This window comes from Alcaligenes sp. Marseille-Q7550 (assembly GCF_965112015.1).
This window is the reverse complement of record NZ_CBCOPU010000002.1, coordinates 843,625-953,925: the sequence shown is the minus strand read 5'-3', so window position 1 is coordinate 953,925 and position 110,301 is coordinate 843,625. Positions and strand designations below refer to the sequence as shown.

At 65.3% G+C, this 110,301-nt stretch carries 101 protein-coding genes and 7 pseudogenes (2 of these 108 cut by a window edge); 52 read left to right on the top strand and 56 right to left on the bottom strand.

The features are described 5' to 3' along the window. Positions 1–827, top strand: partial view of an efflux transporter outer membrane subunit gene (locus tag ACWPWO_RS13920; protein ID WP_454007079.1) — the 3' portion only. The gene continues 646 nt to the left of window position 1, outside the view; only the last 827 of its 1,473 coding nucleotides appear in the window; its start codon lies off the left edge, out of view; it ends in the stop codon at positions 825–827. Here ACWPWO_RS13920 and ACWPWO_RS13915 read toward each other — a convergent pair. The 3 genes and pseudogenes from ACWPWO_RS13915 to ACWPWO_RS13905 form a co-directional block, all read right to left on the bottom strand. Continuing rightward, positions 824–1,549 (bottom strand): spermine/spermidine synthase domain-containing protein, encoded by a 726-nt coding sequence (locus ACWPWO_RS13915; protein WP_454007078.1) that lies wholly within the window; start codon positions 1,547–1,549, stop codon positions 824–826. The two genes, ACWPWO_RS13920 and ACWPWO_RS13915, sit on opposite strands and share 4 nt — an antisense overlap. After that, positions 1,546–2,547 carry a Nudix family hydrolase gene (locus tag ACWPWO_RS13910; RefSeq protein WP_454007077.1) on the bottom strand — a complete coding sequence of 334 codons (1,002 nt, stop codon included), beginning with the start codon at positions 2,545–2,547 and terminating at the stop codon, positions 1,546–1,548. Before ACWPWO_RS13910 ends, ACWPWO_RS13915 begins: the two co-directional genes overlap by 4 nt. Then, a pseudogene (locus ACWPWO_RS13905) lies at positions 2,540–3,405 on the bottom strand (ATP-binding protein). The gene ACWPWO_RS13910 and the pseudogene ACWPWO_RS13905 overlap by 8 nt, the downstream one beginning before the upstream one ends. Positions 3,406–3,583: 178 nt before the next feature. On the opposite strand from ACWPWO_RS13905, the gene ispB reads away from it, so the two are divergent. The 3 genes and pseudogenes from ispB to ACWPWO_RS13890 all read left to right on the top strand — a co-directional run bounded on the left by ispB (position 3,584) and on the right by ACWPWO_RS13890 (position 6,082). Next, positions 3,584–4,549: an octaprenyl diphosphate synthase gene (gene ispB, locus ACWPWO_RS13900; RefSeq protein ID WP_454007076.1), complete on the top strand. Its 966-nt coding sequence runs from the start codon at positions 3,584–3,586 to the stop codon at positions 4,547–4,549. Between the two features lie 314 nt (positions 4,550–4,863). Next, positions 4,864–5,160 (top strand): annotated as a pseudogene (locus ACWPWO_RS13895) (sodium/glutamate symporter); the annotation flags it as partial. Between the two features lie 103 nt (positions 5,161–5,263). After that, a complete protein-coding gene (locus ACWPWO_RS13890; protein ID WP_454007075.1) occupies positions 5,264–6,082 on the top strand; it encodes a sodium/glutamate symporter in 819 nt (272 codons plus the stop codon). 71 nt (positions 6,083–6,153) lie between these two features. Here the strand turns inward: ACWPWO_RS13890 and ACWPWO_RS13885 are convergent, their stop codons facing one another. Next, positions 6,154–6,789: an NAD(P)-dependent oxidoreductase gene (locus ACWPWO_RS13885; RefSeq protein WP_454007074.1), complete on the bottom strand. Its 636-nt coding sequence runs from the start codon at positions 6,787–6,789 to the stop codon at positions 6,154–6,156. Positions 6,790–6,965: 176 nt separating this feature from the next. Here ACWPWO_RS13885 and ACWPWO_RS13880 point away from each other — a divergent pair, with 176 nt between their 5' ends. Continuing rightward, the gene (locus tag ACWPWO_RS13880) at positions 6,966–7,769 is read left to right on the top strand and encodes a formylglycine-generating enzyme family protein (protein WP_454007073.1); all 804 of its coding nucleotides are present in this window, start codon (positions 6,966–6,968) and stop codon (positions 7,767–7,769) included. Between the two features lie 57 nt (positions 7,770–7,826). Here the strand turns inward: ACWPWO_RS13880 and ACWPWO_RS13875 are convergent, their stop codons facing one another. Further along, the gene (locus tag ACWPWO_RS13875; RefSeq protein ID WP_454007072.1) at positions 7,827–8,525 is read right to left on the bottom strand and encodes a Crp/Fnr family transcriptional regulator; all 699 of its coding nucleotides are present in this window, start codon (positions 8,523–8,525) and stop codon (positions 7,827–7,829) included. Then, positions 8,518–10,059, bottom strand: a complete 1,542-nt coding sequence (norR, locus tag ACWPWO_RS13870; RefSeq protein WP_454007071.1) for a nitric oxide reductase transcriptional regulator NorR — start codon at positions 10,057–10,059, stop codon at positions 8,518–8,520. The genes ACWPWO_RS13875 and norR overlap by 8 nt, the downstream gene beginning before the upstream one ends. 2 nt (positions 10,060–10,061) lie before the next feature. On the opposite strand from norR, the gene ACWPWO_RS13865 reads away from it, so the two are divergent. The 5 genes from ACWPWO_RS13865 (at position 10,062) to ACWPWO_RS13845 (ending at position 14,958) form a co-directional block, all read left to right on the top strand. Beyond that, positions 10,062–10,214 (top strand): hypothetical protein, encoded by a 153-nt coding sequence (locus ACWPWO_RS13865; protein WP_454007070.1) that lies wholly within the window; start codon positions 10,062–10,064, stop codon positions 10,212–10,214. Continuing rightward, positions 10,211–10,903, top strand: a complete 693-nt coding sequence (gene ytfE, locus ACWPWO_RS13860; RefSeq protein ID WP_454007069.1) for an iron-sulfur cluster repair protein YtfE — start codon at positions 10,211–10,213, stop codon at positions 10,901–10,903. The genes ACWPWO_RS13865 and ytfE overlap by 4 nt, the downstream gene beginning before the upstream one ends. After that, a complete protein-coding gene (locus tag ACWPWO_RS13855; RefSeq protein ID WP_454007068.1) occupies positions 10,896–13,181 on the top strand; it encodes a nitric-oxide reductase large subunit in 2,286 nt (761 codons plus the stop codon). The genes ytfE and ACWPWO_RS13855 overlap by 8 nt, the downstream gene beginning before the upstream one ends. Positions 13,182–13,418: 237 nt before the next feature. After that, positions 13,419–14,564 (top strand): copper-containing nitrite reductase, encoded by a 1,146-nt coding sequence (nirK, locus tag ACWPWO_RS13850; protein ID WP_454007067.1) that lies wholly within the window; start codon positions 13,419–13,421, stop codon positions 14,562–14,564. 61 nt (positions 14,565–14,625) lie between these two features. Beyond that, complete coding sequence (locus tag ACWPWO_RS13845; RefSeq protein ID WP_454007066.1) at positions 14,626–14,958, top strand: c-type cytochrome; 333 nt, start codon at positions 14,626–14,628, stop codon at positions 14,956–14,958. Between the two features lie 15 nt (positions 14,959–14,973). Here ACWPWO_RS13845 and ACWPWO_RS13840 read toward each other — a convergent pair whose 3' ends face one another. The 3 genes from ACWPWO_RS13840 to ACWPWO_RS13830 form a co-directional block, all read right to left on the bottom strand. Then, on the bottom strand, positions 14,974–15,768 hold the full coding sequence (locus tag ACWPWO_RS13840) for an exodeoxyribonuclease III (RefSeq protein ID WP_454007065.1): 795 nt from the start codon (positions 15,766–15,768) through the stop codon (positions 14,974–14,976). A 78-nt stretch (positions 15,769–15,846) separates the two neighbouring features. Then, positions 15,847–16,653 (bottom strand): DODA-type extradiol aromatic ring-opening family dioxygenase, encoded by an 807-nt coding sequence (locus ACWPWO_RS13835; protein ID WP_454007064.1) that lies wholly within the window; start codon positions 16,651–16,653, stop codon positions 15,847–15,849. A 55-nt stretch (positions 16,654–16,708) separates the two neighbouring features. Continuing rightward, positions 16,709–17,110 (bottom strand): DoxX family protein, encoded by a 402-nt coding sequence (locus ACWPWO_RS13830; RefSeq protein ID WP_454007063.1) that lies wholly within the window; start codon positions 17,108–17,110, stop codon positions 16,709–16,711. A gap of 213 nt (positions 17,111–17,323) precedes the next feature. Between ACWPWO_RS13830 and ACWPWO_RS13825 the strand changes: the two genes are divergently transcribed. Together ACWPWO_RS13825 and pyrE are read left to right on the top strand one after the other, a co-directional pair. Continuing rightward, on the top strand, positions 17,324–18,238 hold the full coding sequence (locus tag ACWPWO_RS13825) for a LysR family transcriptional regulator (protein WP_454007062.1): 915 nt from the start codon (positions 17,324–17,326) through the stop codon (positions 18,236–18,238). 29 nt (positions 18,239–18,267) lie between these two features. Then, positions 18,268–18,942 (top strand): orotate phosphoribosyltransferase, encoded by a 675-nt coding sequence (gene pyrE, locus ACWPWO_RS13820; protein ID WP_454007061.1) that lies wholly within the window; start codon positions 18,268–18,270, stop codon positions 18,940–18,942. Between the two features lie 28 nt (positions 18,943–18,970). On the opposite strand, the gene ACWPWO_RS13815 is transcribed toward pyrE, so the two are convergent. The 7 genes from ACWPWO_RS13815 to gatC form a co-directional block, all read right to left on the bottom strand. Beyond that, positions 18,971–19,897 (bottom strand): Rpn family recombination-promoting nuclease/putative transposase, encoded by a 927-nt coding sequence (locus tag ACWPWO_RS13815; protein ID WP_454007060.1) that lies wholly within the window; start codon positions 19,895–19,897, stop codon positions 18,971–18,973. 167 nt (positions 19,898–20,064) lie between these two features. Then, the gene (locus ACWPWO_RS13810; RefSeq protein WP_454007059.1) at positions 20,065–20,757 is read right to left on the bottom strand and encodes an amino acid ABC transporter permease; all 693 of its coding nucleotides are present in this window, start codon (positions 20,755–20,757) and stop codon (positions 20,065–20,067) included. Continuing rightward, the gene (locus tag ACWPWO_RS13805) at positions 20,754–21,491 is read right to left on the bottom strand and encodes an amino acid ABC transporter permease (protein WP_454007058.1); all 738 of its coding nucleotides are present in this window, start codon (positions 21,489–21,491) and stop codon (positions 20,754–20,756) included. The genes ACWPWO_RS13810 and ACWPWO_RS13805 overlap by 4 nt, the downstream gene beginning before the upstream one ends. Before the next feature lie 102 nt (positions 21,492–21,593). Continuing rightward, positions 21,594–22,403, bottom strand: coding sequence for an ABC transporter substrate-binding protein (locus ACWPWO_RS13800; protein WP_454007057.1), 810 nt, complete (start codon positions 22,401–22,403; stop codon positions 21,594–21,596). A gap of 283 nt (positions 22,404–22,686) precedes the next feature. Next, positions 22,687–24,144: an Asp-tRNA(Asn)/Glu-tRNA(Gln) amidotransferase subunit GatB gene (gene gatB, locus ACWPWO_RS13795; protein ID WP_454007498.1), complete on the bottom strand. Its 1,458-nt coding sequence runs from the start codon at positions 24,142–24,144 to the stop codon at positions 22,687–22,689. Next, positions 24,144–25,664: an Asp-tRNA(Asn)/Glu-tRNA(Gln) amidotransferase subunit GatA gene (gatA, locus tag ACWPWO_RS13790; protein WP_454007056.1), complete on the bottom strand. Its 1,521-nt coding sequence runs from the start codon at positions 25,662–25,664 to the stop codon at positions 24,144–24,146. The genes gatB and gatA overlap by 1 nt, the downstream gene beginning before the upstream one ends. A 9-nt stretch (positions 25,665–25,673) precedes the next feature. Then, the gene (gene gatC, locus ACWPWO_RS13785) at positions 25,674–25,982 is read right to left on the bottom strand and encodes an Asp-tRNA(Asn)/Glu-tRNA(Gln) amidotransferase subunit GatC (RefSeq protein ID WP_454007055.1); all 309 of its coding nucleotides are present in this window, start codon (positions 25,980–25,982) and stop codon (positions 25,674–25,676) included. Between the two features lie 269 nt (positions 25,983–26,251). Between gatC and ACWPWO_RS13780 the strand changes: the two genes are divergently transcribed. From ACWPWO_RS13780 to rodA, 5 genes are read left to right on the top strand one after another with little or no spacing between them, the layout of a single operon-like run. Next, on the top strand, positions 26,252–27,295 hold the full coding sequence (locus tag ACWPWO_RS13780) for a rod shape-determining protein (protein WP_341667771.1): 1,044 nt from the start codon (positions 26,252–26,254) through the stop codon (positions 27,293–27,295). A gap of 60 nt (positions 27,296–27,355) precedes the next feature. Next, entirely contained in the window at positions 27,356–28,237 is an 882-nt protein-coding gene (mreC, locus tag ACWPWO_RS13775; RefSeq protein ID WP_454007054.1) for a rod shape-determining protein MreC, read from the top strand. Further along, positions 28,224–28,802 carry a rod shape-determining protein MreD gene (mreD, locus tag ACWPWO_RS13770; RefSeq protein ID WP_394061924.1) on the top strand — a complete coding sequence of 193 codons (579 nt, stop codon included), beginning with the start codon at positions 28,224–28,226 and terminating at the stop codon, positions 28,800–28,802. The genes mreC and mreD overlap by 14 nt, the downstream gene beginning before the upstream one ends. 14 nt (positions 28,803–28,816) lie before the next feature. Further along, a complete protein-coding gene (mrdA, locus tag ACWPWO_RS13765) occupies positions 28,817–30,676 on the top strand; it encodes a penicillin-binding protein 2 (protein ID WP_454007053.1) in 1,860 nt (619 codons plus the stop codon). After that, on the top strand, positions 30,673–31,812 hold the full coding sequence (gene rodA / locus ACWPWO_RS13760) for a rod shape-determining protein RodA (protein WP_454007052.1): 1,140 nt from the start codon (positions 30,673–30,675) through the stop codon (positions 31,810–31,812). Before mrdA ends, rodA begins: the two co-directional genes overlap by 4 nt. Before the next feature lie 28 nt (positions 31,813–31,840). Here rodA and mutY read toward each other — a convergent pair whose 3' ends face one another. From mutY to ACWPWO_RS13745, 3 genes are read right to left on the bottom strand one after another with little or no spacing between them, the layout of a single operon-like run. Next, on the bottom strand, positions 31,841–32,929 hold the full coding sequence (mutY, locus tag ACWPWO_RS13755; RefSeq protein ID WP_454007051.1) for an A/G-specific adenine glycosylase: 1,089 nt from the start codon (positions 32,927–32,929) through the stop codon (positions 31,841–31,843). Continuing rightward, positions 32,929–33,837 carry a cell division protein FtsX gene (locus tag ACWPWO_RS13750; protein ID WP_454007050.1) on the bottom strand — a complete coding sequence of 303 codons (909 nt, stop codon included), beginning with the start codon at positions 33,835–33,837 and terminating at the stop codon, positions 32,929–32,931. Before ACWPWO_RS13750 ends, mutY begins: the two co-directional genes overlap by 1 nt. Next, positions 33,834–34,505 carry a cell division ATP-binding protein FtsE gene (locus ACWPWO_RS13745; RefSeq protein ID WP_454007049.1) on the bottom strand — a complete coding sequence of 224 codons (672 nt, stop codon included), beginning with the start codon at positions 34,503–34,505 and terminating at the stop codon, positions 33,834–33,836. Before ACWPWO_RS13745 ends, ACWPWO_RS13750 begins: the two co-directional genes overlap by 4 nt. 221 nt (positions 34,506–34,726) lie before the next feature. On the opposite strand from ACWPWO_RS13745, the pseudogene ACWPWO_RS13740 reads away from it, so the two are divergent. The 6 genes and pseudogenes from ACWPWO_RS13740 (at position 34,727) to ACWPWO_RS13715 (ending at position 40,867) form a co-directional block, all read left to right on the top strand. Further along, positions 34,727–35,742 (top strand): annotated as a pseudogene (locus ACWPWO_RS13740) (amino acid ABC transporter substrate-binding protein). A gap of 100 nt (positions 35,743–35,842) precedes the next feature. Further along, a complete protein-coding gene (locus ACWPWO_RS13735) occupies positions 35,843–37,027 on the top strand; it encodes an amino acid ABC transporter permease (protein ID WP_454007048.1) in 1,185 nt (394 codons plus the stop codon). Continuing rightward, a complete protein-coding gene (locus ACWPWO_RS13730; RefSeq protein ID WP_454007047.1) occupies positions 37,027–38,118 on the top strand; it encodes an amino acid ABC transporter permease in 1,092 nt (363 codons plus the stop codon). The genes ACWPWO_RS13735 and ACWPWO_RS13730 overlap by 1 nt, the downstream gene beginning before the upstream one ends. Positions 38,119–38,173: 55 nt before the next feature. After that, positions 38,174–38,911 carry an amino acid ABC transporter ATP-binding protein gene (locus ACWPWO_RS13725; RefSeq protein WP_454007046.1) on the top strand — a complete coding sequence of 246 codons (738 nt, stop codon included), beginning with the start codon at positions 38,174–38,176 and terminating at the stop codon, positions 38,909–38,911. A gap of 121 nt (positions 38,912–39,032) precedes the next feature. Next, a complete protein-coding gene (locus ACWPWO_RS13720) occupies positions 39,033–40,022 on the top strand; it encodes a Bug family tripartite tricarboxylate transporter substrate binding protein (RefSeq protein ID WP_454007045.1) in 990 nt (329 codons plus the stop codon). Positions 40,023–40,288: 266 nt separating this feature from the next. Next, on the top strand, positions 40,289–40,867 hold the full coding sequence (locus ACWPWO_RS13715; protein WP_454007497.1) for an OmpA family protein: 579 nt from the start codon (positions 40,289–40,291) through the stop codon (positions 40,865–40,867). Positions 40,868–41,286: 419 nt separating this feature from the next. Here ACWPWO_RS13715 and thiC read toward each other — a convergent pair. The 3 genes and pseudogenes from thiC to ACWPWO_RS13700 all read right to left on the bottom strand — a co-directional run bounded on the left by thiC (position 41,287) and on the right by ACWPWO_RS13700 (position 44,241). Further along, positions 41,287–43,201, bottom strand: a pseudogene (gene thiC, locus ACWPWO_RS13710) (phosphomethylpyrimidine synthase ThiC). Positions 43,202–43,390: 189 nt separating this feature from the next. Beyond that, positions 43,391–43,768 (bottom strand): helix-turn-helix domain-containing protein, encoded by a 378-nt coding sequence (locus ACWPWO_RS13705; RefSeq protein ID WP_394061901.1) that lies wholly within the window; start codon positions 43,766–43,768, stop codon positions 43,391–43,393. A gap of 95 nt (positions 43,769–43,863) precedes the next feature. Beyond that, a complete protein-coding gene (locus tag ACWPWO_RS13700; protein ID WP_454007044.1) occupies positions 43,864–44,241 on the bottom strand; it encodes a helix-turn-helix domain-containing protein in 378 nt (125 codons plus the stop codon). A gap of 112 nt (positions 44,242–44,353) precedes the next feature. On the opposite strand from ACWPWO_RS13700, the gene ACWPWO_RS13695 reads away from it, so the two are divergent. Beyond that, complete coding sequence (locus ACWPWO_RS13695) at positions 44,354–45,115, top strand: DNA-binding response regulator (RefSeq protein WP_454007043.1); 762 nt, start codon at positions 44,354–44,356, stop codon at positions 45,113–45,115. A 146-nt stretch (positions 45,116–45,261) separates the two neighbouring features. Here the strand turns inward: ACWPWO_RS13695 and ACWPWO_RS13690 are convergent. The 5 genes and pseudogenes from ACWPWO_RS13690 to rplU form a co-directional block, all read right to left on the bottom strand. Then, a pseudogene (locus ACWPWO_RS13690) lies at positions 45,262–46,516 on the bottom strand (D-amino acid dehydrogenase). A 149-nt stretch (positions 46,517–46,665) separates the two neighbouring features. Continuing rightward, on the bottom strand, positions 46,666–47,823 hold the full coding sequence (proB, locus tag ACWPWO_RS13685) for a glutamate 5-kinase (protein ID WP_454007042.1): 1,158 nt from the start codon (positions 47,821–47,823) through the stop codon (positions 46,666–46,668). 136 nt (positions 47,824–47,959) lie between these two features. Then, complete coding sequence (gene obgE / locus ACWPWO_RS13680) at positions 47,960–49,051, bottom strand: GTPase ObgE (protein WP_454007041.1); 1,092 nt, start codon at positions 49,049–49,051, stop codon at positions 47,960–47,962. Positions 49,052–49,277: 226 nt separating this feature from the next. After that, complete coding sequence (gene rpmA, locus ACWPWO_RS13675) at positions 49,278–49,538, bottom strand: 50S ribosomal protein L27 (protein ID WP_454007040.1); 261 nt, start codon at positions 49,536–49,538, stop codon at positions 49,278–49,280. A 49-nt stretch (positions 49,539–49,587) separates the two neighbouring features. Further along, complete coding sequence (gene rplU, locus ACWPWO_RS13670) at positions 49,588–49,899, bottom strand: 50S ribosomal protein L21 (protein WP_394061888.1); 312 nt, start codon at positions 49,897–49,899, stop codon at positions 49,588–49,590. A 421-nt stretch (positions 49,900–50,320) separates the two neighbouring features. On the opposite strand from rplU, the gene ACWPWO_RS13665 reads away from it, so the two are divergent. Together ACWPWO_RS13665 and ACWPWO_RS13660 are read left to right on the top strand one after the other, a co-directional pair. Further along, complete coding sequence (locus ACWPWO_RS13665; protein ID WP_454007039.1) at positions 50,321–50,527, top strand: CsbD family protein; 207 nt, start codon at positions 50,321–50,323, stop codon at positions 50,525–50,527. 95 nt (positions 50,528–50,622) lie between these two features. Then, positions 50,623–50,781 (top strand): DUF1328 domain-containing protein, encoded by a 159-nt coding sequence (locus tag ACWPWO_RS13660; protein WP_394061884.1) that lies wholly within the window; start codon positions 50,623–50,625, stop codon positions 50,779–50,781. An 82-nt stretch (positions 50,782–50,863) separates the two neighbouring features. Here the strand turns inward: ACWPWO_RS13660 and argJ are convergent, their stop codons facing one another. Both argJ and ACWPWO_RS13650 read right to left on the bottom strand, forming a co-directional pair. Continuing rightward, positions 50,864–52,090 carry a bifunctional glutamate N-acetyltransferase/amino-acid acetyltransferase ArgJ gene (gene argJ / locus ACWPWO_RS13655; RefSeq protein WP_454007038.1) on the bottom strand — a complete coding sequence of 409 codons (1,227 nt, stop codon included), beginning with the start codon at positions 52,088–52,090 and terminating at the stop codon, positions 50,864–50,866. 94 nt (positions 52,091–52,184) lie between these two features. Then, positions 52,185–52,715 (bottom strand): MarR family winged helix-turn-helix transcriptional regulator, encoded by a 531-nt coding sequence (locus tag ACWPWO_RS13650; protein ID WP_454007037.1) that lies wholly within the window; start codon positions 52,713–52,715, stop codon positions 52,185–52,187. Positions 52,716–53,441: 726 nt separating this feature from the next. Between ACWPWO_RS13650 and ACWPWO_RS13645 the strand changes: the two genes are divergently transcribed. Further along, positions 53,442–55,091 carry an AMP-binding protein gene (locus ACWPWO_RS13645; protein WP_454007036.1) on the top strand — a complete coding sequence of 550 codons (1,650 nt, stop codon included), beginning with the start codon at positions 53,442–53,444 and terminating at the stop codon, positions 55,089–55,091. Positions 55,092–55,158: 67 nt separating this feature from the next. On the opposite strand, the gene hemL is transcribed toward ACWPWO_RS13645, so the two are convergent. From hemL to ACWPWO_RS13630, 3 genes and pseudogenes are all read right to left on the bottom strand, one after another. Beyond that, positions 55,159–56,442, bottom strand: coding sequence for a glutamate-1-semialdehyde 2,1-aminomutase (gene hemL, locus ACWPWO_RS13640; protein WP_454007035.1), 1,284 nt, complete (start codon positions 56,440–56,442; stop codon positions 55,159–55,161). Positions 56,443–56,758: 316 nt separating this feature from the next. Then, positions 56,759–57,157, bottom strand: a pseudogene (locus ACWPWO_RS13635) (thiamine phosphate synthase); the annotation flags it as partial. Next, positions 57,150–57,959 carry a bifunctional hydroxymethylpyrimidine kinase/phosphomethylpyrimidine kinase gene (locus ACWPWO_RS13630; protein WP_454007034.1) on the bottom strand — a complete coding sequence of 270 codons (810 nt, stop codon included), beginning with the start codon at positions 57,957–57,959 and terminating at the stop codon, positions 57,150–57,152. The pseudogene ACWPWO_RS13635 and the gene ACWPWO_RS13630, both read right to left, overlap by 8 nt. 134 nt (positions 57,960–58,093) lie before the next feature. Between ACWPWO_RS13630 and ACWPWO_RS13625 the strand changes: the two genes are divergently transcribed. From ACWPWO_RS13625 to ACWPWO_RS13610, 4 genes are read left to right on the top strand one after another with little or no spacing between them, the layout of a single operon-like run. Further along, entirely contained in the window at positions 58,094–58,258 is a 165-nt protein-coding gene (locus tag ACWPWO_RS13625) for a rubredoxin (protein ID WP_102068856.1), read from the top strand. A 43-nt stretch (positions 58,259–58,301) separates the two neighbouring features. Further along, on the top strand, positions 58,302–58,892 hold the full coding sequence (locus ACWPWO_RS13620) for a YqgE/AlgH family protein (RefSeq protein ID WP_454007033.1): 591 nt from the start codon (positions 58,302–58,304) through the stop codon (positions 58,890–58,892). Then, positions 58,885–59,316, top strand: coding sequence for a Holliday junction resolvase RuvX (gene ruvX, locus ACWPWO_RS13615; RefSeq protein WP_454007032.1), 432 nt, complete (start codon positions 58,885–58,887; stop codon positions 59,314–59,316). Before ACWPWO_RS13620 ends, ruvX begins: the two co-directional genes overlap by 8 nt. 23 nt (positions 59,317–59,339) lie before the next feature. Next, entirely contained in the window at positions 59,340–60,143 is an 804-nt protein-coding gene (locus ACWPWO_RS13610) for a lysophospholipid acyltransferase family protein (RefSeq protein ID WP_454007031.1), read from the top strand. A gap of 28 nt (positions 60,144–60,171) precedes the next feature. Here ACWPWO_RS13610 and ACWPWO_RS13605 read toward each other — a convergent pair whose 3' ends face one another. The 8 genes and pseudogenes from ACWPWO_RS13605 to mpl all read right to left on the bottom strand — a co-directional run bounded on the left by ACWPWO_RS13605 (position 60,172) and on the right by mpl (position 68,765). Further along, positions 60,172–61,011, bottom strand: coding sequence for a symmetrical bis(5'-nucleosyl)-tetraphosphatase (locus ACWPWO_RS13605; protein ID WP_454007030.1), 840 nt, complete (start codon positions 61,009–61,011; stop codon positions 60,172–60,174). Between the two features lie 3 nt (positions 61,012–61,014). After that, the gene (lptG, locus tag ACWPWO_RS13600) at positions 61,015–62,175 is read right to left on the bottom strand and encodes an LPS export ABC transporter permease LptG (RefSeq protein ID WP_394061859.1); all 1,161 of its coding nucleotides are present in this window, start codon (positions 62,173–62,175) and stop codon (positions 61,015–61,017) included. Positions 62,176–62,230: 55 nt separating this feature from the next. After that, on the bottom strand, positions 62,231–62,911 hold the full coding sequence (gene mtgA / locus ACWPWO_RS13595) for a monofunctional biosynthetic peptidoglycan transglycosylase (RefSeq protein ID WP_454007496.1): 681 nt from the start codon (positions 62,909–62,911) through the stop codon (positions 62,231–62,233). A gap of 37 nt (positions 62,912–62,948) precedes the next feature. Then, positions 62,949–63,800 carry a shikimate dehydrogenase gene (gene aroE, locus ACWPWO_RS13590; protein WP_454007029.1) on the bottom strand — a complete coding sequence of 284 codons (852 nt, stop codon included), beginning with the start codon at positions 63,798–63,800 and terminating at the stop codon, positions 62,949–62,951. A 179-nt stretch (positions 63,801–63,979) separates the two neighbouring features. Continuing rightward, positions 63,980–64,849 carry an energy transducer TonB gene (locus ACWPWO_RS13585; RefSeq protein ID WP_454007028.1) on the bottom strand — a complete coding sequence of 290 codons (870 nt, stop codon included), beginning with the start codon at positions 64,847–64,849 and terminating at the stop codon, positions 63,980–63,982. 5 nt (positions 64,850–64,854) lie between these two features. Next, positions 64,855–66,743, bottom strand: a pseudogene (locus tag ACWPWO_RS13580) (ribonuclease catalytic domain-containing protein). Between the two features lie 42 nt (positions 66,744–66,785). Further along, positions 66,786–67,373, bottom strand: coding sequence for a YqiA/YcfP family alpha/beta fold hydrolase (locus ACWPWO_RS13575; protein WP_454007027.1), 588 nt, complete (start codon positions 67,371–67,373; stop codon positions 66,786–66,788). 27 nt (positions 67,374–67,400) lie between these two features. Then, complete coding sequence (gene mpl, locus ACWPWO_RS13570; RefSeq protein ID WP_454007026.1) at positions 67,401–68,765, bottom strand: UDP-N-acetylmuramate:L-alanyl-gamma-D-glutamyl-meso-diaminopimelate ligase; 1,365 nt, start codon at positions 68,763–68,765, stop codon at positions 67,401–67,403. A gap of 137 nt (positions 68,766–68,902) precedes the next feature. On the opposite strand from mpl, the gene ACWPWO_RS13565 reads away from it, so the two are divergent. The 8 genes from ACWPWO_RS13565 (at position 68,903) to ACWPWO_RS13530 (ending at position 75,591) form a co-directional block, all read left to right on the top strand. Next, positions 68,903–69,400: a TlpA family protein disulfide reductase gene (locus ACWPWO_RS13565; protein ID WP_454007025.1), complete on the top strand. Its 498-nt coding sequence runs from the start codon at positions 68,903–68,905 to the stop codon at positions 69,398–69,400. A 160-nt stretch (positions 69,401–69,560) separates the two neighbouring features. Then, entirely contained in the window at positions 69,561–69,995 is a 435-nt protein-coding gene (gene aroQ, locus ACWPWO_RS13560) for a type II 3-dehydroquinate dehydratase (RefSeq protein WP_454007024.1), read from the top strand. Positions 69,996–70,083: 88 nt separating this feature from the next. Beyond that, positions 70,084–70,542 (top strand): acetyl-CoA carboxylase biotin carboxyl carrier protein, encoded by a 459-nt coding sequence (accB, locus tag ACWPWO_RS13555; protein ID WP_394061843.1) that lies wholly within the window; start codon positions 70,084–70,086, stop codon positions 70,540–70,542. Between the two features lie 4 nt (positions 70,543–70,546). Next, entirely contained in the window at positions 70,547–71,893 is a 1,347-nt protein-coding gene (gene accC, locus ACWPWO_RS13550) for an acetyl-CoA carboxylase biotin carboxylase subunit (RefSeq protein WP_454007023.1), read from the top strand. A gap of 97 nt (positions 71,894–71,990) precedes the next feature. Beyond that, positions 71,991–72,911 carry a 50S ribosomal protein L11 methyltransferase gene (gene prmA / locus ACWPWO_RS13545; protein WP_454007022.1) on the top strand — a complete coding sequence of 307 codons (921 nt, stop codon included), beginning with the start codon at positions 71,991–71,993 and terminating at the stop codon, positions 72,909–72,911. Positions 72,912–72,935: 24 nt separating this feature from the next. Further along, positions 72,936–74,090: a zinc-ribbon and DUF3426 domain-containing protein gene (locus ACWPWO_RS13540; RefSeq protein WP_454007021.1), complete on the top strand. Its 1,155-nt coding sequence runs from the start codon at positions 72,936–72,938 to the stop codon at positions 74,088–74,090. A gap of 8 nt (positions 74,091–74,098) precedes the next feature. Continuing rightward, on the top strand, positions 74,099–75,040 hold the full coding sequence (locus ACWPWO_RS13535) for a carbohydrate kinase family protein (RefSeq protein ID WP_454007020.1): 942 nt from the start codon (positions 74,099–74,101) through the stop codon (positions 75,038–75,040). Positions 75,041–75,090: 50 nt separating this feature from the next. Further along, the gene (locus ACWPWO_RS13530; protein ID WP_454007019.1) at positions 75,091–75,591 is read left to right on the top strand and encodes a hypothetical protein; all 501 of its coding nucleotides are present in this window, start codon (positions 75,091–75,093) and stop codon (positions 75,589–75,591) included. 81 nt (positions 75,592–75,672) lie between these two features. On the opposite strand, the gene ada is transcribed toward ACWPWO_RS13530, so the two are convergent. The 3 genes from ada to ACWPWO_RS13515 form a co-directional block, all read right to left on the bottom strand. After that, positions 75,673–77,370, bottom strand: a complete 1,698-nt coding sequence (gene ada, locus ACWPWO_RS13525; RefSeq protein WP_454007018.1) for a bifunctional DNA-binding transcriptional regulator/O6-methylguanine-DNA methyltransferase Ada — start codon at positions 77,368–77,370, stop codon at positions 75,673–75,675. Positions 77,371–77,910: 540 nt separating this feature from the next. Next, positions 77,911–78,474 (bottom strand): YggT family protein, encoded by a 564-nt coding sequence (locus ACWPWO_RS13520; RefSeq protein ID WP_454007017.1) that lies wholly within the window; start codon positions 78,472–78,474, stop codon positions 77,911–77,913. Positions 78,475–78,581: 107 nt separating this feature from the next. Further along, positions 78,582–78,755, bottom strand: a complete 174-nt coding sequence (locus tag ACWPWO_RS13515; protein WP_454007016.1) for a hypothetical protein — start codon at positions 78,753–78,755, stop codon at positions 78,582–78,584. Between the two features lie 4 nt (positions 78,756–78,759). On the opposite strand from ACWPWO_RS13515, the gene ACWPWO_RS13510 reads away from it, so the two are divergent. Then, the gene (locus ACWPWO_RS13510) at positions 78,760–79,617 is read left to right on the top strand and encodes a hypothetical protein (protein ID WP_454007015.1); all 858 of its coding nucleotides are present in this window, start codon (positions 78,760–78,762) and stop codon (positions 79,615–79,617) included. A gap of 32 nt (positions 79,618–79,649) precedes the next feature. Here ACWPWO_RS13510 and ACWPWO_RS13505 read toward each other — a convergent pair whose 3' ends face one another. The 3 genes from ACWPWO_RS13505 to ACWPWO_RS13495 all read right to left on the bottom strand — a co-directional run bounded on the left by ACWPWO_RS13505 (position 79,650) and on the right by ACWPWO_RS13495 (position 87,468). Beyond that, on the bottom strand, positions 79,650–80,777 hold the full coding sequence (locus tag ACWPWO_RS13505) for a ribonucleotide-diphosphate reductase subunit beta (RefSeq protein WP_454007014.1): 1,128 nt from the start codon (positions 80,775–80,777) through the stop codon (positions 79,650–79,652). 24 nt (positions 80,778–80,801) lie between these two features. After that, entirely contained in the window at positions 80,802–83,714 is a 2,913-nt protein-coding gene (locus ACWPWO_RS13500) for a ribonucleoside-diphosphate reductase subunit alpha (protein ID WP_454007013.1), read from the bottom strand. Positions 83,715–84,000: 286 nt separating this feature from the next. Continuing rightward, complete coding sequence (locus tag ACWPWO_RS13495) at positions 84,001–87,468, bottom strand: indolepyruvate ferredoxin oxidoreductase family protein (RefSeq protein ID WP_454007012.1); 3,468 nt, start codon at positions 87,466–87,468, stop codon at positions 84,001–84,003. Positions 87,469–87,579: 111 nt separating this feature from the next. Here ACWPWO_RS13495 and ACWPWO_RS13490 point away from each other — a divergent pair, with 111 nt between their 5' ends. The 3 genes from ACWPWO_RS13490 to ACWPWO_RS13480 all read left to right on the top strand — a co-directional run bounded on the left by ACWPWO_RS13490 (position 87,580) and on the right by ACWPWO_RS13480 (position 89,271). Further along, positions 87,580–88,038 (top strand): Lrp/AsnC family transcriptional regulator, encoded by a 459-nt coding sequence (locus ACWPWO_RS13490; protein ID WP_454007011.1) that lies wholly within the window; start codon positions 87,580–87,582, stop codon positions 88,036–88,038. Between the two features lie 100 nt (positions 88,039–88,138). After that, positions 88,139–88,648: a hypothetical protein gene (locus ACWPWO_RS13485; RefSeq protein WP_454007010.1), complete on the top strand. Its 510-nt coding sequence runs from the start codon at positions 88,139–88,141 to the stop codon at positions 88,646–88,648. Between the two features lie 74 nt (positions 88,649–88,722). Next, entirely contained in the window at positions 88,723–89,271 is a 549-nt protein-coding gene (locus tag ACWPWO_RS13480) for a YaeQ family protein (protein ID WP_454007009.1), read from the top strand. A gap of 66 nt (positions 89,272–89,337) precedes the next feature. Here the strand turns inward: ACWPWO_RS13480 and gltX are convergent, their stop codons facing one another. The 6 genes from gltX to ACWPWO_RS13450 form a co-directional block, all read right to left on the bottom strand. Beyond that, a complete protein-coding gene (gene gltX, locus ACWPWO_RS13475) occupies positions 89,338–90,747 on the bottom strand; it encodes a glutamate--tRNA ligase (RefSeq protein ID WP_394061814.1) in 1,410 nt (469 codons plus the stop codon). A 52-nt stretch (positions 90,748–90,799) separates the two neighbouring features. Continuing rightward, positions 90,800–91,474, bottom strand: coding sequence for a response regulator transcription factor (locus tag ACWPWO_RS13470; RefSeq protein WP_454007008.1), 675 nt, complete (start codon positions 91,472–91,474; stop codon positions 90,800–90,802). A gap of 8 nt (positions 91,475–91,482) precedes the next feature. Next, positions 91,483–92,544 (bottom strand): sensor histidine kinase, encoded by a 1,062-nt coding sequence (locus tag ACWPWO_RS13465; protein WP_454007007.1) that lies wholly within the window; start codon positions 92,542–92,544, stop codon positions 91,483–91,485. A 93-nt stretch (positions 92,545–92,637) separates the two neighbouring features. Next, complete coding sequence (locus tag ACWPWO_RS13460) at positions 92,638–93,330, bottom strand: hypothetical protein (protein ID WP_454007006.1); 693 nt, start codon at positions 93,328–93,330, stop codon at positions 92,638–92,640. A gap of 10 nt (positions 93,331–93,340) precedes the next feature. Further along, a complete protein-coding gene (mgtA, locus tag ACWPWO_RS13455; RefSeq protein ID WP_454007005.1) occupies positions 93,341–96,052 on the bottom strand; it encodes a magnesium-translocating P-type ATPase in 2,712 nt (903 codons plus the stop codon). A 152-nt stretch (positions 96,053–96,204) separates the two neighbouring features. Continuing rightward, positions 96,205–96,348: a hypothetical protein gene (locus ACWPWO_RS13450; RefSeq protein WP_454007004.1), complete on the bottom strand. Its 144-nt coding sequence runs from the start codon at positions 96,346–96,348 to the stop codon at positions 96,205–96,207. 388 nt (positions 96,349–96,736) lie between these two features. Here ACWPWO_RS13450 and ACWPWO_RS13445 point away from each other — a divergent pair, with 388 nt between their 5' ends. Further along, on the top strand, positions 96,737–99,208 hold the full coding sequence (locus ACWPWO_RS13445) for a GNAT family N-acetyltransferase (RefSeq protein ID WP_454007003.1): 2,472 nt from the start codon (positions 96,737–96,739) through the stop codon (positions 99,206–99,208). 63 nt (positions 99,209–99,271) lie between these two features. Here ACWPWO_RS13445 and ACWPWO_RS13440 read toward each other — a convergent pair whose 3' ends face one another. Together ACWPWO_RS13440 and yjgA are read right to left on the bottom strand one after the other, a co-directional pair. After that, positions 99,272–99,940, bottom strand: a complete 669-nt coding sequence (locus tag ACWPWO_RS13440; RefSeq protein ID WP_454007002.1) for an alpha/beta hydrolase — start codon at positions 99,938–99,940, stop codon at positions 99,272–99,274. After that, complete coding sequence (yjgA, locus tag ACWPWO_RS13435; protein ID WP_394061798.1) at positions 99,937–100,485, bottom strand: ribosome biogenesis factor YjgA; 549 nt, start codon at positions 100,483–100,485, stop codon at positions 99,937–99,939. The genes ACWPWO_RS13440 and yjgA overlap by 4 nt, the downstream gene beginning before the upstream one ends. 62 nt (positions 100,486–100,547) lie before the next feature. Between yjgA and pmbA the strand changes: the two genes are divergently transcribed. The 7 genes from pmbA to erpA all read left to right on the top strand — a co-directional run bounded on the left by pmbA (position 100,548) and on the right by erpA (position 106,897). Further along, positions 100,548–101,915 carry a metalloprotease PmbA gene (pmbA, locus tag ACWPWO_RS13430; protein ID WP_454007001.1) on the top strand — a complete coding sequence of 456 codons (1,368 nt, stop codon included), beginning with the start codon at positions 100,548–100,550 and terminating at the stop codon, positions 101,913–101,915. A gap of 233 nt (positions 101,916–102,148) precedes the next feature. Beyond that, positions 102,149–103,252: a TRAP transporter substrate-binding protein gene (locus tag ACWPWO_RS13425; RefSeq protein ID WP_454007000.1), complete on the top strand. Its 1,104-nt coding sequence runs from the start codon at positions 102,149–102,151 to the stop codon at positions 103,250–103,252. Positions 103,253–103,524: 272 nt separating this feature from the next. Next, a complete protein-coding gene (rplM, locus tag ACWPWO_RS13420) occupies positions 103,525–103,953 on the top strand; it encodes a 50S ribosomal protein L13 (RefSeq protein ID WP_394061792.1) in 429 nt (142 codons plus the stop codon). 9 nt (positions 103,954–103,962) lie between these two features. Beyond that, the gene (rpsI, locus tag ACWPWO_RS13415) at positions 103,963–104,355 is read left to right on the top strand and encodes a 30S ribosomal protein S9 (RefSeq protein WP_394061790.1); all 393 of its coding nucleotides are present in this window, start codon (positions 103,963–103,965) and stop codon (positions 104,353–104,355) included. 155 nt (positions 104,356–104,510) lie between these two features. Then, positions 104,511–105,575 carry an N-acetyl-gamma-glutamyl-phosphate reductase gene (gene argC / locus ACWPWO_RS13410; protein ID WP_454006999.1) on the top strand — a complete coding sequence of 355 codons (1,065 nt, stop codon included), beginning with the start codon at positions 104,511–104,513 and terminating at the stop codon, positions 105,573–105,575. Between the two features lie 142 nt (positions 105,576–105,717). After that, positions 105,718–106,446, top strand: coding sequence for a DUF6776 family protein (locus ACWPWO_RS13405; protein WP_454006998.1), 729 nt, complete (start codon positions 105,718–105,720; stop codon positions 106,444–106,446). A gap of 82 nt (positions 106,447–106,528) precedes the next feature. After that, positions 106,529–106,897 (top strand): iron-sulfur cluster insertion protein ErpA, encoded by a 369-nt coding sequence (gene erpA / locus ACWPWO_RS13400; RefSeq protein WP_394061784.1) that lies wholly within the window; start codon positions 106,529–106,531, stop codon positions 106,895–106,897. Between the two features lie 196 nt (positions 106,898–107,093). Here the strand turns inward: erpA and ACWPWO_RS13395 are convergent, their stop codons facing one another. Both ACWPWO_RS13395 and ACWPWO_RS13390 read right to left on the bottom strand, forming a co-directional pair. Beyond that, a complete protein-coding gene (locus ACWPWO_RS13395) occupies positions 107,094–108,191 on the bottom strand; it encodes an anhydro-N-acetylmuramic acid kinase (RefSeq protein ID WP_454006997.1) in 1,098 nt (365 codons plus the stop codon). 8 nt (positions 108,192–108,199) lie between these two features. Continuing rightward, positions 108,200–109,567, bottom strand: a complete 1,368-nt coding sequence (locus tag ACWPWO_RS13390) for a peptidoglycan DD-metalloendopeptidase family protein (protein WP_454006996.1) — start codon at positions 109,565–109,567, stop codon at positions 108,200–108,202. Between the two features lie 243 nt (positions 109,568–109,810). Here ACWPWO_RS13390 and tyrS point away from each other — a divergent pair, with 243 nt between their 5' ends. Further along, positions 109,811–110,301: the 5' end (the start) of a tyrosine--tRNA ligase gene (gene tyrS / locus ACWPWO_RS13385; protein WP_454006995.1), read on the top strand. The gene runs 736 nt beyond the window's last position; only the first 491 of its 1,227 coding nucleotides appear in the window; it begins with the start codon at positions 109,811–109,813; its stop codon lies beyond the right edge, outside the window.

The window sequence follows — 110,301 nt, the reverse complement described above, 5'->3', positions numbered from 1 at the left end:
GCCTGGACGCCGGCTTTTCCGCGCAGAGCGACGTGGCCGCGGCGCTCAGCCAGTTGGAAGGGGCGCGTACTCAGCGTCTGGCGTTGAATCGTGAAAAAGCAGGCTACCAGCACGCCTTGGCGGTGCTGGTGGGGCGTCCGCCCTCGCAGTTCGAACTGGTGCCCCATGCGCCTTGGCCGGTTGTGCCGGACATCCCGGTGGGCCTGCCGTCCAGCCTGCTGGAGCGGCGCCCCGACGTGGCGCGCGCCGAGCGCCGCATGGCGCAGGCCAACGCCGAGATCGGCGTGGCCAAGGCAGCCTGGTTTCCGAGCCTGAAACTCAACGCCAGCGGCGGCTTCAGCAGCTCGGATCTGAGCGAGTGGCTGACGGCGCCGGCCCGCGTGTGGTCCCTGGGGCCGTCCCTGGCCCTGACCTTGCTGGATTTCGGCGCGCGCCGGGCCAAGGTGGAACAGGCCGAGGCCGGCTATGACGAGCAGGTTGCCGCATATCGCCAGACCGTGCTGACCGCGCTCAAGGAAGTGGAGGATGCGCTCTCGGACTTGAACGGGCTGGGGCTCGAGCAGGCCAGCCAGGCCCGGGCCCTGGCGGCGGCGCGGGAGTCCCTGCAGTTGACGCGCAATCAGTTCGACGCGGGCCTGGTGGACTACCTGAGCCTGGCGCAAACCGAAACCACGGCGTTTTCCGCGGAGAGGCAGGCGCTGGACCTGGAGTCGCAGCGCCTGCGCGCCGCGGTCAAGCTGCTGGTCGCCCTGGGCGGAGGCTGGGCGGCCCCGTCGGGCGCGGAGCAGGCGGAATCGGGAACGGCCGCGTCCGCCGGCTCGCCCTAATCCTGCTCCATCCAGGCGTACAGGCCGTCGACCCAATTGCGGGCGTCGTCCAGGCCGAGTCGGCTCCGGATGCGCTCGGCGCGCTCATAGAGCTCGTCAAAATCGATTTGCGGCGCCTGCTTGAAGGCGATGGCCACGATATTGCCGTCGTGGCTTTCCGGCAGCCAGGCCACGGCGGCGAAGATCTGCTGCAGTGCGTGCAGATTGCGTGCATGAACCAGCGGGGCGCCCAGCAGATTGACGGTCAGCAGCCCGTGCGGGGCCAGGGCCTGGCGGCAGGCCTGGTAGAAATCCAGGTCTTCCAGCGCGGGGTGATCGGCCTGGTCGGAATACAGATCCGCTTGCAGGACATCCAGCGTTGCGTCCTGCTGCCGCAGGTAGGCCAGTGCATCGGTGATGTGCACGCGCAGGCGTCCGTTGTCGGGCGGCAGTTCGAAGACCAGCCGGCAGGCCCTGTACACCTCGGGGTTCAGCTCCACGGCCTCGACCAGCGCATCGGGAAAGTGGCGATGGCAGAAACGCGTCAGCGCGCCCGCGCCCAGGCCCAGCTGGACGATGCGCCGGGGCTGATCCAGGAACAGCGTCCACATCATCATCTGCCGTATGTATTCCAGTTCCAGGCGTTCCGGCGCGTCCAGGCGCATGGCGCCCTGCACCCAGGGCGAGCCCAGGTGCAGGTAGCGCACGCCTTCGTGCTCCGAGATGGTGACCGGCGGCATCATGCCTGCGGGCCGTCCATCAGCTTGCGTATGCCGGCAATGCCATGGGCGCCGTGCCGGCGGGCCGGGTCCAGCGTCTGCGACGATTGCCCGCCGATGGCATAGACCGGGCGGCCCGCCTGGGAGGCCAGTTCTGCAAAACGCGCCCAACCCATGCCGGGGTCGCCGGGATGGGAGCGGGTTTCCAGTACATGGCCCAGCACCAGGAAGTCCGCCTGGATCTTGCGGGCCAGCTCGATGTCGCTCTCGTTGTGGGTCGAGATGCCGATCAGTCCCTGGTTCAGGGCAGGGAAGGCGGTCAGGGTGTCGTGGCGACGCTCGGCCAGGGCCAGCGCGTCGCTGGCGCGCAGATGCACGCCGTCGGCATGGTCCCACCAGCTCTGCGGATGCACGCTGTTCACCAGGCAGCGGGCCTGGTAGCGGTGACACAGGCTGACCACCTGCAAGAAAGCCTGGTGCAGGTGGAATTCCGCGTCCTCGCGCGCCGCCCAGCCCGGTTCGCGGAACTGGACCAGCGCCAGGCCCTGTTGCAGGGCCTGTTCCAGTTGTTGCAGGTATTGGGGCAGGCGCGCCGGCTCCTCGATCTGGGTGATCAGGTAGCGTTCGGGCAGCTGCAGCCATTTCAGGGGCGGTTCGGTGGCCGGCAGCACGGGACCCACGTCCAGCGGGCCGGCCGGGCGCACCCAGGCCAGTTCCTGGCCTTCCATGCCGCGCGGCTCGCCTTGCCAGCCGCGCACCAGGCAGAAGTACAGCTTGACGAAATTCTTGGGATATTCATGGGTGTACGTGACCCAGGGCTGGGCCTCGGTGACCTCGATGTCCAGTTCCTCGCGCAGCTCGCGCGCCAGGGCCTGCATGACGTCCTCGCCCGGTTCGATCTTGCCGCCGGGCAGCTCCCACCAGCCCGGCCAGGGCTTGTCGGCCGGGCGGCTGCCCAGCAGGACGCGGCCGTCGGGCTGCAGCAGCACGCCCACGGCCACTTCGATGCAGGGTTTACACATGGCGGGCCGTCCAGTCGCGGGCGAACTGGCGCGCCACGCGGCCCGAGCGCGAACCGCGCTCCAGCGCCCACTGCAGCGCCTCGGTGCGCGAGGCCTGGATCTGCTCGGCCGGGCAGCCCAGCGCGCCCAGCCAGTAGTAGACGATGTCCAGGTAGTCGTCCTGCTTGAAGGGATAGAAGGACAGCCACAGCCCGAAGCGTTCGGACAGGGACACTTTTTCCTCGACCGCTTCGCCGGGATGGATCTCGCCGTCGGCCGAGGTGGAGACGCCCAGATTCTCCTTCATGTATTCCGGCATCAGGTGGCGCCGATTGGATGTGGCGTAGATCAGCACGTTGTCGCCCGGAGAGGCCACCGAACCGTCCAGCACCGACTTCAGGGCCTTGTAGCCGGCTTCGCCTTCTTCAAAGGACAGGTCGTCGCTGAAGATGATGAAATGCTCGGGGCGGACGCTGATCAGCTCGATGATCTCGCCCAGGTCGCCCAGGTCCGACTTGTCCACTTCGATCAGGCGCAGGCCCCGGTCGGCGTATTGCGACAGCATGGCCTTGACCAGCGAGCTCTTGCCCGTGCCGCGCGCGCCCGTCATCAACACGTTGTTGGCGGGCTTGCCTTCCAGGAAGTGGCGCGTGTTGCGTTCGATGATGCTTTTCTGGCGCTCGATGTGGTGCAGGTCCTCGCTGCGTATGGCGGCAACGTGGCTGACGCCTTCCAGCCAGCCGCGCGACCCGTTCTTGCGCCAGCGAAAGGCGACGGCGTCCCAGTTGATGGGCGGGGGGCGGGGGGCAGCCAGGCTTCCAGCTGGGCCAGGACGCGTTCGGCGCGGCTGATCAGTGTGCTGAGGTCTTGCGGATTCAAGACAGTCTCCGTAATCGGTCTTCGAAACCGCTATTATCGCTAATTTGAAACGCTTTCCAGTGCCCAAATCCGTGCAAGGCTGGTAACAATAGGCCTAAAGCGACTCAAAATCGTATAATCACCAAGTTATGAATGGCCGTGACGGCGGCCGCACCACTTACTCGTCCGGAATCCTGTTTTGAACCTCTCAGCCCTGATTGAACCTATCGCCGACGACATGAAGGCTCTCGATGTCGTCATTCGTGAGCGCTTGAATTCGGACGTGGTGCTCATACGCACGATCGGCGAATACATCGTCAGCGCCGGCGGCAAGCGCATGAGGCCCGCCCTGCTGCTGCTGGTGGCCCGGGCGCTGGGCTATCAGGGCGCCACGCATCACCTGCTGGCCGGCGTGGTGGAGTTCATCCACACCGCGACCCTGCTGCACGACGACGTGGTCGACGAATCGGACATGCGCCGCGGCCGCCACACCGCCAATGCCGTCTTCGGCAACGCCGCCAGCGTGCTGGTGGGCGATTATCTCTATTCCCGCTCCTTCGAGATGATGGTGGAATCCGACTCCATGCGCGCCATGGCCGTGCTGTCGGGCGCCACCACGGTCATCGCCGAAGGCGAGGTGCTGCAGTTGCTGAACGTGCATGATCCGGACGTCTCCCTGGAACGCTACCTGCAGGTCGTGCGCTACAAGACCGCCAAGCTGTTCGAGGCCGCCGCCCAGGTGGGCGCCATCGTGGCCGGCGCGCAGCCGCACCTGGAAGAAGCCATGGCGTCCTACGGCCGCCATATCGGCACGGCCTTCCAGCTCATCGACGACGTGCTGGACTACACCGGCGACACGGAAGCGCTGGGCAAGAACGTGGGCGACGACCTGCGCGAAGGCAAGCCCACCATGCCGCTGATCCGCGTCATGGAAGTGGGCACGCCCGAACAGGCGCAGCTCATCAAGACAGCCATCGAGACCGGCGATGCCGATTTCAGCGCCGTGGCCCAGGCCATCGAGCAGACCGACGCCCTGGCCTATACCCGCCAGGCCGCCGAAGCCGAGGCCGAGCTCGCCGTGCAGGCATTGGAGTCGGTGCCCGACAGCGAATTCAAGCAGGTCCTGCTGCGCCTGTGCGCCTTCGCCGTCAAGCGCGACCGTTGAACCCGCATTCGTGAAACCCGCCGAACGGCGGGTTTTTTTTGACTGCCTGAACTGCAAGGCTAAAAGACGTCTCCTAGGGAAGCTGGACTTTTTTGTAAGCAGATCGCGGAAATTCAACGGTTTTTACACGTGAAATCCGTCGATTATGTTATTTTCTGAACCCCGCTGCAATTTGCTCAGCACAGGTGCGTCGCGTTATCGTGTGGCCTGCCTGCAAAAAATTTGCACGCGCACCCGGCATGTTGCGGCAGTGAATCCTGCCTTGGTAAAGAGGGTCGCGTCGACATATCCAAAAGATGTAAGGGAAAGGATTCATGGACATCCAGCTTGATATCGCACAGACGGTCGGCATGGCCGCCGTTTTTCTGGTTTTGGGGGAGTACATCAAGAATCGCGTGGCCATCCTGGCGCGCTATTTCATCCCCAGCCCCATCATCGGGGGACTGATCTTTTCCCTGATCGCCCTGGTCGGGCACCAGACCGGCGCCTTCACCTTCCAGTTCAACGACGATATCCGCAATTTCCTGCTGATGGCGTTCTTCACCACCATCGGCTTCTCGGCCAGTTTCGAGCTGCTCAAGAAGGGCGGGGTGGCCGTGGCCATGTTCCTGGGCTGCGCCGTGGGCCTGATCGTCCTGCAGAACGTCATGGGCGTCTCCCTGGCCATGCTGGGGTGCCAATCCGCTGATCGGCCTGGCGGCCGGCTCGGTATCCATGACGGGCGGCCATGGCACGTCCGCCGCCTTCGGCCCCTTGATGGAGACCGCGGGCGCCACCGGGGCCCTTCCCGCCGCCATTGCCGCCTCCACCTGGGGCCTGGTCATGGGCTGCGTGATCGGCGGCCCGGTGGGCCTGCGCCTGATGAAGCGCCACGGCATCACAGGTCCGGAGCCGCATCGCCGCCATCGCCGCCAGCACGAGGGCAAGGATGCCGCGCCCGCCACCCATACGGAAACCATCCAGGTCGACGACAGCGGTTTCGACATGCCCGTGTACGCCGTGGTGCTGCTGGCCGTGGCCATAGGCATAGGCAGCCTGATCATCAACTGGCTGGCCGAGCGCGGCATCGTCCTGCCGGCCTACCTGGGCTCCATGCTGGTGGCCGCCGTCATCCGCAACATCATCGATTGGCGCCGCTACCGCCTGCCCGAGAAAGAATTCGAGATCATGGGCAATGTGTCGCTGGCCTTCTTCCTGGTCATGGCCTTGATGGTCATGAAGCTCTGGGAACTGGCCGAGGTGGCCGGGCCGCTGCTGCTGATCCTGGTCGCCCAGACCGTGCTGATGTTCGCCTACGCGTCCTTCGTCACCTTCCGCGTGATGGGCAAGGACTACGACGCCGTCGTGATGTCCGCGGGCCACTGCGGCTTCGGCATGGGCGCCACGCCCAACGCCATGGCCAATATGCAGGCCTTCACCGAAGACAACGGCCCCTCGCGCAAGGCCTTCTTCGTGATCCCCCTGGTGGGCTCGCTGTTCATCGACTTCTTCAACGCCGTCATCATCACGGGGTTCATGAATTTCTTCAGTTGAACCTGCGCCAAGCCGCAGATCAAGCAAGACGGGCGCCTGTCAGGCGCCCGTCTTGTTGTGTGCCGGCCTGATCAGTAACCCACGGTAAAGCGCATGCGGGTATGGCGGGGGCGTTCGACTTCGTCCAGCATGGCCATGGCGTAGTCCTGGGTGCTGATGCGGCTGTCGCCTTTGTCGTCCACCAGCAGATCGTCCTTGCCCAGGCGGAACTGCCCGGTTCGCCGGCCAGGTTCCAGCATGGCGGAGGGCGCCAGCATGGTCCAGTCCAGGTCGCAGGCCCTCAGCAGGGCCAGGGCGTCGCGCGCGCCTTCGGCCGTCGCTTTCCACTCCTTGGGGAAGTCGGGCGTGTCCAGCAGGGCCTGCCCCGGTCCCACGTTCAGCGCGCCGGCGCCGCCCACCACCAGCAGGCGCGGGACGCCGGCCAGGCGCACGGCGTTCAGGATGTGCCGCATGCCCTGCACGTAGTAGGCGCGCACGTCCGGCTGGGCGTGACCGCTGAAGGCGCTGATGACGGCGTGATGCTTGCGCAGCTTGTCGGCCAGCGCCTGCTCATTCATGACGTCCACCTTGAGCGCGGTCAGCTTGGGGTGGGCCGGCAGCTTCTCGGGGTGGCCGGCCAGAGCGCTGACCTGATGGCCGCGGGCCAGGGCTTCATCGCGCAGGGCCGAGCCGACATAGCCGCTGGCGCCGATCAATGCAATTTTCATGGCTGCTCCGGAGGGTAGGGTGAGCATCTATCTTCTCAGCCTGTCCCGAAAATAAAAAGTGCGCAGATGCAAGGCGGTTTTGCGTTGATGGCATAGTGTTACTGCTGTGCTTGCCCTGGCGCAAGGACAGCGGCCGCCGCCTGGGTTCCAATCCAGACATGTAGCGGAGATTGTCGATGAGAAAGCGAATTCTGGGAACCATGGCGCTGGCGGCCTTGCTGGCGGCGTGCTCGGCGGGCGAACAGGCCGCCGCGCCGGAAATGCCGGAGCTGGTCAGTGTTGCGGGACCGGCGCGCCTGCTGGTCCAGCCGGGCGAATTCCTGCAGGACGGCAAGCTGGTGGCGTCCGATACGGTCATGTACGCGCCCGCCGCCTCCCTGCAGGTCATGAAGCATCTGGTCAGCCAGCGGGACTACAGCCAATGCGTTGCCGCAGGGCGTTGCAAGCAGGCCGATCCCGTCGGCCAGGGACAGGCGCGGGACATGCCGGTGGCTGGCGTCAGCTGGCAGGACGGCCAGGACTACGCCGCCTGGCTGTCGGAGCGTACCGGCAGGCGTTTTCGACTGCCGACTTTTCTGGAGTGGAGCTACTTCGCGGGCCTGCAGGCTCCCGATGCCGCCCAGGGGCCATTGGACGAGAACGCCCAGGCGGCCCTGTGGCTGGAGGAATACCAGGTCAACTATCGCCGCAAGCAGGAACAGGAAGTCCCCCTGGCGCCCATGGGCCAAGGGCAGGCAAACGCGCACGGGGTGTTCGATGCGGGCGGCCAGGTGTCGGAATGGACCGACACCTGCCATGTCCGCGTGCACAGGCTGGGCACGCCGGCCGCTGAATCGCGGCTGGAGAATTGCGGCGTGCGCACCCTGGGAGGAGAGCACGTTGCCGTCATGCCCGATTTCATCCGCGATCCCAAGTCCGGCGCCTGCTCGGTCGGCGTACCGCCGCGCTACCTGGGCCTGCGCCTGGTGACCGAGGGCTGAATATGGCGCAAGCTTCGCCGTTCACGGCAAAGCCGGATCTTCATTGGCCCGGCGGCTTCAGGCGCCGTCGAGCACGGTACGCGCGAATCCGTCCAGGTCGGCGATCGTGATCTGCTTGCGGCCGGCCTGTATCAGTCCCTGATGGTCCCAGCTGCTGACGATGCGGCTGGCGGTGTACAGCGTGGTGCCGGCCAGGTCGGCCAGATCCTGGCGGGTCACGGGGATGCTCAGGGACGTGCCCTGCGCATCGTCCTGGCCCACTTGCCGGATCAGGCGCAGCAGGCTGTGCGCCAGGCGCTGCTCCACTTCCAGGCTGTGGATTTCCAGCAGCCTGTCGTCGGCCTCGCTCAGGCGCCGGGAAACCGTATCCTGGGCGGCGTGCAGCAGGCAGGGGTAGCGCGAGGTCAGGCCTTCCCAGGCCTGCTCGGGCCAGGCCAGCGCGGCGCTCTGGGTCACGCTGACGGCGGTGGCCGGATAGCTGCGCCGGCGCAGGGCGGGAGCGATCCCGATGACATCACCCGGCAAGGCGAAGCGCACCAGCAGTTGCGAGCCGTTGGGCATGGTGCGCACGACTTTGATCAAGCCTTGCAGCAGCACGAAAAAGTGGTCGCTGGCCTGCTCCTGGCGGAAGACCTGGCTGTCCTTGTCGTATCGGATCAGGCGGCCCTGCCGCCACAGATCGTCCAGGCTGGCGGCATCCAGCCGGGAGAACACGGGCAGGGCCGACAGCATGGAGGCGCTGGAAATGTCATTCATGAATGAAAGTCTCTGAACGGGCCTTGAGCCCAAGTTTGCCGGCCAGTTTGTGCAGGTTGCTGGGATCCAGTCCGAGGCGGCGGGCGGCCTGGCTCCAGTTGCCGCCCGAGTGCTCCAGGGCCTGGCGTATGAGATGGCGTTGCAACTGGTCCACCGATTGGCGCAGCGGTTGCCAGACTGGACCTCGGGAAGGCGCGGCGGCAGGGGGCTGAGCATGCACGGGCGGAGTCAGGCCCAGATTGTCGGCGTCCAGCGTGAAGATCTGATTGCGGTCGGGCGCATCGACCAGCAGCCGGATGGCGGCCCGGCTGATCAGGTGTTCCAGTTCGCGTACATTGCCGGGCCAGTGGTAGGCCAGCAGGGCGGCCTCGGCGCCGGGTGAGAGTCGTACCCCGCGCAGGCCCAGGCGCGAGCGGTTGGCCTCCAGGAAATGCCCGGCCAGCAGCAGGATGTCGTTGTGCCGGTCGCGCAAGGGCGGGATGTTCAGGGGAAAGACGGACAGGCGGTGGAACAGGTCCGAGCGGAAAGCGCCCTGGGCGACCTGCTGGCCCAGGTCGCGGTTGGTGGCGGCCACCAGCCGCACGTCCAGCTTGACCGGATGGTCGGCTCCCAGGCGCTGGACTTCGCCGTTCTGCAGCGTGCGCAGCAATTTGGCCTGCACCGAGAGCGACAGCTCGCCGATCTCGTCCAGGAACAGCGTGCCGCCTTCGGCGGCCTCGAAGCGCCCGGCGCGGTCGGCCTGCGCGCCCGAGAACGCGCCTTTCACATGGCCGAACAGCTCGCTTTCCGCCAGCGATTCAGGCAGGGCGGCGCAGTTCACGTAGACCAGCGGCTTGTGGCTGCGGCGCGAGCGCTGGTGCAGGCGGCGCGCGAACAGCTCCTTGCCCACGCCGGTTTCGCCCAGCAGCAGCACCGGCAGCTCCGAATCGGCCACCGTGTCCAGCAAGTGGATCACGTCCAGCATGGGGACGCTGGCGCCGATGATCTCCGAGGAGCTGGTCTGCGCCAGGCGTCCGGCCGGCTGCGTGGACAGCAGGCGCAGGCTGCGGTTTTCTTCTTCCAGCTCGCTCACGCGGATGGCGCTTTCCAGCACCAGGCTGCAGCGCTGCAGCTCGATCAGGGCCTGCTCGCAGAAGGTGCCCGGTTGCAGGGCGTCCAGGGTCAGGATGCCCCAGGGCGCGCCTTTCAGGTGCAGGGCAATGCCTACGCAGTCATGCACGGGCAGGGGCTGTCCCTGCTTGTCGTCCAGCAGGCCGTCGTAGGGGTCGGGCAGCTCGCAGTCGGGCTCGAAGCGGATCGGGCTGCGGCTGGCCAGGATGCGGGCGAAACGGGGATGGTCGGCAATGACGAAGTGCCGGCCCATGGTGTCGTTGCTCAATCCGCTGGCGGCCATGATGCGCAGCACGGTGTCGTCCAGCTTGAGCAGGCCTACGGCATCGCAGGCGAAATGGCGGGCGACCAATTGCACCATGCGCTGCAGACGCAGGGCGCCTGGGATGTCGGTGGCCAGGTCGGCGATGAGGAGTTCAAGCATGGGTGAAAATTACCCTGATGGTGGAAAGTACCCGTTTTTCGGTGGGTCATTTATACCGTGGCTGGCCGGAAAGCCCTTTAATCCAGATCAATCCAGGTTGGCATGCTCCTTGCTTTGAACGCAATGCAATCATTTTTTCAAGGAGTGCGGCATGACACTTGAACTTCTGGGGCGCAGCCTGAGCGATCTGGCCAGCGAAATACCAGGGGCGACCCGTGTATTCCACCAGCACAGGCTGGATTTCTGCTGCGGCGGGCACGTCAGCCTGCGCGAGGCGGCCGAGCGCCGGTCCGTCGACACGGCCGGGCTGGTCCAGGCACTCAAGCAATTGCAGGAGCAGGCCAGGGAGGACGGCGAGGACTGGCGCCAGGTTCCGGTCCCGCAACTGATCGCTCACCTGGTCCAGCGCTATCACGACGTCCATCGTGAACAACTGCCCGAGCTGATCCGCCTGGCGCGCCGGGTCGAAGTCCGCCACCAGGACCATCCCCATTGCCCGGCGGGGCTGGCCGACGTGCTGGAGTCCCTGCAGCAGGAACTGGAAAGCCACATGCACAAGGAAGAGCGCGTGCTGTTTCCCATGCTGACGCACGGCTCGGACAGCATGGCGCAAAGCCCCATCGCCGTCATGCGGCTGGAGCACGAGCAGCACGGCGAAAGCCTGGAGGACGTGCTGGAACTCACCCAGGACCTGCAACTGCCGCAGGACGCCTGCACGACCTGGCGCGCCCTGTACGGCGGGCTGGAGCAATTCCGGCAGGACCTGATGGAACACATCCATCTGGAAAACAATATTTTGTTCAAGAACTCGACCGAACGGGTTCACGGAGGCGGTCATGCGTAGTTACAAGGGTTTATGGCTGGCGTTGCTGGCAGTTCTGATAGTGACGTTCTCGATATTGGGCTGGACGGGCGTGGAGGTCTACCGCCAGGCGCCGCCCATGCCCGTCAAGGTGCTGACCCAGGACGGCAAGTTGTTCACCTCGCAGGAACAGATCGAGCGCGGACAGTCCGCCTGGCAAAGCACCGGCGGCATGCAGTTGGGCTCGATCTGGGGCCACGGCGCCTACCAGGCGCCCGACTGGAGCGCCGACTGGCTGCACCGCGAGGCGCTGGCCTGGCTGGACCTGGCCGCTCGCCAGGCCTATGCGCTGCCTTATGAGCAGTTGACGTCCTCCCAGCAGGCCAATCTGCGCCAGGAGCTGCAGGACGAGTATCGCGGCAACCGGGTGGACGCCGCCACGGGCGAGCTGCGCATCAGCGACCGGCGCGCCCAGGCGATCGAGCAGACCGCGCAGTACTACATCGACCTGTTCGGCGACGCGCCCGAGCTGAAGAACACCCGGGCCAGCTTCGCCATGAAGGACAACACCCTGCCGGACCTGCAGCGCCGCGAGGACATGACGCGCTTCTTCTTCTGGCTGTCCTGGGCGGCCGCCACGGAGCGTCCCGGCACGAACGTGACCTACACCAACAATTGGCCGCACGAACCCCTGATCGACAATCATCCGTCCACCGCCAATGTGGTCTGGTCGGTCGTCAGTGTCGTGCTGCTGCTGGCGGGCATCGCCTTCCTGGTCTGGGGCTGGTCCTTCCTGCACAAGGAGGATCCCCTGCCGCAGGCGCCTGCCCAGGACCCCGTGCTGAGCGTGCGCCTGACGCCCTCGCAGCGCGCCCTGAAGAAATACGCCTTCCTGACCGTCGCGCTGTTCGTGTTGCAGGTGTTTCTGGGCGGCTTCACGGCGCACTACACGGTGGAAGGCCAGACCTTCTACGGCATCGACGTCTCGCAGTGGTTCCCCTATGCCCTGACGCGCACCTGGCATATCCAGGCGGCGCTGTTCTGGATCGCCAGCGGCTTCCTGGCGGCGGGCCTGTTCCTGGTGCCCATCATCAACGGCGGCGAGGACCCCAAGTTCCAGCGCCTGGGCGTGGACATCCTGTTCGGCGCGCTGGTGGTCCTGTTCCTGGGCTCCTTTGCCGGCAACTACCTGGCCATCAAGCACATCCTGCCCGCCGAACTGAACTTCTGGTTCGGCCACCAGGGTTATGAATACGTGGACCTGGGCCGCTTCTGGCAGATCATCAAGTTCGTCGGCCTGGCCTTCTGGCTGGTGCTGATGCTGCGCGGCATGATGCCCGCCCTGCGTCGCAACAAGGGCGACAACCACCTGCTGATGCTGCTGGCCGCATCCACCGTGGCGATCGGCCTGTTCTACGGTTCGGGCCTGTTCTATGGCGAGCACACCAGCATCACCATCATGGAATACTGGCGCTGGTGGGTCGTGCACCTGTGGGTCGAAGGCTTCTTCGAAGTGTTCGCCACCACGGCGCTGGCCTTCATCTTCACCGCCCTGGGCCTGGTGACGCGCCGCAGCGCCACCGTCGCCAGCCTGGCCGCGGCTTCCATGTTCCTGCTGGGCGGCGTGCCCGGCACCCTGCACCATCTGTACTTCTCGGGCACGACCACGCCCATCATGGCCATCGGTGCGACCTTCAGCGCCCTGGAAGTGGTGCCCCTGATCATCCTGGGCCACGAGGCCTGGAGCAATTGGAAGCTGCAGGAGCGCGCCGGCTGGATGAGCGACCTGCGCTGGCCCGTCATGTTCTTCGTGGCCGTGTCCTTCTGGAACATGCTGGGTGCGGGCGTCTTCGGCTTCATGATCAATCCGCCCATCTCGCTCTACTACATCCAGGGCCTGAACACCACGCCGGTGCATGCGCACGCCGCGCTGTTCGGGGTGTACGGCTTCCTGTCCCTGGGCTTCGTGCTGCTGGTGGTGCGCTATCTGGCACCCCATGTGCGCTTCAACGATCGCTTGATGAGCTGGGGCTTCTGGACGCTGAACATCGGTCTGGCGCTGATGATGTTCGTGAGCCTGTTGCCCGTGGGCATCATCCAGGCCTGGGCCAGCATTTCCGAGGGCATGTGGTATGCCCGCAGCGAGGAATTCATGCAGCAGCCCATCCTGCAGTCGCTGCGCTGGTGGCGCACGCTGGGCGACGTGGTCTTCATCGCCGGCGCGCTGCTCGTGTTCCAGCAGGTGTTCGTGCGCATCTGGGCCGGACGCCGCGGCCAGAGCGCCCTGCCTGCCGGCTCGGCAACGGGATCGGCCCGCTGATCCGGTCCTGACGGCCAGTCTGGAAAACCGCCTTCGGGCGGTTTTCTTTGTGTGGCCGCCGGGCCGCCCGAGGTGGAAGGCGCCCGCTTGAGGCGCGACCTACGTCAAGGAAAAGTGGTGCTGTTTGAGCTGCAGCAAAGAGCGAAATCGGCGGATGCGGTGCAATACAGCCATGGACTGCAAAACCCGCAGAACACTAATCGACAGGCTGCAAGCCTGGATAAACCGGGAGGTACTATGGAACGTCGTCATTTCTTGAAGAGCGCTGGCCTGGGCGTGGCAGCCGGAACGACTTTGCTGGCGGCGCAAGTGCAGGCGCGCGAGACCGCGGCGCCCAGGAAGTCGGCGCCTTGGCTGGCGCCGCGCACCGAAGCGGAAATTGCCAAGCTCAAGCGCGTCAAGGTGGACCTGGTTGCGCCGCCCATGGTGCATCCGCATGAACAGAAGGTCGGCCCCGAACCGCGCGTGGTCGAGTTCACCATGACCATCCAGGAAAAGGAAATCGTCGTCGATCGCGACGGCACCACCATGCACGCCATGATGTTCGACGGTTCCATGCCCGGCCCCACCATGGTGGTGCATGAAGGCGACTACCTGGAACTGACCCTGATCAACGCGGCCACCAACACCATGCCGCACAACATCGACTTCCACGCCTCCACGGGCGCGCTGGGCGGCGGCAAGCTCACCAATGTGAACCCCGGCGAGCAGGTCACGCTGCGTTTCAAGGCCGATCGCACCGGTACGTTCATCTACCACTGCGCACCCGAAGGCTCGGTGGCCTGGCACGTGGTGGCGGGCATGCACGGCACGGTCATGGTGCTGCCGCGCGACGGCCTGAAGGATTCGTCCGGCAATCCGCTGCATTACGACCGCGCCTACACCATAGGCGAATTCGACCTGTACATCCCGCGCGATGAAAAAGGCAACTTCAAGAAGTACGCCTCGGCGGCGGAAAGCTATGGCGACACGGCGGAGGCCATGCGCGGCCTGGTCCCCAGCCATGTGGTGTTCAACGGGAAGGTCGGCTCCCTGACGGGCGATGGCGCCATGAAGGCCAAGGTGGGCGAGACGGTGCTGTTCATCCACTCGCAGGCCAACCGCGACACCCGGCCGCACCTGATCGGCGGCCACGGCGACTGGGTCTGGGAATTGGGCAAGTTCGACGATCCGCCCGCCAAGAACCTGGAAACCTGGTTCATCCGCGGCGGCTCGGCGGGCGCGGCGCTCTACACCTTCAGGCAGCCCGGCGTGTACGCCTACGTGAATCACAACCTGATCGAGGCGTTCGAACTGGGCGCGGCCGGCCACGTGCTGGTGGAAGGCGAATGGAACGACGACCTGATGAAACAGGTCAGCCCTCCCGGCCCCATCAAGGCCTGAGACTAACTCGGCAAGCAACGCGGCGGCATGAGGACATGCCGCCCGCTCTAGGGAGAAGAACATGAAAATCCGTCATCGTCCAGCCACCATTGTGTCCACCATGCTGGCCGGACTGGCCGTCATGGCCGCCGTGCCGGCGGCTCAGGCGAATCAGGACGAGGCCGTCAAGCTGTACCGTTCGTCCTGCATGGTCTGTCACGCTTCGGGCATGGCCAACGCGCCTCGCCTGGGCGACAAGGCGCGCTGGACGCCTTTGAAGGAGCAGGGCGAAGACGCCCTGATGGACGTGGTGCTCAAGGGCAAGGGCGCCATGCCGCCGCGCGGCGGCGCGGCCAAGGCCAGCGACGAGCAATTGCGCGGCGTGGTGCGCTACATGCTGGAGCAGGCAGGTTGAAAAACCCGCCCGTCTTTACAGAGCCCAGTCGTAGTCGATGGTCAGGGGAGCGTGGTCGCTGAAGCGCTCCTCCTTGTAGATCGAGGCCTTCAAGGCCGTGGCAGCAATACCCGGGGTGGCAATCTGGTAGTCAATGCGCCACCCCACATTCTTGGCCCAGGCCTGGCCGCGGTTGCTCCACCATGTATAGCATTCATCCGTGGTATCCGGATGCAGGCTGCGGTATACGTCCACCCAGGCCAGTTCCTCCAGCACCTTGCTCATCCAGGCGCGCTCTTCCGGCAGGAAGCCGCTGTTCTTCAGGTTGCCTTTCCAGTTCTTCAGGTCGGCTTCGCGATGCGCGATGTTCCAGTCGCCGCAGATGATGAATTCCCGGCCGGTCTCGCGGTGCTCGCGCATCAGATCCCCGATCCATTGCTCGAAGTGGTCCAGGAAGCGATATTTGGCGCTTTGGCGCTCGTCTCCCGAAGAGCCCGAAGGCAGGTAGGCGCTGATCACGCTGAGCTTGTTCCAGTCGGCGCGCAGGATGCGGCCCTCCGCATCGAACTCTTCGCATTCCATGCCTTCGGTCACGGCCTCGGCGCGCGGGCTCAGGTAGAGCCCCACGCCGCTGTAGCCTTTCTTCTGGGCGTGGTGGAAATGGCCTTCGTACTGGCCGGGGTGGCGCATGTCGTCGGTCAGGTCAGCGGCGCTGATCTTGATTTCCTGCATGCACACGATGTGGGGCTGCTGGGCATGGAGCCAGGCGGGCAGGCCCTTGCGGAAGGCGGCACGAATGCCGTTGACGTTTAATGATGTGACGCGTAGCACGGCGGTATTCTCCTTGTAGCGTCAGCACTTTAACCCGTATTGCCGCCCCGCGTCAGGTGGCGGCGCGCTGGTTCGCCGTCAGGCCTGGCCGAAACGGTAGCTGGAGACGGTCAGGCCGCCGAAGGCCTGGGTCTCGTGATGAAAACGATGGGCCGCTTCGTGGTGGGCGGCGCCCACCGCCACCATCAAGGGCACCAAGTGGTCCTCGCGGGGATGGGCGATGCGCGCGGCGGGCGCGTGTTCCCAGTCCAGCAGGGCCTGACGGCGCTGGTCCGCATCGTCCAGGGACAGGCTTTGGTCCAGCCACTGGTCGAACTGCGCCGAAGGCTCCACCCCGCCCGCGCCCATATTGCGCAGGTTGTGATAGCTCAGTCCGCTGCCGATGATCAGGATGTCCTGTGCGCGCAAGGGCGCCAGGGCCTGGCCGATCGAATAGTGCAGGGCAGGATCGTAGCCGCCATGGATGGACAGTTGCACCATGGGCACGTTGGCGTGGGGATAGATGCAGTAGGCCGGCACGAAGGCGCCATGATCGAAGCCGCGTTGCGCATCTTCCCGCGTGGGCAGGCCCTGCGATTGCAGCAGCTCGCGCACCTGGCCGGCCAATTGCGGATTGCCGGGCGCGGGATAGCGGATCTCGTAGGTGTGGGGCGGAAAGCCGTAGTAGTCGTACACCATCTCGGGACGCTCCGCGGAGGCGACCAGCAGATGGTCGCCGCGCGCTTCCCAGTGCGCCGAGACCATCAGCATGGCCTTGGGCGTGCGTCCCAACTGGCGGGGTATATCCTTGAGGGCGGCGCGCAGCGGCGCGTACATGGCCTGGGCTTCGGGCATCCACGGCCAGGGTCCGCCGCCATGCGAGATGAAATAGGTAGGCATGCTCATGAATGGCTCCTGCCCCTGCCCGAGCGGGCAGGGAGGCGTTCAGAAGAAAGGACGGTCAGGCGGCGTTGCGGGCCGAGTCCACGCTCCAGGAGCCGGGGCCGGCCACGGCCAGATACAGGAAGATGAAGCAGAACAGGACGGCGGCTTCGCCGCCATTGAGCAAGGGGAAGAAGAAGGTGCTGGCGCTGACGTGGCCGATGAAATAGGCGGCGGCGCACAGGCCCGAGGCGATGAAGGCGGCGAAGCGCGAGAACAGGCCGATGACCAGCAGTGCGCCCAGGATCAATTCCAGAATCCCGGCCACGCCATATAGCGAGGCGATCTGCAGGTTGGCGAACATGTCCACCTTGGGAAAACCCAGGAGTTTGGCCGAGCCATGTGTGAACAGCGCATAGCCGGCGACGATGCGCAGGATGCTGAGTACGCGGGGGGACCATTGGGAAGTAACTGCGCTCATGATGATTCCTTTGTAGAAATGAAGGCATCGATGGAACAGGGCAGTAGACCAGGCTTCTGAACGGGAGCCTGGCCATAGTATGACGATTATTGTCGGCCCTGCCCACGGTTGAGCTTGTGGATGCCCTTGGTCGGTGCATGTTGAACGCTTATTGAATTACTATCAGGAAATGACTAGCGGTTTTTTTAACAATTGATTTCTTAAAAGGAAATCATGGATACCATTCAAAGCCTGCGGGTGTTCAGGGAGATCGTGGCGGCAGGCAGTTTCGTCGCCGCCGCGCAACGGCTGAACATGTCCGCGCCCATGGTCAGCAAGCATCTGGCGCATCTGGAGAAGCAGCTGGGCGCGCGCCTGCTCAACCGCAGCAACCGCAGGTTGAGCCTGACCGAACTGGGCCAGACCTATTTCGATTACTGCCTGATGGCCCTGGATACCTTGCAGAAAGGGCAGGAAGCCTTGCTGAGCTCGGAGCAGAGCCCGCAAGGGGTGCTGCGCGTGACGGCGCCGGTGTGGTTCGCCAACGCCCAGGTGGCGCGGATCCTGAGCGCTTATCAGAAGCGCTTTCCTGACGTCGTCCTGGACCTGAGCCTGAGCAACCACAAAGTGGATCTGGTGGCCGAAGGGTTCGACCTGGCCTTGCGGGTCACGCGCGAGCCTTCGCCGCATCAGATCGCGCGCCATATCTGTCCCATTCAGTTCCACCTGGTGGCTTCGCCTGCTTTCGTGGCGCGCCATGGGGCGCCGCTGACCTCGGTGGACGTGATGCGGCTTGCCGCGGTCACGCCCAGCTATCTGCATCAGGATGGGTTCGAGTTCATCGGTCCTGAAGGACGCGAATTGTTGCGTTTTCGCCCGGCGATGAAGTCCGACAACACCAACCTGACCTATTACGCCGTGCTGGAGGGGCTGGGCCTGGCCTACCTGCCGGACTGGCTGGTGGCCGACGATCTGGCCAGCGGCCGCCTGCTGCAGCTGCTGCCCGATTACCGGCAGACGCCCCAGGAACTGCATGCGGTATACGCCAGTCGCCGCTACCTGACGCCCAAGGTGCGCAGTTTCATCGACTTCCTGCTGGAATGGTTCGGCGGCCAGGACAGGACGCGCGCCGCCAAGTCTGTAAAATAGGTGCTGTTTTTTCAATTACCTATTCTGTCATGTCGGCCAAACAAGATAATCGTCGCAATTTCGTGCGCTTCTCCCTGGAACAGGGCGTGCTGCGCTTTGGTGAATTCAAGGTCAAGTCCGGCCGTCTGAGCCCCTACTTCTTCAATGCCGGCCTGTTCAACACCGGCCGCAGCGTGGGCCAGTTGGCGCGTTTCTATGCCCAGGCCCTGCTGGATTCGGGCGTGCCTTTCGACATGCTGTTCGGCCCCGCCTACAAAGGCATTCCCTTGTCCACCGCAACGTCCATCGCCCTGGCCGAGCACCCCCAGGCCCATGGCCGTGACGTGCCCTTCGCCTTCAACCGCAAGGAAGCCAAGGATCATGGCGAAGGCGGCACGCTGGTGGGGGCGCCCCTGCAGGGCAAGGTCGTGATCATCGATGACGTGATCACCGCCGGCACCTCGGTGCGCGAATCCATGCAGATCATCAAGGCCGCCGGCGCCGAGCCGGCCGCCGTGCTGATCGCCCTGGACCGCATGGAGCGCGCGGGCGCCGATGATGCGCTGTCGGCTCATTCCGCCGTGCAGGAAGTGGAGCAGGCCTACGGCATTCCCGTGATCAGCATTGCATCGCTGGCCGATATCATGGATCTGCTCGCCGACGACCAGACCCTGGCCGCCCATGCGCCGCAGGTCAAGGCCTACCGGGACCGCTACGGCATCTGAGCCCGCCCGGCATGGGGGGGCTTCAGGCCTAGGTGCGAAACACGTCTTCCAGGGCCCGGGCATCGAGCAAGTTCAGGGACCAGGATTCCAACTCTTCGCGGCTGGCTTGCTTCAAGCGTTGACCCGTCGCGTCGTCGAGAGCGCCGAAGCGCTTCTGCAGCTGGCGTTCCAGCAGGAGGCGTTCGCCTTGGACTTCTCCTTGTTTCATCCAGCGCACTTCCCAGTTGCGTGCCTCGTAATTGATCATGGCGTCGATGTCCTCGAAAGAATGGATCAGGGGCGTATCCAGGTGGGGCAGGTGCAAAGGGAGCACGACATGCTGGACCCAGCTGCTGAGCAGGCGGCGCAGCCGTGCATGCTCGATGGGATGGGTCAGCCTGGCAATAGTGTGCAGACACTCCCGCAGCTCGTCCATGCTTTGCAGGTGCTGCAAACGGAAGATCGGGGTGATGATGGCCTGGGGCGGCAAGGACTGGTTCAGAAGCAGTTGTTTCTGCTCAATCAGCAGGAAAGCCTGCGCCGGGTTGTAGCGTTGCAGCCACGGAGGAATGTTGAGCTGAAGGGTCTGCACGTCGGTGGCCGCGCTCCAGGGCGTATCACCCGTGTGCAGGACGACGGGCAGGATGGGCGGCAGCTGCGCAGTGGGCTCGTTGTGATGATGCCGTTCGTGCAACAGGGTGCTGTAGCTGCGCATGCGCAGCGCCATGGAGCGGTCGCTGCGCGATTGGTGCTCGAGCAAGAGCAGCAGGCGCTGGCCGCCTTTCAAAGACAGGCTCCAGGCCATGTCGGCTTGTCGCGCAGGCCGATCCGCCTGGGAAAAGCAGATGCTCAGCGACTGCAGTGAATCCTGCTCGATGCGCTCTCCCAGTTCATCGGGCAGGCAGTGGGCAATGAAGTCGTGCAGCACCAGTGGTTCATCAAACAGGCTGCGGTAGAAGGTGTCGTAACGGGACATGAGGTGGTTCCTGAAGGGGTGAAAACCAGGAACCAGCATGCCCGAAGGGGCTTTTCAAGACAGCGGGGCGAGCAAGTGTTTGTCCATGCGTACTTTTGTCATGAGGAGAGTTTGACGACGCTGGCAGAAGCTCGTTTCCCGGGAGGAAATACAGGCTGCCGCGGCTCTTACCGCGCTTGCCGTCCAGGCTGCCAACGCCGCGCCGCCAGGTCGGCCAGGGCTTGCAGGCCGCTGCAGAACAGGTAGTAGACCAGGGCCACGAAAAGGAAGATTTCCACGGGATAGATCATTTCGCGGTTGCTGACCTGGGTGGCGACGAAAGACAGCTCCGCCACCCCGATCACATAGGCCAGCGAAGTGTCCTTGATCAGGGCCACCCACTGGTTGATGAAGGAGGACAGCATGATGGGCAGGGCCTGCGGCAGGATGATCCAGCGCATCAGCTGGCGGCGTGTCAGGCCCAGGGCCAGGCCGGCCTGCCATTGGCCGGCGGGCAGACTGCGTATGCCCGCATGAACGGCATGGGCCAGGTAGGCGCCGCCGATCAGCGACAGGGCGCAGACCACGGTGACGGTGCCCGGTATGTCGATCTGGAACAGCATGGGCAGCAGGAAGTAGGTCCAGAAGATCAGCATCAGCACGGGAATGGCGCGAAAAAAGCCCAGGACCAGCACCAGGGCCTGGTGCGCAAGGCCGCGCGTCAGCGACAGCGCCACGCCCAGCGCCAATCCCAGGACCGCGGAGGCCAGGGCGCTGCTCAGGCTCAGGATCAGCGTCAGGGCCGCGCCGCCCAGCGGGCCGTGGGGCCAGGCGCCCACCATGAAGTACAGCAGATTGTCCTGGATGACGTGCAGGTTCATCGCTGCCCTCCCCATACCTGATAGCGGCGCCGCTGCAGGTATTGCCCGCCCGTTTCCACCAGGGCGACGGCCAGGATGTAGAGCGCGGTGGCGACGCCGAAGGCCTGGAAGGCCTTGAGGCTTTCGGTCTCCACCTGGCGCGAGGCATAGGACAGCTCGGCCAGGCCGATGGCCATGGTCAGCGAGGTGTTCTTGATGGTGTTCATGTACTGTCCCAGCAACGAAGGAAAAGCGTTGCGCAGTGCCTGGGGCATGATGATCCAGCGCCAGATCTGGAAGTCCGCCAGCCCCAGCGAGCGGGCGGCCGCCCATTGGCTGGCACGCACACCTTGCACGCCTGAGCGCAGCTCTTCGGCGATGAAGGCCGCCGTGTACAGGCTCAATCCCCACAGGGCGGCCAGGAACTCGAAACTGGGCCAGGACAGCGGCACGCCTGCCAGCTCGATGCGGTGCGGCGTGTTCAGCCAGGCGACCCAGTGTTCGGGCATCAGGCCGGACGCGCCGAAATACCAGAAGAACAGCTGGATCAGCAGCGGCGTGTTGCGGAACAGGCTCAGGTAGGCGCGGCTCAGGTATGAGGGCAGCCGGCGGCGCGACAGGCGCCCCAGGCAGATGAAAAAGCCCAGGACCGTGGCGACCACGGACACCAGGGCGGACAGCCACAAGGTCAGGTAGAAGCCTTTCAGCAGCCAGCCCACATAGTGCGGCGCCAGCCAGTCGGAGACAGCGAACATGATGATAAGAGAGCAGGGCCGCCGCAGCCGCCCGATGGAAAAGACGCCGCCCACGCCCGGCCGGGCCGGGGTGGACAGTGTGTCCGGTCAGCGCAGAGCGGCTTACTTGTCCTGGCCGATCTTGTACAGGCGGGCCAGCGGCGTGGCGGTGTCAGGGCCGAACCAGCGGTTGTAGATCTCGTCGGCCTTGCCGCTTTGCTCCAGCTCCAGCAAGGTGGCGTCCACGAATTTCTTCAGATTGTCTTCACCCTTGGGGATGCCGATGCCGATCAGGTCGTCCGAGATGGAGAAGGCGGGGATTTCGTATTTGTCCTTGTCGGGCACGTTGGCCAGCAGGCCGATCAGCTTGGGGCCGTCCTGCGTGATGGCCTGCACGTTGCCGTTGCGCAGGGCCGTGAAGGCGAAGGGCGTGTCGTCGTAGGCGACCAGCGTGGCGCCGGGGAATTTCTCGCGCAGCACGATTTCATTGGTCGTGCCCTTGTCCACGCCGATGCGCAGGGAGTTGAGCTGTTCGGGCGAGTTCAGCGTGCCTATCCTGGCGATGAATTGCTGGCCGGAAGCGAAGTAGGGAATGCTGAAATCGATCTGCTTGGCGCGCTCTTCGGTGATGGTGAAGTTGGCCGCGACCAGGTCGGCCTTTTTGGAACTGAGCAGCGGGATGCGGTTGGCGGGGTTGGTGGGCTGGATGGCGAGCTTGACGCCCAGCTTGTCGGCCAGCGCCTTGCCGAAGTCCACGTCCAGGCCCACGATCTGGCGGGTCTTGGCGTCCACGAAGCCAAAAGGCGGGTTGCTGTCGAAGGCGGCGATGGTCAGCACGCCGGACTTCTTGATGTCCTCCAGGCGGTCGGCATGGGCGAGGCCCGCGACCAGGGACAGGGCGAGAGAGGCGAACAGCTTGAAAGACGTTTTCATGAGGCATCCAGTAAGAAACAAGGCCCGAATGCTTGTCTCGGGCCATAGGCGGGGGCCGGGCGGAGCGGGTTGCTCGTGAACGGCGGGTTTCCCATGGAAAGTATTTCAGCATGTGTCCCGGCGCCTCGTGAAATACCAAAACTTCGCTTGCTTATAACGATTCTGGCTAATGTTTTTTTATTGACGATGGTGAAAAGAATAAAACAAGGCTGCACAGCTCAAGGTCAGCAAAAAAAAACACCAGGCGCGCGGCCTGGTGTTTTCATTGGGGGCGCCCGGCGGATCAGGCGTCCAGCTTCTGCTTGAGCATTTCGTTGATCTGCTGGGGGTTGGCCTTGCCCTTGGCGACTTTCATGACCTGGCCGACCAGCGCGTTGAAGGCTTTCTGCTTGCCTGCGCGGTACTGTTCGATCATGTCGGCATTGGCGGCCAGCACTTCGTCGACCATGGCGCCGATGGCGCCGGCGTCATTGATCTGCTTCAGCCCCTTGGCCTCGATGATGGCGTCCACATCGCCGTCCAGTTCGCCTTCCCATTGCGCGGTGAAGACGTCGCGGGCGATCTTGTTGGAGATGGTGCCGTCGGCAATGCGGGCGATCAGCCGGGCCAGTTGAGCGGGACTGACGCGCGACTGGGCGATGTCCAGTTCCTGGCGGTTCAAGGTGGCGGACAGCTCGCCCAGTATCCAGTTGGCGGCCAGCTTGGCGTGAGCGGGCGAGCCGGCCTGCAGCACGGCTTCGAAGAAGTCCGCCGTGGCCCGGTCCACGGTGAGCTGGGATGCGTCGTAGCGGCTCAGTTCGAATTCGCGCTCGAAGCGGGCCTTTTTCTGGGCCGGCAGTTCGGGCATGTCCTGGCGCACGCGCTCGATCCAGTCGGCGCCGATGATCAATGGCGGCAGGTCCGGATCGGGGAAGTAGCGGTAGTCGTGCGCGTCTTCCTTGCTGCGCATGCTGCGCGTCTCGTCGCGATCGGCGTCGTATAGGCGGGTTTCCTGCGTGACCTTGCCGCCGTCCTCGATCAGTTCGATCTGGCGCCGGGCTTCGTACTGGATGGCGCGTTCCAGGAAGCGGAAGGAGTTGATGTTCTTCAGTTCGCAGCGCGTGCCGAACTCGGCCTGGCCCTTGGGGCGCACCGAGACGTTGGCGTCCACGCGGAAGGAGCCCTCCTGCATGTTGCCGTCGCAGATGCCCAGCCAGACGACCAGGCTGTGCAGTGCGCGCGCATAGCCCACGGCCTCGGCGGCCGAGCGCATCTCGGGTTCGGATACGATTTCCAGCAACGGGGTGCCGGCCCGGTTCAGATCGATGCCGGTGGAGGACTCGCCGTGTGGGCCGCGGAAGTTCTCGTGCAGCGACTTGCCGGCGTCCTCTTCGAGGTGGGCGCGAGTCAGATTGACGGTCTTTTCCTCGTCGCCGACCATGAAGGAAATCGTGCCGCCCGACACCACCGGGATTTCCATCTGGCTGATCTGGTAGTTCTTGGGCAGGTCGGGGTAGAAGTAGTTCTTGCGCTCGAAGACCGAGCGGGGCGCGATGCGGCCGCCCACGGCCAGGCCCAGGCGGATGGCCCGTTCGGCCGCGCCGCGGTTGAATACCGGCAGCGCGCCGGGCAGGGCCATGTCGACCTCATTGGCCTGCGTGTTGGGCAGCGCGCCGAAGCGGGTGCTGCTGCTGGAGAAAATCTTGGATTCGGTCGAGAGCTGAACGTGGGTTTCCAGCCCGATGACAATTTCCCATTCCATCATTCTTGTCCTGGTTGACGTTGATGCCAGTCGGTGGCTTGCTGGAAGCGGTCGGCGAAGGCCAGCAGCTGGCCTTCGCGGAAGTAGTTGCCGATGATCTGCAGGCCTATGGGCAGGGGCTTGTCGCCGCCGCTCAGGCCGCAGGGAATGGACATGGCAGGCAGGCCGGCCAGGCTCACGCCCAGCGTGTAGATATCGCCCAGCCAGTCGGCCGTGGGGTCGTCCGTGGCGTCGCCGATCCTGCGGCCCAGGGTCGGGGTGACCGGGCCCAGGATCAGGTCGCACTGGGCGAAGGCTTTCTGGAAATCGTCCACGATCATGCGGCGCACGCGTTGCGCCTGCAGGTAGTAGGCGTCGTAGTAACCGTGCGAGAGCACGTAGGTGCCCACCAGAATGCGGCGCACGACTTCGGGACCGAAGCCCTCGGAGCGCGAGCGCGAAATCATGCTGGCCAGGTCGGTGTATTGCTCGGCGCGGTGACCGTAGCGCACGCCGTCGAAGCGCGACAGGTTGGTGGAGGCCTCGGCCGGGCTGATGACGTAATAGGTCGGGATGGACAGTTCGGTCAGGGGCAACTGCACCGTGACCCGTTCCGCGCCCAGGCTTTCGTAGGTCTTGAGAGCCGATTCGATGCCGGCGGCGATGGCCGGATCCAGGCCTTCGCCGAAGAACTGGGCGGGCACGCCGATGCGCAGACCCTTCAGGGGCTGGCTGCCCTGAGCGTCGTACTGGGCGACGTGCTGCTCGAACTGCTTGCGGATGCGCTCGCCCGTGTTGGGCTGGTCGTCGCAGAATTCCAGGCTGGTGGCGTCATGCGGATCGAAGCCGCACATGGCCTCCAGCAGGTCCAGGAGGTCGCGCGCGCTGCGGGCGATGGGGCCGGCCTGGTCCAGGCTGGAGCCGTAGGCGATGATGCCGAAGCGCGATACCGTGCCGTAAGTGGGCTTGATGCCGCTGACCCCGCACAGGGCGGCGGGCTGGCGGATGGAGCCGCCCGTATCGGTGGCGGTGGCGCCGGCCACCAGGCCGGCGGCCACGGCGGCGGCCGAGCCGCCCGAGGAGCCGCCGGGGATCACGCTGCTGTCCCAGGGGTTGCGCACGGGTCCGAAGATGGAGCTTTCATTGCGCGAGCCCATGGCGAACTCGTCGCAGCTCAGCTTGCCCAGCGAGACCGCGCCGGCGGCCTGCAGCTTGTCGACCACCGTGGCGTCGAAGGGGCTGACGTAGTCGCCCAGCATCTTGCTGCAGGCGGTGGTGCGCCAGTCGCGCGTGACGAACAGGTCCTTGTGGGCGATGGGAATGCCGGTCAGCGGACCGGCCTTGCCTTGCGCGATCAGGGCGTCGGCCGCGTCGGCCTGGGCCAGCGTCAGGGCCGGTTCCTGCTGCACGAAGGCGTTCAGGTCCTGGCGGCGCGCGCTGCGCTCCAGCGGCTGCTGCGGGAGTGCCGGGGCGCTGAGGGTCTTGGGTTGCAGCGATTGCAGCAAGGTGGCAATGGAGGCGAATTCAGGGGAGAAAGACATGGTTCTGCTTTATTCGATGACCGTGGGCACGAGGAACAGGCCGTCCTGTTCGGCGGGGGCGTTGCGCATCATGGCTTGGCGGCTGTCCACCGTTCCCGTGGGCAGCGCCTGGTCCTCGCGCAGGCGCAGGCTGATCTCCTGGTGCGCGGACAAGGGGTGGGCCATGGGTTCGACGCCGGTGGTGTCGACGGTCTGCAGGGTCTGGATCAGCCCCAGGATGCGCGTCAGATCCTGCTCGACCTGGACGGTCTGTTCGGCAGATAAATCGATGCGCGCCAGTTGCGCGATACGGGCAACATCCTGTTGAGTGATGGACATGGGGGTCGTAGTCGAAAATAAGTAATAAAAAATGGCGGAGACCTGTCAGTTGGCGACAGATTCGCGCTTTTATGGGAAATGTGAAGGTTACAGAACTTAACTGACCATTAAAACAGTCCTAGTGCAGACCAATTATAAGTTATCATTGACCGTTTCCTTCCCAGGTATTTCTGAATTCGTTGCCTGGTTCTTGTGCCTGCCGTTTCACGCTTGAGTTCCGCGCCGAATTTACCTGCCCATCTCCCAAACACTTTACACGTTGCGCGCCCATGTTCGGATTCCTACGCAGTTACTTTTCCAGCGATATGGCAATCGACCTCGGTACGGCCAATACCCTTATCTACGTACGCGGCAAGGGTATCGTACTGGATGAACCGTCCGTTGTAGCCATCCGCCACGAAGGCGGCCCCAATGGCAAGAAAATCATTCAGGCAGTCGGCCACGAGGCCAAGCAGATGCTGGGCCGGGTGCCAGGCAACATCGAAGCCATCCGCCCCATGAAGGACGGCGTGATCGCGGACTTCACGGTCACCGAACAAATGCTCAAGCAGTTCATCCGCATGGTGCATCCGCGCAGCATGTTCGCTCCCAGCCCGCGCATCATCGTGTGCGTTCCCTGCGGCTCCACGCAGGTCGAGCGCCGCGCCATCAAGGAATCCGCGCTGGGCGCCGGCGCAAGCAAAGTCTACCTGATCGAGGAACCCATGGCCGCCGCCATCGGCGCGGGCCTGGCGGTCTCGGACGCCAGCGGCTCCATGGTCGTGGACATCGGCGGGGGCACCACCGAAGTGGCCATCATCTCCCTGGGCGGCATGGTGTACAAGGGCTCGGTGCGCGTGGGCGGCGACAAGTTCGACGAAGCCATCATCAACTACATCCGCCGCAACTACGGCATGCTGATCGGCGAGCCCACCGCCGAACTCATCAAGAAGCAGATCGGCTCGGCCTTTCCCGGCACCGAGATCCGCGAGATCGAAGTCAAGGGCCGCAACCTGTCCGAAGGCGTGCCGCGCAGCTTCACCGTCTCCTCCAACGAAATCCTGGAATCCCTGACCGATCCGCTCAACCAGATCGTCTCGGCCGTCAAGACCGCGCTGGAACAGACCCCGCCCGAACTGGGCGCCGACATCACCGACAAGGGCATTGTCTTGACCGGCGGCGGCGCGCTGCTGCATGATCTGGACCGCCTGCTGCAGGAAGAGACCGGCCTGCCCGTGGTGGTGGCCGAAGATCCCCTGACCTGCGTGGTGCGCGGTTGCGGCGAGGCGCTGGAGCATCTGGAGCGCCTGGAATCCGTATTCATCTACGACTGATCCCTGCTCAGCCCCCCGGGCGGTCCGTGCCCTGGGGGCAAGCGTCCGAGTGCTTGAGTAATGCGAGAACAAGGCTCCATCCGGCTTTTCAGGCGCGGCACGTCCGCCGAGCTGCGCGTGGCCGCGCTGGTCGTGCTGGCCCTGGGCCTGATGCTGGCCGACGCTCGCCTGGCCGTGCTCGAGCCGGTGCGCCAGGCCGTGGCGGCGGTGCTTTATCCCTTTCAGCGCGTGATGCTCGCCCCGCGCGACCTGGTGAGCTATTTCAGTAGCTGGACCGACGCGGCTTCCACGGCGCGCTCCGAAAAAGAAGCGCTGCAACGCCAGCGCATCGAGCTGGCTCAGCTCTCCACCCATGCCGCCCAGCTGTCGGCGGAAAACGAACAGTTGCGCCGCCTGCTGCAGGTGGCCGATGCGGTCACCCAGCCTTCCGTGGCGGTGGAGGTCCTGTACGAGCCTCCCAACGGCTATGCCCGCCACCTGATCTTCAACAAGGGCTCCTCCAGCGGCATCCGTCCCGGCATGCCGGTCATCGACGAGGGTGGCGTGGTCGGCCAGGTGGTGCGCGTCACGCGCTTCACCTCGGAGGCCGCGCTCATCACCGACGACAAGGTGTCGGTGCCGGTGCAGGTGCTGCGCAACGGCCTGCGCCTGATCGCCTTCGGCGGCAATCCGGGCGGCAAGGTGGAGGTGCGCTACCTGACGGCCGACGTGGACCTGCAGGAGAACGACACGCTCATCACCAGCGGCATCGGCGGCCTGTTTCCGGCCGGCCTGCCCGTGGGCACGGTGGATCGCATCGAACGGGACGACGCCTCGGGATTCGCCCTGGCGCTGGTCTCGCCGCTGTCGCATCCGGAACGCTATCGCCATTTCCTGATCCTGCTCGTGCCCGAGAGCGAACCTCCTTTTGAACAGGACACGCCAGACCATGAATCGCCCTGAATCCCCGGATACGCAGTCCCGGCGGGCGCGGCATTCATCCCTGAGCAGTCTGCAGCCCATCGACAGCAGCCCCTTTTCCCGGGCCTCCAGTCCCTGGCTGGTCTGGGGTTCCATCCTGCTGATGTGGCTGTCCTCCATGCTGCCCTGGCGGCTGTGGTCCTTCGCGCCCGACCTGCTGATGCTGGTGCTGGCCTTCTGGGCGGTGCACGAACCGCGCCGCGTACCCATGTCGCTGGCCTTCCTGCTGGGCATCCTGGTGGACGTGCACGACGGCAGCCTGCTGGGCGAGCATGCGCTCAGTTATGTGCTGGTGGTGTACGGGGCCCTGGTGCTGCGCCGGCGCATGCTGCATTTCGGCATGTGGACCCACGTGCTGCACATGCTGCCCGTCATGCTGCTCGCACAGCTCGTGGTGCGCGTGCTGCACGCCTGGCTGATGGGAGAGTGGTCGGGCTGGGACTGGGCCGGCGCCGTCCTGCTGACGGCGGCGCTCTGGCCATTGGCCGACAGCGTGCTCTTTCTGCCGCAGCGGCGTCATGACGAGACCGATTCCGGTTCGCCCTGAACGGAGCGGCGGCCATGTTCGAATTCAAGAAAACCACCCACCAGCAACGCCAGCGGATGCTGGTCCGCGCCATGGTGGCCGGCATCCTGGCCGCATTGCTGCTGAGCGTGCTGGGCGTGCGCCTGTGGTATTTGCAGGTGGTGCGCTACGAAGGCTTTGCCGCACGCGCCGACCAGAACCGGATCGCGGTGGTGCCCATCACGCCCCGGCGCGGCGAGATCCTGGACCGCAACGGCGTGGTGCTGGCGCGCAACTACCGCGACTACACCCTGTCGGTGGTGCCCGCCAATCTCGAAGAGCCCGTGGACGACATGCTGGACAAGGTCGGGCAGCTGGTGGAGCTCAGCTCGCGCGACCGGCGCCGCTTCAAGCAGAGCGTGGCGCAGAACAGCCGCTATTCGGAAAGCATGCTGCGCAACAACCTGAATGACGACGAGGCTTCCTGGTTCGCGGCCCACGCCTACAAGTTTCCCGGCGTGACCCTGCAGGCGCGTTGGGTGCGCGAATATCCGCAGGGCGAGGCGGCCGCCCATGTCATTGGCTATGTGGGCCGCATTTCCGAGGCCGACCAGACGCGTCTGGAAGAGACGGGCCAGACGGGCAACTACCGGGGCACCAGCGTGATCGGCAAGAAGGGCATCGAAAAGACCTGGGAGCAGACCCTGCATGGCCGCACCGGCATCGAGGAAGTCGAAGTGGCGGCCTCGGGGCGCCCGGTGCGCACGCTCAGCCGTGTGGATCCGGTGCCGGGAGCCAACCTGAAACTGTCGCTGGACATAGGCTTGCAGAAGGTGGCCGAGGCCCAGTTCAAGGGGCGCCGCGGCGCCCTGGTGGCCATCGAGCCGGCCACCGGAGAAGTGCTGGCCTTCGTGTCGGCGCCTTCCTTCGACCCCAATCTGTTCATCGACGGCATCGACGTCGAAAACTGGCGCAAGCTCAATGATTCGCCCGACCACCCCCTGATCAACCGTCCCTTGTACGGCACCTATCCCATCGGCTCCACCTACAAGCCCTTCGTGGCGCTGGCGGCGCTGGAACTGGGCAAGCGCAACGCCACCGATCGCCTGCCCGACCCCGGCTACTTCGAGTTCGGCGGGCAGCGTTTCCGCAACGCGGGCGGCGCCGTGTACGGCGCCACGGACATGCACCGCGCGCTGGTGGTGTCCTCGGACACTTATTTCTATTCGCTGGGGCCGGAGATCGGCGTGGACAGTCTGCACGACTTCATGAAGCAGTTCGGCTTCGGCCAATACACCGGCATAGACCTGGACGGCGAGCGCCGCGGCATCCTGCCGTCAACCGAATGGAAGCGCCAGGCCTATCGCAAGCCCGCCCAGCAGCGCTGGTATGCGGGCGAGAGCATCTCGGTGGCCGTGGGCCAGGGCTACAACTCCTTCACCCTGCTGCAACTGGCCCACGCCACCGCCGTGCTGGCCAACAATGGCATCTCCCGCAAGCCTCACCTGGTCAGCCAGATCGTCAACCCGCATGATCCGGACGTCGAAAAGCCGGTGCGCATCGATACCGAGGTCATCCCCCTCAAGCAGGCCAACCTGGACGTGGTCAAGCGCGCGCTGGTGGACGTGGTGCGCATGGGGACCGCCCGGCGCGCGTTCGCGGGCGCGGCCTACCAGGCCGCCGGCAAGACCGGCACGGCCCAGGTGTTCAGCCTGCGCGGAGCCAAGTACAACGCCAATGCCATCGATGAACGCCTGCGCGATCACGCCCTGTTCATGTCCTATGCGCCGGCCGACAATCCCAAGATCGCCGTGGCGCTGATCGTGGAGAACGCCGGCTGGGGCGGCTCGGTGGCGGCGCCCGTGGCGCGCCAGGTGTTTGATTACTGGCTGGTCGAGCGGGGGCATTTGCAATGAAACGTCTTCTTCAATGGGGCTTGAAAGCCATCAACGCCTTCGACTGGCCCCTGTTGCTGCTGCTGTTGCTGATGACGGTGCTGGGCCTGACGGTCATGCATTCGGCCGTGGGCGGCACCGACTGGCGCTTTGCCGACCAGACGCGCAATTTCCTGCTGGCCTTCGGCGTCATGTGGCTGGCCGCCCTGATTCCGCCGCCCTTGTGGATGCGCCTGGCGCCCTATGTGTATTCGTTGGGCGTGGTGCTGCTGCTGGGCGTGGAGTTCTTCGGCGAGACCAGCAAGGGCGCCACCCGCTGGCTGGACCTGGGCGTGGCGCGCATCCAGCCTTCGGAGATGCTGAAGATCTCGGTGCCGCTGATGCTGGCCTGGTATTTCGACCGCCATCAGGGCTCACGCATGCGCTTCATGGACTTTCTGGTGGCCGGCGTGCTGCTCATGATTCCGTTCCTGCTGATCGTGCGCCAGCCGGACCTTGGCACCGCGCTGCTGGTGTTCGGCGCCGGTTTCTGCGTCATTTATTTCGCAGGCCTGTCGTTCCGCCTGCTGGTACCCATCTTCCTGGTGCTGATCCTGGGCATCAGCGCCTTGCTCTACTACGAAGACCAGATCTGCGTGCCCGACCTGAACTGGGTGGTCCTGCACGACTATCAGAAGCATCGCGTCTGCACCTTGCTCAACCCGGGCAGCGACCCGCTGGGCAAGGGCTTTCACACCATCCAGTCCATGATCGCCATCGGTTCGGGCGGCATCTATGGCAAAGGCTACATGATGGGCACCCAGTCCCACCTGGATTTCGTGCCTGAACGCACCACGGACTTCATTTTCGCCGTGTTCGCCGAGGAGTTCGGCCTGTATGGCGGCATCATGCTGCTGGTGCTGTATGCGCTGCTCATCGTGCGCGGCCTGACGATCGCCGTGGCCGCGCAGACGCAGTTCAGCCGCCTGCTGGCCGGCTCCATGTCCATGATGCTGTTCGTCTATGTATTCGTGAACATCGGCATGGTGACGGGCATCCTGCCCGTGGTCGGCGTGCCCCTGCCGTTCCTGAGCTACGGCGGCACGGCCTTGATGACCCTGGGCGTGGCCTGCGGGATGCTGATGAGCATCAGCCACCACAGGCCGGGCAGGCCCTAGAGCCTGTTCAGTATCCGGAGGCGCGCCGCTATTCCAGCGTCAATTGCGCCTCGTCCACGCCGTACAGGCCGTCCAGCAGCTTGCGTATGGGCGCGGGCAGGGCGGCGTCGCGCAGTCCGTCCAGTTCCAGCCAGCGCTGCCGGGCGGCGGGCTCGGCCAGTACGGGGCCGTCGGCCTCCAGCAGCCAGGGCGTGATGTGCAGCTTGAAATGCGAAAACACATGCTGGAATGAGGCCAGGGCCACGGGCTCCTGGCTCGACCAGCGCCGCGCGGCCGCGTGCAGGGCCTGTTCGTCGTCGAATTGGGGCAGGGTCTGCAGGCCGCCCCAGATGCCTTTGTCGGGGCGTTGTTCCAGCAGCAGCCGGCCGTCCTGCTCCAGGATCAGCACGTGGCAGCAGCGCTCGTCCTGGCGGGCGCGTTCCTTGGGGCTGGGCAGCTCGGCCTGCACCTGGCGGGTGTGGGCATAGCAGTCCGACTGCAGGGGACACAGGCTGCAGGTCGGCTTGCTGCGCGTGCAGCACTGCGAGCCCAGGTCCATCAGGCCTTGCGTGTACGCCGCCATGTCCAGATCGGCGGGCGCCTGTGCCAGCACCTCCTGCGCCTTGTCCCACAGCGCGTTCTCCACGGCTTTCTTCTGCGTCGGACCATAGATGCCGAAATAGCGCGTGAAAACCCGCTTGACGTTGCCGTCCATGATGGGACTGCGTTCGCCGAAACAGAAAGCTGCGATGGCGCAGGCCGTGGAGCGGCCTATGCCGGGCAGCCCGGCCAGTTCCGCCGCCGTGCCGGGGAAGCGGCCCTGCCAGTGTTGCGCGACTTCGCGCGCGCAGCGGTGCAGGTTGCGGGCGCGGGCGTAGTAGCCCAGGCCGGCCCAATAGGGCATGACTTCGTCCTGGCTGGCGGCGGCCAGGTCCAGCACGGTGGGAAAACGTTCCAGAAAACGCTCGTAGTAGCCCAGGACAGTGGCGACCTGGGGCTGCTGCAGCATGATCTCGGACAGCCAGACCCGGTAGGGGTCCCGGGTGTGCTGCCAGGGCAGATGGTGGCGGCCCGCCTCTTTCTGCCAGGCCACCACGCGGCCGGCCAGGCCGCGCGTACAGGGTTCGGGTAGGGACATCAGTATTGTGTGGTGCGGGTGACGGACCAGCGCGCGGCCAGGGCGCCCAGGATGGCGACCAGGACGGCGGCGGTCAGCAGGAGCGAGAAGTCGGGCAGGCGCAGTTGCAGCGGCACGCCGTAGCTGGCGGCCAGGCGCGACAGCGCCTGGTTCAGGGGCGTCAGGGCCAGCAGCGCCAAGCCGCAGGCCAGGGCGCTGGCCAGCAGGCCGGTCAGCGCGCCCATGTACAGGAAGGGGCGCCGCACGAAGGCCTCGGTTGCGCCCACCAGGCGCGCCACGGCGATTTCCTCGCGCTGGCTGAGGGCCTGCAGGCGCACGGTATTGAAGACGGTGGCGATGACCACCACGCCCACGCCGGCCATCAGGATCCACAGGCCGATGCGGATGAAGCGCAGGATGGCCTCCAGGCGCTGTACCCATTCGCTGTCCAGCAGCACGCTGTCCACGCCTTCGCGGCCCTGGATGTCCTTTGCCAGGGTGTCGGCCCGCGCCGCCAGGTCGGGGGCCTCGTGTTGGGTCAGGACGATGGCATGGGGCAGGGGGTTGCTGGGCAGCACCGCGAGCGCGTCCGCCCAGGTGGGGTTGCCCTTGAGCTGGCGCAGCGCCTGTTCGTTGCTGACCAGGCGCGTTTGCGCCAGCAGCGGTTCGAACTCCTGCCGGATGCGGGCCGTCAATTCCTGAGCCTGCTCCAGCCTGGTGTCCTGCTTCATGAAGACCGTCATTTCGGGGGAGATCGGGATCTCGCGCACCACGGGCTGCGCGGCCAGCAGGATGGCGGCGCCCAGTATGGGTACGGCCAGCGTCAAGGCGATGACCACCAGGTTGGACAGCGAGGAGAAGGGCTGCACCTTCAGGCGGCGCAGGGCCACCAGCAGGGCGTATTGATGGTGTCGCAGCCAGCGCGTCATGCCAGCACCCCCGGATGGTCGGAGAAACGCCCGTCCTGGATCAGCAGGGTGCGGCGGGCGTAGCGGGCCATGAGCTTCAGGTCATGGGAGGCGATCAGCGTGGTCACGCCGACCCGGTTGAAATCCATCAAGACGTCCATGATGCGTTTGGCGTTGTCGGCGTCCAGGTTGGCGGTGGGCTCGTCCGCGAGCAGGATGGCCGGGCGGTTGACGGTGGCCCGGGCGATGGGCAGGCGCTGCTGTTCGCCGCCGGGCATCTCCACGGGGCTGAGGTCCTCCTTGCCGCGCAGGCCCACTTTTTCCATGGCGGCGCGGGCGCGCGCCTGGGCGGTGCGCGGGTCCAGGCCCACGACCGCCAGCGGCAGGGTGACGTTGGCCAGCGCGCTGCGGTCGTACAGCAGGTGTGTGTCCTGCAGCACCACGCCCACGGCGCGGCGCAGGTAGGGGCGCGCGCGCGCCGACAGCTTGTCCAGGCGGTGTCCGTTGACCTGCACGGAGCCGCGGCTGGGCGGCTCAAGGCCGCCGATCAGGCGCAGCAGGGTGGATTTGCCGGCTCCCGAGGGACCGGAGACGAAAATGAACTCGCCGGCCTGGATGCGGAAGTTGATGTCGGCAAGAATATTCCTGCCGCGGCCATACGACTTGAAAACGTGTTGGAACTCGATCATCGCGATGGAAAATCAAAGGTAAGTCTGCCCGGGGCGCCACGATGGCGGCCCGGCGCGGGCCGGCGTCAAAGCGCCGGGCCAAACATGGCCGGCCGTGGTTCCATAAGAGGGAAATTCCCCATACTTGTTTCGCAACACTGGTCATACGATTGGATACCGACAGCTTAGCTGCAATTGTAATCTGCATCCATTTACCAAAAGTAAACAGGAGGTGACATACCATGAGGTTCGTGAAAACCATTGCATGCGGTGTGGCTTTGATGGCATTTGGCGCCAGCGTACAAGCCGGCGAAACCCTGGACGCAGTCAAGAAGAAGGGCTTTGTCCAGTGCGGCATATCCACCGGCATCGCCGGTTTTTCGCTGGCTGACAGCAAGGGCGTCTGGTCGGGCATAGACGTGGACGCCTGCCGCGCCATCGCCGCCGCTGTCTTTGGCGACGCGGCCAAGTACAAGGTCACCCCCTGACGACGCAGCAGCGGTTCACCGCCCTGCAATCGGGCGAAGTGGACGTGCTGACCCGCAACACGACCGCCACCATCGCCCGCGACACCACCCTGGGCCTGATGAGCGCGGGCGTGAATTACTATGACAGCCAGGGCATCATGGTCAAGAAGGCGCTGGGCGTGAAAAGCGCCAAGGAGCTGGACGGCGCCGCGGTCTGCGTGCAGCCCGGCACCACCACCGAGCTGAACCTGGCCGACTGGTTCCGATCCCAGAACATCAAGTTCAATCCGGTCGTGATCAACAACCCCGAAGAGGCCATGCGCTCCTTCACCTCCGGGCGCTGCGACGCCTTCACCACCGACAAGTCCCAGCTGGCCTCCATGCGCGCTGCGCAAGCTTCGCCGGATGATTTCGACATCCTGCCCGAGGATCTCTCCAAGGAGCCGCTGGGACCCATGGTGCGCCAGGGCGATGATGAATGGTTCACGCTGGTGCGCTGGACCTTGAACGCCATGCTGGAGGCCGAGGAATACGGCATCACCTCCGCCAATGTGGACGAGAAGGCCAAGAGCGACAATCCGAACGTGCAGCGCATCCTGGGCGTGTCCGGGGAACTGGGCAAGGGCCTGAAGCTGGACAACAAGTGGGCCTACAACATCATCAAGCAGGTGGGCAACTACGGCGAAAGCTTCGAGCGCAACGTGGGCAAGAACACGCCGCTCAAGCTCGAGCGCGGCCTGAACGCCCAATGGCGAGACGGCGGACTGATGTACGGGTGGCCAGTGCGTTAAGATTCCACATCTTCACCCTCTGTTTCCGCGCCTCGCCGACGGCGGGGCGCGGGCCATCTCGCAGGGCTACGCGTAGTGCTGCTAACACGGGTTTTACGCTATGGCACAAAACACACCTGCTCCGCAGGCGCCGCGCCGGCGCCTGTCCTGGAATGATCCGTTCACGCGCGGCATCATCTACCAGGTCCTGATCCTGGGCATACTGGGCTTCTGTGTGTGGTATCTGGTCTCCAATACCTTGCACAATCTGGCGGTGCGCAATATTTCCACAGGCTTTGAATTCCTGGATCGCGAGGCGGGCTTTGCCATCGGCGAGTCCTCCATCGCCTATACGCCGTCCGACACGTACGGCCGCGCCATCCTGGTGGGCCTGATCAATACGCTCAAGGTCTCGGTCATCGGCATCGTCGCCGCCACTTTGATCGGCACGGTGCTGGGCATCGCGCGCCTGTCCAGGAACTGGCTCATCTCCCGGCTGGCGGGCCTGTACGTGGAGGTGATGCGCAATATCCCGCTGCTGCTGCAGCTGTTCTTCTGGTATGCATTGATCACCGATGCGCTGCCCGGTCCCCGCCAGGCGCTCAATCCGGTCAGCGGCGCCCTCCTGTCCAACCGCGGCCTGAAGCTGCCCCCGCTGCAGGGCGACGGCCTGAACTGGCTGCTGCTGGGCCTGGGAGCGGCAATCGTGGCCGTGGTGCTGCTGGCGCACTGGGCGCGCCGCCGCCAGGAGCAGACCGGACGTATCTTCCCGGTGGGGCGCGCCAGCGCGGCTCTGCTGCTGGCCCTGCCGGCCGCCGCACTGCTGCTCAGCGGCGCGCCGATCGCGCTGGACGTGCCCGAGCTGCGCGGCTTCAACTTCGCGGGCGGACTGACCCTGTCGCCTGAGTTCGCCGCGTTGCTGGCCGGGCTCATCATCTATACCTCGGCCTTCGTGGCCGAAGTCGTGCGCTCGGGCATACAGGCCGTGGGCAAGGGGCAATGGGAGGCCGCACAGGCGCTGGGCCTGACCCGCAGCCGCATGATGCGCCTGGTCATCCTGCCGCAGGCCTTGCGCGTCATCGTGCCGCCCATGACCAGCCAGTACCTGAACCTGACCAAGAACAGTTCGCTGGCCGTGGCCATCGGCTATCCGGACATCGTATCGGTGGTGAACACCACGCTGAACCAGACGGGCCAGGCGATCGAGGGCATCCTGATCATCATGGCGGCCTACCTGACCGTCAGCCTGTCGATCTCGATCTTCATGAACTGGTACAACAACCGCATCGCCCTGGTGGAGCGCTAATGAGTCAGAACACCTCGACCCTGTCGGCCCCGCCGCCGCTGCAGCGCGGCCTGATCGGCTGGCTGCGCGAGAACCTCTTCTCCTCGCCGCTGAACGCCATCCTGACCGTCCTGGTGGTGTGGCTGCTGCTGATGACCGTGCCTGCCCTGGTGGACTGGCTGTTCATCAAGGCCAATTTCGACGCCCGGACGGCCCAGGATTGCCGCGCCAGCGCCGGAGCCTGCTGGGCCTTCATCCGCGAGAAGCACCGTTTGATCCTGTTCGGCATCTATCCTTACGACGAGCAGTGGCGGCCCTTGCTGGCCTCCATCCTGCTGACGCTGCTGATCGTGTGCAGCTGCGTGAGCTGGTTCTGGAAGCCCTGGCTGCCCCTGCTGTGGCTGGCCGGCCTGACGGTGGTGGGCGTGCTGATGTGGGGCGGCGTGCTGGGCCTGAGCTATGTGGAGAACAGCCTGTGGGGCGGTCTGCCGCTGACTCTGATCCTGGCCACCTTCGGCATTGCCTTCGCCTTTCCGCTGGGGCTGCTGCTGGCCCTGGGGCGCACATCGCGTCTGCCGGCGGTCAAGGCCGTGTGCGTGGTCTACATCGAGCTGATCCGCGGCGTCCCCCTGATCAGCCTGCTGTTCATGTCCTCGGTGATGCTGCCTCTGTTCATGCCCGAAGGTTTCAATATCGACAAGCTGCTGCGCGCCCAGATCGCCATCATCCTGTTCGCCGCCGCCTATATCGCCGAGACCGTTCGCGGCGGCCTGCAGGCCATCCCCAAAGGGCAGTACGAGGGCGCGGAGTCCATCGGCCTGAGCTACTGGCAGACCATGCGCAAGATCGTGCTGCCTCAGGCGCTCAAGATCGTGATTCCGCCGCTGGTCAGCATCTTCATCTCGCTGTTCAAGGACACTTCCCTGGTGGTGATCATAGGCATCTTCGACCTGACCCAGGCCGCGAAGGTGGCGCTGGCCGATGCGGCCTGGCGCGGCTTCAGCACCGAAGCCTATCTGTTCATCGCTCTGATTTATTTCGTGTTCTGCTATTCGATCTCCCGTTACAGCCGCGCCCTGGAGCGCCGGCTGCAGACCGGGTATGAACGCTGAGACAGGCCGCGGCGCGCCAGGTGCGGGCCGCGGCCGACCCTACTAGGAGTTTTGCATGGCAGAGGCCATCATTGAGCTGAAGAACGTCAACAAGTGGTACGGGCAGTTCCACGTGCTGCGCAACATCAACCTGGATGTGGGCCGGGGCGAGCGGATCGTGATCTGCGGGCCCTCCGGCTCGGGCAAGTCCACCTTGATCCGCTGCATCAATCGGCTGGAGGAGCATCAGCAGGGCCGGATCATTGTGGACGGCGTGGAGCTGACCAACGACTTGCGCCAGATCGAGGCCATACGCCGCGATGTGGGCATGGTGTTCCAGCACTTCAATCTGTTCCCGCACCTGACCGTCATGGAGAACCTGACGCTGGGGCCCATGTGGGTGCTGCGCAAGACCAAGGCCCAGGCCCAGGCCATGGCCATGAAATACCTGGAGCGCGTGCGCATCCCCGAGCAGGCCCAGAAATATCCCGGCCAGCTCTCCGGCGGCCAGCAGCAGCGCGTGGCAATTGCCCGTTCGCTGTGCATGGAGCCTAAAATCATGCTGTTCGATGAGCCCACCTCGGCGCTGGATCCGGAAATGGTCAAGGAAGTGCTGGAGGTCATGGTCGAGCTGGCCCAAACCGGCATGACCATGCTGTGCGTCACCCATGAAATGGGTTTTGCGCGCAAGGTGGCCGACCGGGTCATTTTCATGGACCAGGGCGAGATCATTGAGCAGAATGCGCCGGATGCGTTTTTTGACGCTCCCCGGAACGAGCGCACGCGGGAATTCCTCAGCCAGATCATTCACTGAGCCTGCGCCGTGCGCAGGCCTGTTTTTTTGTCGTCGGACCGCCCAAGGCAAAAAGCGCTTCCTCGGGGGCAGCAAGCCGAAGGCGCGCCGTGGAGTATTTTTTTCTTTGAAGGATAGTTCGATGTTTTGTGTACGCAAGGGGCTGTTGGCCGCCTCGGGAGTCGCCGCCATGATGGCCGCGCCCGCCGTCATGGCTGAAGATGCCTTTCCCTCCAAACCCATCCAGTTCGTGGTGCCGTATCCGCCCGGAGGGCCGCTGGACAGCATGGCGCGTCTGCTGGCCGAGCGCGTCAAGGATGACCTGGGCACCGTGGTGGTGGAGAACAAGTCGGGCGCCGGCGGCAATATCGGCGCCAGCATCGTGGCCAAGGCCGCGCCGGACGGCTACACGCTGATGATGGGAGCCGTGGCCATCAACGCCATCAATCCCTGGCTGTACAAGACCGTACCCTTCGATCCCGTGCAGAGCTTCGAGCCCATCGCGCTCGTGGCGTCGGTCCCCAACATCCTGATCGTCAACAAGGAATTCGCGCAGGACAACAAGATCGCCACGGTGCAGGACCTGGTGACCTACGCCAAGCAGCATCCCGGCCAGCTCAATTTCGCGTCGGGCGGCAACGGCAGCGCGGGACACCTGGCTGGCGCCGTGCTGAACACGCGCGCCCAGATCGATTCGATACACGTGCCCTATGCGGGCGCCGCCCCGGCCAAGACGGCCCTGCTGGCCGGCCAGGTGCATTTCATGTTCGACAACTTGGCCTCGGCCGCTCCCCTGATCAAGGCCGATTCGGTCAAGGCCCTGGCCGTGACCACCACGGAACGCTCCAACTTCTTCCCGGACGTGCCCACCATGGAGCAGGCAGGCGTTCAGCCCTTTGACCTGGGGACCTGGTTCGGCGTGTTCGTGACCGGCGGCACGCCCCAGCCCATCGTGCAGAAGCTGCACGATGCCTATGCCAAGGCGCTGACCGAGCCGTCCGTGCGCCAGGCGCTGGCCGTGATGGGCTCGGATGCCGAACCGGGCACGGTGGAGCAGTTCCGCGAGCTTGTCAGTAGTGACCTGAAGAAGTACAAGGAGGTTGTGGCCAGCTCCGGCGCTGAGTTGTTCTAGGTCCTGGCCGTCCGGTGCCCGTCAGGGACGGGCATCGTGCAGGTGAAGTGCAGTCCGTTTGATCAAGAATTGTTAACAGAGGTGTTTGGAACCATTCTGTAACACCGAGTCTATGCGCGCCTTGCTAGCATAGGGGCGCTCGATAGGCCCTTGTACTTAATTTCGAGATTACGGAGAAAAGAATGACAATTTCCATTCGTTCTGCCAAGTTTGCGGCATGTGCAGGCGCTTTCGCCATCCTGGCCGGCTGCGGCACCATGGACAATATGGGTACGGGCGGGCGCACTGCCGTTGGAGCGGGGGCAGGCGCCGCCGTGGGGGCGGGGCTGGGCGCCCTGATCGGAGACAGCAGCAAGGCGGCGGCCATCGGTGCGGGCATCGGCGCCCTGGCCGGGGGCATTGCGGCCTACAACTGGTCCGGCATCAAGAAGGATGTCCAGCAGTCCGGCGCGACCAGCCTGGGCGTGGACGTCACGGAAATGCCCGACGGCAGCCTGCGTGTCAATATCCCCAGCAGCGTCTCCTTCGACACGGGCAAGTACCAGTTGAAGCCGGCTCTGCTGCCGGTGCTGGACAGCGTGGCGCGCGCCATGGTCCAGCATCCCGAACTGCGCGCCAAGGCCATCGGTCACACCGACAGCACGGGCTCCGCCCAGACCAACCAGACGCTGTCCGTGAACCGCGCCAGCGCCGTCACCAACTACCTGACCCAGCAAGGCGTGGGCCAGGGCCGCCTGATGGTCGAGGGCCGCGGGCCGAATTCGCCGATCGGCGACAACGCCACGGCGGAAGGCCGCGCCATGAACCGGCGCGTGGAGCTGTATCTGTACGCCCCTCAGCAGTAAAGGCTTTATGCGCCTGCAGGCGCGGACGAGCAAAGGCCCGGCTTTCGCCGGGCTTTTTTTGGGCGTGATGGTGCGCGAACAAGCTTACCCATCTAGTTGCGGGGTGCGGATCGGCTGGTTGATAAGCAAGCAGGCCTTTGCAAAGACGCCGTTCAGGAAGTGAGCGGGCTCGTCTGGGCTGATGGCTTGCCGGTGCTGCACCGGTGCCCTTGTCGGCGGATCGCTCCGGGCGCATTCTGAACTCGCGCGATGGCCCGCCCCTCGGACGAGTCATAAGCGTCGCGCTCGAACAGCAGAATGCTTGCCTCCCGGATCGCTCCCCCGCCTGCAATGGTCCTGATAATCGAAGAAGCCCCGCAAAAAAGCCCCAGGCAGGACAAACCCGCCCGGGGCGCTTTCACTGCCTGATCATGAAGGCGTCAAGCCTCCTGGTACAGCTTGCTGCCCTGCTGCACGAACTGCACCGACATCTCCTTCATGCCCTGGTCCACGGCGGCCGCCTCGTCCAGGCCCTTGGCCTTGGCGTAGTCGCGCACGTCCTGCGAGATCTTCATGCTGCAGAACTTGGGTCCGCACATGGAGCAGAAGTGGGCCACCTTCATGGAGTCCTTGGGCAGGGTCTCGTCGTGGAAGTCGCGCGCCGTGTCCGGGTCCAGGCCCAGGTTGAACTGGTCCTCCCAGCGGAACTCGAAGCGCGCCTTGGACAAGGCGTTGTCGCGAAAAGCCGCGGCCGGGTGCCCCTTGGCCAGGTCGGCCGCGTGGGCGGCGATCTTGTAGGTGATGATGCCGTCCTTGACGTCCTTCTTGTTGGGCAGGCCCAGGTGCTCCTTGGGCGTGACATAGCACAGCATGGCCGTGCCCTGCCAGGCGATCATGGCCGCGCCCAGGCCGGAGGTGATGTGGTCGTAGCCCGGCGCGATGTCCGTGGCCAGCGGTCCCAGCGTATAGAAGGGCGCTTCGTGGCAGTGCTCCAGTTGCAGCCGCATGTTTTCCGGGATCAGGTGCAGCGGCACGTGGCCGGGGCCTTCGATCATGACCTGCACATCGTGCTTCCAGGCTGCCTGGGTCAGCTCGCCCAGGGTGCGCAGTTCGGCGAACTGGGCCTGGTCGTTGGCATCGTATCCCGAGCCGGGCCGCAGGCCGTCGCCCAGCGAGAAGGCCACGTCATACTGCTTCATGATGTCGCAGATGTCCTCGAAGCGTTCGTACAGGAAGCTTTCGCGGTGATGCGCCAGACACCATTTGGCCATGATGGAGCCGCCGCGCGACACGATGCCCGTCATGCGGCTGGCCGTCATCGGGATGAAGGGCAGGCGCACGCCGGCGTGGATGGTGAAATAGTCCACCCCCTGTTCGGCCTGCTCGATCAGCGTGTCGCGGAAGATGTCCCAGGTCAGGTCCTCGGCGATGCCGCCGACCTTTTCCAGGGCCTGGTAGATGGGCACGGTGCCCACGGGCACGGGCGAGTTGCGGATGATCCATTCGCGCGTCTCGTGGATGTTCCTGCCGGTGGACAGGTCCATGATGGTGTCCGCGCCCCATCGTATGGCCCAGGTCATCTTTTCGACTTCTTCGCCGATGGTCGAGCCCAGCGCCGAGTTGCCGATGTTGGCGTTGATCTTCACCAGGAAATTGCGGCCTATGATCATGGGCTCGGTTTCCGGGTGGTTGACGTTGGCCGGCAGGATGGCCCGGCCGCGCGCGATCTCGTCGCGCACGAATTCGGGCGTGACCAGGGCGGGCAGGGTGGCGCCGTAGCCCTGGCCGGGATGCACGCGGGTCAGGCGACGGGCCATTTCCTCGCCTTGCGGGCCGCTGGCGCGCAGGCTTTCCAGGTATTGCTCGCGGCGCAGGTTCTCGCGGATGGCCACGAACTCCATCTCGGGCGTGACGATGCCGCGTCGCGCATAGTGCATCTGGGTGACGTTGGCGCCGGGCTTGCCGCGCCGCGGCCGGCGGACCAGCTCGAAGCGCAGCGCGTCCAGCTCCGGATCGGCCTGCCGGGCCCGGCCGTACTGGCTGTTCAGGCCGGCGGTCAGTTCGGTGTCGTCGCGCTCCTGGATCCAGGCCTGACGCAGCGGCGGCAGGCCCTTGCGGATGTCGATGTGGGCGGCCGGGTCCGTGTAGGGGCCGCTGGTGTCGTAGACGCTGAGCGGGGTTGCGCTCCGCGCCGAACTGGCTGGGGGTATCGGCCAGGGTGATCTCGCGGAACGGCACGCGCAGGTCGGGACGCGAGCCGGTCTGGTAGATCTTGCGGGAATTGGGCAAAGGCTGGATCGCAGCCGGGTCCACGCTGGCCGCGGTGGCTGTGAAAGTTGGGTTTTTGCTTGTCATTGCAGCTCCAAGGAAGGGGTGGAGCCGATATAGGAAGAAGCACCTTGCAGGCATTGCACCTGGGGCGCACGCTCCCAGCATCGGCATTATCCGTACTGGTACGAGGGTGTTTCTCAACCCGCCTGCGGCGAGTACCCCTGCGTGAGGACAAGTATAGGTGTCTTGGACCTGTCTGTGGGCTGATAAAGCTTATTTGCTTTTCATGCCATTGAGCAGATGGCGTATGGTCTGGTCCAGGTGTTCGCGGTCCTTGCCGGACAGCGCCACGATCTCGTCCACGGAGAAGCGGCTGAAGGGCCAGGTGACGATGGGCGGTCCGCCGTCCGGTTCATGCATGACCAGTGCGCCGCCCACGCTGATCTCCATGGGGCCCAGGCCGCTCTTGAGCCACTGGGCGCTGACGTTCAGGGCCTTGGCCAGGTCCAGGATCTCGCGGGCGTCACGGCGCGCGCCGCTCTCGTAGTTGGAGATGGCGCTCTGGCTCAGGTTGCAGAGCCGGGCCAGCTCGGCCTGGGAGAGGCCGCGCTGCTGCCGGGCATGGCGTAGGCGTTCGGAAAAGTGCTTCACACCAGTGATTGTTCATGGAACGCCGACCACGATGGTTTTGATGGATAATCCCGTATGTGATGTTGAACGCTGCGGTCTTGCCGCGAGCGGGACCGCTAGCGGGGTTTCATGCCGTCGAGCAGGTGGCGCACGGTGCGCTCGAGAAGTTCGCGCTCGGTCACGGGCAGCGCGACGATTTCATCCACGGAAAAGCGGCTGAAAGGCCAGGTGACGATGGGCGGTCCGCCGTCTGGTTCATGCATGACCAGGGCGCCGCCCGCCCGGGGCTCCATCATGCCCACTCCGTTGCGCAGCCACTGCGCGCTGACGCTCAAGGCCTTGGCTAGGTCCAGGATTTCCCGGGCGTCGCGGCGCGTGCCGTTCTCGTAGTTGGAGATGGCGCTCTGGCTCAGGCCGCACAAGCGGGCCAGCCCGGCCTGCGACAGGCCGCGTTGTTGCCGTGCGTGGCGCAGGCGTTCGGAGAAGTTTTTCACACCACAGATTGTTGATGCAACGCCCACCACGATGGTTTTGATTAAATAACACGTTTGTGATTTATAATGTCAGGCAGGGTCATCTGGCGTCATTATAGTTAAGGTATCAACTATGTCGGTTACAAATGTGGTTACTGGCGGTCCTGTTGTGCTGTACCTCTCCAGTGTCATTCCTGATCGAAACCTGCTGGAACAGCAGGTCAAGGCCCTGGCGGAACGGGGCTATCGGCCGATTTCCTGCCGCGACTCCACCGCCTTGCTGCAATTGGCGCAAAGCCGGGGCAGGCACATGGGCTCGGTGTGCATTGCCTGGCTGGGCGGCGCCTTGTCCGATATCTGCGCGGCTGCCGTCCGCCTACGCATGCTGTGCCCGCAGGTCGGCATCCTGATGCAGGCGGACTATTGCGACGCGGCCATGCTCCAGGCGCTGCACAGCGGCGGAGACCAACTGTGTCCCAGGGATGCGTCCTTCGAATTGCTGGCGGCCAGCCTGCAAAGCCTGCAGCGCCGCCTGATGCAGGTGCCCATGCTGCCCGAACTGCGCCAACGCGCCGACTGGGCGCTCACCCAGGAAGGCTGGGCCCTGGTGGCGCCCAACGGGCAATCCTTCGCCCTGACCACCACGGAGCGCTCTTTCATCTGCTGCCTGTTGCATCACCCCGACCGGCGCGCCAGCCACCATGAACTGCTCAGCGCCATCGCCGGTGTGCAGGGCGAGATCGAAGACCCGCCTTCGGCTCTGCTCATCAATCGACTGGGGGTGCTGGTCAGCCGGATGCGCCGCAAGTTCAACCGGGGCGATACCGTGCTGCCGGTGCGCTCGGTGCACAACTGGGGTTATATGTTTGCCGCCAATTGCGAACTGCGCGACTGAAGCCTTGGTTTGTCGTTCTTTCCCTCCGCATCATGCGGTTCGTCCGGCGCCAGGATCCTGGGATGAACTCTTTGTACTCCCGCCGTTGCGAATGACGCTTGCTCGTGCGTCCGTGTTCCGCGGTGGCGGGCGTTCTGCCGCTGCAGTCAATGCGCGTAGCGCTGCACCGACAGGTCGTCGGCGCGGATGGCGGGCTCCCGGCCGCTGATGATGTCGGCCAGCAACTGGGCGCTGCCGGTGGCCAGCGTCCAGCCCAGCGTGCCGTGGCCGGTGTTCAGGAACAGATTGTCGTAGCGCGTGCGGCCTATGATGGGCGTGCTGTCGGGGGTCTTGGGCCGCAGGCCGGTCCAGAAGTTCAGATCCACGCCGCTCTGGTAGCTGCCGGGGAACAGGTCGTTCAGCACCATCAGCAAGGTTTGCTGGCGGCGCGGGTTCAGGCGTTTGTCAAAGCCCACCACTTCCGCCATGCCGCCTACGCGTATGCGGCGATCGAAACGGGTCAAGGCGATCTTGTAGCTTTCATCGAGCAGGGTGGATTGCGGCGCCCGCGATTCGTCCGCGATGGTCGCCGTGATGGAATAGCCTTTCAGCGGATAGACGGGAATGGCCTGCAGGTCTTTCATCAGGCCCGTGGACCAGGAGCCCAGCGCGACGACATAGGCATCGGCCACCAGCAGTTCGTCCTGGCACTGCACGCCGCTGATCCGTCCGCCGCTTGCATGGATGCGCTGGATCGTCTGGCCCCAGTGGAATTCCACGCCTTCCTGACGGGCCAGCTCGGCCAGGCGGGTGGTGAAAAGCTGGCAGTCGCCGGTCTCGTCGTCAGGAAAGCGCAAGCCGCCGCTCAGCTTGTGCTCAACATGCCGCAGGGCGGGTTCCACGCGGTGCAGCTCAGAGGCCGGCATCAGCTCGTAGCGCACGCCGGCTTGTTGCAGCACCTGGATGTCGGCGGCGACGGCGTCCAGTTGCTTCTGGGTGCGGAAAAGCTGCAGCGTGCCTTGCCGGCGTTGCTCGTACTGGATGCCGGTAGCTTCGCGCAGCTCGGCCAGGCAATGCCGGCTGTATTCGGCCAGCCGCACCATCCGTTCCTTGTTGGTGGCGTAATGGTCGGGCGTGCAGTTGCGCCACATGGCCAGGAGCCAGCGGATCTGGTCCAGGCTGCGGTCCGGACGTATGGTCAGGGAGGGTGGCGGTCGAACATCCAGCCTATCGCCTTGCGGGGATGCCGGGCGCGGCCCAGGGGCAGGCGTAGCCGAAGGACAGTTGGCCGGCATTGGCGAAGCTGGTCTCCAGGGCGGGGCCCTGCAGGCGATCCACCACCGTCACGCTGTGGCCCTGGCGGGCCAGATAATAGGCGCTGGTGACTCCTTCCACGCCGGCGCCCAGAACGAGGATCTTCATACTTTTCCTTATATGGCGCGGCAGGGCTGCGCAGGAGCAAGGCGCGTCATGCGCGCCCGCTGTCGTAATTCGATACGTTTGGCCGGTCTATTTCAACAGGCGGGGGCGGAGCGGGTCAAGGCCGGAAGTTCGAGGCCGGCCTTGACGGGTCAGTCCGACTCGGCGGCCGAGTTGGGAAACACCATGTTGTTGCGGTGCATCAGCTCGGTGTCGTTCGCGCCTCCCAGCAGTTCATTGATCAGGTGGCTGGGCTGGCCCATGATGCGCCGGGTGTCGTCGGACGAATAATTGATCAGGCCGCGCGCGTACTCCACGCCATGCCGGTCCACGCAGGCGACCACATCGCCCCGGTCGAACTCGCCTTCCACGTGGGTGACGCCCACGGGCAGCAGGCTTTTATGACCTTCGGTCAGGGCGCGCACGGCCCCGTCGTCCAGCGACACGCGCCCGCGCACGCGCAGGTGGTCCACCAGCCAGCGCTGGCGAGCCGAGCGCACGGGCAGCATGGCGCGCAGTTCGGTGCCGATGCGTTCGCCCTGGGCCAGACGCGAGAGCACATTGCTTTCCCGGCCCGAGGCAATGATGGTGTGGCCGCCGCTGTTGGCGGCCCGCTTTGCCGCCAGGATCTTGGTGATCATGCCGCCGGTGCCCACCATGGTGCCCGAGCCGCCGGCCATGGCGTCCAGCGTGGGGTGTCGGGCCTGGGCCAGGGAGATGAACTCGGCGTCCGGATTGCGGCGCGGATCGGCGCTGTACAGGCCGCCCTGGACCGTCAGGATGATCAGGGCCTCGGCTTCGATCAGGTTGGTCACCAGCGCGCCCAGCGTGTCGTTGTCGCCCACGCGGATTTCGTCGGTGACCACGGTGTCGTTCTCGTTGACGATGGGCACCACGCCCAGGTCCAGCAAGGTGTTGATTGTGCTGCGCGCGTTCAGGTAGCGATGGCGGTCGGCCAGGTCTTCGTGAGTCAGCAGGATCTGGGCGGTACGCACGCCATGGCGGGCAAAGGCCACTTCATAGGCCTGGATCAGGCCCATCTGTCCCACGGCGGCAGCGGCCTGCAGTTCGTTCATGGCCTTGGGCCGGCGCGGCCAGCCCAGGCGCGCCATGCCTTCGGCGATGGCGCCGGTGGAGACCAGCACCAGTTGCTTGCCCTGCGCATGCAGGCTGGCGATCTGGGTGGCCCACTGCTCAACGGCGTCAAGGTCTATGCCTTTGCCTTCGTTGGTGACCAGGGACGAACCCACCTTGACGACCAGGCGCCGCGATTGGGCGACGGCGGACTCGGAGTGAGAAGAGAGCTGCATGATGAGCCTGAGATCCATCGGTTAGCGTAGAAATAGGGAAAATGCCCGGAGGGAAGGAGCGGCAGGCTGACCGCGGGGCCGGGCGTCATGTGCTCGCGCCGGCCCCGAAGGCCGGCGCAACGGGCCGCCGGCCTGTTCAGTCCGGGGCGAAACGCGGGTCGTCGTACACGTGGGTGCCGTCGGCCTTGTCCTGTTCGATGTGTTCCTTGCGGGTTTCCTCGTCCAGCCAGGATTGCAGTTGCCAGACCAGTTCCTGGGTGCCTTCGCCGGTCAGGGCGGAGATGCCGAACACGGGGCCTTCCCAGCCGAGCTCCTTGAGCAGGCGGGCCTTGAGGTCTTCGGGATCGTCCACCATGTCCAGCTTGTTCAGCACCAGCCAGCGCGGCTTGGCGTACAGTTCTTCGCTGTACAGGCGCAGTTCCTCGACGATGGCGCGGGCTTCGGCGACGACTTTTTCCACCACGTCCACATCCGGATCCAGGCTGGAGACGTCCAGCAGGTGCAGCAGGATGCGCGTGCGGGTCAGATGGCGCAGGAACAGGTGGCCCAGCCCCGCGCCTTCGGAGGCGCCTTCGATCAGGCCTGGAATGTCCGCCACCACGAAGCTGTGCGATTCGGAGGAACGCACCACGCCCAGATTGGGGTGCAGCGTGGTGAAGGGGTAGTCGGCGATGCGCGGGCGGGCGTTGGAGACGCGCGAGATGAACGTGGACTTGCCGGCGTTGGGCATGCCCAGCAGGCCCACGTCGGCCAGCACCTTCAATTCCAGGCGCAGCTTGCGCTGCTCGCCTTCCTTGCCGTAGGTGAACTGGCGTGGAGCGCGGTTCACGCTGGACTTGAAGTGCAGGTTGCCCATCCCGCCCTGGCCGCCCTTGGCCAGCGTGACGCGTTCGCCGTGGCGTTTCAGGTCGTACAGTTGTTCGCCGGTGTCGGCGTCGAACACCATGGTGCCCACGGGCAGGCGCAGCACGATGTCCGGGCCGGCGGCGCCGTACTGGTCCGAGCCGCGGCCATTTTCGCCGTTGCGGGCGCGGTGCAGACGGGCGTAGCGGTAGTCGATCAGGGTGTTGACGTTGCGGTCGGCCACGGCATGGATGCTGCCGCCCCGGCCGCCGTCGCCGCCGTCCGGCCCGCCTTTTTCGATGAATTTTTCCCGGCGGAAGCTGGCGACGCCATTTCCGCCTTTGCCTGCGATGACTTCAATGGTCGCTTCGTCTACGAATTTCATGGTGATGAGTGCTGTATGGGTCCAGGAACACGCGTGGCCGCGGTCCCGTATCCGGACCATTTTAAACAAAAAACACTAAGTGCTCAGTGTATAGGAGATTGGGCGCGGAGCCGGCGGATTGCGCGCCGGGCAGGCGTGCTCTTGTCGTTCTGGGGTCGGCCGCGCAAAGAAAAAGCCCCGCCGCAAACGGCAGGGCTTTCTGGGCTGCTACGCGTGGAGCGTGAGCTTACTCGGCGGCAACGACCGAAACGGTACGCTTGTTCAGTGCACCGGTGATGGAAAATTTGACTTTGCCATCGACCAGGGAGAACAGGGGGTGGTCCTTGCCAATGCCCACGGACACGGCGGGGTGAAACTGAGGGCCGCGCTGACGGACAATGATGCCGCCAGCCAGAATTTCCTGACCGCCGTAAACTTTTACGCCCAGTCGTTTGGCCTGTGAGTCACGGCCGTTCCGCGTAGAGCCGCCGCCTTTCTTCTGTGCCATGTTTTAGCTCCTTGATGAAGAAAATACCAGATTCGCTTCGAGCAACGGCTTAGCCGTTGACGGCCTCGATGCGGATTTCGGTGTAGTTCTGACGATGGCCTTGCGTTTTGCGATAGTGCTTGCGACGGCGCATTTTGAAGATTTTCACTTTGTCGTGACGGCCTTGCGCAAGAACGGTTGCCTTGACCACGGCGCCGTCAACGAAAGGAGCACCGATCTTCAGTGCTTCGCCTTCGCCTACGGACAGGACCTGGTCGAGCGAGATTTCTTGCCCAATGTCAGCCGGTATCTGTTCTATCTTGAGTTTTTGGCCAGCAGTAACGCGATATTGCTTACCGCCGGTTTTTATAACCGCGTACATAGGGAGTCCCTTAGAGATTCAATCCGGCTGGCGCCCCGACACCGCACTGTCCCATAGGCATGGCGGCAGGGCGGATTGGTCAGCATGCAGTCGGCAATCGTTGAAAATAGCTTGGCACGCAAAATGCCAAGCAAAAAATAATAAGGTAAAAAGGCTTTGCCGTCAATGGTTTGGGGCTTGGGCTGTCTGCATTTCGCATCTATTGGTTACGTCGCGGCGGCGAAAAACGGCGGGGAGCCGCAGCGCCGCGGCAAGACCGTCCATGACCGCAGCCGCCATGGCCGCCGGGCGGGCCGGCAACAACAGACGTTTACATTTACTGGCATTCTGTGGCCTGCCGCCCGGCATGTTTAGCTACGGTATGGGTAACGTTCGATGAGCGTACGTCGATATTTCTGAAACCTTACACAAGGGGAACAGCATGAATAAAGACACGATCGAAGGTAAATGGAAACAGCTCGCCGGCAAGGCCAAATCCGTCTGGGGCGACCTGACCGATGACGAACTGGCCCGGGTCAAGGGCGACTCCCAGCAGTTGGCTGGTCTGGTGCAGGAGCGCTACGGCCGCACCCGCGAAGAAGCCGAGCGCGAAGTGAAGGACTTCTACGACAAGTACGACCGTTATTAGCGCGGCGGCCTGCGCCGGCCCCGTCCGGGGCGGGGCGTCATCAGGGCTGTCAATGCTACGTGGCCGCCAGCCGCGGCCGTCACAAGGAGAGTCGTATGCTGTACTACGCCGTTATCTTTTTCATCGTGGCCATCGTGGCCGCCGTCCTGGGTTTTGGCGGCATCGCCGCTGGCGCGGCTTCGATCGCCAAGATCCTGTTCTTCGTGTTCCTGATCCTGGCGGTGATCTCGCTGATCAAGGGCATGGCCAAATAGATAAAGGCCCGGAACCGGTCCGGGCCAGGAACAAGCGTGACGACGACAGGCTCCGCCGGGCGACCGGCGGGGCCTGTTGCCGTCAGGAGCGGTAATCCGCGTTGATGGATACGTATTCGTGGGAGAAGTCGCAGGTGTAGACGGTCTCGCTGGCCTGGCCGCGGCCCAGCGACACGCGCACCAGGATTTCGGCCTCCTGCATGACGCGCTGCCCGTCTTCTTCGCGATAGTCGGGATTGCGGCCGCCGTTCTGGGCCACCAGCACGTCGCCCAGCCACAGGCGCAAGCGGGAGACGTCCAGGTCGGCGATGCCGGCGTAGCCGATGGCGCACAGGATGCGGCCCAGGTTCGGGTCCGAAGCAAAGAAGGCCGTCTTGACGAGCGGCGAATGGGCGATGGCATAGGCCACCTTGAGGGCTTCCTCGGAGGAGCCCGCGTCCTCGACCTGGATGGTCATGAACTTGGTGGCGCCTTCGGCGTCGCGCACGATCTTCTGGGCCAGTTCGCGCGAGGCGTCCACCAGCGCGTCCAGCAGCTTGTTGTAGTTGGGGTCCGCGATGGACTCCACCTGCACGCCGCTCTGGCCCGTGGCCATGATGATGAAGGAGTCGTTGGTGGAGGTGTCGCCGTCCACGGTGATGCGGTTGAAGGAGCGGTTGGCCGCCAGGCGGCACGTGTCCTTGAGCAGTTCGGGGGCGATGCCCGCGTCCGTGGCCAGGAAGCCCAGCATGGTGGCCATGTTGGGACGGATCATGCCCGCGCCCTTGCTGATGCCGGTCAGGGTGACGGTCTTGCCGGACAGGGTGATCTGGCGCGATACGATCTTGGGCTGCGTGTCCGTGTTCATGATGCTGTGGGCCGCATTGAACCAGTTGTTCGCGTTCAGGTCGGCCACCGCCTTGGGCAGGCCGGCCAGCAGGCGGTCCATGGGCAGGGGCTCCAGGATAACGCCGGTGGAGAAGGGCAGCACCTGCTGAGGGCGCAGGTTCAGCAGCCTGGCCAGTTCATTGCAGGTGTGGCGGGCGTCGGCCAGGCCGGTCTCGCCCGTGCCGGCGTTGGCGTTGCCGGTATTGATGACCAGCGCGCCTATGTCCTCGTGCGTGGCCAGGTGGGCCTCGCAGACCTGCACCGGCGCGGCGCGGAAGCGGTTGGTGGTGAACACGCCTGCCACGCTGCTGCCGGGCGACAGTTCGAAGACGGTCAGGTCGCGTCGGTTGGCCTTGCGGATGCCGGCTTCGGCGATGCCGATTCTGACGCCGGCGACGGGGTGGATGTCGGATTCGGAAGGAATGAACAGATTGACGGCCATGACGCTATCCGGAAAACAAAGTTAAAGGCGGCTCAAAACAGTAATGATACTTGCTTTGAGCCGCCTGGGCACATGCTTACGGGAGCGGGCCGGATCAGTTCTGGCGGGCGCCCATCGAGACGTGGTTGCGGGCGATGAGCTTGAGTTCGCCCAAGGCTTCGAAGAGGTTCTTGCGCGTTTTCTCGGACAGGTCGGCGAACATGTCCTGCAGCCATTGTTCATGCGAGGCGGCCATCTTGCGGAACTGGCGCTTGCCCTTGGGGGTGAGGCGGATCAGGGAGCTGCGCCGGTCGGTGACTACCTTCATGCGCTCCACCAGGCCTTCTTTTTCGAGCTGGTCGGTGATGCCGGTGATGTTGCCGTTGGTGACCATCAGGTGGCGCGAGAGTTCGCTCATCTTCATGCCGGCGGGGCGGCGCTGCAGTTGCGCCATGAGGTCGAAGCGCGGCAGGGTGGTTTGATGTTCGGTGCGCAGACGGCTGAGGATCTCGCCTTCGACCAAGTTGGTGCAGGCCATCAGGCGCAGCCACAGGCGCACGTCGAAGTGATCGTCGCTGCTGGCACGGCTCTCCAGGTCGGGGGCGGCGTCGGCGACGGCGGAAGCTGGGATATCGTTCATGATCATAGATAGCTGGCCTTAATGGTGCATGTCCAAAATTTTTAGCTTTGAAGGACGCAGACCGCAGCCGGAAGTAAGCTGGGTAAGCTCAGGTGTCATTTTAGGGGGGTGCTTGCAAGTTTGACATTGCGGCAGATCAAAGTAAATTCGTTTTTAAGTTTAAATTAATAATATTATTAAAAACGTATACTGAAGCTTGCCGGCGGACAAGCGGGAAGCATGAAAAACAGTATTCGGAAATTTGCTTATTACCTTCGCCGACTTAACTTCCCCATCCTTGGAATATGGACGCGCATTGCTCCATAAGCTGGATGAAATCAAGGGACTATCTGCTTCAAGTGTCATGAATAAGCTGGCGTATGAGGTCCAGTGCCGGCAGTGGCTCCGCTCTTCATTTTTGATTCTAAACGGATACGTTTTCAATTATTTTCTTAATTGAAAATTTTACGTCTTTTTGATGCCGAATTCTTTTGGCAGGGCCGAATCCTCTATTCGAGGCTCAGCCCGGGCTTGTCAATCATGCCAGGGCTTCAGGCGGAGCGTTGAGCCGCGGCGGACCCGGCGCTGGTGCCGCTACTGCGGATAACCCGTAGGCTCAAGCAGTGGCGGCCAGGTTTTTTTTTGCTAATATAGTTTAGAACTAAACAATATAGGTCTTGGTACATGCGGCGGTGTGCGCCGGCTGGCCGGGGCCTACGCCCGAGCGGGGCGCTACATACGCAGGAGACAAGGATGGAACGTTCGGCCCATATCGATACTTTTGCTCGTGACAATCTGCCGCCGCTGGAATGGTGGCCGCGGATGCTGATCGAGGGCAATCCCGACGTGGACTATCCGGCCCGCTTCAACTGCGCCGCGGCGCTGCTGAGCGAGCAGGTGGCCGCCGGGCATGGGGACCGGATCGCGCTGCGCTGGGCGCAGGGCGAGCAGGACGCCAGCCTGACCTACGCGGAACTGGATGTGCTGACCAACCGCATCGCCCATGTGCTGACGCAGGACCTGAAGCTGGTGCCGGGCAACCGCATTCTGCTGCGCGGTCCGAACAATCCCATGATGGCGGCCTGCTGGCTGGCCAGCATCAAGGCGGGTCTGGTCACGGTTCCTACCATGCCGCTGCTGCGGGCCGTGGAGCTCAAGACCATACTGGAAAAGGCCGAGATCCACGCCGCGCTGTGCGATGTGCGCCTGCGCGAGGAGCTGGATCATTGCATGGACGCGGGCCATGCCAGCCATGCGCCCGTGCTCAGGCAATTGCTGTGCTTCAACGACGAAGGGCCCGAGGGCCTGGAATCCCTGCTCAAGGACAAACCGGCCGATTTCACGGCCTGCGACACGGCGGCCGACGATGTCTGCCTGATCGCCTTCACCAGCGGCACCACCGGCCAGCCCAAGGGCTGCATGCATTTTCACCGTGACGTGCTGGCCATGTGCGACACCTTTTCGCGCCACATCCTGCGCCTGAGCCCGCAGGACGTGGTCTGCGGCACGCCGCCGCTGGCCTTCACCTTCGGCCTGGGCGGCCTGCTGTGCTTCCCGCTGCGGGCGGGCGCGTCGACGGTGCTGCTGGAGCGCCTGACTCCGGCCGATCTGCTGGCCACCATAGACCGCTTCAAGGTCACCATGACCTTCACGGCGCCGACGTTCTACCGCCAGATGGCCGCGCTGGTGGGCCGCTATTCGCTGGCCAGCCTGCGCGCCAGCGTCTCGGCCGGCGAGGCCCTGCCCGACGCCACGCGCCAGCTGTGGAAGCAGGCCACGGGCATCGAGATGACCGACGGCATCGGCGGCACCGAGATGATCCACGTCTATGTCTCCAGCCCGCCCGAGCAGGTGCGGCCCGGCGCCAGCGGCAAGGTGGTGCCCGGCTATGTGGCCGCGATCCTGGACGAGAACCTGAACCCGGTGCCGGTCGGCACGGCGGGGCGCCTGGCGGTCAAGGGACCGACCGGCTGCAAGTACCTGAACGATGAACGGCAGAAGCAGTTCGTGCAGGGCGGCTGGAACTTCCCCGGCGACACCTTCAAGATGGACGAGGACGGCTATCTGTATTACCAGGCCCGCAATGACGACATGATAGTCTCGGCCGGCTACAACATCGCCGGCCCCGAGGTGGAAGGCACCCTGCTCAAGCACGAGGCGGTCGCCGAATGCGGAGTGGTGGGCGCGCCGGACGAGGATCGCGGCCAGGTGGTCAAGGCCTTCATCGTGCTCAAGCCGGGCTTTACGGGCAGCGAGGAGCTCAAGAGGCAGCTTCAGGACTTCGTGAAGGAGAATGCCGCGCCCTACAAATATCCGCGCGCCATTGAATTCGTGACGCATCTGCCGCGCACCGAAACCGGCAAGCTGCAGCGCTTCGTGCTGCGGCAGATGGCGCAGGGCTGACCGGGGCGGGGCAAAAAAAAGCGGGGCGTGGCGCCCCGCTTTTTTCATGCCTGCCGCCGGAGGGACATCAATCCTTGAGCGTGGCGAAGACCTCGCGCGCCGCCTGCACGGTGGCGGCTATGACGTCGGGCGTGTGCTGCACGGACACGAAGCCGGCCTCGAAGGCGGACGGGGCGAAGTACACGCCCTTGTCCAGCATGGCGTGGAAGAAGCGCTTGAAGCGCGCGATGTCGCCGGCCGAGACTTCGGCCAGGGAGGCGGGGATGCGTTCGCTGAAGTAGATGCCGAACAGGCCGCCCTGATGATCGGCGCAAAAGGGTACGCCGGCTTCGCGGGCGGCGTCGGTCAGGCCCTGGACCAGGAGAGCGGTGTTGCTGTTGAGCGTGTCGTAGAAGCCGGGCTGGGCCAGCTTCTTCAGGGTCGCCAGGCCGGCGGCCACGGCGACCGGATTGCCCGACAGCGTGCCGGCCTGGTAGACGCCGCCTACGGGCGCCACGCATTGCATGATGTCGCGGCGTCCGCCGAAGGCGCCCACCGGCATGCCTCCGCCGATGACCTTGGCCAGCGTGGTCAGGTCGGGGCGGATGCCCGTCAGGCCCTGCACGCCTTGCGGGCCGACGCGAAAACCGGTCATGACTTCGTCGAAGATCAGTACCGCGCCGTGCTCGGTGCCCAGCTCGCGCAGGCCTTCCAGGAAGCCGGGGGCGGGGCGCACCAGATTCATGTTGCCGGCGAAGGGTTCGACGATGACGCAGGCGATGTCCTGGCCTTTCTGCTGGAAGGCGTCGCGCACGGCGTCCAGGTCGTTGTAGTCCAGCACCAGGGTGTGGGCCACGAATTCGGCGGGCACGCCGGCCGAAGTGGGGTTTCCGAAAGTGAGCAGGCCCGAGCCGGCCTTGACCAGCAGGCTGTCGGCGTGGCCGTGATAGCAGCCTTCGAACTTGATGATGGTCTTGCGGCCCGTGTAGCCGCGCGCCAGGCGGATGGCGCTCATGGTCGCCTCGGTGCCCGAGCTGACCAGGCGCACCTGCTCGATGGACGGCAGCAGCTTGGTGATGGTCTCGGCCAGCACCACTTCGCCTTCGGTGGGCGCGCCGAAGGACAGGCCGTGCACGGCCGCGTCCTGGACGGCCTTGACCACGTCCGGATCGGCATGGCCCAGGATGGCCGGGCCCCAGGAGCCGACGTATTCGGTGTATTGCCGGCCGTCCGCATCCCAGATGTAGGGACCCTGGGCGCGTTCGATGAAGCAGGGCGTGCCGCCGACCGAGCCGAAGGCGCGAACGGGCGAGTTGACGCCGCCGGGAATGAATTCGCAGGCGCGTTCGAAAAGTTGCGTGTTACGGGACATGAGGCAGAAATCCAGACGGTAAGAACGGTTGGTTCGTGGCAGGCGGTCCGGTCAGCGCGCGTGGCGAGACCGGGCCTGGGCTAGGAAAAGATCGGTGAAGCGCTGCGCCGTGGCGCGCACGTCGTCGGCCTCGAACAGGCTGCTGATGACGGCCAGGCTGTCCACCCCGGCCTCCAGCAGCGCCGGGGCGTTGTCGGGGGTGATGCCGCCTATGGCCACCACGGCGGCGCGGCGGGCGTTCCCGCAAGATCGACCACAAGGAAGCCGGCATGGGCGACTGCGTGGATTTCACGCTGGACGGAAAGACCGCGCCGAAGGCGATGTAGTCCGCGCCTTCGGCCAGGGCCTGCCGGGCCAGCTCCAGGCTGTTGTAGCACGAACGCCCCAGCAGGGCATGCTGGCCGAGCGCGTGGCGCGCCTGGATCAGGTCGCCGTCGTCCTTGCCCAGGTGGGCGCCCTGCACCGGGAACTGCAGCGCCCAGGACCAATGGTCGTTGATGAGCAGCGGCAGTTCCAGTGACGCGCACAGCTCGCTCAGTTGGGTCAACTGTTGATGCAGGGCTTCCTGGCTGCCTTGCTTGCGGCGGAACTGCAGCACCTTGAGGCCCCCGTCGTGCGCGGCGCGCACCGCGCGCAGCAGGCGGGGCGTGTCGTCCCAGTCGGGGGTGATGCCGTACAGGCCGGCCGGAAAGCGCAGGGGCGTGGAGTCAGTCATGGCGAAAGGGGGCGGGGTTGAGCAGGCGGTGGCCCATGCCGGGCTGGAAGGTGTCGCGCGAGCATGCCTGCAGGTGGCTCAGGGCTGATTCTACCGCGCCGTCCAGTTCCTGGCCCTGGGCCAGCCGGCAGGCGCAGGCCGCGGCCACCAGGCTGTCCATGTCCTGCTGGCGCAGGCCCGGGTCGCGCGGCAGGCTGTATTCGAGCCGGCCGTGGTGTCCCTGGAACAGGGCGTGCCACTGGCCGGGAGCGCCGGGCCCGGCCGTGATCAGCACGGCATGCGCGCCCGCGGCCAGCAAGGCGGCGGCCGCCGATTCGCTGTCTTCCAGCAGGCCTTCCGAGCGCCACTGTTCCAGGCTGGCGTGGTCCACGACCAGCAGGGAGCTGAGCGGCAGCAGCAGGCGCAGGCAGGCGTCCAGGGCGTCCTCGGCGTCGATGTCGTCCAGGCCGGCGGGCATGGCGGTAAGGTGCAGCACCAGGGGCAGCTCGGGGTAGTCGGCGCAGATCTCGGCCACCATGCTGGCCATCTCGGGACTGTAGAGCGGCCCGCACTTGACGGCCTGGATGTTGACGTCCTCGAGCAGGCAGCGGGCCTGGTCGTCGGCGACGTCCTCGGCCAGCGGCTGTATGCTTTCCAGTTGGGCGGTGTCGCGCACCAGCAGCGCCGTGGGCACGCTCAGGACGTGACAGCCCAGCCGCGCGCCGGTCACGACGTCGGCCGGCAGGTGGGCGCCGCCGCTGGGATCGTAAGGCGCCAGAACGAGCGCCAGCCCTGGACTTGAATTTTCGAGATCAGCAGCCATCTTGTATCAAATGTGGTCCAGCGCCAATTATTTGGCCCGGATGCCGCAGGGTTTAGTAATATTGACCCCATTTTAATGGATTGCCCCGATTTGCACCCGGATCGGACTATGTTTACAAATACAGTAGGAATGTTATGCGTACGTGGATGTGCCTGATTTGCGGCTGGATTTACGATGAAGAAGCGGGGCTGCCCGAGGAAGGGATCGCCCCCGGCACGCGTTGGGAGGACGTGCCTCCGAACTGGGTCTGTCCCGAATGCGGCGCCCGCAAGGAAGATTTCGAACTGATCGAAGTGTGATCGGCCCGTTCCCCACGGTGGTCTGCCCCGACAGGAGGTGCGTATGAGTGCAACAAGCCAGTCGCCGCTGGTCCAGGAAAGCGCCAATCTGACCCACCACCTGTTGCTGGCCATGCCCGGCGTGGTATCGGGCAGCCTGGCCGACACCGTCATCTACGTCTGCGAGCACAATGAGCAGGGCGCCTTGGGCCTGGTCATCAACCGGCCCACGGACCTGACCCTGGCCGATCTCATGTCGCGCATCGAAGTCCAGGTGGACGCCGACACAGACCTGGCCGGCACCTCCGTGTATTTCGGCGGACCGGTGCAGACCGACCGCGGCTTCGTGCTGCATGATTCGGACAAGGCCTACACTTCCAGCCTGGCGGTGGGCGAACTGACCCTGACCACCTCCAAGGATGTGCTGCAGGACGTGGCGCACGGCCAGGGCCCGCAGCATATGCTGGTCACGCTGGGCTACGCGGGCTGGAGCGCGGGGCAGCTGGAAAGCGAGATGGCCGGCAATGCCTGGCTGAACGTCAAGGCCACCCACGAAATCCTGTTCTCCACGCCCTTCGAAAAGCGCTACGACAGCGCGCTGGCGCTGCTGGGCATCGATCCCCTCATGTTGTCGGGCGGCGCGGGCCATGCCTGATCGTGCAGAGGGCACCGGCGCGCCGGCCGTCGAGACCATCCTGGCCTTCGACTACGGCCTGAAGAAGATCGGGGTGGCGCTGGGCAACACCTTGACGCGCCAGGCCCGTCCCTATGCCATCCTGCGCCCCGTCACGCGCGAGCAACGATTTGCCGCCATCCGGAAGTTGCTCGACGAGTGGCAGCCCGACCGCCTGGTCGTGGGTTTGCCTTTGACCGCCGAGGGTGCGGAGCAGTATGCTTCGCTTCGCTGCCGGCGATTCGCCAACCAGCTGCATGGCCGCTACGGCCTGGCGGTGGAGTTGGTGGACGAACGCGGCTCCAGCATGGAGGCCCAAGCCTTGCTGGGAAGCAACGACGACGACGATGCGGTGGCCGCCTCCGTGATCCTGCAGCGCTACCTGGACCGCCTGCCGCCCGTCTGAGTCCCTCACGAGGCTGAAGTCCTTTGAATACATTCCGTTTTGCCTGGCGCGCCGTGGCGCTGATGTTGTGGATACTGGCAGGCCTGCTGCTGGTCGGCCTGGCATTTCCCATCCTGCGCCCGGGCGGGCGACGCGCGCTGGTGCTGGGCATGTCGCGCCTGCTGATGCGCATCTGCGGCGTCGCCGTCCTCCAGCATGGCCGCGCCGTGCAGGACAGAGCCGTGCTCTACGCATCCAACCACGTATCCTGGCTGGATATCTTCGTGCTCAACAGCGTGCGTCCCACCTCCTTCATCGCCAAGAGCGAAATCCGTCGCTGGCCCGTGGTGGGCTGGCTGGTGGCCGGGGCCGGCACGGTGTTCATCGAACGTGGCCAGCGGCGCGCCCTGCATACGGTCAGCCAGCAGATGGAGCGCTGCTTCGAACGGGGCGACGCCGTGGGCCTGTTTCCCGAGGGCACCACGTCGACCGGCCTGGACGTCAAGACTTTCTATGCCAGCCTGTTCGAGGCGGCCATCAATCTGGAGGTGGACATCCAGCCTGTGGCGCTGCTGTTCGAGCAGGCCGGGCGGCGCACCGAGCGTTTCGCCTTCGTGGGCGAGCAATCGTTGGTGGGCAATATCTGGGTCCTGCTCAGTTCGCGCCGGGTCCAGGTGCATTGCCATTTCCTGGACGTCATGCCCGCCCAGTCCTGTATGCAGTGGGGCCGCAGCGCCACGGCCCAGCAGGCCAGGGAACGCATCCGGGCTGTCGTCCGCCCCGACTGGCCGCATGAGGTCGACACGCCTGATGAATCCGAGGCGCACGCCGGCGCCGAGGTGGACTAGGCTCGGGCTGACAGGCCGGAGTTTTTCATCATTCGCCGGGCTTCTGGTTTTCGGGGCAGTGGATCTGCACCAGCCGCCGGTCCTGCAGGCGCACGGCGCTGAGCTGGCGGCCCCAGACGCAGCCTGTGTCCAGGCTGAGCAGCGTGGGCGTGTTCATCAAGCCCAGCGTGGACCAGTGACCGAAGATGATGGGCACGTCGGCGCAGGCCCTGTCCGGCAGTTCGTACCAGGGCAGGAGTCCTGAATCGGGGTCCGGCGCACCCTTGTGCTTGAAATCCATGCTCCCGTCGGCGCGGCACATGCGCATGCGCGTCAGCGTGCTGACGATGGCGCGCCGGCGCGCCTGACCCGTCAGGGCGGGGTGCCAGGCGTCGGGTTCATTGCCGAACAGTTCGGCAATATGTTCGCGCCAGTCGTCGGCGCGCAGTAGGGCTTCCAGTTCGCGGGCGTGCTCCAGGGTCTGTTCCGGGCTCCAGGCCGGATGCACGCCGGCGTGCACCATCAGATGCCCGTGTTCGTAGTGCGCCAGCGGCTGATGGCGCAGCCAGTCCAGCAGTTCCTGTGCGTCCGCCGCGGCCAGCAGCGCCGCCAGCGTGTCGTGCTTGCCCGGCTTGCGCACCCCGGCGGCCACGGCCAGGCAATGGATGTCGTGATTGCCCAGCACGCAGGTGGCGCGCTCGCCCAGCGCCCGGATGCGGCGCAGCGAGCCGGCCGAATCGGGGCCCCGGTTGACGAGGTCGCCTGCGAACCAGAAATGGGCCTGCTCGTCGGCCTGGATGTCGGGGTGGCGCAGCAGCGCATCCAGGGAAGCGCAGCAGCCCTGGATGTCGCCGATGGCCCAGATGGATGCGGAATGGGTCAGGGGCATGGTTCAGTTGGAGACGCTGGAGTGGCGGCGGCGCAGGTTGTGGCGGTTTTCCATCAGGATGAGCGCGCCCAGCGCCAGGGCCATGGCGATCAGGTTGGGCACCAGGGCGGTGACCCAGGGCGGCAGATTGCTGAGCATGGCCACGTTCAGGGCCAACTGGTTGACCATGAAAAAGCCCACGCCCAGCAAGATGCCGGTAAAGACTTTGGTGCCTACTCCGCCATGGCGCGTCTGCATGAAGCCGATGGGCGCGGCGATGGTGATCATGACCAGCAGGGTGAAGGGATAGGCCACCTTGCGCCAGAGCGCCACCACCTGACGCTTGGTCTGCAGCTTGTTGGCGTCCAGGTAGTCGATGTAGTCCTTCAGGTCCAGGATGGACATGCGTTCGGGCGTGACGACGCGGGCGATCAGGCGGTCGGGCGTCAGCGTGGTCTGCAGGGTCAGTTCCGGCCGCTTCTCGATGCGCGCCAGGGGCTGGTCCGGCGCCTGGGCCTGGGCCAGGGCAAGGTGGGAGGACTCGCTCAGATGGGTTTCGGTCACGTCGCGCAGCACCAGTTCATTTTCCTTGAACTGGCCCGACGGCGCCTGGGCCACCATGTTCAGTCGCTGGCCGTCCATGAAGTCGTAGATGCTGACATCGCTGACGCTGCCGTTGCCCTGCAGGTTGGCGATGTTGATGATGCGCATGCCGTTTCCCGGCTTGTTCTCCTTGAACCAGTAGCCGCTGTCCAGCCGTCCGCCGCCCGAACGACCCAGCAAGGCCATGCCCTGCTCGCTGGATTTGATTTCCGCCATGGGCGTGACGTATTCGGACAGCACGAAGGCGCCGGCCACCAGGGGCAGGGTAACGGTCCAGAGCATGACCATCATGCGCAGCCCGCTCACGCCCGAGGCGCGCAGGATGACCAGTTCGTTGCGCTGGGCCAGGCTGGCCAGCGCCAGGATGGCCCCGATCAGCAGACCGATGGGCAGCAGGTCGTACAGGCGCGTGGGCAGCTCCAGCGCCTGGATATAGAACAGGCTGGCGAGCGTGAACTTGGATCCCACCTTGTCCAGTTCCTCGATCAGGGCGAAAAAGGTGAACAGCCCCAGCAGGGCGATCAGCACGACGGCGCTGGAGCGGTAGATTTCGGAAGCGAGGTAGCGGCGGGCGGTGCGCATGTAAATAGGGCTGTTGCGATGACGAGGCTAGGTTAACAAAAAAAGCCGTGTACGGTCATGGAATGGCGACCTGCCGCATGCGCTGGCTGATGGTGCGGGTGCGCGATTGCAGGTAGGGGCTGTCGCGGCGCCGGTCGTAGTAGGCCGGGTTGGGCAGCATACTGGCCAGGCGGGCGGACTGCACGGCGCTCAGCCGCGCGGCGTCCTGCTTGTAATAGTGGCGGGCCGCCGCCTGCGCGCCGAAGAAGCCTGTGCCCCATTGGGCGACGTTCAGGTAGAGTTCCAGAATGCGTTCCTTGCTCATGACCGCCTCTATCATGTAGGTCAGGATCAGCTCCTGGCCTTTGCGCAGATAGCTGCGCGAGTCCGACAGGAACAGGTTCTTGGCCAGTTGCTGGGAAATCGTGGAGCCGCCGCGGCGGCGCGCCGAGCCTTTTTCGGCCTGGCGGCGGTTGTAGTCCCAGGCTTTGCGGATCGCATCCCATTCCACGCCGGAATGCTGCATGAAGTTGGCGTCCTCGGAAGCAATGACGGCGCGCTTGAGGTTGGCGCTGATCTGCTCGTAAGGCACCCATTCGTAGCGCACCTGCGCATCGGGTTGCGCGGCGCGCAGCTCGCGCTGCTCGGCCGCCATGAAGGGCGTGAGCCTGGGCGGCATCACGCTGTACCACAGCACCATCAGGAACAGTGCTATCTGGTAAAGCAGTATGCCGGCGGCGGCCGCCAGCAGCAGCATGCCGGCCAGTTTCCAGGGGCGGGCGGCCAGTTTCACGTCAGACTTGTCCGACCTGGCTGCGCAGCGCGGCCAGCACGGGTTCCACTTCGGGCTCCACGCCGTGCCAGATGGCGAAGCTGGCGGCCGCCTGGCCCACCAGCATGCCCAGGCCGTCCATGACCTGGTCGGCGCCGGCCCGTTCGGCCGCCAGCATGAAGGCCGTGGGTTCGCCTGCATAGAACATGTCGTAGGCCAGGGAGTTCTTGCGGTAGCGCGCGTCGGGCAGTTCGGGCAGCGTCTGTTGCAGGCTGGCGGAAGTGGCGTTGATGACGATGTCCCAGTCGCCGGAATGGTCGTCCAGCCCGCCTGCGCTCAGGCGGCGCGAGGCGTCGGGCTCCAGCGCCACGACATGCTCGCGCAGGTCGTGGGCCTTGCTGCTGGTGCGGTTGATGACGTGCAGCAGTTCGCAGCCGGCCTCCAGCAGGGGGAACACTACGCCGCGCGAGGCGCCGCCCGCGCCGATCAGCAGGATCCGCATGTCCGCCGGGTCGTGGCCCAGGCGGCGCAGGTCCGAGCACAGGCCCACGCCGTCCGTATTGCAGCCGTGCAGCTCGCCGTCCTTCATCCACAGGGTATTGACCGCGCCGGCCATGCGGGCCCGGCGGGCGAGGCGCTTGGCGGCCAGCTCGAAAGCCTGTTCCTTGAAGGGCAGGGTGACGTTCAGGCCCTTGCCTTCGGCGAAGAACTCCCGGACCGCGGCTGTGAAGCCGTCCTCCGGCGCCAGGATGCGCTCGTAGCTCAGTGCGATGCCGCACTGGCGGGCGAACTGTTCATGGATCTCGGGCGAACGGCTGTGCTTGATGGGGTTGCCGATGACGCCGTAGCGGCCGGCGGAAGTCGTGTCGGACATGAGAGGCTCTAAGGAAGTGTCTTGTTATTGGATCCGGCCGGCCTTCGTGTCCTGACGGATCCTCCGGGCACGGGTGGCGAGTGAAGCCTGGTCGAGGCTCTATTTTACCGCCGGGCAGCCGGAACGCCGAATTGCCCGAGCTGAAACAGGCTTCTTGGGTCATGGACGAAGGCGCTCGGTCAATCATTGGCCGGGCCCTGCATGCTGAGGGTGTCGCGAGTGAATTCCCAACTGCGGGTGATCACCAGCACATCGGCGCCGGGAGCTACTTCCGGCGGCCGGGGGGCGAAAGGGGCGGCCAGCTCGACGATGCGCCGGGCGGCAAGGTTCAGAGCCGGGTCGGAGGCGGGCCGCGTCAGTTCGGCGCGCAGCAGGCTGCCGTCGCGTCGTATGTAGACCGTCATCTGCAATTGCCCGTAGAGCCTGCGGCCTTCCTGCCGGGGATAGTGGCGGGTGCCGGTCTGCTCGATGGCCTGGCGCCACTGGTCCAGGTAGCGCGCCTCCTCGCTGGCGCGCGCGCTCGGGCCGGCGTAATGGTAACGCGGCTGGCGCTGCTGTTCGCGGATCTGGTCGCGCAGCAGCGCGATGCGCGCGTTGCGGATCTGGGGGCTGCGGTCGTCATCGTCCTGCCCGGGAGCCTGAGCGGCGCCGGTGTACTCGGCGGGCGGGGTGGACGGCGGCACGGCATCCTGGCTGTCCAGCTCGCCCAGCAGGCGTTGCTGCTCGGCTTCCAGGCTTTGCTGGCGCTTGCGCAGCGCTTCCAGCACCAGCAGGTTGGGCAGGTCGGGGTCCGTGAGCGGCAGGGGCTGGCTGGCCTGGCCGCGCGCATCCTGCCCGCCGCCTTCCAGATTCAGTTGCGCGAGCAGTTGCGGATCCAGGGGGGCGGATTCGGTGCTGAAGTTGACCAGGGCCACGTCCAGGCTGCGGGCGGCCTGGGGAGCTGGCGCGCGCGCGGGCCAGCACACCAGCGCGGCGTGCGCCAGGGCCGAGACCGCGACCGCCGGCCAGAGGTAATCGCCTTGCGCAAGGCGGCGGGGCGGCCTGGCCATGGCCGTCAGGCTGCGGCGGCGACCTCGCGCAGGCGGCATTCCACCGTCAGCGCCAGTTCGTCGAAGGCCAGCAGGTCTATGGTGACTTCCTGGCCGCGCTCCAGGGCGGGCAGGCCGGGCACGTGCAGCACCAGGGGGGCGTCGTTCAGGCGCACCAGGTCTTCTTTGATATAGGCGGCGCGCGCCTGGGTGATGCCGTTCTGCTGCAGCCAGCGCAGGCACCAGTAGCGCTCCAGCGAAGATTGGTAGTCGGCCCATTGGGCGTACTGGCCTTCGAAGGCGCCGATGATGGCGAACAGGTCGGCGTCCTTGGGCTGGAAGGGGGCGGCCAGGCGGGCGGAGATGCCGTGTTCGGCCGCGGCCAGGATCTGTCCCTGGTTGATCAGGTCCACGTAGCGGCGCAGCGGCGACGTGGACCAGGTGTATTGCGGCACGCCGATGGATTCATGCGGCGCGGGCGTGGTGGACATGCGCGTGCGCATGAATTGCTGCGAGCGGTAGATGCCGGGCACGTTGTGCTCGGCCAGCAGGCCTCCCCAGAGCTGGTTGGCCAGGATCATGTATTCGGCCACCAGCAGGCTCAGCGGGGCGTTGCGCACGCGCGGCACCAGGCGGATGACCGAGTCGGGGTCGTCGTGCGGTCCGTCCAGCTCGAAGGTGTATTCCACGCGGTTGTTGTTCTCGGGCTTGCCGCGCACGGCCTCGCGCTGGGCGGCGAGCTGGCGCGAGAAGGTCCACAGCGGACGCAGCCACTGCGCATAGGGCAGTTCGGCCGCGGGATCGTTCAGTGCCTCTTCGGAGATCAGCGGGTCCAGTTCGTGCTGGCGCAGGTTGCGCTCGACGGTGATGCGCTCCAGGCGGGTGTGATGCGCCAGGATCTCGCCGGTGCTGATGTCGGCGTCCACGTACAGCGACAGAGCGGGACGCGCCTGGCCTTCGTCCAGGGAGAAGCGCGCGATCAGCTCGGGCGGCAGCATGGGAATCTTGTGGCCCGGCGTGTAGACCGTGGCCATGCGGTTGCGCGCGATCTGGTCAAGCTCGTTGCCGCGCTTGACGGCCAGCGCCGGCACGGCGATGTGCACGCCCACGCGGATGCGGCCGGGCTCGGGCGTCTGCACCGACAAGGCGTCGTCGATCTCGATGGTATTGGCGTCGTCCACCGAATAAGCGGTGACGTCGGCCTTGGGCAGGTCCTTGCCCCATTCCTGGACCTGGATGGGCGGAAAGCCCGTGCCTTTGGGAAAGTGGGCCGACAGGAAGCGGTGCTGGTGCAGCGTCAGGGGGTTGGACCAGGCGCCCAGCGACAGCAGCAGTTTTTCCGTGCCCACGCCCAGTTCTTTCTGGGCCTGGTCGAAGGCTTTCCATTCCAGGGAGTTCTTGTCCGGCTGGGCCAGGAACGTATGCGCCTTCTGGGCGACCTGCTCGGGCAGGCGGCCTTGCACCATGTCGCGCGCCCAGGCCTCGATCTGTTCCTGTTGCAGGCGTTTCTTTTCAATGGCGGCCAGCGCAGCCTGCAGGATCTCGGGCGGGGCGGGGCGGTACAGGCCCTTGCCGCGGCGATGGAAGTAGGCCGGGGCGCTGTGCAGCGCGAAAATGGTGCCGGCTTTTTCCACGGCGTCGGGCGCATGGCCGAAATAGTCCTGGGCCAGGGCGGCCGCCTCGAACTCCTCCTGGGGGGCGCATTCCACAGGAAGTTGATGTCCAGCGACTCGGCCAGGGCCTGGGCCTGTTCCATCAACTGCGCGGGAGCGGGTTGCTCAAAGCTGAACAGCACGGTGTTCTTCTTGATCTTGCTGCGTTTCCCGGAGGCCGATTCCACTTGCAGGGTGGAGTCGCTTTCGGAGAAGACTTTTTCCGCTTTGAAGTTGCCGCTGTCTTCGAAAAGGACGTACATGATGTTCCATCTGGATGGCCGCGGCCATCCGGTAAGTATTTTTTAAGGTCGTTGCAGGGCGAACTGCAGGATGTCGGGTATCCAGGGGTCGAAATCCGAGAAGCCGTGGTCGCCGCCTTCGACGATGTGGCCGCGGCTGCCCCGGTACCAGTCCGCCATTTCCCGCCAGTTCAGGACTTCATCGCCCTTGGCCGCCAGCAGGTAGAACTGTTGCGGATCGGCCGGGCGGGGGACGTGGATGTCGTCCAGTTCGTCCACATAGTCGGGCAGGAAGTGAAAGGGCGCATCCGAGTGGTAGCAGGTGTGTTCGCCCACCTGCGTGGCCAGATCCCGGCCGGCGTAGACCACCGGGTTGATCAGCACGGCCCGGCTGCGGTAGTGCTGGGCCAGGTGGCTGGCGTAATAGCCGCCCAGCGAGGACCCCATGATGCACAGCCGCTCCCGCGCATTGCCGGCCTCCAGTTCCGTATCCAGGATGCGCCGGCACAGGGCGATGGCCTGCGCCGGGCTGGCCGGCAACTGCGGGCAGCGCCACAGGTGCAGCAGGTCCCGTTCCTGCAGGGCCTGCTTCATGCGCTGCGCTTTGTAGGACGAAGGCGAAGAGCGAAAGCCGTGAAGGTAGAGGATCATGACAGCACCTGGGGGGACGGAAGGAGGTCAGCGCGGCAGGCGGTCCAGCAGGCGCTGGTGGACGCCGCCGAAACTGCCATTGCTCATCACCACGATGGCGTCGCCGGGACGGCTGGCCTGGACAATGGCAGTCACCATTTTATCCAAATCGTTCCAGGCTGTGGCGCGCTCGCCCATCTCGGCCAGCACGACCGCCGGGTCCCAGCCCAGGGCGTGCTTGCCCTGGGTCTCGCCGTAGCAGAACACCAGGTCCGCCTGCTCCAGCGACTGCGGCAGGCGGGCGGCCATGGCGCCCAGCTTCATGGTGTTGGAGCGCGGTTCCAGCACCGCCAGGATGCGCGTGGCCGGCCCCACCTGGCCGCGCAGCCCGTCCAGGGTGGTGGCGATGGCGGTGGGGTGGTGCGCGAAGTCGTCGTAGACGGTCACGCCCTTGACGGTGCCGCGCACTTCCATGCGGCGTTTGACGCCCTTGAAGCGGCACAGGGCGGCGATGGCCTGTTCGGGCTCCACGCCCGCATGCTGCGCGGCGGCGATGGCGGCCAGCGCGTTGAGCTGGTTGTGCCGTCCGGTCAGCGGCCACTGCACGCGGCCCAGGGCCTGGCCGTGGCGCAGGACCTCGAAGGAGGTCGGGCTGATGTCGCGGCTGTCCCAGTCGCCCTGGGGGCCGAAGTAGTTGACCGGCGTCCAGCAGCCGCGCTCGAGCGTCTGTTCCAGGGCGGGCGCGCCGGTCGGGCACAGGATCAGGCCCGAACGCGGAATGGTGCGCACCAGGTGGTGGAACTGGGTCTGGATGGCGTTCAGGTCGGGGAAGATGTCGGCGTGGTCGTATTCCAGGTTGTTCAGCACGGCCGTGCGCGGACGGTAGTGGACGAACTTGGAACGCTTGTCGAAGAAGGCCGTGTCGTATTCGTCGGCTTCGATCACGAAGAGCGGCTCCGCGGGGTCGAAGCGCGCCGACACGCCCAGGGCGGGCGCCCCGCCGCCGATCAGGAAGTTGGGCGCCAGGCCCGCCTGCTCCAGGATCCAGGTCAGCATGGAACTGGTCGTGGTCTTGCCGTGGGTTCCGGCCACCGCCAGCACGTGCTGGCCGCGCAGGATGTTCTCGCCCAGCCACTGCGGCCCGGACACGTAGGGCAGGCCCTGGTCCAGTATGGCTTCCATCAGGGGATTGCCCCGGGAGACGACGTTGCCGATGATGTACAGGTCGGGCGCCAGTTCAGTCTGGCTGGCGTCGAACCCTTCGATCAGCGCTATGCCCTGTTCCTGCAACTGCGTGCTCATGGGGGGGTAGACCCCGGCATCGCAGCCGGTCACGGTATGGCCCGCCGATCGGGCGATCAGCGCCAGGCCGCCCATGAATGTGCCGCATATGCCTAATATATGTATGTGCATGACAATCCTCCGGCCCACATTTTAGTCGAGTGTTTGATCTGGCGCGCCGACTTGGCCGGGATGCGGGTGCTATCATCGCCGGATGATGTGTTCCACCCTGGGGAGGTCCGGGGTGCTTTTATAAAGTGTGAGCAAGTATGCAAAGGCGTCTTTTCCTGCGGCGGGCCTTATTATGCGCGGGGCTGCTGGCCCTGCACCCGGCGCCCTGGGCCAGTCTGCTGCCCGCCGATCCGTTCCTGGCGCAGAGCTTTCCCGATCTCCAGGACCAGGACCGGCTCTTGTCGACCTACGCCGGCAAGCCGCTGGTCATCAATTTCTGGGCCACCTGGTGCGCGCCCTGCATCAAGGAGATGCCGGACCTGCAGGCGCTGCACGAGCGCTATCCGGATGTGCAGTTCGTGGGCATCGCCGTGGATTCCAAGAGCAACGTCCAGGAGTTCCTGCAGCGCGTTCCGGTCAGCTATGACATCCTCCTGGCCGGTCCGGGCGGGGTCAGGCAGATGCGCAGCCTGGGCAATAAAAAGGGCGGCTTGCCGTTCACGGTGGTGTTTGGAAGCAACGGCCGGGTGGACGAACGGATTCTGGGACAGATCGATCCGCAAAAGTTGGACGAAGTTATCAAGCGTCAGCGCTAAATGGCGCACTTCGTCGTTCAATTTCGGCAAATTCCGGCCCGCGGCCGGTTTTCTCCTGAAAATGCGGAATCCCCCGGTTACCGCTTGTAATCGGCGTCGTTGATAGACAAATGGCGCTTTTTAGCGTAAAAAGGCGGTCTGTCTTCACGAAAAATCCGCTATGGCGAATCATGTTCTGGTCCTTAACGGGCCCAACCTCAACCTGCTGGGTACCCGGGAGCCGGATGTCTACGGACATCAGACCCTCGAGGACATCAATGGCGGTTTGCGGGCTCTGGCCGACCAGCATGGCGCACAGTGTCAGTTTTTTCAAAGTAATCACGAAGGCGGGCTCGTCGACCGGATCCACCAGGCCCGCGCCGAGGGTGTCGATTTCATCATCATCAATGCCGGTGCCTACACACACACCAGCGTGGCGATACGCGATGCTCTGGCCGGTGTCGGCGTTCCGTTCATCGAAGTCCACTTGTCCAATGTACACAAGCGCGAGCCGTTCCGTCATCATTCCTATCTCTCCGACGCCGCCCGCGGCGTGATCGTGGGGCTGGGGGCGTTCGGGTATGAGGCTGCGCTGCGTTTTGCCTTGGACAGCTAGGCGGCTGTCTTCGTCTTTTTGACCAATTTTCTTTTTTGATGCCGTTCTGATTCAGCACTAGGACAGTGCGGCGTCGCGGGAAGCATGCATGGATCTTAGAAAACTCAAAACCCTGATCGATCTCGTGGCCGAATCGGGTATTGCCGAACTGGAAATCACCGAAGGCGACGACAAAGTCCGGATCGTCAAATTTTCGCAGAGCTCGGCTGCCCCCGTGGCTTATGTTCCCGAGGCGCAGGCTGCCCAGGTCGTGGCCGCTCCGGCCGCTGCCGCGCCGGCTCCAGCCGCTGCCGCCGCGCCCGCTGCGGCCGAGGGCCATGCCGTCAAGGCGCCCATGGTCGGCACTTTCTACCGCGCTCCCAGCCCAGGCGCCGCTCCTTTCGTGGAAGTGGGCCAGACGGTCAAGGAAGGCGATCCGCTGTGCATCATCGAGGCCATGAAGCTGCTCAACGAGATCGAGGCCGACAAATCCGGCGTGATCAAGGAAATCCTGGTCGAAAACGGCGGCCCCGTGGAATACGGCCAGCCCCTGTTCATCATCGGTTGATGACATGTTTGAAAAAATCCTAATCGCCAATCGGGGCGAAATCGCCTTGCGTATCCAGCGCGCCTGCCGCGAGATGGGTATCAAGACGGTGGTGGTCTATTCCGAAGCCGATCGCGGCGCCAAGTACGTGCGCCTGGCCGACGAGGCCGTCTGCATCGGCCCCGCGCCCGCCCGCGACAGCTACCTGAGCATGCCGGCCATCATTTCCGCGGCCGAAGTCACGGACGCCGAAGCCATCCATCCCGGCTACGGCTTCATGGCGGAGAACGCGGACTTTGCCGAGCGCGTCGAAAAGAGCGGCTTCGTCTTCATCGGTCCGCGTCCCGAGAACATCCGCACGATGGGCGACAAGGTCATGGCCAAGAAAGCCATGATCGAGGCCGGCGTGCCCGTGGTCCCCGGCTCGGACGGCGCGCTGCCCGACGACCCGCAGGAAATCATGCGCATAGCCCGTGAAGTGGGCTATCCGGTGATCATCAAGGCCTCGGGCGGCGGCGGCGGTCGCGGCATGCGCGTGGTCTACACGGAAGCGGCCCTGCTGACGGCCGTGGCCACGACCAAGTCCGAGGCGGCGGCGGCGTTCAACAATCCCGAGGTCTACATGGAAAAGTACCTCGAGAATCCGCGCCACATCGAGATCCAGGTGCTGGCCGACGGCGAGCGCAACGCCATCTGGCTGGGCGAGCGCGACTGCTCCATGCAGCGCCGCCACCAGAAGGTCATCGAGGAAGCGCCCGCTCCCGGCATTCCCCGCCGCCTGATCGAACGCATCGGCGAGCGCTGCGCCGATGCCTGCCGCAAGATGCATTACCGCGGCGCCGGCACGTTCGAGTTCCTGTACGAGAACGGCGAGTTCTTCTTCATCGAGATGAACACCCGCATCCAGGTGGAGCACACGATCACCGAGATGATCACCGGCATCGACCTGGTCCAGGAGCAGATCAAGGTTGCCGCGGGCGAGAAGTTCGTGCTGCGCCAGCGCGACATCCAGTTCGAAGGCCACTCCATCGAATGCCGCATCAATGCGGAAGACCCGTTCAAGTTCACCCCTAGCCCCGGCCTGATCACCAACTGGCATACGCCGGGCGGTCCCGGCGTGCGCATCGATTCGCACGTGTTCGCCGGCTACACGGTTCCGCCGTTCTACGATTCGATGATCGCCAAGCTGATCACCTACGGCAAGACCCGCGAACAGGCGATCGCCCGCATGGACATCGCCTTGTCGGAAATGGTGGTGGAAGGCATTCAGACCAACGTTGCGCTGCACCGCGAGCTGATGCAGGACGCCAACTTCCAGGCCGGCGGCACCAGCATCCACTACCTGGAACAGAAGCTGTCCCAGCGCAAGTGAAGCACAGGGACGGCGGCAGGATCGCGAACCGCCTCGTCCTGGGCAGTGAACATGCAAAACAGGGGCTCGCCCCTGTTTTGCTTTATGGAAGACAAGTATGCGTGAACTCTTATTGAGCTGCCGTGAAAACGAGGCCGAGCGTTTGTCCGACGCCTTGCTGGAGGCTGGCGTGCTGTCCGTGTCGGTGGAGGACGCCGACGGCGACACCGATCGTGAGCAGCCCCTGTACGGCGAGCCCGGCATAGAGCCGGAGGTGCTGGCGTGGGACCACAACCGCGTGGTGGCGCTGCTGCCCGAGGGCGTCGAGCCCGAAGACATGCTGCAACCCCTGTACGAGGCCGGCGTGCTCGATCCGCAGCAGGCTCAATGGAGCGTACGCGAGGTGCCCGACGCCGACTGGGTGCGCCTGACGCAATCACAGTTCGGCCCCATTCCCGTGGGCGAGCGCATCCTGATCGTGCCCAGCTGGCACAAGGATGACGAGGACCTGCCCCTGGTGCAGGATGCGGGCGAGGATCTGGTGCGCATCGAGCTGGACCCGGGCCTGGCGTTCGGCACCGGCAGCCGACCGACCACGCACTTGTGCGTGGACTGGCTGGCGCACCATGTGCAGCCCGGACAGACCGTGCTGGACTATGGCTGCGGCTCGGGGATTCTGGCGATCGCCGCCCGCAAGCTGGGCGCAGGCCACACCGTGGGCGTGGACATAGACGAGCAGGCGGTCATTTCGACGCGCTACAATGCGCAGGTCAATCAGGTCGACGTGCAAGGGCTGCTGCCCGACGAAATGCCGCCAGGCCAGACCGATCTTGTGGTGGCCAACATCCTGGCCAATCCCTTGCGCATGCTGGCGCCCATGCTGGCCAATCGCGTCAAGCCGGGCGGCCATCTGGTGCTGTCGGGCATCTACGACTGGCAGGCCGAGGAGATGATCGCGGTGTACTCGCCTTATCTGCCCCTGTCGGTCTGGCAGGCGCGCGATGGCTGGGTCTGTCTGGCCGGGCAACGGTCTGTGTAGGACAGCAAGAATTTAGGTGGGCTTATGGAGTTGAAGACTCGCTGCCCCCGGTGCGGGACAATTTTTGCAGCCAGCGTCGAGCTGCTGCAGCGTCGCCGGGGCTATATACGCTGCATCCAGTGCGCACATATTTTTGATGGCTTCGAAGAGGTCATCGACGATGATGCGCCCGAGCCTACCTATGATGCGCCGCGATCCGCTCCTGAACCGGCGTCCAAGACCGAACCGATGCTGGGACGTCGCGAGACGCAGACCGTGCAGCATGTCGATCTGCAGGCGCCGGCGCAGGGGCCGCGCTTCGTCGAGCACTCCCGCCATGCCCCGCCGCGCGACGAGGGGTCCGCGCACGATTCCCTGCAGGTGCGCAAATTTCCTGATTCCGCCCTGGCCAGGGCGCCGGTGACCCCGGCCGATCCGTCCGTCATTCGCGCCCGCGCCCCGATTGCGCGCGACCGGACGGACGAGGACGCTTCTTTCTTCGTGTCCGGCCTGGATGCCGAGGACGACGCCGGCGATCATCACATCGGCCAATCCTCCTGGGGGGACAACGAGCCCGACTTCAGCGTGGGCGACCGCGTCAGCACCTTGCGCGCCGCATATCCCTCGCGTCAGGCCGACGGATCGGGCGAGGACTGGGTCATTCCTTCCAATCCCGCCATGCAGCGCGAGACGCGCTACGAGGGCGAAGCCGGGCTGGGCCGGCGCGCCTGGTCCGTGTTCTGGAAACTGCTCTGCGCAGCGGGCGTGCTGGTTCTGCTGGCCCAGGTGGTCTATGTCTATCGCGTGCAGATCGCCAGCCACATTCCGCTGCTGCGACCCGCGCTGGAGCAGGCCTGCGCGAACCTGGGCTGCCAGGTGCCCTACGAGCGCCGCATCGGCGACATCCGCGTGGTGTCCTCGGCGCTGCACAAGGAGCCGGGCGAAGGTTCGCGTTCCACTCTGCGCTTTACGCTGCGCAACGAATTCGAGCGTCCCCAGGAGTGGCCCACGCTGGTGCTGGACCTGAAGGATTTTTCCGGCGCCCTGATAGCCCGGCGCAATATCGAGCCGGCCCAGTACCTGGCGCCGGAGCGACGCGGCGAACCCTTTGCGGCGCGCACCGAACTGATGGTGCAACTGCCCCTGGATACCGGGGGCCTTCAAGTCAATGGCTATCAGATTAGCCCTTTTTTTCCATAAGGTAAGTTATGTCCGAGCGAGTGCTGGTATGCGGGTCGATCGCGTTTGATACGATCGCCGTTTTCGAGGGCTATTTCAAAGACCATATCCTGCCCGACAGCATACAGACGCTGAGCGTCTCCTTCTTCGTGCCCAGCCTGCGCAAGGAGTGGGGCGGATGCGCCGGCAACATCTCCTACACGCTCAAGCTGCTGGGCGGCCAGCCCGTGCCCGTGGGCACGGTGGGCGGCGACGGCCTGGATTACATCAAGCGCATGGAGGGCCTGGGCATCGACACCAGCATGGTGCGCGTGATGCCCGAACTGTTCACGCCCCAGTGCTTCATCACGACCGACCTGGCTGCCAGCCAGATCACGTCCTTTCATCCCGGGGCCATGCTGCATTCGGCCGACAACGATCTCTCCGGCCAGCAGGCCGGCTGGGGAATCGTGGCTCCGGACGCCAAGGACGGCATGTTCGCGCATGCGCGGCGCCTGAATGCCATGGGCGTGCCGTTCATCTTCGACCTGGGCCAGGCCATGCCCTTGTTCTCGGGAGAAGATTTGCTGCAGATGCTGCAACTGTGTCAGGTTCTTACGGCCAACGACTACGAGGCCGAGGTCATCGAGCAGCGCACCGGCAAGTCCATGACGCAGATCGCCGCCGGCTTGAAAGCCGCCGTGATCACCCGTGGAGCCCATGGCAGCACGCTTTATCGCGACGGGCAGGAGATTGCCATTGCTCCCGTGCCGGCGGCTGAAGTGGTCGATCCCACCGGCTGCGGCGATGCGCATCGCGCCGGCCTGTTATATGGGCTTACAAAAGGCTGGAGCTTCGAGGAAGCCTGCAGCTTGGGCAACCTGATGGGCAGTATTAAAATCGCGAGTAACGGCCCCCAGAACCATGAATTTAAACGATCTGACATTCAGGCTATGCTAAAACAGCATTTCGGCATCGAACGCAGCCTGTAACCTTGCGCCCGCACGCAGATCTCTTGGACAGGCCAGATGCATCTTTCGGAGTGAACCGCATGCACGCTTCTTTTTTCAATCGTCCCAAAGTACGCCTGCTGATGGCAGCGAGCCTGGCCGTCCCGGTGTTCCTGATGGCCGGTTGCGCCAACCAGTCGGCATCGAGCTCCGTCTACAGCTATGGCCAGGCCCAGCGTGAACAGATCGTGCGCCTGGGCACAGTGGTGGGCGTGCGTCCCGTCACCATCCAGAAGGACCAGACCTCCGGCGTGGGGTCGGTCGCCGGCGCGGCCATGGGCGGCGTGGCGGCCAGCTCCATCGGCGGCGGCCGCGGCAGCATCATTGCCAGCATCGGCGGCGCATTGTTGGGCGGTCTGGTCGTCAATGCCGTGGAAAACCGCATGGGCAAGTCCCAGGGGCTGGAGATCACCGTTCAACTGGACAACGGCGAAACCCGCGTGGTCGCCCAGGAGGCCGACGTGCCTCTGTCGGTGGGCCAGCGCGTGCGCATGCTCAGCGGCAACGGCCCCACCCGCGTGGTGCCCATGTAAGTCCTTTCCGGGGCCTGCGGGTCCGCGGCGCGAAAGAACCCGGCCCAAAGCCGGGTTTTTTCATGGCGGGGCGGTCGGGCTTCAGGAACGTTCCCGTTCCAGCAGGCTGCGCTTGCGGTCCAGGCCCCAGCGGTAGCCGGCCAGGTCGCCGTCCTGGCGCACGACGCGGTGGCAGGGGATGGCCACGGCCAGGGCATTGGTGGCGCAGGCGCGGGCCACGGCGCGTACGGCGCGTGGCTGACCCATGCGTTGCGCGATTTCGGTGTAGGTGACGGTCTGCCCGGCGGGGATGCTGCGCAGGATCTCCCAGACGCGCTGCTGGAAGGCCGTTCCCCGGATGTCCAGCGGCAGCGCCAGGCCTGCCGAGGGGGTTTCGGCCAGCGCCACCACCTGCGCCACGCGCTGGTTGAAGCCGGGATCGGCGCCTATCAGCTCGGCGGCCTGGAAGCGGTCCTGCAGCTCGCGCAGCAGCAGTTCCGGATCATCGCCCAGGGAAATGGCGCAGATGCCTCGTTCGCTCTCGGCCACCAGCAATGCACCCAGGCTGCATTGGGCGATGGCAAAGCGTATGGTGGCCCCCTGGCCGGCCTTGCGAAAGGCGCTGGCCGGCATGCCCAGCAGCGCCTGCGACTCTTCATAGAAACGGCTTTGCGCGCCGTAGCCGGCCTCGTAGATGGCGTCGGTGATGCGGGTCCGGGGATCGTCCAGTTGGCGGCGCAGGCGCCGGGCGCGATGCGCCTGGGCATAGGCGCGCGGCGTCAGTCCCGTCTGGGCCTTGAAGATGCGATGGAAGTGGTAGGGGCTCATCCCCACGGCGGCGGCCAGTTCGTCCAGGCTGGGTGCGTTTTCCGCGTCTTCGATCAGGCGGCACGCCTGGGTCACGGCTTGCTGGTGCTGCAGGGCCTGCTGGCGGCGGTCGGCGTGGCGGTGGCGGCTGGGGCGAAAGCCGGCCTGCTGCGCCTGTTCGGGCGTGTCGAAGTAGCGTACGTTTTCCTGTTTGGGACGGCGCGCTGCAGCGCTCGGGCTGGCGTAGGTGCCGGTGCTCAGGACGGCATAGACGAAGTGCGCGTCGGCGCGGCTGTCGCGTTCCACGATGGCCTGCCAGCGCTGTGCTTGCGTGGCATAGGGGGTGGAGTCGATGCGCGGTACGCGCCACAGGTACCAGGCCGCCAGGCTGCGGTAGGGAGACCAGGCCTGGCCCAGTTCGCGCAGGACCCGGGCGGCGGGGGCCTGTTCGAGTTTCTTCAGGCGCCGGTAGCCTTCGCGCACGCCGAAGTCGTCGGCGGGCAGTATGTCTTCGCGCTCCAGGGTGTAGATCAGCATCATTTCCACGGTCCAGCGGCCTATGCCGCGCAGTTGACTCAGGCCGTGTATCAGTTCCTGGTCGGGCATGAGCACGGCGGTCTGCTGGTCGGGGATGCGGCCGTCCAGCCGCGCCTGGGCCAGCCCCAGGATGCTGGCGGTCTTGGCGCCGGACAGGCCGCAGGCGCGCAGCGCGTCCACGGGCGTGGCCAGCAGTTCGTCGGGGGCGGGGCAGCGGCCGTGCGGGTACAGGGCCAGCAGGCGCTGCAGGATGCGGTCGGCGGCGCGGGTGTGCAGTTGCTGGTAGACCACCGCGCGCACCAGGGCTTCGTAGGGGTCGCGTTCGGGCCGGGGCTGGTGCACGCAGGGGCCGACGGTCTCGACCAGCGCCTGCCAGTCGGCGTCCAGTCCGGCCAGAAAGCGTTCCGCTTCGCTGTAGCGGCCGGGTGCGTCGTGCAAGGGAAGGGGGCTGCTCATGATGATCTGCCGGTGCTGTGGAGATGGGAGCAGTATAGGATCGGTCGCGGGCCTGTACATCCTGATTCTTGCGCTTGAATTTCTGGGCGGCAAGAGCCTTGAATGACAGGAAGCTGTTTCAGTCGATCGGCTTTTGTGAGTGGCTACAGCATTCGGCTTTCTTGAGATGTGCTGCCTGCTCTGCCCGACGGGCTGGAGTTCTCGCCCGTGCCGCGCATGGGTGCCCTGGTCCGCTCGCTGGAACAGGCGCCCCGTAAACTCGGACGGTGGCTTGTCCCCCGGACAAGCCACAAGCGTCGTCCTCGAACAGAACGGGCTTGCAACCTGTCCCAGCAAACGGCCTGCGGCGAGCCCTCTGACTCGCCCGTCGGGCAGAGCAGGCAGCACTCCAGAAGGGAGCGCCGTGAGCCGTAGACGCTGGAATGGCGGCTTCACAGAGACTCCTCCTTTTATTGATTGCTGGCTGTTCCGAAGGCGATAAGTTTGCGGTCCATAAAAAAGCCACCGTGACAGGTGGCTTCTTGGCGGCAGGAGGCGTGTTCAGATCGGGACCAGGGAGAAGGCCATGCGCGTGACGATCATGTTCAGCACCTGGGTCAGGAGCAGCAGCACCAGGGGCGAGAGATCCAGGCCGCCCAGGTCCGGGAGGATGCGGCGGATGGGGTCGAGCAGCGGGGCGGTGACCGAGCGCAGCAGCGGCATGGTGGGCGACTGAGGCTGGATCCAGGACAACAGCGCCTGCAGCAGCACGATCCAGAAGACCAGGCTGAGCGCCCAGCGCAGCACGGTGAAGACGGCGGCCAGCAGCAGCATGGGCAGGTTGCCCAGGACGGAGAAGGAGCCGGTCAGGACCACCGCGCTGAGGATCAGGTACACCAAGGCGCTGAGCCAGCTGCCCAGCAGCGAGGTCCAGTCCCAGAAGCGGCCTGCCTTGACCAGGCGGCGCAGCGGCAGGACCAGCCAGTCCGTGACCTTGAACATGGCCTGCGAATACGGGTTGAAGGGATGGACCCGCAGGGCGTAGACCCAGGCGCGCAGCAGCAATATGGTGCCCAGGAGCGAGAAGACGATATTGATTAGGAAAAGGCCGACTTCGCTGAACATGGTTGCTTCAAGTGGATGTAAGGAAGAAGGATTGTCGCATGCGAGCGCTCAAAGCCAAAGAGCCACCCGGATGAGGGTGGCTCTTTGTGTGTAACAGCGTGTCGGGCTTACGGGCGCTTGCCGGTGGGGAAGGGCGAGGAGCCGACGGGGTTGAGGTGCTGGGGGCTTGGTTCGGCAGGAGCGGCGGTGTTGGCGGCCTTGCGGGCGGCGGTCTTGTTGCCGGTCTTGGCGGCGGCCTTCTTGGCCGGGGCGGCCGTCGGGGTTTCAGTTGCTTTGGTCACGGGTTTGGCTTCTTTCTTGGGAGCCGCGGTCTTTTTGGCGGCTGCGGAGGTGCTGGCTTTCTTGGCGGCTGTCTTCACGGCCGCCAAAGCGGCCGGCTTGGCCGCAGGTTTGGCCGTGGTTTTTGCCGCGGCCTTGCCGTTGGATTTGTCGGCTGGCTTTGCCGCCGATTTGCCGGCGGCGGCAGGTTTGGCGGCGGCGCTTTTGGTGCTTGCCTTGGCGGCTGTGTCCGCTTTGGCGGCCGGTTTGGCCGGCGTGGATTTGGTCGCGCTTGTTTTGGCAGCCGCCTTCTTTACGGTTGCGGCTTTGGCAGCCGGCTTGGCGGCTGTTTTGGCAGCGCTTTTGCCGCTGGCGGTTTTTGTCGCGCTGGCTTTGTCCGCCGTGGTTTTGGCGGCGGCCGGCTTTGCGGCGGTTTTTGCCGTCGTGGTTTTGGCTGTCGTCGTTTTGGCAGCGGGCTTCACGGTTTTGGCGGCGCTGGTTGCCGTTTTTGCCGGCACGGCTTTCTTGGCGGCGGCCTTTTTCACGGCCGATTTGGCAGCCGGCTTGGCGGCGGTCTTGGTCGTGGATTTGGTCGCCGAGGACTTGGCGGGCGTCTTGCTTGGGGAGGTTTTGCTGCTGGTCGGGCTGGCCTTCGGGGCTTCAGCATTCACGGGGGTGACGGCGGTTTTGGCTGGCGTTGCTTTTTTTGCGCCGGCCGCTTTGCTGGCGGTCGATTTTGCTGCGCCTTTTTTGGCTGTTGCCATGATCATGCTCCTTGAGAACAAGTCTTTAGTTTGTCCACACCCATTTGACCTGGCCCTGGAAAATCGCATTGGCCCTTTGCAAATGACGCAGGCGTATAAGGTTGATACCTTATACGCCTAGAAGTCTAACGGAACACTCTATACAGTCAAGTATTAATCCCAGCTAAGCGCTCCGCCGGTTTGGTATTCGATGACGCGTGTCTCAAAAAAGTTGCGTTCTTTTTTGAGGTCGATCATTTCAGCCATCCAGGGGAAGGGATTTTCCTCGTTCGGATAGAGCGGCTCCAGACCGATCTGCTGGCAGCGGCGGTTGGCGATGAAGCGCAGGTAGGACTTGAACATGCCGGCGTTCAGACCCAGTACGCCGCGCGGCATGGTGTCTTCGGCATAGGCGTATTCCAGCTTCACGGCCTCTTCGAACAGGCCGCGGATCTTCGCGCGGAACTCCTCGGTCCACAGGTGCGGATTCTCGAGCTTGATCGTGTTGATCAGGTCGATGCCGAAGTTGCAGTGCATGGACTCGTCGCGCAGGATGTACATGTACTGCTCGGCCGCGCCCGTCATCTTGTTCTGGCGGCCCAGCGCCAGGATCTGGGTGAAGCCCACGTAGAAGAACAGGCCTTCCATCAGGCAGGCGAAGACGATCAGGGATTCCAGCAGCTTCTGGTCGTTTTCGACGGTGCCGGTCTTGAAGTCGGGGTGCGAGATCTGATCGATGAAGGGGATCAGGAACTCGTCCTTGTTCCGGATGGACGGCACTTCGTGGTAGGCGTTGAAGATCTCCGACTCGTCCAGGTCCAGGCTTTCCACGATGTACTGGTAGGCGTGGGTGTGGATGGCTTCCTCGAAGGCCTGGCGCAGCAGGAACTGGCGGCATTCCGGAGCCGTGATGTGGCGATAGGTGCCCAGCACGATGTTGTTCGCGGCCAGCGAGTCGGCCGTGACGAAAAAGCCCAGGTTGCGCTTGACGATGCGGCGCTCGTCCTCGGTCAGGCCGTTGGGGTCCTTCCAGAGGGCGATGTCGCGCGACATATTGATTTCCTGCGGCATCCAGTGGTTCGCGCACGTGGCCAGGTATTTTTCCCAGGCCCATTTGTACTTGAAGGGAACCAGCTGGTTGACGTCGGTCTCGCCGTTGATGATGCGCTTGTCGGCGGCGCGGATACGGCTGCCCGCACCCGTGTTCAGGCCGGCCGCCGTCGAGGCCACGGGGCTGGAGGCCCCGTTGTCCTGAGGTTCGGCGGCGGTGGCCGCGGGTTGATCGTTGTCCCAATTCAACATTGTGTCATTCCTGTGAAGAAGGGCTTATTGGCAGGCTTCGCATTCCTCGAAGCCCTCGTCGCCGGGGCGCATGGTGCAGACGGCGCCGAGCACTTCGGGCTCAGGCGCGGCCGCGGCCGCGGCAGCAACAGCGCCGGCGGCCGGGCTGCTGGTGGAAACGGCGTTCAGCTCGCCAATGCGGCCGGTGGATTTCTCGGCGTTGGTGGCGCTGCTGGAACGCAGGTAATACGTCGTCTTCAGGGCGCGGACCCAGGCTAGCTTGTAGGTCTCGTCCAGCTTCTTGCCGGATACGCCGGTCATGAAGATGTTCAGCGACTGGGCCTGGTCGATCCATTTCTGGCGGCGCGAGGCGCATTCCACCACCCAGCGGGTGTCCACTTCGAAGGCCGTGGCATACAGCTGGCGCAGTTCGGCCGGGATGCGGTCGATCTGGGCCAGGCTGCCGTCGAAGTACTTCAGGTCCGAGACCATGACTTCGTCCCACAGGTTCAGGGCCTTGAGGTCGCGCACCAGGTACTCGTTGACCACGGTGAACTCGCCCGACAGGTTGGATTTCACGTAGAGGTTGCGGTAGGTGGGCTCGATGCAGGGCGACACGCCGATGATGTTGGCGATGGTGGCCGTCGGGGCGATGGCGATGCAGTTCGAGTTGCGCATGCCGTTCTTCTGGATGCGGGCGCGCAGGCCGTCCCAGTCCAGGGTCTGGGACTGGTCGATGTCCACATAGCCGCCGCGTTCTTCGCGCAGCATGGCCAGGGTGTCGAACGGCAGGATGCCGCGATCCCACAGCGAGCCCTTGAAGGACGAGTAGGAGCCGCGCTCGACGGCCAGGTCGCTGGAGGCCTTGTAGGCGTAGTAGCACACGGCCTCGGCGGAGCGGTCGGAGAATTCCACGGCTTGCTGGGAGGCGAAGGGCACGCGCATCAGGTGCAGGCAGTCCTGGAAGCCCATCATGCCCATGCCCACGGGGCGGTGCAGCATGTTGGAGTTGCGCGCCTTGTCGACAGCGTAGTAGTTGATGTCGATGACGTTGTCCAGCATGCGCATGGCGGTGTTGATCGTGCGCTCCAGCTTGGCGTGATCCAGCTCGTACTGGCCCTGCGCGTTCTTGACCATATGGGCGGCCAGGTTCACCGAACCCAGATTGCATACGGCGATCTCGGTGTCGCTGGTGTTCAGGGTGATCTCGGTGCACAGGTTGGAGCTGTGCACCACGCCCACGTGCTGCTGGGGCGAGCGGATGTTGCATGGATCCTTGAAGGTGATCCAGGGATGGCCGGTCTCGAACAGCATGGACAGCATCTTGCGCCACAGCGAGACGGCCGGGATCTTCTTGAACAGGGTCAGTTCGCCGGTCTCGGTCTTGCGCTCGTATTCGGTGTAGGCCTTCTCGAACTCGCGGCCGTACTTGTCGTGCAGGTCAGGGGTGTCCGAAGGCGAGAACAGGGTCCATTCGCCTTCCTCCATGACGCGCTTCATGAACAGGTCCGGAATCCAGTTGGCGGTGTTCATGTCGTGCGTGCGGCGGCGCTCGTCGCCGGTGTTCTTGCGCAGTTCCAGGAACTCTTCGATGTCCAGGTGCCAGGTTTCCAGGTAGGCGCAGACCGCGCCCTTGCGCTTGCCGCCCTGGTTCACGGCCACGGCAGTGTCGTTGACCACTTTCAGGAAGGGAACCACGCCCTGGCTTTCGCCGTTGGTGCCCTTGATGTGGCTGCGCAGCGCGCGCACGGGCGTCCAGTCGTTGCCCAGGCCGCCGGCGTACTTGGCCAGCAGGGCGTTGTCCTTGATGGCGTCGTAGATGGAGGCCAGGTCGTCGGGCACCGTGGTCAGGTAGCACGAGGACAGCTGGGAGTGCAGCGTGCCGGAGTTGAACAGGGTGGGCGTGGAGCTCATGAAGTCGAAGGACGACAGGATTTCGTAGAACTCGATGGCGCGCTGTTCGCGCTGGGGCTCGTTCAGAGCCAGGCCCATGGCCACGCGCATGAAGAAGATCTGGGGCAGCTCGATGCGGGTGCCGCGCACGTGCAGGAAGTAGCGGTCGTACAGGGTCTGCAGGCCCAGGTAGTTGAACTGCTGGTCGCGTTCGGCCTTCAGGGCCTGCGCCAGCACGGGCAGATCGAACTGCGCCAGCTTGGGGTCCAGCAGCTCGTTATCTATCCCTTTCCGGATGAATTCGGGGAAGTACTCGGCGTAGCGCTGGTTCATGCCGGCCTGGGAGACTTCCTCGCCCAGCACTTCGATGCGGATGGTGTGCAGCAGCAGGCGGGCGGTGACCAGGCTGTAGCTGGGGTCGGTCTCGACCAGGGCGCGGGCCGACAGGATGACGGACTTGAAGACTTCTTCGACGGGAATGCCGTCGTACAGGTTCTTGACGGCCTCGCGCAGGATGCCGTCCACGTCGATCTTGATGCTCAGCTTGGAGCCGGCTTCGGCGATGGTGGCGCGCAGCGCGTCGATGTCCAGCGGGCGCAGGCGGCCGTTGTCCGAGACGTTCAGGCCCGACTTGCCGGCGGGCTGCGCCGTGGCCACGGACTGGGAGCGTTCCTGGGCGCGTTTTTCACGGTACAGCACGTAGGTGCGCGCCACGTCGTGTTCGCCCGAGCGCATCAGGGCCAGTTCGACCTGGTCCTGGATGTCTTCGATGTGGAAGGTGCCGCCGCTGGGACGGTTGCGCACCAGCGCGGACACGACTTGCGCGGTCAGCTCTTCGACGAGCTGGCGCACGCGGGCGGACACGGCGCCCTGGCCGCCGCCCACGGCCAGGAAGGCCTTGGTCATGGCGACGGAAATCTTGTTCGGTTCGAAGCCCATGACCGCGCCGTTGCGGCGGATCACACTGAACATGGACCATTGATTGGCTGCAGCGCCGGTCTCGGCCGCGGGAGCGGAGGCGGCCAGGTCGGCGGGTCTGGACTCAGCAATCGGGGAGGTTTGCATGGGGACTCCTGGAGTGGAAAAAGGCGCGCGGGCACACCCGTGCGGCGGGTTGATTCGGTAATGGTGGTCTTGGGGGAAACTCGGCGAGCTCTAGTGCTTGCTTGGGCTCGAACCACAACATCTAGTGGTTCGAGCGGCCCGTTGCACTAATTGTAGTGACGGGGTGGGGACTGCGCAACATTGACTTTTGTAATTTCCCAATCGATTTCTGCAATCTGCAGACGGCAAAAAAGGCCTTGCCGCAGCAAGACCTTGGAGGGAAGCCATTGTAGCGCCAGTCGGGCGCTCAAAGGTGTTGCGCTGTCAGATTATTTGCAGGTGCAACGCTTTGTGTCAGTTGGGCGGACAGTTCGGCGAAGCGTTGGCGGTAGTGTACCGCGGCGGCCATCTTCACCGGTCCAAAGCCGCGCAGTTGCTGGGGCAGATCGGCCAGCTCCAGGGCGGCCGGGTACTGGCCGGCGTCCAGATGCTGCGCCAGATGCTTGAGCAGGGCCAGGTAGTCGCGCCAGAGGCGGCGCTCCATGCGCCGTTCCTCGGTATAGCCGAACACGTCCAGCGGCGTGTCGCGCAGGACCTTGCCCTTGGCCAGCCAGCGCAGCAGGGTGGCCGTGCGCGGGCCCAGGGTGATCTTGCGCGGCCGCCCCGTGGCCGGGTCGCGGCGCGCCAGCAGCGGCGGGGCGAAATGAAAGCGCAGGCTGAAGTCGCCCTGGAACTGGCGTTCCAGGTCCTGCCGGAAGTCGGGGTGGCTGAACAGGCGCGCCACCTCGTATTCGTCCTTGTAGGCCATCAGCTTGTACAGGCTGCGCGCGGCCTTTTCCGTCAGCGCAGGACGCTGGCCCGGACGCAGATCTTCCTCGGCCTGCCGCAAGGCGGCGATGGCCTGGGTGAAACGGCGCGCGTAGGCGGCGTCCTGGTATTGCTCCAGGCTGCGGCTGCAGCGCTCCACGATCTGCTCCAGCGTTTCGCGCCGTTGCAGGGTCACGACCTGGGCCGCGGGCTGTTGCAGGCCGGCCAGGGCCTGGGCGTCGTGGCCCAGCACGCGGCCGATGTGGAAGGCATCCAGATTGGCCTGCACGGCCACGCCGTTCAGGCGTATGGCCTGCTCGATGGCGGCGCCGCTCACCGGCACCGAGCCCTGCTGCCAGGCCATGCCCAGCAGCATCATGTTGGACAGCAGGCTGTCGCCGAACAGGCGCGTGGCGGCCTCGTGCGCATTGAAGGAGCGTACCTGGTTGCGGCCCGCTCCGTCCTGCAGTTGCTTGAGCAGCCGCTGGGCGTCCAGCGGCGCATCGGGATTGCGGGTGAATTCGGCGGTGGGCGCCAGGTATTCGTTGATGACGGCGTGGGTGTGGCCGGGCCGCAGGCAGGACAGCGCATTGGGATGCGCGGCCGCGACCACGTCGCACAGAATGGCCAGGTCGGCCTGGCCGGAGTCCACGCGCACGGCGCCGGTGGGGCGCCCGTCGGCCGAGAGCCGGATGTGGCTGATGACGGTGCCGCCTTTCTGCGCCAGGCCCGTCATGTCCAGCACCGAGGCGGCGCGGCCTTCCAGATGAGCGGCCATGGACAGCACGGCGCCTATGGTGATGACGCCGGTGCCGCCCACGCCGGCCACGATGACATTGCCGGCGCGCGCCTGGGCCTCAGGCGCGGGCAGGGCGGGCCGTGTCTCCAGCATCCGCCCGTTCGGTGCGGCCTTGCCGTCGTCGTCGCCGCGCCGCAGCGCGCCGCCCATGACGGATACGAAGCTGGGGCAGAAGCCGTCCACGCAGGAGTAATCCTTGTTGCAGCTGGACTGGTCGATCTGGCGCTTGCGCCCTTCGGGAGTGTCGGCCGGCACCAGCGACAGGCAGTTGGACTGCACGCCGCAGTCGCCGCAGCCTTCGCATACGGCCTTGTTGATGAACAGGCGGCGCGAAGGATCGGGGTATTCATTCTTCTTGCGACGGCGGCGTTTTTCCGCCGCGCAGGTCTGGTCGTGGATCAGGATGGTCACGCCGGGGATCTCGCGCAGTTCGCGCTGCAGGCGGTCCAGTTCGCGCCGGTGGTGCACCTGCACGCCGGAGGGCAGCTCCACGCCCCGGTAGCGCTCGGGCTCGTCGGTGGTGATGACCACGCGGCGCGCGCCCTCGCCCAGGGTCTGCTGGCAGATGCGCGGCACCGAGATCGGGCCGTCCACCGGCTGGCCGCCCGTCATGGCGACGGCGTCGTTGAAGAGAATCTTGTAGGTGATGTTGGCTCCGGCGGCGATGGCCTGGCGTATGGCCAGGTAGCCGGAATGGAAGTAAGTGCCTTCCCCCATGTTCTGGAACATATGGCCCGTCTGGATGAAGGGCGACAGGCCCACCCAGTCCGTGCCTTCGCCGCCCATCTGGGTCAGGCCGCGCGTCCTGCGATCCATCCAGGTGGCCATGTAGTGGCAGCCCACGCCGGCCATGGCCTGGCTGCCTTCGGGAACCTTGGTGGAGGTGTTGTGCGGACAGCCCGAACAGAAATAAGGGCGCCGCGTCAGGCCGCCGGTATCGACGGCGGGCAGGGTCTGGATCGCACAGGCGGGCAACTGCAGGCCGGCGTGCCGCCCCAGCCAGCGGCGCAGGCCCACGGCCACGCGTGCCGGGCTGAGTTGGCCGTCGGCCGGGATCAGCACTTCCTGCTCCACGTCGCGCTTGCCCGATACGGTGGGGCGTTGCGCGCGGTTGAACAGCAGGTTCTTCAACTGGTCTTCGATGACGGGGCCTTTTTCTTCGATGACCAGGACGTGGTCCAGGCCCTCGATGAAGTTTTCCAGCGACTCCGTGTTGACCGGCCAGCTCAGGCCTATCTTCAGGTGGCGGATGGGCGGCAGCTCGCCCAGCCCGGCTAGTTGCTCGAGCGCGTCCAGCGCATCCAGCGTGGCCTTGCCGGTGGAGACGATGCCCAGGCGGGCGCCCGGCGCGGCCTGCAGGATGCGGTCCAGGCTGTGCTTGCGGGAGAAGTCGCGCACGCTTTGCAGGCGCGCCTCCAGCGTGCCCTCGATGGCGGGCGTCAGGAACTCGCCGGGGTTGTAGGGATGCAGGCCGCCCTGGGCGTCGTTCAGCGCTGCGTCCAGATCGTCCAGCGGCGCGATCTCGAAGGAGCGGCCGCTTTCCACGGTTTCGGTGATGGCCTTCAGCGCCACCCAGGAGCCCGAGTAGCGCGACAGCGCCCAGGCCCAGATGCCGAAGCGTTCGTATTCATCCACCGAGGATGGATTGACCACGGGAATGCTCCAGGCCATCAGGGAGTGTTCGCTGGCGTGCGGGATGGACGAGGAGGAGGCGACGTGGTCGTCGCCCACGATCATCAGCACGCCGCCATGGCGCGAGGCGCCGGCGGCGTGGCCGTGGTGCAGGGCGTCGCCCGCGCGGTCCAGGCCGGGGCCCTTGCCGTACCACATGGCGAACACGCCGTCGACCTTGCGGTCGGCGCGCTCGCCGGCCTGCTGGGTGCCCATGATCATGGAGGCGGCCAGGTCTTCATTGATGGCGGGCTGGAAGCGCACCTTGGCCTGTTCAAGCTGCTTCTGCGCCTTCCACATGGCCATGTCCACACCGCCCAGCGGCGAGCCGCGGTAGCCGGACACGAAGCCGGCGGTGTTCAGGCCGCGCTCCTGGTCCAGGCGGTATTGGGTCAGCAGCATGCGCACCAGGGCCTGCGTGCCGGTCAGGAAGATGCGGCCGGACCGGGCGGTCAGGTTGTCGCTGAGCTTGTAGTGTGTGTCGACGGACTGCGTCATGATGGAACCTCCAGATAAGGTTCATGATAGATTTTCCGCCATCTCTTTTTTTGCGTTATAGTTGCGCGTATTCCCTATTCTTTGAAATGTTTATTTCGTATTTATTTAAATATGGATAAAACTGATTTAAAAATACTGGACGTGCTGCAACAGGACGGCCGGGCGTCCGCCCAGCAGGTCTCCGAGCGGGTCGGGCTGTCCACCGCGCCGGTGTGGCGGCGCATCAAGACCCTGGAAAAAGACCGGGTCATACAGGGTTATTATGCGCGCGTCGATCGCCGTCAGGTCGGCCTGCAAAGCTGCATGTTCACCCAGATCAGCCTGGACCGGCATTCGGGCGAGATCGTCGACAACTTCATACGCGCCGTGCGCGACGCGCCCGAGATCCTGGAATGCCACGCCGTCACCGGCGACGCCGACTTCCTGCTCAAGATCCTGGTCTCCAGCGCCGCGGCCTACGACGATTTCCTGCACCGCTGCCTGTTCAACATGCCGGGCGTGCGCCAGACGCGCACCATCGTGGCCATGCGCGAGATCAAGAACGAGACCCGCCTGCCTTTGCCGCTGTGATGCATCTTGTTGAAGGCCCGGCCCGGGGCTTCAGGTAAAATAATCCGGATTGGGCGGCCCGCGCGGCGGGCCGGCATGCAACGACGAAGGACTGGTTTCTATGAAGAAGGCGAATTTTCTGCGGCGGTCTTCCTGGACCGCCTTGCGGGCTTCCGTTCTATTGAGCGCCTGCGCGGTCAAGCCGCCGGCGCCCGCACCTCAGGCGCAGGCGCCCGCCAAGCCCGCGCATCCCGCCTGCCAGCCGGCGGCCGCCGGCGAGGCCCTGACCGGCAACTGGCTCAGCAAGCATCGACAGAAAGGCGTGGTGGGCGAACTGCGCACCTTGTTCACCTTGCAGGCGGATGGCTCCATGGCCTACACCGAGCAGGTCAAGCGGCCCAACAAGCCTTCCCAGGGCCTGAACGAAAGCGGCTGCTGGAAGCGCGAGGGCAATGCCCTGATCCTGGACACCCAGGAGTCCAACGGCGTGATCACCGAGCCGGGCGATCCGATCTACCAGAACAGCTACACCATTGTCAGCGTCACCGCCCGCAATCTGGTGCTGCGCAGCCAGGATGGCGCGACCTACCGTTTGACCAGGATGTCGCCGGGCTATCGCCTGCCGTTCTGATTCCTTTCTTTTCCAACCGGGGCCGTTCCTGCAGCGGCCTTTATTTCCGGCCCGCCTGGCGGGCCGTCTGCATCATGGCCCTGCGCTCCACCGTCTATAAAGCTGAACTGAATATTGCCGACAACGATCGCGCCTACTACGGCAGTCATGCCGTCACGCTGGCGCGGCATCCCTCCGAGACCGAGGAGCGCCTGATGGTGCGCCTGCTGGCCTTCGGCCTGCATGCCGACGCCGCTGAAGGCCTGGCCTTCGCCCGCGGCCTGAGCGACACGGACGAGCCTGCCCTGTGGGAGCACGACCTGAGCGGCGAGCTGCTGCACTGGCTGGCAGTGGGCCTGCCCGACGAGCGCCGCCTGCACAAGGCCAGCTCGCGCGCGCGCCGGGTCACCGTGCTGGCCTATGGCCGCACCGTGGGCGTGTGGTGGAACGGCGTCAAGGACAAGATCACGCGCGCCCGCAACATCCATGTCTATGCGCTGGACGCGGCCGGCACCGAAGCCCTGGCCAAGCTGGCCGGACGCGGCATGGCCGTGAACCTGAACATCCAGGACGGCACGGTCTGGGCCAGCAGCGAGCAGGGCGAAGCGACCATCGAGGCCAGCCGCCTTAATGAAGCGGACTGACGTCTCGCAAAAAAAACGCCGCCTGTATCGAGGCGGCGGTTCTTTTTTTGGGAAGATGAACGGCGTTTACAGCCCCGCCAGACGCCCCAGCACCTTGTCGCGGCCGATCAGGGCCAGCACGGCGTCCACGGCGGGAGTCTGCTTCTGGCCCGTGACGGCCACGCGCAAGGGGATGCCCAGCTTGGGCATTTTCACGTCGTGGTCGGCCAGCACCTGCTTGATCAGCGCAGCCAGGCTTTCCGTGTTCCATTGCGGCAGCGCGGCGGCCTTGGCGGCGAAGTCGCGCAGCAGGACGCGCGCCTCGGGCGTCAGCACCTCGGCCTGCAGTTCGTCGCTGGCGGGCTCGAAGGGGCGGCAGAACAGCAGGGCGCCTTCGGCCAGCTGGTTCAGGGTCTCGGCGCGGTCCTTGAGCAGGCCCATGATGCCGGGCAGGTCCTGGCCGTCGGTCTTGCCGCCCAGCGCCTGGATGCGCGGGGCGACGCGCTCGGCCAGGTCCGCGTTGTCGCTGGCCTTGATGTAGTGGGCGTTGACCCAGTTCAGCTTCTTGGGGTCCCACTGCGAGGCGGACTTGTTCAGGTTGCGCGTGTCGAACCATTCCACCAGTTGTTCGCGGGTGAAGAGTTCGTCGTCGCCGTGGCTCCAGCCCAGGCGGGCCAGGTAGTTGATCATGGCCTCGGGCAGGTAGCCGTCCTTGTCATATTCCATGATGCTGACCGCGCCGTGGCGCTTGGAGAGCTTTTCGCCGTCCGGGCCCAGGATCATGGGCACGTGGCCGTACTGGGGCAGGGTGGCGCCCAGGGCCTGCAGGATGACGATCTGGCGGGGCGTGTTGTTGACGTGGTCGTCGCCGCGGATCACGTGAGTGATGTTCATGTCCCAGTCGTCCACCACCACGCAGAAGTTGTAGGTGGGCGTGCCGTCGGCGCGCGCGATGATCAGATCGTCCAGCTCGCCGTTGTCGAAGCTGATGCGGCCCTTGACCAGGTCGTCCCAGCTGGTGGCGCCGGTTTGAGGGCTCTTGAAGCGCACCACGGGCTGGCGGCCGGCGGGCACGGGCGGCAGCGTCTTGCCGGCCTCGGGGCGCCAGGTGCCGTCGTAGCGGGGCTTCAGGCCCAGGCTGCGGGCCTTCTCGCGCATGGCCTCGACTTCCTCGGGGCTGCTGTAGCAGTAATAGGCGTGGCCGTCCTTGAGCAGCTGGGCGATGACTTCGCGGTAGCGGTCCATGCGCTGCATCTGGTAGAAGGGGCCTTCGTCGGCCTCCAGGCCCAGCCACTGCATGCCGTCCAGGATGGCCTGCACGGCCTGCGGGGTCGAACGCTCCAGGTCCGTGTCTTCGATGCGCAGCACGAAGGTGCCTTTGTGATGGCGGGCGAAGGCCCAGGAAAACAGCGCGGTGCGTGCGCCGCCCAGGTGCAGGTAGCCGGTGGGCGAGGGAGCGAAACGGGTGCGGATGGCGTTGGGGGTAGACGTGCTCATGACTTGTGTTCGGCGTTGACCTTGAGAAGTCCGCAAGGGGGACTGGACCGGGCTATTTTAACTCAGCCCGCCGCCCCGGCACGCGATGCCCGTCGGGCGCGGGCTGCGCGCCTGACGGCAGGCCGAGCTGATCGAACAGCCGCACCAGCTCGGCCAGGGAGCCGGCCTGCATCTTCTGCATCACCCGGGCCCGGCGCACCTTCACGGTGACCTCCTTCACGCCCAGTTGCGCCGCGATCTGCTTGTTGAGCAGGCCCTGGGCGACCAGGGCGAGCACGTCCCGCTCGCCCGCATTGAGCGCTTCCCAGCGCTGCCGCAAGGCCTGCCGGGCCTGTTCCTGCCGCAGTCGCCGGCCGTCGGCGGCGAGCGCGGCCTGCACCGCGTCGATCAGGTCCTGGTCCACGAAGGGCTTGGTCAGGAAGTCCGCCGCGCCATGCTTGATGGCCTTGACCGCCATGTGGATGTCGCCGTGGCCGGTGATGAAGATGACCGGCATGCGCAGGCCCAGCGCCTCCATCTGGACATGGAAGTCCGTGCCGCTTTGCTCGGGCATGCGCACGTCCAGGATCAGGCATGAAGGCCCATCGGCGGGCGCATGGGCGAGGAAATCGCGCGTGCCGGAAAACGCCGCGGCCCGCAGGCCCACCGAGGCCAGCAGGTCTTCCAGCGCGGCGCGCATGGAAGGATCGTCATCGATGATGTAGACGGTGGGGGGATCTGTAGGCATGGCGCATGTCATGGGGCGGTCGGCAGGGTGAACTGAAAGAGGGCGCCCTCGCGGACGTTGTCGGCAGCCCCGATGTGGCCGTTGTTGGCGTCCAGGATGGCGCGGCTGATGGTCAGGCCCAGGCCCAGCCCTGCCGGCTTGGTGGTCCAGAAGGTGTCGAACAGTTGCGGCATCTGCCCGGCAGGCAGGCCCGGGCCGTTGTCCTGGATGAGGAACTGCACTTTGCCGGGCTCGGGAGCCAGGGTGCGGATGTGGATTTGCGGCGCACGCTCGCCGGGCTCGGACAGGGCTTCGATGGCATTGAGCAGCAGATTGCCGACGACCTGCTGGATCTGGACCCGGTCGGCGTAGGCGGGCGGCAGGTCCTCCTGCAGGGACAGGGTCAGGGAGATGCCGGCGCGCAGCAGTTCGCCGCGCGAGAGTTCGATGATCTCCTGCGCCGCCTGGTTGAGGTCGAAGGCGGTCCTGGCGGGCGTCTCGTTGCGCGTGATGCTGCGCACGCGCTCCAGCACATCCTTGGCGCGCTGCGCGTCGGCCGCAATGCGTTGCGCCGTTGCCCGGGCTTTCCCCACATTGGGCGGATCGGTGTCCAGCCAGCGCTGGCAGGCGCCGGCGCTGGCGGCGATGGCGGCCAGCGGCTGGCTGACTTCATGGGCGATGGAGGTGCTCAACTGTCCCAGCGTCGTCAGGCGCGACAGGCGTAGCAGCCGTTCACGGGCCTGGTGGGCGGCGGCCTGGGCGGACTTGAGCTTCAGTCCCAGGTAGGAGGTCACGCCGATGGCGATGATGCTGATGCCGGTATTGACCAGTCCCGCTTCGTAGTGGCCCGAACGCGTCAGCAGGAAGCTGACCACGGTCAGCACGATGCTGGCCGCGGCCAGCATGACGACCTGGCGCGCCGACAGGAAGCGAATGGCGATCAGCAGGAGGGGCGTGTGGAACACGGCGGCCGCGATGGCGTAATCCGTCAGGGTGTCCGCCACGAAGACGAGCAGCATCAGCGCGCCCAGCACGGTCAGGACCCATGCAGGGGAGTCGCTTGCGCGGCGCGGGGAGGCAGGAGTGCTCATGCTTAGTCCGGTCAGTCGGGGCCCGGCATCGGACGGATGCCGGGCGATGTCGTCATCATATACTTGCGCGGCGCCGCCGCCGGCAGGCGGAGCTCAGAATCTGACCGACATGCCCAAGGTCACCTGGCGGGCGTCCGAGCCGTCCACGCGGCGGCCGACGAGCAGGTCCAGGTCCACCGGGCCGTTACCGGGGTTCCAGCGCGCACCGGCCTGGTAGCCGCTCCTGGAGCCTTTGCGCTGGAAGGTTTCGGCCATCAGGGAAACCTGCGCGGCAAGGTCGGCCTCCACCTGCAGGCCGTAGAAAGCGGCGTGGCGGCGGCTTTCATCGTCCTTGTCCAGGGTCCAGCCCGCATTCAGGTTCAGGCGCAGCCATGGCCTGATGGGCAGGGTGACCGGCACGATCCAGCCGGCCGTGGTCCAGCGGCCCGTGCGCGCGTCCATCCCGGCCTCGGACTTCAGTCCCAGTCCCAGGCCGTGGTCCGGGGACAGCAGGGACAGCTTCAGCGCGGGCCCCACACGGCTCTCATGGCGGGAGCCGCGCCAGTCATGGAGCAGGTTTGCGCCCAGCTCCAGCCAGGGCAGGGCGGCGGGCGTGCAGGCCGGGGCCAGGGATGTCTGCTTCTGGTGGTGTTCCTGGTGCGTGGCCCAGGTGTCGACATGGCAGGAGCCGGGATCGCCGACTTCGCTGCCGTCGACGATGTGGGCGCCGCCGGCGGCCTGCGCCTGGCCCGCCGCGGCCAGGACGGCGGCGAGCAGGGCGATGCGGGTGCGGAGATTGCATTGCATGGGAATGTCCTCAGAACCATTGGCCGAAACGGCGGATGTACAGGGTCTTCATGCCCTGGGCGAGCAGGCAGTAGGACAACAGCGTGGCGAGCAGCCAAGGGAAGTATTCCCAGGGCAGCGGCTGCAGGCCCACCAGGCTTCCCAGTCCGGAGAAGGGCAGATAGATGCCGATCGCGATGATCAGGCCGGTCATGAGCATCACGGGCAGGGCCGCCGTGCTCTGGATGAACGGGATCTTCTGGGTGCGCAGCATGTGCACGACCAGGGTCTGGGACAGCAGGCCCTCGATGAACCAGCCGGACTGGAACAGGGATTGCATCTCGGGCGTGCTGGCGCCGAAAACGTACCACATCAGCATGAAAGTGGTGATGTCGAAGATGGAGGATGTCGGTCCGATCCAGATCATGAAGCGTCCGATGTTCTTCGCGTCCCATTTGCGCGGCTTGCGCAGGAAATCCTTGTCCATGCGGTCCCAGGGCAGGGCCAGTTGCGAGATGTCGTACAGCAGGTTCTGGATGAGCAGGTGGATGGCCAGCATGGGCAGAAAGGGAATGAAGGCGCTGGCCACCAGTACGGAGAACACGTTGCCGAAGTTGGAACTGGCCGTCATGTTCAGGTACTTGATGATGTTGCCGAAGGTCTCGCGGCCCTTGATCACGCCTTCTTCCAGCACCAGCAGGCTTTTCTCCAGCAGGATGATGTCGGCCGATTCCTTGGCGATGTCGGTGCCGCTGTCCACGGAGATGCCCACGTCGGCGTCGCGCAGGGCGGGCGCGTCGTTGATGCCGTCGCCCAGGAAGCCCACGGTGCGGCCGTTGGCCTGCAGGGCCTTGAGCACGCGCGACTTCTGCAGCGGCGTGAGCTTGGCGAACACGGTATGGCGCTCGACGGCGCTGCGCAGCACGGTTTCCTCCATGTGTTCGATTTCCTGGCCCAGCAGCGGCTGGCCGGGCTCCAGGCCGACTTCGCGGCAGATCTTGGCGGTGATGACCTCGTTGTCGCCTGTCAGCACCTTCACGGCCACGCCGTGTTCGGTCAGGGCGGCGATGGCCTGGGCGGCGCTTTCCTTGGGCGGATCCAGGAAGGTCAGCAGGCCCTGTACGGTCAGCCCCCATTCGTCGGCGATCTCGTAGCGCGACTTGGCCTGATCGCGGGCGATCTCGCGCGTGGCGACCAGCAGGACCCGGAAGCCGTCCGCATTGTGGGCGCGCGCCAGCTCCTGCAGGCGCTCGCGCTGCTCGGCGTCCAGGGCCAGGCGCTGCTCGCCGTGCTGCACGTGCGTGGCGATGTCCAGCATTTCCTCGACAGCGCCCTTGCACACCAGCAACTGTTCGCCCCGGGGCGCCTGCACCACCACGGACAGGCGGCGGCGGATGAAGTCGAAAGGCAGCTCGTCGATCTTGCGGTAGGCGCCGATCGCCTGCCGCGCGGCAGGCGCTTTTTCGGCGAAGCGCACCACGGCCTGGTCCATCAGGTTCTTCACGCCGCTCTGGTGCAGGCTGTTGAGCAAGGCCAGTTGCAGGACGCGGGCGCTGCTGCTGCCGTCCAGGTCCAGGTGATGTTCCAGGATGATGCGGTCCTGGGTCAGCGTGCCGGTCTTGTCGGTGCACAGCACGTCCATGGCGCCGAAGTTCTGGATGGCGTTCAGGCGCTTGACCACCACCTTGCGCCGGGCCATGGCAACCGCGCCCTTGGCCAGGTTGGACGACACGATCATGGGCAGCATCTCGGGCGTGAGGCCCACGCCCACGGCCAGGGCGAACAGAAAGGCTTCGGTCCAGTCGCCCTTGGCGAAGCCGTTGATCAGCAGCACGACCGGCACCATGACCAGCATGAAGCGGATCAGCAGCCAACTGACGCTGTTCACGCCGCGGTCGAAGGCGGTCTGCGCGCGCGAGCCCACGATGTCCTTGGCGAGCGAGCCGAAGTAGGTATGCGAGCCGGTGGCCACGACCACGGCGGTGGCGGTGCCGCTGACCACGTTGGTGCCCATGAAGCAGATGTTGGATTGTTCCAGCAGCCCGGCGCCAGCGCTGGCCGGACCGGCGCGCTTGCCGGCCACCGCGCCCAGCGTGTCGTACTTTTCGACGGGCAGGGCTTCGCCCGTCAGCGCCGCCTGGCTGACGAACAGGTCGCGCGATTCGACCAGGCGCACGTCGGCGGGGATCATGTCGCCGGCCGACAGGCGCACGATGTCGCCGGGCACGACCTGGCTCATGGGGATTTCACGCAGGACGGGCCCGCTGGACACGGTGGAGCGGCGCAGCACGCTGGCGGTGGTGCGCACCATGGCTTTCAGGGCCTGGGCGGCGCGCCCGGAGCGGTACTCCTGCCAGAAACGCAGCAGCCCGCTGAGCGTCACCATCGTAAGAATGATGACTACGCCCGTGCAGTCGGCCGGCTCCCCGGCGCGCAAGGGCAGGACGATGTCGGTGAAGGCGCTGACGAAGGCAAGCACCAGCAGCACGGCGATGAACGGGTTCTTGAAGGCCAGCAGAAGCTGGATCAGGGCGTGCGGCGGCTTGTCGCGGGCTACTTCATTGGGGCCGCATTCGCCCAGCCGGGCTCGCGCCTCGGTGTCGGTCAGGCCGTGCAGGCTGGCCTGGACCCCGGCCAGCGTGGACTCCAGGCTGTTCCGGGCTTCCTGGGCTGCGCGCATGGACAGGCTGCGGTCCTCGCTGTCCAGGGACTTCAGGTCTAGGGTGTGTTCTGCGGTGTTCATGTGTTTCTCCTGCCTTTGAACAGGTTCTTGTAGGCGTGGCAGCGCCGCCCCTGGGCCGGAAGCGGCAGGGCGCGGCAGGTCGGGCCGCGGGACGCGGCCGGCAAGTCAAAAAAAAGTGGGAGGCCCGGCGGGACGCGGCGGACGCCGCCGCGTCAGTGGGCGCGTACCGGCGGAGGCTTGTCGCCGTCCATGGACCAGCGGCATTCAGGCCGACGGGTCGTGGCATTGATGCGCCAGGCGATGCCGGGGCGCTTGGGGGCGGCGCACAGGGCGGCGAGCCGCGCATCGGCGCGCAAGGGGGGGGCGGCGGGGCCGCAAGGGGCCCGGCGGGAGGTAAACTCGAGACGCAGGGGTCACGCCGTGGGGTGCTGCGCAGGCCGCCGGAGCCGACCGCATCAATCAGTCACGCCGGGATGGCCCTTGCAGCCTGCTTCTTCGACTACTGTCGCTGGACATAGCGGGTTTTCCTGTCAGAGAGCCGGAAGGCGCTGCTTTCCGGACAGCCGTCATTTTACGGCGCGCCGCCGCTGCAAAGCAGGCGTTTGGCCAAGGCATTGGGCTACGCCGCCTATACCAAAGGATAGGCGCGCCGGGTGCAGCCGATGGCTTTTACTTTGGCGGCGGCTGTGCTTAAGATGGGAGGACTTTCAACTTGGCGTGTGCTTACAGTATGGCGGAGCGATCATGGCAGTCTTGAGGCATCGTCTGACGGCATTGTTTGAACCCCGCTCGGTGCTGGTGGTCTCGACCCTGCCCTTGCCCATTCTGCGCGAGGAACCGGCGCGCCTGGCCGGGCGCATCACGCAGGCCGTCGTCAGCGCGACCGAGGTGCGCGTCCCGGACCGGCTGGAGGGCCTGGTCGGCACGCAGCGCCTGGACCTGGCGCTGGTCTGCATCGCGCCCGATCGCCTGCCGCAGGCGCTGGATGCCATCCGCCCGCACAAACCGCGCGTGGTGGTCATCCTGCCCTCCGACCTGTCGTCCCAGGATCCGCTGGAGGACATGGTCTACGCCCGCTCCTGGGCGCGCATCAACGACTGCCTGGTGCTGGGTCCGCGCGCCTTCGGCGTGCAGCGGCCGCACCTGGGCATCAACCTCAGCCACGAGCCGCAGATGGCCCTGGCCGGACGGGTGGCGCTGGTTTCCCAGTCGCGTTCCATCACTTCCGCCCTGATGGACTGGGCCGACGACGTCAGCCTGGGCTTTTCCGCCATTGTCTCGGTGGGGGACGAGGCTGTCGTGGACGTGCCTGAAGTGCTGCATTACCTGGCCATGGATCCGCGCACGGACAGCATCGCCCTCTACCTGGAGCACACGCCGGCTTCGCGCCGCTTCACCAGCGCCTTGCACGCCGTGGCGGCGGTCAAGCCCGTGGTGGTGCTGAAGGTGGGCGGCCAGCGCCAGTCGGGCGAAGCGCACGAGGCCGTCTTCAATGCATTGATGCGGCGCGTGGGAGCGGTGCGCATCCGGTATTTCGTGCAATTGTTCTCCGCCCTGAAGGTGCTGGTTTGTACGCGCCGCCCCAAGGGCCGGCGCATCGCCCTGTTTTCCAACGGAAACGGCGCCGCCCAACTGGCCCTGGACGTGCTGGGGCCCGATGCCGCCGTTTCCTGTCCGGAGCTGGCGCCCGCCACGCAGCGCGCTCTGGAAAACCTGCTGGTGCCGGGCGACCAGCCCCAGAATCCGGTGGTCACCTTCGCGCCGCTGACGCCCATGCGCATCGACTCGGTGGTCTCCACCCTGCTGGACGACGCGGACATCGACGGGGTCCTGGTGCTGCTGACGCCCGACCCGCTGTCGGACATGCAGGCGGTCTCGCGCCAACTGGCCATGCTGTCGGCCAGCGCGCGCAAGCCCATCATCACCTGCCTGATCGGCGATGCGGACATGCGGCCCCTGCGTCATCTGCTCGACGGCGTGGGCACGCCGGCCTTCCGCACGCCGGATACCGCCGCCAACGCCTTCGACCTGCTGGCGCGCTATCACTACAATCAGCACCTGTCGCAGCAGACCCTGCCGCCGCTGCCTCTGGGCACGCTGCCCGAAGTCGAGCCGGCGCGCGCCCTGGTCAGCGAGATCCAGAGCGAGCGCCGCCAGCCCACGCAAGAGGAATGCCGCGATCTGCTGCGTTATTTCCACGTGCCGGTGGTGGACTTGCGCGTCACGAGCGACCAGGGCCTGCCGGACCCCGACCTGCCGCCCATGGGGGTCCGCTTCGAGACCGACGACAAGCTGGGGCCCTATGTGGTGTTCGGCGCGGCCGGCCACGAGGGCTGGCTGTCCGCCTCCTACCCGGCTGTGGAGCTGCCGCCCCTGAATCGCTACCTGGCCCGCCAGTTGGTGGAGCGCAGCCCCTTGTGGCGCAAGATGCTGTCCTCGCGCCTGACGCCGCTGGTGCTGACGCAGTTGCTGCAGACGATCGAGCGCCTGTCCGACCTGATGAGCGAGCTGCCCGGCGTGAGCGGCGTGGCTCTGGACCCGCTGATGGCCGGCGACAACAGCCTGTACATCCAGAGCATCAAGATCACCCTGAGCAGCCAGTCCATGCTGGTGCTGCCCGAGACGGCGGGCTACCGCCACATGGCCATCCACCCCTATCCGCGCCATCTGATCGAACGGCGCCAGTTCCAGGACGGGCAGCGCTGGACGCTGCGTCCCATCCGGCCCGAGGACGCCGAGGCCTTGCAGGCCTTCATGCGCGGCCTCTCGGACGAGACCCGCTACATGCGTTTCGTGTCCATGTTGCGCGAGCTGACCCCGCGCATGCTGTCGCGCTATACCCGCATCGACTATGACCGGGAGCTGGCGCTCATCGCCACCGTGCGCTCGCCCAATCCGGACAATCGCAACCACCCGCGCGACGAGATCATCGGCTTTGCCCACTATCTGCGCAACGCCGACGGCCGCGGGGCCGAGTACGCCCTGGTCATCGGCGACGCCTGGCAGCGGCGGGGCCTGGGGCTGACCTTGATGCAGGCCCTGATCCAGGCGGCGTCCGAACAGGGCCTGACCTACATCGACGGTTACGTGCTGGCCTCCAATTCGCCCATGCAGGCCTTGATGAAGCGCCTGGGCTTCCAGAACGACCCGGATCCCGAGGACCCCAGCATGCGGCGGGTCTGGCTGGACCTGGGAGAGACGCGCCGCTCGGATTGAGCCTGCGCGAGTCGAAAAAAACGCCGCTGTGGCCAGCGGCGTTCTGCTTGAGCATCCGTGGTGTTAGCGCAGCACCTGGCGCAGGAACTCGCCGATGGCGGCGATTTCGTCCGGACAGACGGCGTGCGGCATGGGGTAGGTGTGCCACTGGACGGCATAGCCCAGGGACTGGAGCTGCTCGCGGCTGGCTTCGGCGCGGCTGATCTGCACGACCGGGTCCATGATGCCGTGCGCCATGAAGATGGGCGTGTTCTGGTTGGCCGGATGGCGCTCGGCCGCGACCGAGCCCGCCAGGGGCAGGTAGCCTGACAGGCAGACCATGCCCGCCAGCCGTTCGGGCAGGCGCAGGCCGGTCTGCAGCGTCATGGCGCAGCCTTGCGAGAAGCCGGCCAACACGATGCGTTCGGTGGGAATGCCGCGCGCGTTCTCGCGGGCGATCAGGTTCTGCACCTCGGTCTGGGAGTGGCGCAGGCCGTTCTCGTCTTCGCGGCGCACCAGGTCGGCCACGTAGATGTCGTACCAGGAGCGCATGGCCATGCCGCCATTGATGGTGACGGGCTGGACGGGAGCATGAGGGAAGACGAACCGGATGGGCGGGGCGGCTTCCAGGCCCAGCTCGGGGACGATGGGCGCGAAGTCGTGGCCATCGGCGCCCAGGCCGTGCAGCCAGATGACGGCGTGCTGCGGATTGAGGCCGGTTTCAATTTCAATCGACTCAAGCAGGGGATTCATGGGGACTCCGAAAGGTCAACCAGGGTCTTGATGTACTGGTACAGGGCGCGGTAGTGTTTGCGCTGCGGATCCTGACCGGGCATCAGTGTCTCATTTTTCTGTGACTCTTTGCGGGCGGCTCGTATCAGCGTGCGAAGCTGCTGGATGTCGGCGCCGGGGAATTCGTTCATGAATTCGGTCAGGGCGTCGTCGCTGCGCAACAGCAGGTCGCGCAGCGCCTCCAGCCGATGCATGGCCTGGGTCTGTTCCCGGGAGCCGTTCTCCCAGACGTCCAGTTGCTGCAGGATGGGCTCGGGGTCGACCTGGCGCATAAGCTTACCGACAAAGTGAATTTGCCGGCGGCGGCCTTCCCGGGCTGTAATGCGTTTGGCTTCCTTGATGGCGATCAGCAGCCGCTCGTCCAGCTGGAGCTGCTTGAGCCTGTCGTCGGAGAGTTCGATCAGTCGTTTGCCCAGGTCCAGCAGGGCATGCATTTCACGTTTGACCTGCGATTTGCTGGGCCGATCGTATCCGTTTTCGTCGATTTCAGTGCGTGGGCGGGACATAAAGAGTGAAAAAGATTGTCGCCAATTGGCTATGATAACCGCCTAACCCTGAAAGAGTAGCAATGAGTCAACGAACTATTTCCCAATTGGCTATCAGCGCCAACCAGTTCCAGTTCTGCGAACTGGTGGACGAAGCGCTGCGTCACTCCAGCAAGCTTGGCGCCAGCGACGCAGCGGTGGATATTTCCGAGAACAAGGGCCTGGCCGTGTCCGTGCGCCAGCGGGAACTGGAGACCGTCGAGCAGACGCAGGATCGCTCCCTGGGCGTGACCGTGTTCGCGGGCCAGCGCAGCGGCTCGGCATCGACATCGGATTTTTCGCTCAAGGCTCTGCGCGAGACCGTGGAGGCGGCCTGGCACATCGCCCGCTACACGGCCGAGGACCCGTTCGCGGGCCTGCCTGAAAAAGACATGCTGGCCCTGGAGTATCCGGACCTGCAGTTGCATCACCCCTGGCTGCTGGATGCGGACCAGGCGGCCCGCCTGGCCATCCGCGCCGAGCAGGCGGCGCTGGACCTGAGCCCGCTGGTCAGCAATTCGGAAGGCGCCTCGGTCGATACCGTGGAAGGCCATTTCGTCATGGGCAACAGCCGCGGCTTTCTGGGAGGCTATCCCTACAGCCGGCACTCCATCAGCGTCAGCCCCATCGTGGGCAAGGGCGATCGCATGCACCGCGACTACTGGTACAGCACCTCGCGCGATCCCCACCGCCTCTCCAGCCCCGAGTCCGTGGGCCGCTACGCCGCCGAACGCCCCCTGTCGCGCCTGTCGTCGCGCCGCATTCCGACGGGCCGCTGCCCGGTGCTGTTCGAGGCGCCGCTGGCCGTGGGCCTGCTCGGTTCGCTGGTGCAGGCCACCAGCGGCTCGGCCCTGTACCGCAAGACCTCCTTCCTGCTGGATTCGCTGGGCAAGTCCGTGCTGGCCAAGCATATCGACGTGGTCGAGCGCCCGCATCTGGCCGGCGCCATGGGCAGCGCGCCATTCGATGCGGAGGGCGTGCGCACCCGCGATCGCGACGTGGTGCGCGGCGGCGTGCTCAAGGGTTATTTCCTGTCTTCCTACGCGGGCCGCAAGCTGGGCATGCCGTCCACCGGCAATGCCGGCGGATCGCACAACCTGCTGCTGAGCTCGCGCCTGACGCGCCCCGAGGACGACCTGGACGCGATGCTGCGCAAGATGGATCGCGGCCTGCTCGTCACCGAACTGATCGGCCAGGGCATCAATTACCTGACGGGCGACTACTCGCGCGGCGCCTTCGGCTACTGGGTGGAGAACGGCCGGATCCAGCACGCGGTGGAGGAAATCACCATCGCCGGCAATCTGGCCGACATGTTCGCCCAGATCGTGGCGGTGGGCGCCGACACCTTCGGACGCGGTTCCAAGAGCACCGGCTCCATCCTGATCGAGCAGATGTCGGTGGCCGGATCCTGAGGCCGTACCGCATGGCGCCCCGTGCGCCGGAGCGCTCCGCACCTTGTCCGTGCCGCGTCCGCGCTGCGCCCGCACTGCGTCCGCACTTAATTTCATGGGCGGGCCGCCGTTATGACGGGGTTGCGGGATAATCCCGGTCCCGCAGGGCCCCGCTGGGCTGTGCGCCAGTGTAATATCCTTAGCACAAAAAAACATTTCCCAATGATCGTCGAACGCCCACAAGGAGGTTTTTCATGCAGCGTCGCTCGTTCCTGAAAAAGGCAGGCCTTGGCGCCGTGGCCGGCAGTGCCGCCATCGCCGCTCCTGCCATTGCTCAGAGCAATCCCAAAGTCAACTGGAAGCTGACGTCCACCTACGGACCAGCCACGCCGGCCCTGTTCTCCACCGCCCAGGCATTCTGCAAGATGATTGAAGAGGCGACGGACGGCAACTTCAGCATCCGCCTGTATCCCGCCGGCGAGATCGTTCCAGGCTTTGGCGTGATGGACGCCGTGAGCAACGGTACCGTGGAATGCGGCCAGACCGCCTCCTACTACTACTATGGCAAGGACCCCTCCTTCAGCTTCGACACGGCCGTGCCGTTCGGCCTGAACGCCCGCCAGATGAACGCCTGGATGCAGGAAGGCAACGGCACCAAGCTGCTGCGCGAGCTGTTCGCCACCCGCAACATCATCAACTTCGCCTTCGGCAACACCGGCACCCAGATGGGCGGCTGGTACCGCAAGGAAATCAATTCGCTCGAAGACCTGAAGGGCCTGAAGATGCGTACCGCCGGCTTTGCGGGCGAAGTGCTGGCCCGCATGGGCGTGGTGCCCCAGCAGGTGCCGCCCGGCGACATCTATCCCTCGCTGGAAAAGGGCACGCTGGACGCCGTGGAATTCGTCGGCCCCGTGGACGATGAAAAACTGGGCTTCCAGAAAGTGGCCAAGTACTACTACTACCCCGGCTGGTGGGAAGGTTCGGCCCAGGTGTCGCTGTACGTGAACGACGCCGCCTTCAAGGCCCTGCCCAAGCAGTACCAGTCCCTGATCGAGACCGCCTCGCGCGCCGCCGGCGAGCGCATGATCGCCCAGTACGATGCCCAGAGCCCCGCCGCCCTGCGCCGCCTGATCGCCAGCGGCGCCGTGCTCAAGGCCTTCCCGCGCGACGTCATGGACGAATCCTTCAAGACCGCCAATGTGCTGTACAAGGAATTCTGCGACAAGGACCCCATGTTCAAGAAGATCCACGACGACTACATGGGTTTCCGCGACGCCATCGTGCCCTGGTTCCGCGTGGCTGAAGGCTCCTACGACAACTACCTGGGCATCGCCCTGTCCAACCTGAAGAAGGGTTGAACCCTGCGCGCCGCGTCCGCGGCGCCTTTCTGGTCCAAAGCCCTTCCCTCGTCAGGGGAAGGGCTTTTTTGTGGCCTCTTGGCCCTGTTTTCCGAAAACCCTGTGTGTTTTCCGCTATTTATGTTATTATGGCGAGCTATTTGGCAAAAAATGCACGGGCGGAACATAACGTCTTGGCAGGGCCGGATAGGGCTGTCCCGTATGTAGTGCGGGCGGCGCAATGGGGCAGGCATGTTGTTTGCCCTGTGTATTTTTCATATTTAGGAACCATCATGAAGACCTTCGTGGCCAAGCCGCATGAAGTCAAACGTGACTGGTTTGTGATCGACGCTAAAGGCAAAGTCCTTGGTCGTGTGGCCAGCGAAGTCGCACGCCGTCTGCGTGGCAAGCACAAACCCGAATACACCCCTCACGTTGATACGGGCGATTACATCATCATTATCAATGCCGCTGAAATTGCCGTGACCGGCAACAAGGCGCAGGATAAGAAATACTATCGCCACTCCAACTTCCCAGGCGGTATTTACGAAACCAATTTCCAAACCATGCAAGAGCGCTTCCCCGGCCGTGCCATCGAAAAGGCCGTCAAGGGCATGCTGCCAAAGGGCCCCCTGGGCTACGCCATGGCCAAGAAACTGAAGGTTTACGCTGGTGCCGAGCATCCTCACAGTGCTCAACAGCCTAAAACTCTGGACATCTAAGGATAGGTCATGATCGGTAACTGGAATTACGGTACGGGCCGTCGCAAGACCTCCGTCGCTCGTGTCTTCATCAAGAAGGGTTCGGGCCAAATCGTGGTCAACGGCAAACCCGTCGACGAATACTTCGCCCGCGAAACGGGTCGCATGATCGTGCGCCAGCCTCTGGTGCTGACCAATCATGTCGAATCGTTCGACATCAAGATCAACGTGCACGGCGGCGGCGAAAGCGGCCAGGCCGGCGCCGTCCGTCACGGCATCACCCGCGCTCTGATCGACTACGACGAGTCCCTGAAGTCCGCCCTGAAACAGGCCGGCCTGGTGACCCGCGACGCCCGCGCCGTCGAACGCAAGAAAGTCGGTCTGCACAAGGCACGTCGCCGCAAGCAGTTCAGCAAGCGTTAATCCGCTTCGCTGCCTGTCTGGCGCTCAAGAACCCCGGCCTTGGCCGGGGTTTTTGTTTGCCGGCTACATTTGTCCATGCGGCCGGCGCGCTTTGCGCCGGGACGAGCGGGGACTGCGGTAACATACGATTTTTGACCTCATATTCAGGAAAGTTCATGGCTTCACACAGCGATACCCGGATCAAGGTAGGGATTGTCGGCGGCACGGGTTACACCGGGGTCGAGCTGCTGCGTCTGCTGTCCCAGCACCCTAACGTCGAACTGGTCGCCATCACCTCCCGCAAGGAGGACGGCGTGCCCGTCTCGGACATGTATCCGAACCTGCGAGGCCACGTGGACCTGAAGTTCTCCACGCCTGAACAGGCCGGGCTGGAGCAGTGCGACGTCGTCTTCTTCGCCACGCCCCACGGCGTGGCCATGAGCCAGGCCGAGCGCCTGCTGGAGGCGGGCGTGCGCGTCATCGACCTGGCGGCGGACTTCCGCCTGCAGGACACCGATGTCTTCCAGAAGTGGTACAAGATGGAGCATGGCTGCCCGGACGTGCTGCGCCAGTCGGCCTACGGCCTGCCCGAGCTGCTGCGCGACAAGATCGCCCAGTCCAGGGTCATCGGCAATCCCGGCTGCTATCCCACCACGGTGCTGCTGGGCCTGGCCCCCTTGCTGGAAGGCGGCAAGAAACTGGTGGACACCGCCCACCTGATCGCCGACTGCAAGTCCGGCGTGTCGGGCGCGGGCAAGGGCGCTTCGGTCCCCAACCTGTTCGCCGAGGCCAGCGACAACTTCAAGGCCTATGGCGTGGCCGGCCATCGTCACCATCCTGAAATCGTGGAGCAGCTGCAGCGCCTGGCGGGCGGCCCCGTGGGGCTGACCTTCGTGCCCCATCTGGTGCCCATGATCCGCGGCATGTTCTCCACCATCTATGCCCGCATCCTGCCCGAAGCCCTGGATACCGATTTCCAGGCCTTGTTCGAGCAGCGCTACGCCCAGGAGCAGTTCGTGGACGTGCTGCCGGCCGGCACGCTGCCGGAGACCCGTTCGGTGCGCGCATCCAATCAGTTGCGCATCTCCGTGCAGCGCCCCGGCAACGGCGATCAGCTCATCATCCTGGTGGTGCAGGACAACCTGGTCAAGGGCGCCTCCGGCCAGGCGGTGCAGAACATGAACATCCTGTTCGGCCTGCCCGAGCAGACCGGCCTGCGCCAGGTGGCGATTCTTCCTTGATTGCGGGCCTTGGCGTCGGTCCCGCCGTCCATGACGGGCGCATGGCAAAGCCGGACGCGTCCCGCATGGCGGCGAAGAAGCGCAGGCCGCAAGGCCGGAGCTCTGCCTGGGAACTTGCCGTTGATGAACGGGTCAAACGTTCATGACTGAACCATCCGAATCGTCGCGCGTCGCGTCCGCCCGATCCCGCTTTCCGGGCGCCATCGTGCTGGCCCTGGCGGCCGGCCTGCTGCTGGGGGCCGGCGGCCTGTGGGCTTACCAAGGCTTCATCCAGCAGGACAGGCGCGCCGATAGCATCCAGCAGGCGCTGCAGGACTTGAGCCGCAGCCAGGAGTCCCTGCGCCAGATGCAGACGGAGTTCGAAGTCCTGCGCGGCCAGCTGGTGCTGGAGGAAAGCACGCGCAAAGGGCTGGAGAAGTCCCTGCAGAGCACGCAGGCCGACCTGGCCCACACGCGCGAGCAACTGGCCTTCTACGAACAGCTTCTTCCGCCGGGCCCCAGCGGATCGGTCAGCATACGGGCGCTGGACATCAGCCGGCGCGGCGATCTGCTCGCCTACAAGGTGTTGCTGCAGCGTAACGCCACGGAAGGCAAGGCTTTTTCCGGCCGGCTGCAATTTCAGGGCACTGGCCGGCAGGGCGGAAAAACCGTTAAAATCGATTTATCGCCGACCGTGGGGCCGGATCCCGCGGCCACAGAGTCCTCCGGCGAACAACCGGATCCCTTGGCTTTGAATTTCAACCAGTTTCAGCGTGCCATAGGCTGGCTGGCCCTGCCAGAGGGCTTTCAGCCCACCTCCCTGACACTGAACATCCTGGAAGGAAACACCATCAGAGTGTCCCGCCAGGCGGACATCGCCCAGTCAGACTGACCGCCCGACCCGCGAGCGGCGCAAGCGCTGTGCGATCCATACGATCATTACGCATGCCGGCGGGGGCCGGCAGGAGAACCACATGAGCACCCTTACCGAATCCGTTGATCTGCAAGCCCCTCCTTCTCCCCTCATCTTCACGGATGCGGCCGTGGAGAAAGTGCGCGAACTGCTGATCGAAGAGGGCAGTCCCGAACTGAAGCTGCGCGTATTCGTGCAAGGCGGCGGCTGTTCGGGGTTCCAGTATGGTTTCACCTTCGATGAGCTCGTCAACGACGACGACACCATCATCGACAAGGACGGCGTCCAGCTGCTGGTGGACGCCATGAGCTTCCAGTACCTGGTCGGCGCGGAGATCGACTACAAGGACGATCTGGACGGCGCGCAGTTCGTCATCCGCAATCCCAACGCCACCACCACCTGCGGCTGCGGCTCCTCCTTCACGGTGTAAGCCGCGCGCTTCCTTGCTGAAGCGGCGTCTGCCACAAAAAACCCTGCCTTTCACTGGGCAGGGTTTTTTTTTATGGCCAGACCGTCCAAAGACAAAAGAGCGGCCGTTCTGGCGGCAGGCAGGCGCGGCCTGTACTGCGCGAGGACGCTGCTCTTTGCCGGAAAGCAAGCCCGAGGCAGGCGGGACGCAAGCCGGATCAGGCCGGGTAGCAGGCGCCCAGGACCGTAGGTCGGCGCGCCCCGGTCACGGCGGGCAGGCCGGCGGGGATGCGCTCCACGTGGGCATGGGCCAGCCAGGCGAAGGCCAGCGCCGCGATGTGCCGGGGGTCCAGTCCCAGTTCGCTGGTAGGCCGCACGGGCAGGGCCAGTTCGTCCGACAGACGGGCCAGCATGCAGGGATTGGCCGCGCCGCCTCCGCAGACCAGGACTTCCTGCGCCTGCGGCGCGCTGCGGCGGATCGCATCGGCGACGCTGCGCACCGTCAGTTCCAGCAAGGTGGCCTGGACGCCGGCCGGGTCGAACGGCTGTGCGCCATAGACCTGCAGCAGGCGCTGCTCCAGCCAATCCAGGTTGAACAGATCGCGGCCCGTGGACTTGGGCGGCGGCAACTGCAGCCAAGGCTCGGCCAGCAGGGCGGCAAGCAGGTCCTGGTCGGGCGCGGCGCTGGCGGCCCATCGGCCGTCCTGGTCGTAGGGCAGGCCGCGGTGCTTGCGTATCCAGGCGTCCAGCAGCATATTGGCCGGACCGGTGTCAAAGCCGAATACGGGCTGGCCGGGCAGCAGCAGGGAAATGTTGGCGATGCCGCCCAGGTTCAGGATGACTCGGCCGCCTTCGCTGCGGAACAGGGCCTCGTGGACGATGGGGACCAGCGGCGCGCCCTGGCCGCCGGCAGCAATATCGCGGCTGCGGAAGTCGGCGATCACGTCCACGCCGCAGCGCTCGGCGATATGGGCGGGAGCGTTCAGTTGCAAGGTATAGCCCTGGTCGGGCGCGTGCCGGATGGTCTGGCCGTGCACGCCGATGGCGCGCAACGCCGTTTTTTCAGGGCCCCGGATCCAGGGCAGGCAGGCTTGCACGTACAGGTCGGCCAATTGCAGCGCGGCGCGACTGGCGCGGGCCAGCTCGTCGTGGCCGGGGTGCTGCAGGGCCAGAAGCTCGTCGCGCAAGGCGGCCGGCATGGGCAGGCTGTTCGCCTGCAGTATGCGGGCGCCCTGTGCGCCGAATTCGGCCAGCACGGCGTCCACCCCGTCCATGCTGGTGCCGGACATCAGGCCGATGTACAGGGGCCCCTGCATGGCCGTGCTCAGCGGCTGGCCACTTGCACGCCTTCGGCGGCCGGCTGCAGCAGCGCGAAGTTGTTCTGGTAGGAGGCCAGCACGGCGGTGAACTGCTTGCGTTGCGGCGCATCGAGCACGCGCGCCACGGGCAGGTCCACGGACAGCGGATCCACCGCCTTCTGGGCGATGCGGAATTCGTAGTGCAGATGCGGGCCGGTGGCCCAGCCGGTCGAGCCCACGTAGCCGATCAACTGGCCTTGTTCCACGCGATCGCCCTTGCGCAGGCCTGCGGCAAAGCGGCTCTGGTGCGCGTACAGCGTGGTGAATTCGCCGTTATGCTTGAGGATGATGGTATTGCCATAGCCGTTCTGGCGCCCGATGAATTCGACCACGCCGTCGGCTGGGGCATGGATGGGCGCGCCGCTCGGGGCGGCGTAGTCCACGCCTTTATGGTCCCGCCAGCCGCCGTGCACGGGGTGGCGGCGTCCGCCGAAGGTGGAGCTGATGCGGGTGAATTTCAGGGCGGTGCGCAGGAAGGCGCCTTTCAGGCTCTTGCCGTCGAAGTCGTAGTAGCCGCCGCTGCCGTTGTCGGGCTGGAACCAGGCGGCTTCGTGGACCTTGCCCTGGTTGATGAACTCCAAGGCCAGCAGGCGTCCGGCGCCCACTTCCTGGCCTTCGTGGCCGTAGGATTCATACACCACGCGGAAGCTGTCGCCCTTGCGCAGGTCCTTCAGAAAGTCGATCTTGCTGCCCAGGATGTCGGCCATCTGCAGCGTGATGCTGTCAGGAATCCCGGCCTGGTCGCTGGCGCCGAACAGGGAGCTGTTGATCTCGGCCTGGGCCACCCGCACCTGGGCGTGGGCCTGGTCGGTCTGTTCCTGGGCGGTGAAGCCCTTGCCGCCGTCGGGCCGCACTTCCAGCCAGCGCGCCACGCCGCCGCCCGCTTCCTCGGAGTAGGGCGTATGCTTGTAGCGCAGCCAGAGCAGGTTGCCGTTGGCGTCCAGGGCGGCCTGCAAGGTGCGGCCGGGATACAGTTTGTAAATGGAGCGCGCCTGCTTGTCGTGCGTCAGGAACTGCAGCAGGCCTTCCTCGTTGATGTTCATGCGCTGCAACAGCGCGGCCAGCGTGTCGCCGCGGCGGATGCGGGTTTCGCTGACGTAGGCCTGGCTGTCCCGGGTCTGCAGCACTGTCATCTCGGCCGGCAGGGGCAGGGCGGTGCGCGCCTGGTAGATCAGGGGCTCGGGGCTGCTGGGCATGACGACCGCCAGCGCGCCGGCGGCTGCGAAGGAACCCAGGGCCAGGACGACCAGTCCCGCGCGGATGAATGGAGCTCGACGAGGTCGAGGCTGGTGGATGTCAAGGGGTGGGGAGGAGCGTTTCCCTTTGCTGAACATAAAACCAGAGCCTTGATGGACGTACGAGTCACTGTCCCCCTTGCCAGCAGGCGGCGGTCAGTGAGTACTGGGCGGACAAAAAGCATTCCTGCCCGGGCGAACTGACCTGCGCGGGAATGATAAGATAAGTTGGGATACGAATCCTTGCCGAATTTCAAGCGCGGCTCGCAATAGCAGGCTATCCTAGCGCATTAGGCTTCATTTTTCGAGCATTTTTACTTATTAGTTTGTCACCAGATCGTTATGTCTTTCCCATCAGAGCCCCTTTCCCCGGATGTCCTTGCCGACCTGGCCATTGTCAAGCGCGGCTGCGACGAATTGCTGGTCGAATCCGAATTCGCGCGCAAGCTGGAGCGCAGCCGTTCCAGCGGCCAGCCGCTGCGGATCAAGCTGGGCCTGGATCCCACCGCGCCGGACATCCATCTCGGGCACACGGTGGTGCTGAACAAGATGCGCCAGCTCCAGGACCTGGGGCACACCGTCATCTTCCTGATCGGGGACTTCACCTCGACCATCGGCGACCCCAGCGGACGCAACAGCACCCGGCCGCCGCTCACCCCCGAGCAGGTCGTGACCAACGCCAAGACCTACTACGATCAGGCCGCGCTGGTGCTCGATCCCGAGCGCACCGAAGTGCGCTACAACTCCGAATGGTGCGACAAGCTGGGTTCGCGCGGCATGATCCAGCTGGCTTCGCGCTATACCGTGGCCCGCATGATGGAGCGCGACGACTT

What these genes read in the sequence shown, in the direction of transcription:
- ACWPWO_RS13915 (WP_454007078.1), bottom strand. Translation starts at nt 1,549, where the DNA reads ATGATGCCGCCGGTCACCATCTCGGAGCACGAAGGCGTGCGCTACCTG.
- ACWPWO_RS13910 (WP_454007077.1), bottom strand. Translation starts at nt 2,547, where the DNA reads ATGTGTAAACCCTGCATCGAAGTGGCCGTGGGCGTGCTGCTGCAGCCC.
- ACWPWO_RS13890 (WP_454007075.1), top strand. Translation starts at nt 5,264, where the DNA reads ATGACGGGCGGCCATGGCACGTCCGCCGCCTTCGGCCCCTTGATGGAG.
- ACWPWO_RS13885 (WP_454007074.1), bottom strand. Translation starts at nt 6,789, where the DNA reads ATGAAAATTGCATTGATCGGCGCCAGCGGCTATGTCGGCTCGGCCCTG.
- ACWPWO_RS13880 (WP_454007073.1), top strand. Translation starts at nt 6,966, where the DNA reads ATGAGAAAGCGAATTCTGGGAACCATGGCGCTGGCGGCCTTGCTGGCG.
- ACWPWO_RS13875 (WP_454007072.1), bottom strand. Translation starts at nt 8,525, where the DNA reads ATGAATGACATTTCCAGCGCCTCCATGCTGTCGGCCCTGCCCGTGTTC.
- norR (WP_454007071.1), bottom strand. Translation starts at nt 10,059, where the DNA reads ATGCTTGAACTCCTCATCGCCGACCTGGCCACCGACATCCCAGGCGCC.
- ytfE (WP_454007069.1), top strand. Translation starts at nt 10,211, where the DNA reads ATGACACTTGAACTTCTGGGGCGCAGCCTGAGCGATCTGGCCAGCGAA.
- ACWPWO_RS13855 (WP_454007068.1), top strand. Translation starts at nt 10,896, where the DNA reads ATGCGTAGTTACAAGGGTTTATGGCTGGCGTTGCTGGCAGTTCTGATA.
- nirK (WP_454007067.1), top strand. Translation starts at nt 13,419, where the DNA reads ATGGAACGTCGTCATTTCTTGAAGAGCGCTGGCCTGGGCGTGGCAGCC.
- ACWPWO_RS13845 (WP_454007066.1), top strand. Translation starts at nt 14,626, where the DNA reads ATGAAAATCCGTCATCGTCCAGCCACCATTGTGTCCACCATGCTGGCC.
- ACWPWO_RS13835 (WP_454007064.1), bottom strand. Translation starts at nt 16,653, where the DNA reads ATGAGCATGCCTACCTATTTCATCTCGCATGGCGGCGGACCCTGGCCG.
- ACWPWO_RS13830 (WP_454007063.1), bottom strand. Translation starts at nt 17,110, where the DNA reads ATGAGCGCAGTTACTTCCCAATGGTCCCCCCGCGTACTCAGCATCCTG.
- ACWPWO_RS13825 (WP_454007062.1), top strand. Translation starts at nt 17,324, where the DNA reads ATGGATACCATTCAAAGCCTGCGGGTGTTCAGGGAGATCGTGGCGGCA.
- pyrE (WP_454007061.1), top strand. Translation starts at nt 18,268, where the DNA reads ATGTCGGCCAAACAAGATAATCGTCGCAATTTCGTGCGCTTCTCCCTG.
- ACWPWO_RS13815 (WP_454007060.1), bottom strand. Translation starts at nt 19,897, where the DNA reads ATGTCCCGTTACGACACCTTCTACCGCAGCCTGTTTGATGAACCACTG.
- ACWPWO_RS13810 (WP_454007059.1), bottom strand. Translation starts at nt 20,757, where the DNA reads ATGAACCTGCACGTCATCCAGGACAATCTGCTGTACTTCATGGTGGGC.
- ACWPWO_RS13805 (WP_454007058.1), bottom strand. Translation starts at nt 21,491, where the DNA reads ATGTTCGCTGTCTCCGACTGGCTGGCGCCGCACTATGTGGGCTGGCTG.
- ACWPWO_RS13800 (WP_454007057.1), bottom strand. Translation starts at nt 22,403, where the DNA reads ATGAAAACGTCTTTCAAGCTGTTCGCCTCTCTCGCCCTGTCCCTGGTC.
- gatB (WP_454007498.1), bottom strand. Translation starts at nt 24,144, where the DNA reads ATGGAATGGGAAATTGTCATCGGGCTGGAAACCCACGTTCAGCTCTCG.
- gatA (WP_454007056.1), bottom strand. Translation starts at nt 25,664, where the DNA reads ATGTCTTTCTCCCCTGAATTCGCCTCCATTGCCACCTTGCTGCAATCG.
- gatC (WP_454007055.1), bottom strand. Translation starts at nt 25,982, where the DNA reads ATGTCCATCACTCAACAGGATGTTGCCCGTATCGCGCAACTGGCGCGC.
- ACWPWO_RS13780 (WP_341667771.1), top strand. Translation starts at nt 26,252, where the DNA reads ATGTTCGGATTCCTACGCAGTTACTTTTCCAGCGATATGGCAATCGAC.
- mreC (WP_454007054.1), top strand. Translation starts at nt 27,356, where the DNA reads ATGCGAGAACAAGGCTCCATCCGGCTTTTCAGGCGCGGCACGTCCGCC.
- mreD (WP_394061924.1), top strand. Translation starts at nt 28,224, where the DNA reads ATGAATCGCCCTGAATCCCCGGATACGCAGTCCCGGCGGGCGCGGCAT.
- mrdA (WP_454007053.1), top strand. Translation starts at nt 28,817, where the DNA reads ATGTTCGAATTCAAGAAAACCACCCACCAGCAACGCCAGCGGATGCTG.
- rodA (WP_454007052.1), top strand. Translation starts at nt 30,673, where the DNA reads ATGAAACGTCTTCTTCAATGGGGCTTGAAAGCCATCAACGCCTTCGAC.
- mutY (WP_454007051.1), bottom strand. Translation starts at nt 32,929, where the DNA reads ATGTCCCTACCCGAACCCTGTACGCGCGGCCTGGCCGGCCGCGTGGTG.
- ACWPWO_RS13750 (WP_454007050.1), bottom strand. Translation starts at nt 33,837, where the DNA reads ATGACGCGCTGGCTGCGACACCATCAATACGCCCTGCTGGTGGCCCTG.
- ACWPWO_RS13745 (WP_454007049.1), bottom strand. Translation starts at nt 34,505, where the DNA reads ATGATCGAGTTCCAACACGTTTTCAAGTCGTATGGCCGCGGCAGGAAT.
- ACWPWO_RS13735 (WP_454007048.1), top strand. Translation starts at nt 35,843, where the DNA reads ATGGCACAAAACACACCTGCTCCGCAGGCGCCGCGCCGGCGCCTGTCC.
- ACWPWO_RS13730 (WP_454007047.1), top strand. Translation starts at nt 37,027, where the DNA reads ATGAGTCAGAACACCTCGACCCTGTCGGCCCCGCCGCCGCTGCAGCGC.
- ACWPWO_RS13725 (WP_454007046.1), top strand. Translation starts at nt 38,174, where the DNA reads ATGGCAGAGGCCATCATTGAGCTGAAGAACGTCAACAAGTGGTACGGG.
- ACWPWO_RS13720 (WP_454007045.1), top strand. Translation starts at nt 39,033, where the DNA reads ATGTTTTGTGTACGCAAGGGGCTGTTGGCCGCCTCGGGAGTCGCCGCC.
- ACWPWO_RS13715 (WP_454007497.1), top strand. Translation starts at nt 40,289, where the DNA reads ATGGGTACGGGCGGGCGCACTGCCGTTGGAGCGGGGGCAGGCGCCGCC.
- ACWPWO_RS13695 (WP_454007043.1), top strand. Translation starts at nt 44,354, where the DNA reads ATGTCGGTTACAAATGTGGTTACTGGCGGTCCTGTTGTGCTGTACCTC.
- proB (WP_454007042.1), bottom strand. Translation starts at nt 47,823, where the DNA reads ATGCAGCTCTCTTCTCACTCCGAGTCCGCCGTCGCCCAATCGCGGCGC.
- obgE (WP_454007041.1), bottom strand. Translation starts at nt 49,051, where the DNA reads ATGAAATTCGTAGACGAAGCGACCATTGAAGTCATCGCAGGCAAAGGC.
- rpmA (WP_454007040.1), bottom strand. Translation starts at nt 49,538, where the DNA reads ATGGCACAGAAGAAAGGCGGCGGCTCTACGCGGAACGGCCGTGACTCA.
- rplU (WP_394061888.1), bottom strand. Translation starts at nt 49,899, where the DNA reads ATGTACGCGGTTATAAAAACCGGCGGTAAGCAATATCGCGTTACTGCT.
- ACWPWO_RS13665 (WP_454007039.1), top strand. Translation starts at nt 50,321, where the DNA reads ATGAATAAAGACACGATCGAAGGTAAATGGAAACAGCTCGCCGGCAAG.
- ACWPWO_RS13660 (WP_394061884.1), top strand. Translation starts at nt 50,623, where the DNA reads ATGCTGTACTACGCCGTTATCTTTTTCATCGTGGCCATCGTGGCCGCC.
- argJ (WP_454007038.1), bottom strand. Translation starts at nt 52,090, where the DNA reads ATGGCCGTCAATCTGTTCATTCCTTCCGAATCCGACATCCACCCCGTC.
- ACWPWO_RS13650 (WP_454007037.1), bottom strand. Translation starts at nt 52,715, where the DNA reads ATGATCATGAACGATATCCCAGCTTCCGCCGTCGCCGACGCCGCCCCC.
- ACWPWO_RS13645 (WP_454007036.1), top strand. Translation starts at nt 53,442, where the DNA reads ATGGAACGTTCGGCCCATATCGATACTTTTGCTCGTGACAATCTGCCG.
- hemL (WP_454007035.1), bottom strand. Translation starts at nt 56,442, where the DNA reads ATGTCCCGTAACACGCAACTTTTCGAACGCGCCTGCGAATTCATTCCC.
- ACWPWO_RS13630 (WP_454007034.1), bottom strand. Translation starts at nt 57,959, where the DNA reads ATGGCTGCTGATCTCGAAAATTCAAGTCCAGGGCTGGCGCTCGTTCTG.
- ACWPWO_RS13625 (WP_102068856.1), top strand. Translation starts at nt 58,094, where the DNA reads ATGCGTACGTGGATGTGCCTGATTTGCGGCTGGATTTACGATGAAGAA.
- ACWPWO_RS13620 (WP_454007033.1), top strand. Translation starts at nt 58,302, where the DNA reads ATGAGTGCAACAAGCCAGTCGCCGCTGGTCCAGGAAAGCGCCAATCTG.
- ruvX (WP_454007032.1), top strand. Translation starts at nt 58,885, where the DNA reads ATGCCTGATCGTGCAGAGGGCACCGGCGCGCCGGCCGTCGAGACCATC.
- ACWPWO_RS13605 (WP_454007030.1), bottom strand. Translation starts at nt 61,011, where the DNA reads ATGCCCCTGACCCATTCCGCATCCATCTGGGCCATCGGCGACATCCAG.
- lptG (WP_394061859.1), bottom strand. Translation starts at nt 62,175, where the DNA reads ATGCGCACCGCCCGCCGCTACCTCGCTTCCGAAATCTACCGCTCCAGC.
- mtgA (WP_454007496.1), bottom strand. Translation starts at nt 62,911, where the DNA reads ATGCTGCTGCTGGCGGCCGCCGCCGGCATACTGCTTTACCAGATAGCA.
- aroE (WP_454007029.1), bottom strand. Translation starts at nt 63,800, where the DNA reads ATGTCCGACACGACTTCCGCCGGCCGCTACGGCGTCATCGGCAACCCC.
- ACWPWO_RS13585 (WP_454007028.1), bottom strand. Translation starts at nt 64,849, where the DNA reads ATGGCCAGGCCGCCCCGCCGCCTTGCGCAAGGCGATTACCTCTGGCCG.
- ACWPWO_RS13575 (WP_454007027.1), bottom strand. Translation starts at nt 67,373, where the DNA reads ATGATCCTCTACCTTCACGGCTTTCGCTCTTCGCCTTCGTCCTACAAA.
- mpl (WP_454007026.1), bottom strand. Translation starts at nt 68,765, where the DNA reads ATGCACATACATATATTAGGCATATGCGGCACATTCATGGGCGGCCTG.
- ACWPWO_RS13565 (WP_454007025.1), top strand. Translation starts at nt 68,903, where the DNA reads ATGCAAAGGCGTCTTTTCCTGCGGCGGGCCTTATTATGCGCGGGGCTG.
- aroQ (WP_454007024.1), top strand. Translation starts at nt 69,561, where the DNA reads ATGGCGAATCATGTTCTGGTCCTTAACGGGCCCAACCTCAACCTGCTG.
- accB (WP_394061843.1), top strand. Translation starts at nt 70,084, where the DNA reads ATGGATCTTAGAAAACTCAAAACCCTGATCGATCTCGTGGCCGAATCG.
- accC (WP_454007023.1), top strand. Translation starts at nt 70,547, where the DNA reads ATGTTTGAAAAAATCCTAATCGCCAATCGGGGCGAAATCGCCTTGCGT.
- prmA (WP_454007022.1), top strand. Translation starts at nt 71,991, where the DNA reads ATGCGTGAACTCTTATTGAGCTGCCGTGAAAACGAGGCCGAGCGTTTG.
- ACWPWO_RS13540 (WP_454007021.1), top strand. Translation starts at nt 72,936, where the DNA reads ATGGAGTTGAAGACTCGCTGCCCCCGGTGCGGGACAATTTTTGCAGCC.
- ACWPWO_RS13535 (WP_454007020.1), top strand. Translation starts at nt 74,099, where the DNA reads ATGTCCGAGCGAGTGCTGGTATGCGGGTCGATCGCGTTTGATACGATC.
- ada (WP_454007018.1), bottom strand. Translation starts at nt 77,370, where the DNA reads ATGAGCAGCCCCCTTCCCTTGCACGACGCACCCGGCCGCTACAGCGAA.
- ACWPWO_RS13520 (WP_454007017.1), bottom strand. Translation starts at nt 78,474, where the DNA reads ATGTTCAGCGAAGTCGGCCTTTTCCTAATCAATATCGTCTTCTCGCTC.
- ACWPWO_RS13505 (WP_454007014.1), bottom strand. Translation starts at nt 80,777, where the DNA reads ATGTTGAATTGGGACAACGATCAACCCGCGGCCACCGCCGCCGAACCT.
- ACWPWO_RS13500 (WP_454007013.1), bottom strand. Translation starts at nt 83,714, where the DNA reads ATGCAAACCTCCCCGATTGCTGAGTCCAGACCCGCCGACCTGGCCGCC.
- ACWPWO_RS13495 (WP_454007012.1), bottom strand. Translation starts at nt 87,468, where the DNA reads ATGACGCAGTCCGTCGACACACACTACAAGCTCAGCGACAACCTGACC.
- ACWPWO_RS13490 (WP_454007011.1), top strand. Translation starts at nt 87,580, where the DNA reads ATGGATAAAACTGATTTAAAAATACTGGACGTGCTGCAACAGGACGGC.
- ACWPWO_RS13485 (WP_454007010.1), top strand. Translation starts at nt 88,139, where the DNA reads ATGAAGAAGGCGAATTTTCTGCGGCGGTCTTCCTGGACCGCCTTGCGG.
- ACWPWO_RS13480 (WP_454007009.1), top strand. Translation starts at nt 88,723, where the DNA reads ATGGCCCTGCGCTCCACCGTCTATAAAGCTGAACTGAATATTGCCGAC.
- gltX (WP_394061814.1), bottom strand. Translation starts at nt 90,747, where the DNA reads ATGAGCACGTCTACCCCCAACGCCATCCGCACCCGTTTCGCTCCCTCG.
- ACWPWO_RS13470 (WP_454007008.1), bottom strand. Translation starts at nt 91,474, where the DNA reads ATGCCTACAGATCCCCCCACCGTCTACATCATCGATGACGATCCTTCC.
- ACWPWO_RS13465 (WP_454007007.1), bottom strand. Translation starts at nt 92,544, where the DNA reads ATGAGCACTCCTGCCTCCCCGCGCCGCGCAAGCGACTCCCCTGCATGG.
- ACWPWO_RS13460 (WP_454007006.1), bottom strand. Translation starts at nt 93,330, where the DNA reads ATGCAATGCAATCTCCGCACCCGCATCGCCCTGCTCGCCGCCGTCCTG.
- mgtA (WP_454007005.1), bottom strand. Translation starts at nt 96,052, where the DNA reads ATGAACACCGCAGAACACACCCTAGACCTGAAGTCCCTGGACAGCGAG.
- ACWPWO_RS13445 (WP_454007003.1), top strand. Translation starts at nt 96,737, where the DNA reads ATGGCAGTCTTGAGGCATCGTCTGACGGCATTGTTTGAACCCCGCTCG.
- ACWPWO_RS13440 (WP_454007002.1), bottom strand. Translation starts at nt 99,940, where the DNA reads ATGAATCCCCTGCTTGAGTCGATTGAAATTGAAACCGGCCTCAATCCG.
- yjgA (WP_394061798.1), bottom strand. Translation starts at nt 100,485, where the DNA reads ATGTCCCGCCCACGCACTGAAATCGACGAAAACGGATACGATCGGCCC.
- pmbA (WP_454007001.1), top strand. Translation starts at nt 100,548, where the DNA reads ATGAGTCAACGAACTATTTCCCAATTGGCTATCAGCGCCAACCAGTTC.
- ACWPWO_RS13425 (WP_454007000.1), top strand. Translation starts at nt 102,149, where the DNA reads ATGCAGCGTCGCTCGTTCCTGAAAAAGGCAGGCCTTGGCGCCGTGGCC.
- rplM (WP_394061792.1), top strand. Translation starts at nt 103,525, where the DNA reads ATGAAGACCTTCGTGGCCAAGCCGCATGAAGTCAAACGTGACTGGTTT.
- rpsI (WP_394061790.1), top strand. Translation starts at nt 103,963, where the DNA reads ATGATCGGTAACTGGAATTACGGTACGGGCCGTCGCAAGACCTCCGTC.
- argC (WP_454006999.1), top strand. Translation starts at nt 104,511, where the DNA reads ATGGCTTCACACAGCGATACCCGGATCAAGGTAGGGATTGTCGGCGGC.
- ACWPWO_RS13405 (WP_454006998.1), top strand. Translation starts at nt 105,718, where the DNA reads ATGACTGAACCATCCGAATCGTCGCGCGTCGCGTCCGCCCGATCCCGC.
- erpA (WP_394061784.1), top strand. Translation starts at nt 106,529, where the DNA reads ATGAGCACCCTTACCGAATCCGTTGATCTGCAAGCCCCTCCTTCTCCC.
- ACWPWO_RS13395 (WP_454006997.1), bottom strand. Translation starts at nt 108,191, where the DNA reads ATGCAGGGGCCCCTGTACATCGGCCTGATGTCCGGCACCAGCATGGAC.
- ACWPWO_RS13390 (WP_454006996.1), bottom strand. Translation starts at nt 109,567, where the DNA reads ATGTTCAGCAAAGGGAAACGCTCCTCCCCACCCCTTGACATCCACCAG.